This window comes from Mycobacterium sp. IDUB_1, assembly GCF_055419625.1.
In genome coordinates, this window is sequence record NZ_JBVAYA010000001.1 from 1,234,186 (window position 1) to 1,349,003 (window position 114,818).

At 68.6% G+C, this 114,818-nt stretch carries 111 protein-coding genes and 1 riboswitch (2 of these 112 only partly in view); of the genes, 51 read left to right on the top strand and 60 right to left on the bottom strand.

Annotation, left to right across the window (positions count from 1 at the left end; genetic code table 11):
* The 3 genes in view from ACZYYX_RS06195 to glnX are tightly spaced (each overlapping or abutting the next) and all read right to left on the bottom strand, a layout consistent with a single transcriptional unit that may run on beyond the window.
* Positions 1–686 carry the 5' portion of a serine/threonine-protein kinase PknG gene (locus ACZYYX_RS06195; RefSeq protein WP_463813554.1) on the bottom strand. Its footprint begins 1,606 nt before the window's first position, so the window shows 686 of its 2,292 coding nt (coding positions 1–686); it begins with the start codon at positions 684–686; the stop codon falls past the left edge of the window.
* Positions 686–1,654 (bottom strand): glutamate ABC transporter substrate-binding protein, encoded by a 969-nt coding sequence (locus ACZYYX_RS06200; protein WP_463813555.1) that lies wholly within the window; start codon positions 1,652–1,654, stop codon positions 686–688. The genes ACZYYX_RS06195 and ACZYYX_RS06200 overlap by 1 nt, the downstream gene beginning before the upstream one ends.
* Positions 1,654–2,973 (bottom strand): protein kinase G-activating protein GlnX, encoded by a 1,320-nt coding sequence (gene glnX, locus ACZYYX_RS06205; RefSeq protein WP_463813556.1) that lies wholly within the window; start codon positions 2,971–2,973, stop codon positions 1,654–1,656. Before glnX ends, ACZYYX_RS06200 begins: the two co-directional genes overlap by 1 nt.
* A gap of 172 nt (positions 2,974–3,145) precedes the next feature.
* Here glnX and ACZYYX_RS06210 point away from each other — a divergent pair, with 172 nt between their 5' ends.
* Positions 3,146–3,637 (top strand): NUDIX hydrolase, encoded by a 492-nt coding sequence (locus ACZYYX_RS06210; RefSeq protein WP_463813557.1) that lies wholly within the window; start codon positions 3,146–3,148, stop codon positions 3,635–3,637.
* Here the strand turns inward: ACZYYX_RS06210 and thiE are convergent.
* Positions 3,621–4,265 (bottom strand): thiamine phosphate synthase, encoded by a 645-nt coding sequence (gene thiE, locus ACZYYX_RS06215; protein ID WP_463813558.1) that lies wholly within the window; start codon positions 4,263–4,265, stop codon positions 3,621–3,623. The two genes, ACZYYX_RS06210 and thiE, sit on opposite strands and share 17 nt — an antisense overlap.
* Positions 4,266–4,310: 45 nt before the next feature.
* Positions 4,311–4,420: riboswitch (TPP riboswitch) on the top strand.
* Between thiE and thiO the strand changes: the two genes are divergently transcribed.
* The 8 genes from thiO (at position 4,413) to ACZYYX_RS06255 (ending at position 12,626) form a co-directional block, all read left to right on the top strand.
* Positions 4,413–5,432, top strand: a complete 1,020-nt coding sequence (thiO, locus tag ACZYYX_RS06220) for a glycine oxidase ThiO (protein ID WP_463813559.1) — start codon at positions 4,413–4,415, stop codon at positions 5,430–5,432. Its footprint overlaps the riboswitch before it by 8 nt.
* On the top strand, positions 5,429–5,626 hold the full coding sequence (gene thiS, locus ACZYYX_RS06225) for a sulfur carrier protein ThiS (protein WP_463813560.1): 198 nt from the start codon (positions 5,429–5,431) through the stop codon (positions 5,624–5,626). Before thiO ends, thiS begins: the two co-directional genes overlap by 4 nt.
* 25 nt (positions 5,627–5,651) lie before the next feature.
* A complete protein-coding gene (thiG, locus tag ACZYYX_RS06230) occupies positions 5,652–6,395 on the top strand; it encodes a thiazole synthase (RefSeq protein ID WP_463814824.1) in 744 nt (247 codons plus the stop codon).
* Positions 6,392–7,150 carry an SGNH/GDSL hydrolase family protein gene (locus ACZYYX_RS06235; RefSeq protein WP_463813561.1) on the top strand — a complete coding sequence of 253 codons (759 nt, stop codon included), beginning with the start codon at positions 6,392–6,394 and terminating at the stop codon, positions 7,148–7,150. Before thiG ends, ACZYYX_RS06235 begins: the two co-directional genes overlap by 4 nt.
* Before the next feature lie 67 nt (positions 7,151–7,217).
* Complete coding sequence (locus ACZYYX_RS06240; RefSeq protein WP_463813562.1) at positions 7,218–8,687, top strand: flavin-containing monooxygenase; 1,470 nt, start codon at positions 7,218–7,220, stop codon at positions 8,685–8,687.
* A gap of 24 nt (positions 8,688–8,711) precedes the next feature.
* Positions 8,712–9,611, top strand: a complete 900-nt coding sequence (locus tag ACZYYX_RS06245) for an alpha/beta fold hydrolase (RefSeq protein WP_463813563.1) — start codon at positions 8,712–8,714, stop codon at positions 9,609–9,611.
* A gap of 10 nt (positions 9,612–9,621) precedes the next feature.
* On the top strand, positions 9,622–11,157 hold the full coding sequence (locus ACZYYX_RS06250) for a M28 family metallopeptidase (protein ID WP_463813564.1): 1,536 nt from the start codon (positions 9,622–9,624) through the stop codon (positions 11,155–11,157).
* Positions 11,154–12,626, top strand: a complete 1,473-nt coding sequence (locus ACZYYX_RS06255) for a M28 family peptidase (protein ID WP_463813565.1) — start codon at positions 11,154–11,156, stop codon at positions 12,624–12,626. Before ACZYYX_RS06250 ends, ACZYYX_RS06255 begins: the two co-directional genes overlap by 4 nt.
* Here ACZYYX_RS06255 and ACZYYX_RS06260 read toward each other — a convergent pair.
* Genes ACZYYX_RS06260 through ACZYYX_RS06270 form a run of 3 tightly spaced genes read right to left on the bottom strand, consistent with a single transcriptional unit; the run spans position 12,580 to position 15,493 of the window.
* Positions 12,580–13,869 (bottom strand): uracil-xanthine permease family protein, encoded by a 1,290-nt coding sequence (locus ACZYYX_RS06260; protein WP_463814825.1) that lies wholly within the window; start codon positions 13,867–13,869, stop codon positions 12,580–12,582. The two genes, ACZYYX_RS06255 and ACZYYX_RS06260, sit on opposite strands and share 47 nt — an antisense overlap.
* A gap of 25 nt (positions 13,870–13,894) precedes the next feature.
* Positions 13,895–14,656 carry an SDR family NAD(P)-dependent oxidoreductase gene (locus ACZYYX_RS06265; RefSeq protein WP_463813566.1) on the bottom strand — a complete coding sequence of 254 codons (762 nt, stop codon included), beginning with the start codon at positions 14,654–14,656 and terminating at the stop codon, positions 13,895–13,897.
* 9 nt (positions 14,657–14,665) lie between these two features.
* Positions 14,666–15,493, bottom strand: coding sequence for a sugar phosphate isomerase/epimerase family protein (locus tag ACZYYX_RS06270; RefSeq protein ID WP_463813567.1), 828 nt, complete (start codon positions 15,491–15,493; stop codon positions 14,666–14,668).
* Positions 15,494–15,662: 169 nt separating this feature from the next.
* On the opposite strand from ACZYYX_RS06270, the gene ACZYYX_RS06275 reads away from it, so the two are divergent.
* The 12 genes from ACZYYX_RS06275 (at position 15,663) to ACZYYX_RS06330 (ending at position 29,037) form a co-directional block, all read left to right on the top strand.
* Positions 15,663–16,997: an MFS transporter gene (locus tag ACZYYX_RS06275; RefSeq protein WP_463813568.1), complete on the top strand. Its 1,335-nt coding sequence runs from the start codon at positions 15,663–15,665 to the stop codon at positions 16,995–16,997.
* Positions 16,997–17,824, top strand: coding sequence for a transketolase (locus ACZYYX_RS06280; RefSeq protein WP_463813569.1), 828 nt, complete (start codon positions 16,997–16,999; stop codon positions 17,822–17,824). The genes ACZYYX_RS06275 and ACZYYX_RS06280 overlap by 1 nt, the downstream gene beginning before the upstream one ends.
* Positions 17,821–18,804 (top strand): transketolase family protein, encoded by a 984-nt coding sequence (locus ACZYYX_RS06285; RefSeq protein WP_463813570.1) that lies wholly within the window; start codon positions 17,821–17,823, stop codon positions 18,802–18,804. The genes ACZYYX_RS06280 and ACZYYX_RS06285 overlap by 4 nt, the downstream gene beginning before the upstream one ends.
* A gap of 44 nt (positions 18,805–18,848) precedes the next feature.
* Positions 18,849–19,517, top strand: a complete 669-nt coding sequence (locus ACZYYX_RS06290) for a GntR family transcriptional regulator (RefSeq protein WP_463813571.1) — start codon at positions 18,849–18,851, stop codon at positions 19,515–19,517.
* Between the two features lie 401 nt (positions 19,518–19,918).
* Positions 19,919–20,014, top strand: a complete 96-nt coding sequence (locus ACZYYX_RS06295; RefSeq protein ID WP_463813572.1) for a potassium-transporting ATPase — start codon at positions 19,919–19,921, stop codon at positions 20,012–20,014.
* Positions 20,011–20,100: a potassium-transporting ATPase subunit F gene (locus ACZYYX_RS06300; RefSeq protein ID WP_463813573.1), complete on the top strand. Its 90-nt coding sequence runs from the start codon at positions 20,011–20,013 to the stop codon at positions 20,098–20,100. Before ACZYYX_RS06295 ends, ACZYYX_RS06300 begins: the two co-directional genes overlap by 4 nt.
* A complete protein-coding gene (gene kdpA, locus ACZYYX_RS06305; RefSeq protein WP_463813574.1) occupies positions 20,100–21,770 on the top strand; it encodes a potassium-transporting ATPase subunit KdpA in 1,671 nt (556 codons plus the stop codon). The genes ACZYYX_RS06300 and kdpA overlap by 1 nt, the downstream gene beginning before the upstream one ends.
* Entirely contained in the window at positions 21,770–23,935 is a 2,166-nt protein-coding gene (gene kdpB / locus ACZYYX_RS06310) for a potassium-transporting ATPase subunit KdpB (RefSeq protein ID WP_463813575.1), read from the top strand. The genes kdpA and kdpB overlap by 1 nt, the downstream gene beginning before the upstream one ends.
* Positions 23,936–23,937: 2 nt before the next feature.
* Positions 23,938–24,813 (top strand): potassium-transporting ATPase subunit C, encoded by an 876-nt coding sequence (locus ACZYYX_RS06315; RefSeq protein ID WP_463813576.1) that lies wholly within the window; start codon positions 23,938–23,940, stop codon positions 24,811–24,813.
* Between the two features lie 7 nt (positions 24,814–24,820).
* The gene (locus ACZYYX_RS06320; RefSeq protein WP_463813577.1) at positions 24,821–27,370 is read left to right on the top strand and encodes an ATP-binding protein; all 2,550 of its coding nucleotides are present in this window, start codon (positions 24,821–24,823) and stop codon (positions 27,368–27,370) included.
* On the top strand, positions 27,367–28,047 hold the full coding sequence (locus ACZYYX_RS06325) for a response regulator (protein WP_463813578.1): 681 nt from the start codon (positions 27,367–27,369) through the stop codon (positions 28,045–28,047). The genes ACZYYX_RS06320 and ACZYYX_RS06325 overlap by 4 nt, the downstream gene beginning before the upstream one ends.
* A 45-nt stretch (positions 28,048–28,092) precedes the next feature.
* Positions 28,093–29,037, top strand: a complete 945-nt coding sequence (locus ACZYYX_RS06330; RefSeq protein WP_463813579.1) for an enoyl-CoA hydratase/isomerase family protein — start codon at positions 28,093–28,095, stop codon at positions 29,035–29,037.
* Here ACZYYX_RS06330 and ACZYYX_RS06335 read toward each other — a convergent pair.
* The 9 genes from ACZYYX_RS06335 to thiD all read right to left on the bottom strand — a co-directional run bounded on the left by ACZYYX_RS06335 (position 28,994) and on the right by thiD (position 37,717).
* Positions 28,994–30,295, bottom strand: a complete 1,302-nt coding sequence (locus tag ACZYYX_RS06335) for an amidohydrolase family protein (protein ID WP_463813580.1) — start codon at positions 30,293–30,295, stop codon at positions 28,994–28,996. The genes ACZYYX_RS06330 and ACZYYX_RS06335 overlap by 44 nt on opposite strands.
* A complete protein-coding gene (locus ACZYYX_RS06340; RefSeq protein ID WP_463813581.1) occupies positions 30,289–31,404 on the bottom strand; it encodes a CoA transferase in 1,116 nt (371 codons plus the stop codon). Before ACZYYX_RS06340 ends, ACZYYX_RS06335 begins: the two co-directional genes overlap by 7 nt.
* Before the next feature lie 15 nt (positions 31,405–31,419).
* A complete protein-coding gene (locus tag ACZYYX_RS06345; RefSeq protein ID WP_463813582.1) occupies positions 31,420–32,490 on the bottom strand; it encodes an NAD-dependent epimerase/dehydratase family protein in 1,071 nt (356 codons plus the stop codon).
* Between the two features lie 115 nt (positions 32,491–32,605).
* Complete coding sequence (locus tag ACZYYX_RS06350; RefSeq protein WP_463814826.1) at positions 32,606–33,760, bottom strand: APC family permease; 1,155 nt, start codon at positions 33,758–33,760, stop codon at positions 32,606–32,608.
* A 75-nt stretch (positions 33,761–33,835) separates the two neighbouring features.
* The gene (locus ACZYYX_RS06355) at positions 33,836–34,102 is read right to left on the bottom strand and encodes a hypothetical protein (protein ID WP_463813583.1); all 267 of its coding nucleotides are present in this window, start codon (positions 34,100–34,102) and stop codon (positions 33,836–33,838) included.
* 7 nt (positions 34,103–34,109) lie between these two features.
* Positions 34,110–35,600 (bottom strand): flavin-containing monooxygenase, encoded by a 1,491-nt coding sequence (locus tag ACZYYX_RS06360; RefSeq protein ID WP_463813584.1) that lies wholly within the window; start codon positions 35,598–35,600, stop codon positions 34,110–34,112.
* Positions 35,601–35,637: 37 nt separating this feature from the next.
* Positions 35,638–36,249 (bottom strand): septum formation family protein, encoded by a 612-nt coding sequence (locus ACZYYX_RS06365; protein ID WP_463813585.1) that lies wholly within the window; start codon positions 36,247–36,249, stop codon positions 35,638–35,640.
* Positions 36,250–36,264: 15 nt separating this feature from the next.
* The gene (locus ACZYYX_RS06370; RefSeq protein ID WP_463813586.1) at positions 36,265–36,873 is read right to left on the bottom strand and encodes an alpha/beta hydrolase family protein; all 609 of its coding nucleotides are present in this window, start codon (positions 36,871–36,873) and stop codon (positions 36,265–36,267) included.
* Between the two features lie 4 nt (positions 36,874–36,877).
* Entirely contained in the window at positions 36,878–37,717 is an 840-nt protein-coding gene (gene thiD, locus ACZYYX_RS06375; protein WP_463813587.1) for a bifunctional hydroxymethylpyrimidine kinase/phosphomethylpyrimidine kinase, read from the bottom strand.
* A gap of 242 nt (positions 37,718–37,959) precedes the next feature.
* Between thiD and ACZYYX_RS06380 the strand changes: the two genes are divergently transcribed.
* Both ACZYYX_RS06380 and ACZYYX_RS06385 read left to right on the top strand, forming a co-directional pair.
* The gene (locus ACZYYX_RS06380; protein ID WP_463813588.1) at positions 37,960–39,702 is read left to right on the top strand and encodes an MFS transporter; all 1,743 of its coding nucleotides are present in this window, start codon (positions 37,960–37,962) and stop codon (positions 39,700–39,702) included.
* A 69-nt stretch (positions 39,703–39,771) separates the two neighbouring features.
* Positions 39,772–40,710: a lysophospholipid acyltransferase family protein gene (locus ACZYYX_RS06385; protein ID WP_463813589.1), complete on the top strand. Its 939-nt coding sequence runs from the start codon at positions 39,772–39,774 to the stop codon at positions 40,708–40,710.
* 18 nt (positions 40,711–40,728) lie between these two features.
* Here ACZYYX_RS06385 and ACZYYX_RS06390 read toward each other — a convergent pair whose 3' ends face one another.
* Entirely contained in the window at positions 40,729–42,285 is a 1,557-nt protein-coding gene (locus tag ACZYYX_RS06390; protein WP_463813590.1) for an HNH endonuclease signature motif containing protein, read from the bottom strand.
* A gap of 71 nt (positions 42,286–42,356) precedes the next feature.
* Between ACZYYX_RS06390 and ACZYYX_RS06395 the strand changes: the two genes are divergently transcribed.
* On the top strand, positions 42,357–43,655 hold the full coding sequence (locus ACZYYX_RS06395) for a hypothetical protein (RefSeq protein WP_463813591.1): 1,299 nt from the start codon (positions 42,357–42,359) through the stop codon (positions 43,653–43,655).
* On the opposite strand, the gene ACZYYX_RS06400 is transcribed toward ACZYYX_RS06395, so the two are convergent.
* The 6 genes from ACZYYX_RS06400 to ACZYYX_RS06425 are packed head-to-tail and all read right to left on the bottom strand — an operon-like array spanning position 43,626 to position 47,713.
* Positions 43,626–44,219, bottom strand: a complete 594-nt coding sequence (locus ACZYYX_RS06400) for a hypothetical protein (protein ID WP_463813592.1) — start codon at positions 44,217–44,219, stop codon at positions 43,626–43,628. The genes ACZYYX_RS06395 and ACZYYX_RS06400 overlap by 30 nt on opposite strands.
* Positions 44,216–44,782: a DUF4352 domain-containing protein gene (locus tag ACZYYX_RS06405; RefSeq protein WP_463813593.1), complete on the bottom strand. Its 567-nt coding sequence runs from the start codon at positions 44,780–44,782 to the stop codon at positions 44,216–44,218. Before ACZYYX_RS06405 ends, ACZYYX_RS06400 begins: the two co-directional genes overlap by 4 nt.
* Entirely contained in the window at positions 44,779–45,405 is a 627-nt protein-coding gene (locus ACZYYX_RS06410) for a hypothetical protein (RefSeq protein ID WP_463813594.1), read from the bottom strand. Before ACZYYX_RS06410 ends, ACZYYX_RS06405 begins: the two co-directional genes overlap by 4 nt.
* Positions 45,402–46,217, bottom strand: a complete 816-nt coding sequence (locus tag ACZYYX_RS06415; protein WP_463813595.1) for an exodeoxyribonuclease III — start codon at positions 46,215–46,217, stop codon at positions 45,402–45,404. Before ACZYYX_RS06415 ends, ACZYYX_RS06410 begins: the two co-directional genes overlap by 4 nt.
* 5 nt (positions 46,218–46,222) lie before the next feature.
* Positions 46,223–47,116, bottom strand: a complete 894-nt coding sequence (locus tag ACZYYX_RS06420; protein ID WP_463813596.1) for an N-acetylglutamate synthase, CG3035 family — start codon at positions 47,114–47,116, stop codon at positions 46,223–46,225.
* Positions 47,117–47,119: 3 nt separating this feature from the next.
* Positions 47,120–47,713, bottom strand: a complete 594-nt coding sequence (locus tag ACZYYX_RS06425; RefSeq protein ID WP_335329509.1) for a peptide deformylase — start codon at positions 47,711–47,713, stop codon at positions 47,120–47,122.
* A 137-nt stretch (positions 47,714–47,850) separates the two neighbouring features.
* Between ACZYYX_RS06425 and ACZYYX_RS06430 the strand changes: the two genes are divergently transcribed.
* From ACZYYX_RS06430 to ACZYYX_RS06450, 5 genes are read left to right on the top strand one after another with little or no spacing between them, the layout of a single operon-like run.
* Complete coding sequence (locus tag ACZYYX_RS06430; protein ID WP_463813597.1) at positions 47,851–48,168, top strand: DUF3263 domain-containing protein; 318 nt, start codon at positions 47,851–47,853, stop codon at positions 48,166–48,168.
* 31 nt (positions 48,169–48,199) lie between these two features.
* A complete protein-coding gene (locus tag ACZYYX_RS06435; RefSeq protein ID WP_463813598.1) occupies positions 48,200–48,658 on the top strand; it encodes a LytR C-terminal domain-containing protein in 459 nt (152 codons plus the stop codon).
* Between the two features lie 10 nt (positions 48,659–48,668).
* Positions 48,669–49,382, top strand: a complete 714-nt coding sequence (gene sodC, locus ACZYYX_RS06440; protein WP_463813599.1) for a superoxide dismutase[Cu-Zn] — start codon at positions 48,669–48,671, stop codon at positions 49,380–49,382.
* The gene (locus ACZYYX_RS06445; RefSeq protein ID WP_463813600.1) at positions 49,339–50,502 is read left to right on the top strand and encodes a glutamate--cysteine ligase; all 1,164 of its coding nucleotides are present in this window, start codon (positions 49,339–49,341) and stop codon (positions 50,500–50,502) included. The genes sodC and ACZYYX_RS06445 overlap by 44 nt, the downstream gene beginning before the upstream one ends.
* A 1-nt stretch (position 50,503) precedes the next feature.
* Positions 50,504–51,136, top strand: coding sequence for an LON peptidase substrate-binding domain-containing protein (locus ACZYYX_RS06450; RefSeq protein ID WP_463813601.1), 633 nt, complete (start codon positions 50,504–50,506; stop codon positions 51,134–51,136).
* On the opposite strand, the gene ACZYYX_RS06455 is transcribed toward ACZYYX_RS06450, so the two are convergent.
* The 11 genes from ACZYYX_RS06455 to ACZYYX_RS06505 form a co-directional block, all read right to left on the bottom strand.
* Positions 51,137–51,739, bottom strand: coding sequence for a hypothetical protein (locus ACZYYX_RS06455; protein ID WP_463813602.1), 603 nt, complete (start codon positions 51,737–51,739; stop codon positions 51,137–51,139).
* A gap of 128 nt (positions 51,740–51,867) precedes the next feature.
* Positions 51,868–53,130 (bottom strand): hypothetical protein, encoded by a 1,263-nt coding sequence (locus ACZYYX_RS06460; protein WP_463813603.1) that lies wholly within the window; start codon positions 53,128–53,130, stop codon positions 51,868–51,870.
* A gap of 102 nt (positions 53,131–53,232) precedes the next feature.
* Positions 53,233–53,517 carry a type VII secretion target gene (locus ACZYYX_RS06465; RefSeq protein ID WP_463814827.1) on the bottom strand — a complete coding sequence of 95 codons (285 nt, stop codon included), beginning with the start codon at positions 53,515–53,517 and terminating at the stop codon, positions 53,233–53,235.
* A gap of 59 nt (positions 53,518–53,576) precedes the next feature.
* Positions 53,577–54,287 carry an SAM-dependent methyltransferase gene (locus ACZYYX_RS06470; RefSeq protein WP_463813604.1) on the bottom strand — a complete coding sequence of 237 codons (711 nt, stop codon included), beginning with the start codon at positions 54,285–54,287 and terminating at the stop codon, positions 53,577–53,579.
* Positions 54,268–54,636, bottom strand: coding sequence for a monovalent cation/H(+) antiporter subunit G (gene mnhG / locus ACZYYX_RS06475; protein ID WP_463813605.1), 369 nt, complete (start codon positions 54,634–54,636; stop codon positions 54,268–54,270). Before mnhG ends, ACZYYX_RS06470 begins: the two co-directional genes overlap by 20 nt.
* Positions 54,633–54,920, bottom strand: coding sequence for a monovalent cation/H+ antiporter complex subunit F (locus tag ACZYYX_RS06480; RefSeq protein ID WP_463813606.1), 288 nt, complete (start codon positions 54,918–54,920; stop codon positions 54,633–54,635). The genes mnhG and ACZYYX_RS06480 overlap by 4 nt, the downstream gene beginning before the upstream one ends.
* Positions 54,917–55,453, bottom strand: a complete 537-nt coding sequence (locus tag ACZYYX_RS06485; RefSeq protein WP_463813607.1) for a Na+/H+ antiporter subunit E — start codon at positions 55,451–55,453, stop codon at positions 54,917–54,919. The genes ACZYYX_RS06480 and ACZYYX_RS06485 overlap by 4 nt, the downstream gene beginning before the upstream one ends.
* A gap of 26 nt (positions 55,454–55,479) precedes the next feature.
* A complete protein-coding gene (locus ACZYYX_RS06490; RefSeq protein ID WP_463813608.1) occupies positions 55,480–57,096 on the bottom strand; it encodes a Na+/H+ antiporter subunit D in 1,617 nt (538 codons plus the stop codon).
* Positions 57,093–57,563, bottom strand: a complete 471-nt coding sequence (locus ACZYYX_RS06495) for a Na(+)/H(+) antiporter subunit C (protein ID WP_463813609.1) — start codon at positions 57,561–57,563, stop codon at positions 57,093–57,095. The genes ACZYYX_RS06490 and ACZYYX_RS06495 overlap by 4 nt, the downstream gene beginning before the upstream one ends.
* Positions 57,560–60,451 (bottom strand): Na+/H+ antiporter subunit A, encoded by a 2,892-nt coding sequence (locus ACZYYX_RS06500; protein WP_463813610.1) that lies wholly within the window; start codon positions 60,449–60,451, stop codon positions 57,560–57,562. Before ACZYYX_RS06500 ends, ACZYYX_RS06495 begins: the two co-directional genes overlap by 4 nt.
* 66 nt (positions 60,452–60,517) lie before the next feature.
* Positions 60,518–61,201, bottom strand: coding sequence for a potassium channel family protein (locus tag ACZYYX_RS06505; RefSeq protein ID WP_463813611.1), 684 nt, complete (start codon positions 61,199–61,201; stop codon positions 60,518–60,520).
* Positions 61,202–61,257: 56 nt separating this feature from the next.
* Here ACZYYX_RS06505 and ACZYYX_RS06510 point away from each other — a divergent pair, with 56 nt between their 5' ends.
* A complete protein-coding gene (locus ACZYYX_RS06510) occupies positions 61,258–62,754 on the top strand; it encodes a potassium/proton antiporter (RefSeq protein ID WP_463813612.1) in 1,497 nt (498 codons plus the stop codon).
* Here ACZYYX_RS06510 and ACZYYX_RS06515 read toward each other — a convergent pair whose 3' ends face one another.
* From ACZYYX_RS06515 to ACZYYX_RS06550, 8 genes are all read right to left on the bottom strand, one after another.
* On the bottom strand, positions 62,755–63,501 hold the full coding sequence (locus ACZYYX_RS06515) for a hypothetical protein (protein WP_463813613.1): 747 nt from the start codon (positions 63,499–63,501) through the stop codon (positions 62,755–62,757).
* An 88-nt stretch (positions 63,502–63,589) separates the two neighbouring features.
* Complete coding sequence (locus tag ACZYYX_RS06520; RefSeq protein WP_463813614.1) at positions 63,590–65,779, bottom strand: AAA family ATPase; 2,190 nt, start codon at positions 65,777–65,779, stop codon at positions 63,590–63,592.
* Between the two features lies 1 nt (position 65,780).
* On the bottom strand, positions 65,781–66,641 hold the full coding sequence (locus tag ACZYYX_RS06525) for a CDP-alcohol phosphatidyltransferase family protein (protein WP_463813615.1): 861 nt from the start codon (positions 66,639–66,641) through the stop codon (positions 65,781–65,783).
* Positions 66,638–67,336, bottom strand: coding sequence for a phosphatidylserine decarboxylase (locus ACZYYX_RS06530; protein WP_463813616.1), 699 nt, complete (start codon positions 67,334–67,336; stop codon positions 66,638–66,640). The genes ACZYYX_RS06525 and ACZYYX_RS06530 overlap by 4 nt, the downstream gene beginning before the upstream one ends.
* A 28-nt stretch (positions 67,337–67,364) precedes the next feature.
* A complete protein-coding gene (gene moeA / locus ACZYYX_RS06535) occupies positions 67,365–68,567 on the bottom strand; it encodes a molybdopterin molybdotransferase MoeA (RefSeq protein ID WP_463813617.1) in 1,203 nt (400 codons plus the stop codon).
* Positions 68,568–68,581: 14 nt separating this feature from the next.
* Positions 68,582–69,499: an SDR family NAD(P)-dependent oxidoreductase gene (locus tag ACZYYX_RS06540; protein ID WP_463813618.1), complete on the bottom strand. Its 918-nt coding sequence runs from the start codon at positions 69,497–69,499 to the stop codon at positions 68,582–68,584.
* A 4-nt stretch (positions 69,500–69,503) separates the two neighbouring features.
* Positions 69,504–71,174, bottom strand: a complete 1,671-nt coding sequence (locus ACZYYX_RS06545; RefSeq protein ID WP_463813619.1) for an alpha-keto acid decarboxylase family protein — start codon at positions 71,172–71,174, stop codon at positions 69,504–69,506.
* A 13-nt stretch (positions 71,175–71,187) separates the two neighbouring features.
* The gene (locus ACZYYX_RS06550) at positions 71,188–72,843 is read right to left on the bottom strand and encodes an FAD-binding dehydrogenase (protein ID WP_463813620.1); all 1,656 of its coding nucleotides are present in this window, start codon (positions 72,841–72,843) and stop codon (positions 71,188–71,190) included.
* A 76-nt stretch (positions 72,844–72,919) separates the two neighbouring features.
* Between ACZYYX_RS06550 and ACZYYX_RS06555 the strand changes: the two genes are divergently transcribed.
* Together ACZYYX_RS06555 and ACZYYX_RS06560 are read left to right on the top strand one after the other, a co-directional pair.
* Complete coding sequence (locus ACZYYX_RS06555) at positions 72,920–73,735, top strand: HAD-IIA family hydrolase (RefSeq protein WP_463813621.1); 816 nt, start codon at positions 72,920–72,922, stop codon at positions 73,733–73,735.
* 93 nt (positions 73,736–73,828) lie between these two features.
* Positions 73,829–75,139, top strand: a complete 1,311-nt coding sequence (locus ACZYYX_RS06560) for an FAD-dependent oxidoreductase (protein ID WP_463813622.1) — start codon at positions 73,829–73,831, stop codon at positions 75,137–75,139.
* Here the strand turns inward: ACZYYX_RS06560 and ACZYYX_RS06565 are convergent.
* The gene (locus ACZYYX_RS06565) at positions 75,136–76,218 is read right to left on the bottom strand and encodes a helix-turn-helix transcriptional regulator (protein WP_463813623.1); all 1,083 of its coding nucleotides are present in this window, start codon (positions 76,216–76,218) and stop codon (positions 75,136–75,138) included. The genes ACZYYX_RS06560 and ACZYYX_RS06565 overlap by 4 nt on opposite strands.
* Before the next feature lie 264 nt (positions 76,219–76,482).
* On the opposite strand from ACZYYX_RS06565, the gene ACZYYX_RS06570 reads away from it, so the two are divergent.
* Positions 76,483–76,956, top strand: a complete 474-nt coding sequence (locus ACZYYX_RS06570) for an SRPBCC family protein (RefSeq protein ID WP_463813624.1) — start codon at positions 76,483–76,485, stop codon at positions 76,954–76,956.
* Here the strand turns inward: ACZYYX_RS06570 and ACZYYX_RS06575 are convergent.
* The 4 genes from ACZYYX_RS06575 to ACZYYX_RS06590 form a co-directional block, all read right to left on the bottom strand.
* Positions 76,945–78,645, bottom strand: a complete 1,701-nt coding sequence (locus ACZYYX_RS06575; RefSeq protein WP_463813625.1) for a DEAD/DEAH box helicase — start codon at positions 78,643–78,645, stop codon at positions 76,945–76,947. The genes ACZYYX_RS06570 and ACZYYX_RS06575 overlap by 12 nt on opposite strands.
* 103 nt (positions 78,646–78,748) lie before the next feature.
* Positions 78,749–79,246 carry a cupin domain-containing protein gene (locus ACZYYX_RS06580; protein WP_463813626.1) on the bottom strand — a complete coding sequence of 166 codons (498 nt, stop codon included), beginning with the start codon at positions 79,244–79,246 and terminating at the stop codon, positions 78,749–78,751.
* Positions 79,247–79,257: 11 nt separating this feature from the next.
* A complete protein-coding gene (locus ACZYYX_RS06585; protein WP_463813627.1) occupies positions 79,258–80,157 on the bottom strand; it encodes an SDR family NAD(P)-dependent oxidoreductase in 900 nt (299 codons plus the stop codon).
* A gap of 79 nt (positions 80,158–80,236) precedes the next feature.
* On the bottom strand, positions 80,237–81,136 hold the full coding sequence (locus tag ACZYYX_RS06590) for an SDR family NAD(P)-dependent oxidoreductase (RefSeq protein WP_463813628.1): 900 nt from the start codon (positions 81,134–81,136) through the stop codon (positions 80,237–80,239).
* 97 nt (positions 81,137–81,233) lie between these two features.
* Here ACZYYX_RS06590 and ACZYYX_RS06595 point away from each other — a divergent pair, with 97 nt between their 5' ends.
* From ACZYYX_RS06595 to ACZYYX_RS06605, 3 genes are read left to right on the top strand one after another with little or no spacing between them, the layout of a single operon-like run.
* Positions 81,234–81,788, top strand: coding sequence for a TetR/AcrR family transcriptional regulator (locus tag ACZYYX_RS06595; RefSeq protein ID WP_463813629.1), 555 nt, complete (start codon positions 81,234–81,236; stop codon positions 81,786–81,788).
* Positions 81,789–81,830: 42 nt separating this feature from the next.
* Positions 81,831–82,700: a cytochrome c oxidase assembly protein gene (locus ACZYYX_RS06600; protein WP_463813630.1), complete on the top strand. Its 870-nt coding sequence runs from the start codon at positions 81,831–81,833 to the stop codon at positions 82,698–82,700.
* The gene (locus ACZYYX_RS06605; protein WP_463813631.1) at positions 82,697–83,704 is read left to right on the top strand and encodes a VWA domain-containing protein; all 1,008 of its coding nucleotides are present in this window, start codon (positions 82,697–82,699) and stop codon (positions 83,702–83,704) included. The genes ACZYYX_RS06600 and ACZYYX_RS06605 overlap by 4 nt, the downstream gene beginning before the upstream one ends.
* Here ACZYYX_RS06605 and ACZYYX_RS06610 read toward each other — a convergent pair whose 3' ends face one another.
* Positions 83,705–84,697, bottom strand: coding sequence for a VWA domain-containing protein (locus tag ACZYYX_RS06610; protein ID WP_463813632.1), 993 nt, complete (start codon positions 84,695–84,697; stop codon positions 83,705–83,707).
* 240 nt (positions 84,698–84,937) lie between these two features.
* Here ACZYYX_RS06610 and groL point away from each other — a divergent pair, with 240 nt between their 5' ends.
* Both groL and ACZYYX_RS06620 read left to right on the top strand, forming a co-directional pair.
* On the top strand, positions 84,938–86,563 hold the full coding sequence (gene groL / locus ACZYYX_RS06615) for a chaperonin GroEL (RefSeq protein ID WP_463813633.1): 1,626 nt from the start codon (positions 84,938–84,940) through the stop codon (positions 86,561–86,563).
* A 144-nt stretch (positions 86,564–86,707) separates the two neighbouring features.
* Positions 86,708–87,565 (top strand): endonuclease domain-containing protein, encoded by an 858-nt coding sequence (locus ACZYYX_RS06620; protein ID WP_463813634.1) that lies wholly within the window; start codon positions 86,708–86,710, stop codon positions 87,563–87,565.
* A gap of 16 nt (positions 87,566–87,581) precedes the next feature.
* Here the strand turns inward: ACZYYX_RS06620 and ACZYYX_RS06625 are convergent, their stop codons facing one another.
* Positions 87,582–88,895: an MFS transporter gene (locus ACZYYX_RS06625; protein WP_463813635.1), complete on the bottom strand. Its 1,314-nt coding sequence runs from the start codon at positions 88,893–88,895 to the stop codon at positions 87,582–87,584.
* Between the two features lie 101 nt (positions 88,896–88,996).
* Here ACZYYX_RS06625 and ACZYYX_RS06630 point away from each other — a divergent pair, with 101 nt between their 5' ends.
* Together ACZYYX_RS06630 and ACZYYX_RS06635 are read left to right on the top strand one after the other, a co-directional pair.
* The gene (locus ACZYYX_RS06630) at positions 88,997–90,004 is read left to right on the top strand and encodes a zinc-binding alcohol dehydrogenase family protein (RefSeq protein ID WP_463813636.1); all 1,008 of its coding nucleotides are present in this window, start codon (positions 88,997–88,999) and stop codon (positions 90,002–90,004) included.
* Positions 90,005–90,015: 11 nt separating this feature from the next.
* Positions 90,016–90,828, top strand: a complete 813-nt coding sequence (locus ACZYYX_RS06635) for an SDR family NAD(P)-dependent oxidoreductase (RefSeq protein WP_463813637.1) — start codon at positions 90,016–90,018, stop codon at positions 90,826–90,828.
* A 19-nt stretch (positions 90,829–90,847) separates the two neighbouring features.
* On the opposite strand, the gene ACZYYX_RS06640 is transcribed toward ACZYYX_RS06635, so the two are convergent.
* The 3 genes from ACZYYX_RS06640 to ACZYYX_RS06650 are packed head-to-tail and all read right to left on the bottom strand — an operon-like array spanning position 90,848 to position 94,100.
* On the bottom strand, positions 90,848–91,447 hold the full coding sequence (locus ACZYYX_RS06640) for a TetR/AcrR family transcriptional regulator (RefSeq protein ID WP_463813638.1): 600 nt from the start codon (positions 91,445–91,447) through the stop codon (positions 90,848–90,850).
* Complete coding sequence (locus tag ACZYYX_RS06645; RefSeq protein ID WP_463813639.1) at positions 91,444–92,298, bottom strand: oxidoreductase; 855 nt, start codon at positions 92,296–92,298, stop codon at positions 91,444–91,446. Before ACZYYX_RS06645 ends, ACZYYX_RS06640 begins: the two co-directional genes overlap by 4 nt.
* Positions 92,299–92,354: 56 nt before the next feature.
* Positions 92,355–94,100, bottom strand: a complete 1,746-nt coding sequence (locus ACZYYX_RS06650) for an N-acyl-D-amino-acid deacylase family protein (protein WP_463813640.1) — start codon at positions 94,098–94,100, stop codon at positions 92,355–92,357.
* 22 nt (positions 94,101–94,122) lie between these two features.
* On the opposite strand from ACZYYX_RS06650, the gene ACZYYX_RS06655 reads away from it, so the two are divergent.
* Positions 94,123–94,527 (top strand): VOC family protein, encoded by a 405-nt coding sequence (locus tag ACZYYX_RS06655; protein ID WP_463813641.1) that lies wholly within the window; start codon positions 94,123–94,125, stop codon positions 94,525–94,527.
* Here the strand turns inward: ACZYYX_RS06655 and ACZYYX_RS06660 are convergent.
* Genes ACZYYX_RS06660 through ACZYYX_RS06680 form a run of 5 tightly spaced genes read right to left on the bottom strand, consistent with a single transcriptional unit; the run spans position 94,508 to position 99,080 of the window.
* Complete coding sequence (locus tag ACZYYX_RS06660; RefSeq protein WP_463813642.1) at positions 94,508–95,122, bottom strand: class I SAM-dependent methyltransferase; 615 nt, start codon at positions 95,120–95,122, stop codon at positions 94,508–94,510. The genes ACZYYX_RS06655 and ACZYYX_RS06660 overlap by 20 nt on opposite strands.
* Complete coding sequence (locus ACZYYX_RS06665; RefSeq protein ID WP_463814828.1) at positions 95,115–95,939, bottom strand: glycosyltransferase family 2 protein; 825 nt, start codon at positions 95,937–95,939, stop codon at positions 95,115–95,117. Before ACZYYX_RS06665 ends, ACZYYX_RS06660 begins: the two co-directional genes overlap by 8 nt.
* 2 nt (positions 95,940–95,941) lie before the next feature.
* A complete protein-coding gene (locus tag ACZYYX_RS06670; RefSeq protein ID WP_463813643.1) occupies positions 95,942–96,916 on the bottom strand; it encodes a glycosyltransferase in 975 nt (324 codons plus the stop codon).
* On the bottom strand, positions 96,913–98,031 hold the full coding sequence (locus ACZYYX_RS06675) for a glycosyltransferase (RefSeq protein WP_463813644.1): 1,119 nt from the start codon (positions 98,029–98,031) through the stop codon (positions 96,913–96,915). Before ACZYYX_RS06675 ends, ACZYYX_RS06670 begins: the two co-directional genes overlap by 4 nt.
* A complete protein-coding gene (locus ACZYYX_RS06680; protein ID WP_463813645.1) occupies positions 98,028–99,080 on the bottom strand; it encodes a glycosyltransferase in 1,053 nt (350 codons plus the stop codon). The genes ACZYYX_RS06675 and ACZYYX_RS06680 overlap by 4 nt, the downstream gene beginning before the upstream one ends.
* A gap of 93 nt (positions 99,081–99,173) precedes the next feature.
* Here ACZYYX_RS06680 and ACZYYX_RS06685 point away from each other — a divergent pair, with 93 nt between their 5' ends.
* The 8 genes from ACZYYX_RS06685 to ACZYYX_RS06720 all read left to right on the top strand — a co-directional run bounded on the left by ACZYYX_RS06685 (position 99,174) and on the right by ACZYYX_RS06720 (position 109,039).
* Complete coding sequence (locus tag ACZYYX_RS06685; protein WP_463813646.1) at positions 99,174–100,088, top strand: WcbI family polysaccharide biosynthesis putative acetyltransferase; 915 nt, start codon at positions 99,174–99,176, stop codon at positions 100,086–100,088.
* A complete protein-coding gene (locus ACZYYX_RS06690; RefSeq protein ID WP_463813647.1) occupies positions 100,085–101,044 on the top strand; it encodes a glycosyltransferase in 960 nt (319 codons plus the stop codon). The genes ACZYYX_RS06685 and ACZYYX_RS06690 overlap by 4 nt, the downstream gene beginning before the upstream one ends.
* Complete coding sequence (locus tag ACZYYX_RS06695; RefSeq protein ID WP_463813648.1) at positions 101,041–102,297, top strand: glycosyltransferase family 2 protein; 1,257 nt, start codon at positions 101,041–101,043, stop codon at positions 102,295–102,297. The genes ACZYYX_RS06690 and ACZYYX_RS06695 overlap by 4 nt, the downstream gene beginning before the upstream one ends.
* Positions 102,298–102,330: 33 nt before the next feature.
* Positions 102,331–102,843 carry a mycothiol transferase gene (locus tag ACZYYX_RS06700; protein WP_463813649.1) on the top strand — a complete coding sequence of 171 codons (513 nt, stop codon included), beginning with the start codon at positions 102,331–102,333 and terminating at the stop codon, positions 102,841–102,843.
* A 60-nt stretch (positions 102,844–102,903) separates the two neighbouring features.
* Complete coding sequence (locus ACZYYX_RS06705; protein ID WP_463813650.1) at positions 102,904–104,424, top strand: aldehyde dehydrogenase family protein; 1,521 nt, start codon at positions 102,904–102,906, stop codon at positions 104,422–104,424.
* A 66-nt stretch (positions 104,425–104,490) separates the two neighbouring features.
* Positions 104,491–105,369 carry a polyphosphate kinase 2 gene (ppk2, locus tag ACZYYX_RS06710; RefSeq protein WP_463814829.1) on the top strand — a complete coding sequence of 293 codons (879 nt, stop codon included), beginning with the start codon at positions 104,491–104,493 and terminating at the stop codon, positions 105,367–105,369.
* A gap of 37 nt (positions 105,370–105,406) precedes the next feature.
* Positions 105,407–106,291, top strand: a complete 885-nt coding sequence (locus ACZYYX_RS06715) for a hypothetical protein (RefSeq protein WP_463813651.1) — start codon at positions 105,407–105,409, stop codon at positions 106,289–106,291.
* 231 nt (positions 106,292–106,522) lie between these two features.
* The gene (locus ACZYYX_RS06720) at positions 106,523–109,039 is read left to right on the top strand and encodes a DEAD/DEAH box helicase (protein WP_463813652.1); all 2,517 of its coding nucleotides are present in this window, start codon (positions 106,523–106,525) and stop codon (positions 109,037–109,039) included.
* Here ACZYYX_RS06720 and ACZYYX_RS06725 read toward each other — a convergent pair.
* Positions 109,036–109,602, bottom strand: a complete 567-nt coding sequence (locus tag ACZYYX_RS06725; protein ID WP_463813653.1) for a TetR/AcrR family transcriptional regulator — start codon at positions 109,600–109,602, stop codon at positions 109,036–109,038. The two genes, ACZYYX_RS06720 and ACZYYX_RS06725, sit on opposite strands and share 4 nt — an antisense overlap.
* 126 nt (positions 109,603–109,728) lie before the next feature.
* On the opposite strand from ACZYYX_RS06725, the gene ACZYYX_RS06730 reads away from it, so the two are divergent.
* Complete coding sequence (locus ACZYYX_RS06730; protein WP_463813654.1) at positions 109,729–110,271, top strand: cupin domain-containing protein; 543 nt, start codon at positions 109,729–109,731, stop codon at positions 110,269–110,271.
* 48 nt (positions 110,272–110,319) lie between these two features.
* On the opposite strand, the gene ACZYYX_RS06735 is transcribed toward ACZYYX_RS06730, so the two are convergent.
* Positions 110,320–112,296 (bottom strand): MFS transporter, encoded by a 1,977-nt coding sequence (locus ACZYYX_RS06735; RefSeq protein ID WP_463813655.1) that lies wholly within the window; start codon positions 112,294–112,296, stop codon positions 110,320–110,322.
* A gap of 11 nt (positions 112,297–112,307) precedes the next feature.
* On the bottom strand, positions 112,308–114,206 hold the full coding sequence (locus tag ACZYYX_RS06740; RefSeq protein ID WP_463813656.1) for an aminotransferase class V-fold PLP-dependent enzyme: 1,899 nt from the start codon (positions 114,204–114,206) through the stop codon (positions 112,308–112,310).
* 79 nt (positions 114,207–114,285) lie between these two features.
* On the opposite strand from ACZYYX_RS06740, the gene ACZYYX_RS06745 reads away from it, so the two are divergent.
* Positions 114,286–114,818 carry the 5' portion of an adenylate/guanylate cyclase domain-containing protein gene (locus ACZYYX_RS06745; protein ID WP_463813657.1) on the top strand. The gene runs 976 nt beyond the window's last position, so only the first 533 of its 1,509 coding nucleotides appear in the window; it begins with the start codon at positions 114,286–114,288; its stop codon lies off the right edge, out of view.

A 114,818-nucleotide genomic window follows, 5' to 3' on the forward strand; every position in this document is an offset into this window, starting at 1 on the left:
TTGTCCTCGTGCTCGACGAAGTTGTAGATCTTCACGATGCCGGGATGGGTGACCTGGGCCAGGAATTGGCGTTCGGCCATCGCGATGGCCTGGGCCTCGGCATCGCCGGAATGCACGAGGCCCTTGAGCACCACCGGCCGGTCGTTGACGTTCTTGTCGAACGCCAGGTACACCCAGCCCAGACCGCCGTGGGCGATGCACCCCTTGATCTCGTACTGGTCGGCGACGATGTCACCGGCCGCCAACTGCGGCAGGAACGAGTACGCGCTGCCGCAGTGCGGGCACCACCCCTCCGACAGCGCCTTGCCGTCATTCGAGGAGCGGCCCACCGGGCGGCCGCAGTTCCAGCAGAACCGCTTCGACTCGGCGACCACCGGGTCGGTCATCAACGCGGTCAACGGATCTCGCGCCGGCACCCGAGGAATCTCGACCAAACCGCCGCCGAGCCGCCGCGTGGGCGAGAGGGCGCGTGTCATCGTCGTCGCCTGGTCCTGCGGCTCGGTGTCACCGGTGTGGAACCCCGAACGGAACGACGAGTCGTCATCGTCGTCGTCGAAGTTGGGCCGGAACACCGCCTGGGTGGCCATCGGCCGCACCGTGGAGATGGAGTCCTCGCTCAGCTCGGCCAGATCGGCGAACGAGGCGGGTTGGGTGCCGGGATCGTCCCCGGTGTCGGTCTCGGTCATCAGTCCGAATACCTCGCCACCGGCGGTGAGGGCGCGGGACCCAGCACCGTCAACCACTTGCGGTACAACGTGTTCCACGTGCCGTCGCGGCGGATGCGCTCCAGTGTCCCGTTGACGAACCGGACCAGGCCGGGGTTGTCGAGATTGACCCCGATCCCGTAGGGCTCCTCGTTCATCGACGGCCCGACGATGTGTAGATACGGATCCTGGGACACCAGTCCGGCCAGGATCGAGTTGTCGGTGCTCACCGCGTCGACCTGACGTTGCTGCAGCGCCACCAGGCAGTCCGCCCACGTCACCACGCCGACGATGATCGGCGGCGGCGCGATCTCCTGGATGCGCTGCAGCGATGTCGTGCCCTTGGCCACGCACACCCGCTTGCCCGACAGATCGGCCGCCCGGCGGATCGTCGAGTCGCGGGGAGCAAGGATTCGCTGATCGGCGGTCAGGTACGCGGTCGAGAAGTTGACCAGCTTTTTGCGCTCGCACGTGATCGTCATGGTCTTGACCACCACGTCGACCTCGTTGTTGCGCAGCGCCGCGATGCGGTCGGCCGAGGACAGGATGCGGTACTCCACCTGTGAGGGGGTGCCGAAGATGTCGCGGGCGATCTCCCCGGCGATGTCGACGTCGAAACCGGTGATCTCCCCGGTGATCGGATCGCGGAAGCTGAACAGGTTGCTGCCGATGTCCAGTCCGACGATCAGCCGGCCGCGCGCCTTGATGTTGGCCACCGCGGCGTCGGCCTCGGCCTTGGTGTCGAAGGGGCGCAGGCTCGCCGTGCGATCGCACTGGTCGTCCGGCAGTGACGGCGGCTGGGCCGGTCCGGGCGGCAGCTCGGCCATCCCCGACGGGGACGGCGGCGCGAGCGTCACCGTCGGCGTCGGCACCACCGGCGCGCTCTGGCCACACCCGGCCAGGAGCCCCGCCATCAGCAGGGCGGCCGGGATCTTCGCGCAAGCGCTCATCACCTGTACTCGCTCAGTCGCGGCCAGATGCCCAGCGCCACCGCGATCGCGGCCATCACCGACAGCACGGCGGCACCGACCGTGGCGCCGGAGAGCACCCGGCGCGCATTGACGATCTCGTTGCGCAGCTGGGCCCGGCTCTGCTCGATGCCGTTGGTCAGGGCCTCGTCGAGTTTGTCGAACGCCGGCGTCGCATCGTCCTCGCCGACACCGAGGGCGACCTGCGTGGCGGCCTGGTAGTTGCCGACCGCGATGTAGGCGGTGATCCGGTCGTCGGCGGCACGCCACCGATTGAGCAGCGCGTCGGCGTCGGCCAGGTTGGTCTTGTCGATGGAGTTGTCGGTGCCCAGATAGCGGGCCAGCTGCTCCTGCATCTGATCGATGCGTTGGTAGTAGGACTGCTTGCGCACGTTCTCGTCGCCGCGGCGGATCAGCGACAGGGTTTCGTCGGCGCGGGCCTGCTGGGCGGTGATCGCGAGGGTGGTGACGGTCTTGAGGGACTCGGCCGCGGTCTCCTTGGCGCTGCGGCTGTCCGAGGTCGAGATGATCAGCGCAGTCCCCACCCAGATCAGCATGATCAGAACAGCCATCCCGCCGGCCACGAAGCCGATGTTCACGCGGCGGCGCGTCCGCTTGGCCAGCCACCGGTTGGCGAACGCGCCGAACAACAGCGTGCCGACGACGATCAGGATGACCGGGCCGGGGATGCGGGTCGACGCGGTGGTCTCGGCGTCGACGCGCGCCGAGGTCTGTTCGTAGAGCCGCTGGGCATCGGGCAGGATCTGCTGCTGCATCAGCGATGACGCTTCGGACAGGTATGACGAGCCGACCGGGTTGCCGGCCCGGTTGTTGGTGCGGGCGGTCTCGACGAGCCCGGTGTAGACGGCGAGCCGGGCGTTGATCCGGCCGAGCAGCTGCACCAACGGTTCGTCGGTGAGCCCGCTGGAGGCCCGGGCGACGGCGACCGCGGCGTCGGTGATGGCCTGCTCGTAGCGCTGTCGCACGGCGCGCGGTTCAGCCCCGGCGATGAAGGCGGTGGCAGCGGCGGCGTCGGCGACCGAGAGCGTGGTGTAGAGCTGGCCGGCGGCGAAGGACAGAGGTTCGGTGCGGTTCAGCACTGTGGTGAGCGCTTGCTGGCGGTCGTTGATCGTGGTCGACGTGGCGAAGGCACTGGCGATGACGAGCGTGGCCAGGATCAGCCCGATGGTGAGGATGCGACCCGGCGTCGTCCACAGGAACCACCACCGCGGGTGGGCAGTGACCGTCGGTGACCGCGACGCAAGAGGCTCGGTCGACGGGTGCGCCAACTCGACAGTCACGTGTGCGCGGACCTCATCCCGGTCTCGATCTCAACGACGGTGGAAATTCTATCGGTGCAAAATCTCTGAGGGAATTCTAAGAGATTCACCGCCGACGCGTGCGGATTCGAGGTCACGACTCGCCAGTGGCTGATCGTGATGGGGCCTGGAACCGGTTCCTTAAGCTGGACGGGTGCGTGGTGACGGTGACGGGTGGGTGGTATCAGCCGGCGGGACCGCCTACTGGGGCAGGCACGGTGCCGCCGGTCTTCTCCTGCGGGCCCCGCTCTCGGACGGATCGCTGGCGGTGCTGCTGCAGCACCGGGCGCCGTGGAGCCACCAGGGTGGGACGTGGGGACTGCCGGGAGGCGCCCGCGACAGCCACGAGACGGCCGAGCAGGCCGCGATGCGCGAGGCCCACGAAGAGGCCGGTCTGCCCGCCGAGCAGGTGGTGGTCCGCACGACTGTGGTCACGTCGGAGGTGTCCGGCTGGTCCTACACCACTGTGATCGCCGACGCCGAGGCGCTGCTCGAGACCGTGCCGAACCGGGAGAGCGCCGAACTGCGCTGGGTGGCCGAGGACGAGGTGGCCGACCTGCCGCTGCACCCGGGATTCGCGGCCAGCTGGAACCGCCTGCGTGAGGTCGCCGCGGGGTTCCCGCCCCTGGCTAACCCGCCGCGGTGAGTGCCGCCTTCAGCTCTGCCGCCGCGGCCCTCGGATCGTCGGCGGCGGTGATCGCGCGGACGACGACGATGCGGCGCGCCCCGGCCTCGAGGACCTCGGGCAGCCGGTCGGCGTCGATGCCGCCGATCGCGAACCACGGCTTGGCGGGATTGCGCGCCGCGGTGGCGCGCACCAGGTCCAGGCCGGGCGCGGGCCGACCGGGTTTGGTCGGCGTCGGCCAGCACGGGCCCACACAGAAGTAGTCGACGGGCTCGTCGAGGGCTGCCGTCACCTGGTCGATGTCGTGTGTCGAGCGCCCGACCGTGCCGGTGAAGATGTGCCGGGCCACCGGCAGCGGCAGGTCGTCCTGCCCGAGGTGCAGCACGTCGGCATGCGCCGCGTACGCGACGTCGGCGCGGTCGTTGACCGCGATCAGTGCGTCATGGCGGCGCGCGGCGTCGGCGAGCACCTCCAGCGCGGCCAGCTCGTCGCGGGCCTCCAGTGGACCGAACTGCCGTTCTCCCGGCGACCCCTTGTCGCGCAGCTGGATGATGTCGACCCCGCCGGCCAGGGCGGCGTCGGCGAACTCCGCGAGATCGCCGCGCTCCCGGCGGGCGTCGGTGCACAGGTACAGGTGGGCGTCACGCACACTGCGAACCGTAGCGTCCCCGCGACGTAGGCTGGACGGCGACAACACCGTCCACACGGGAGTCCCGGGTTCGGGGACTGAGAGTGAGCCAGCCGGCTCTGACCGTCGCACCTGATCCGGGTCATGCCGGCGAAGGGAGTAGCAGTCGTGAACCCCCATCCCCAACGGCTCGCCGTCATCGGCGGCGGCGTCATCGGCCTGGCGATCGCCCGCCGGGCCGCTCAGGACGGCTGGCTGGTGCGAGTGCACAGGACCGGCACCCCCGGCGCCTCCTGGGTGGCCGGCGGCATGCTCGCCCCGCACAGCGAGGGATGGCCCGGCGAGGAACGTCTGCTCCAGATCGGCCTGGCCTCGCTCGCGCTCTGGCACGACGGCTTCCTCGACGGTCTGCCGCCCGAGGTGGTCACCGCCCGGGAGTCGCTCGTCGTCGCGGTGGACCGCGGCGACGCCGCCGACCTGCGAACCGTGGGGGACTGGCTGTCGGCCCAGGGACACCCCGTCACGCCGACCATCGCCGCCCGCGACATCGAACCCCTTCTCGCGCAGACGATTCGGCACGGCTTCATCGCCGAGACCGAGCTCGCGGTGGACAACCGGGCCGTCGTCGACGGGCTGGCTGCGCATTGCGAGCGTCTGGGTGTCGAGTGGGCGCCGCCGGTCACCGCGCTGGCCGAGGTGAGCGACGCCGACTCGGTCGTGATCGCCAATGGCATCGACGCGCCTGCGCTGTGGCCGGGCCTGCCGATCCGGCCGGTGAAGGGCGAGGTGCTGCGGCTGCGCTGGCGTCGCGGCTGCCTGCCGATCCCGTCGCGGGTGGTGCGGGCCCGGGTGCACGGCCGACAGGTCTACCTGGTGCCGCGTGCCGACGGAGTGGTGGTGGGCGCCACGCAGTACGAGCACGGCCGCGACACCGCGCCGACGGTGACGGGCGTGCGGGAACTGCTCGACGACGCCTGCGAGGTGATGCCGGCGCTGGGGGAGTACGAGCTGGCCGAATGCGCGGCGGGCCTGCGCCCGATGACAGAGGACAACGTGCCGCTGGTCGGCAGGCTCGACGAGCGGACCCTGGTGGCCGCCGGTCACGGCCGGTCGGGTTTCCTGCTCGCGCCGTGGACGGCCGAGACCATCGCCGCCGAACTGCGCGTACTGGAAGGAGTGACGCCGTGAAGCTGACGGTCAACGACAAGGCCGTGGAGGTCGACGGTGAGGTCACGGTCGCCGCGCTGCTGGACCGGCTCGGCTACCCGGAGAAGGGCATCGCCGTGGCGGTCGACTGGTCGGTGATCCCCCGCTCGCAGTGGGACGTCGAGCTGACCGACGGAGCGAAGGTCGACGTGGTGACGGCGGTGCAAGGTGGCTGAGGTGGTCGAGCGCACGACGGGCACGCTGAACATCGCCGGCCGAGAGTTCGGGTCGCGGTTGATCCTGGGCACTGGCGGAGCGGCCAATCTCGCGGTGCTCGAGGAGGCGCTGGTGGCGTCGGAGACCGAACTGACCACCGTGGCGATGCGGCGGGTGGACGCCGACGGCGGCACGGGGGTGCTCGACCTGCTCACCCGGTTGGGCATCACCCCGCTGCCGAACACCGCGGGCTGCCGCGGCGCCGCCGAAGCGGTGATGACCGCACAGCTGGCCCGCGAGGCGCTGCAGACCGACTGGGTCAAGCTCGAGGTCATCGCCGACGAGCGGACGCTGCTGCCGGATGCGATCGAATTGGTCAGGGCCGCCGAGCAATTGGTGGACGACGGCTTCGTCGTGCTGCCCTACACCAACGACGATCCGGTGCTGGCCCGCCGGCTCGAGGACACCGGCTGCGCGGCGGTCATGCCGCTCGGGTCGCCGATCGGGACGGGGCTCGGCATCGCCAACCCGCACCACATCGAGATGATCGTCGACCGCGCCTCGGTGCCCGTCATCCTCGACGCCGGCATCGGGACGGCCAGCGATGCAACGCTGGCGATGGAATTGGGCTGCGACGCCGTGCTCTTGGCCACCGCGGTCACCCGGGCAGCCGACCCGGCGGCGATGGCCGCGGCGATGTCGGCGGCGGTGCGGGCCGGCTACCTGGCGCGCCGCGCCGGTCGCATCCCGAAGCGCTTCTGGGCCCAGGCCTCCAGCCCGGCGTTATGAGCAGGTATGTGGCGCTGGGCAGTTCGATGGCTGCCGGCCCCGGAATCCAGCCGCGGGTGCCGGGAACGCCGCGTGCCGCCGGACGATCGGCCCGCAACTACGCACACGTGGTCGCCGAAGCCCGCGGGTTCGACCTCGTCGACGTCACCTATTCGGGGGCGACGACAGCGCACATCCTGACCGATCCCCAGCGTGGGGCTCCTCCCCAGATCGAGGCGCTCGACGGAACCGAAGCGCTCGTCACGATCACGATCGGCGGCAACGACGTCGGCTACGTGCCGATGCTGTTCGCCGCCGGCCTGCCCCGGGCGAGCCGTGCGATCCCGCTGCTGGGCAGCCGGCTCCGGGGTCTGCTGAACCCGGCAGAGCGGTACCTGGCGCTCGACGCGGTCAGCGCCGCGCTCGTGGAGGTGGGGGAGATGGTCCGACAGCGCGCACCCCGCGCGACGGTGCTGTTCGTCGACTACCTGACGCTGCTGCCGCCTGCCGGCGAGGCCGCTCCACCACTGAGCGATCGCGATGTGGCGCTGGGCCGCCACCTCGCCGGTGAGCTCGAGCGGTTGACCGCCGAGGCGGCCGCAGCCACCGGGTGTGGCCTGGTGAGGGCTGGTGAGGCCAGCCGCGAGCACCACGCGTGGTCGTCCGATCCGTGGACCACCCGGTTCGGCTGGCCGGTTCCGCGCAGGCCCGCACCGCTGCACCCGAACGCTGCGGGCATGCGCGCTGTGGCGGACCTGGTGCTCGCCGCGGCCTGATCGACAGGTTGTCGAATCTCTCGACACACTGTTGACCAGATCGACATGATGTTGATAGCTTTACATCATGACCGAATTTGTCGACGTCGTCATCGTCGGAGCCGGGATCTCCGGCATCAGCGCCGCATGGCACCTGCAGGAACACTGCCCGGGCAAGAACTACGTGATCCTCGAGCGGCGTGAGCAGCTCGGCGGCACCTGGGACCTGTTCAAGTACCCCGGTATCCGGTCGGATTCCGACATGTACACCCTCGGCTTCCACTTCAAGCCGTGGGCGACCGACCAGATGATCGCCGACGGCCCCTCGATCTGGAACTACCTCAACGAGGCGGCCACCGAGAACGGCATCGCCCAGCACATCCGCTACGGCCAGCGCGTCACCTCGGCCAACTGGTCCGACGAGCACAGCCGGTGGGAGCTGACCGTCGAGCGCAACGGCGAGACGGTCGAACTGCACACCGGGTTCCTGTGGGCGTGCAGCGGCTACTACAACTACGACAAGGGGTTCTCTCCGGAGTTCGCCGGCGCCGAGGACTTCGGCGGCACCGTCGTCCACCCGCAGCACTGGCCTCAGGACCTGGATTACCAGGGCAAGAACATCGTCGTGATCGGCAGCGGGGCCACGGCGATCACGCTGATCCCCGCTCTCGTCGACAGCGGCGCGGGCCACGTGACGATGCTGCAGCGCACCCCTACCTACATCGGGTCCCTGCCCGACAAGGACCCGTTCGCGGCGCGCGCTTACAAGATGATGCCGGAGAAGGCCGCCTACACCGCGGTGCGCTGGAAGGCGATCCTGCAGGCCACCGCGCAGTACCAGCTCGCGCGCACCCTGCCCAACGTCTTCCGGAAAGCGTTGCGCACCATGGCCGAACGTCGCCTGCCCGACGGCTTCGACTACGACAAGCACTTCGCCCCCGACTACAAGCCGTGGGACCAGCGCGTGTGCCTGGCCCCCAACGGTGATCTGTTCAAGACGATCCGCAAGGGCAAGGCCGACGTCGTCACCGACGTGATCGACCACTTCACCGAAGACGGCATCGCGCTGGCGTCGGGTCAGCAGCTCAAGGCCGACATCATCATCACCGCAACGGGATTGAACGTGCAGTTCTTCGGCGGCGCCGAGGTGCTGCGCAACGGCGAACCGCAGGACCTGTCGAAGTCGGTGGCCTACAAGGGTCTGATGCTCTCGGGTCTGCCGAACGTGGCGTTCACCTTCGGCTACACCAACGCGTCGTGGACTCTCAAGGCCGACCTCACCTCCGAGTACGTCAGCCGGCTGCTGCACTACATGGACACCCGCGGGTACGACACCGTGGTGCCGCGCGATCCCGCCCCCGATGTCGAGGAACTGCCGTTCGTCGACCTGACGTCGGGCTACATCAAGCGTGCGCTCGACCGCCTGCCGAAGTCGGGATCGAAGGCGCCGTGGCGGCTCAAGCAGAACTACCTCGTGGATCTGCGTGTCATCCGCACCAGCAAGATCGACGACGGCACGCTGGAATTCAGCAAGCAGCGGGCGTTGGCCAGCGCCTGAGGTCTTCCGCGTAAGTTTCCAGATGTGACCGACGCGCAGCGGCTGACCTTCGAGTTCGATCATCTGGAGGTCAGTGCGCTGGCGTGGGGGCCTGACGACGGCCGGCTGGTGCTGTGTCTGCACGGCTTTCCCGACAGTGCGTGGGGCTGGCAGAAATTCGCGCGGCTTCTCGCCGCGCGGGGCATGCGGGTGGTCGCGCCGTTCTCGCGGGGGTACGCGCCCACCGGCCCGGCTCCCGACGGGGACTACCACATCGGGGCGCTGATGCACGACGCACTGGCGGTCCATCGCGCACTCGGGGCACCCGACGACGCGGTGGTGATCGGCCACGACTGGGGTGCATTCACTGCGGCGGCGTTCGCGGCGTACCCCGAGTCGCCGTTCGCCGAGCACATCACGATGGCGGTCGCGCCGATCGGAGCCGTGAACCGGGCCCGCGGGGATGCCGCCCGGCAGCTCCGGCAACTGCCCCGTCAGCTGCGCAATAGCTGGTACATCCTTTTCTTCCAACTGCCCCGCGTGCCAGAGCGCGTGCTGCCGCGCGTCATCCGCAGGCTCTGGCAGGACTGGGGCCCGGCTGGTTTCGACACCAGCGCCGAGCTCGACGCGGCGCTCGCCGCGCTGCCGAGTGCGCCGCACCGGCGCGCGGCGCTCGGGTACTACCGAGCCCTCGTCCGCCCGGGTGCCCTGCAGGAGCGCTACGCAGACCTGCACCGCTGGCGCTTCGAGCTGCCACGCGTGCCGATCCTGCATCTGCAAGGCGTGCAGGACGGCGCGATGCTGGTCGACTACGCCGAGGCTGTCCGCGACGTACTGCCCGCCGGCAGCACGGTCACCACGCTCCCGTCGGCAGGGCACTTCCTCCAGATCGAGGAGCCGCAGCTGGCCGCTGACGCGGTACTGGAGTATCTGGGCGCGCGCTAACGTGGTGCGGGTGACCCACACCCGACTGCGGCTGGCGATCCTGCTCGCCGTCGCACTCCTTGTCGGCGGCGGATGCAGCCGCGACAGCCAACCTGCCCCCGCTGAGTCCCCTTCCAGCTCCGCATCGCCGTCGGTCGACGCCGGCGCGGCTGCGCAGTTCGCCGATGCCCTCGCCAAGAAGGTCACCGTCGACGCGACGATGGCGCATCTCACGGCGCTGCAGGACATCGCCAACGCCAACGGCGGGAACCGGGCGCTGGGCACCGGCGGTTACTCCGCAAGCGTCGACTATGTGGCAAAGGCACTGCGCGACAAGGGCTTCGATGTGGAGACTCCGGAATTCGAGGTCCGGCTGCCATGGGCGGACGCGCCGAAGCTAACGGTCACGGGCGGTTCCGGCGAAGACCAGGTCACCGCGCGGCCTCTCGAGTACACCGTCGGCGCGCCTGGCGCAGGGGTGACCGGACCGATCGTCGCGGCCCGCGTCGAGGACACCCCGGGCTGCACCGCCGAGGACTACGACGGGCTGCCCACCCGGGGCGCCGTCGTCGTCGTCGACCGCGGCTCCTGTCCGTTCGGCGAGAAGCAGACCGCCGCCGCGTCACGCGGTGCCGTCGCGCTCATCGTCGTCAACAACGCCGACGGCGAGATGACCGGTGGCACACTCGGCGAGAGCACCGACGTGAAGATCCCGGTCATCAGCGTCGCCAAGGCCGAGGGGCCGCGGCTGCGCGAGGCAGCCGGCGACGCGGCCACCATCAGGATGAACGCCGGGGTGCGGACCGAGAAGACCCGCAACGTGATCGCGCAGACCAAGACCGGCAACACCGCCAACGTCGTCATGGTCGGCGCGCACCTGGACAGCGTGCCCGAGGGTCCGGGGATCAACGACAACGGTTCGGGAACCGCCGCGGTCCTGGAAACTGCTCTGCAACTGGGAAGTTCACCGCAGGTCGCCAACGCGGTGCGGTTCGCGTTCTGGGGTGCCGAAGAACTCGGACTGCTGGGCTCCTACAACTACGTCAACTCGCTGAATGTGGAACAGCTCAAAGACATCTCGCTCTACCTCAACTTCGACATGCTGGGCTCGCCCAATCCGGGCTACTTCACCTACGACGGCAACCAGTCCACCGCGCCGGGCAACGGGCCGGTCCCGCGGGTACCCGAAGGGTCGGCGGGGATCGAGCGCGCCCTCATGGGTTACCTGGACCGCGCCGGAAAGCAGGCGCAGGACACGTCTTTCGACGGCCGGTCCGACTACGATGCGTTCACCCGCGCCGGAGTGCCTTCCGGCGGGCTGTTCTCCGGTGCGGAAGAGAAGATGACCGCCGACCAGGCGAAGCTCTGGGGTGGGCAGGCCGATCAGCCGTTCGACCCGAACTACCACAAGGCGTCCGACACCCTCGATCACATCGACCGCACCGCGATGGGAATCAACGGCAGCGGAGTCGGCTGGGCCGTCGGGTTCTACGCACAGGATCAGAGCGGCCGCAATGGAATTCCGGTTCGCGACGACCGCACCCGCCACGTCCTGCGCGAATCATGACGGGCTCGGCCAAGGCGGCCATGGCGGCGCTGGCCGCACTGGCCGTCGTCGTGGCGGCGTGCTCGTCGCAGAGTGCGGCGCCGCCTCCCGATCTGGCCTCCGAGTTGGCCCAGCAGGTCACCGCTGACGGGGTGTATCGCCATCTGGTCGAGTTGCAGAAGGTCGCCGACGGACACGACGGCAACCGTGCCGACGGCACGCCGGGCTACCAGGCGAGCGTCGACTATGTCGCGAAGGCGTTACGCGACAAGGGTTTCGACGTGCAGACACCGGAGTTCCAACGGTTATCGGGCTCCAGTGGCGGGCGACCGGCGCTGACCGTCGGCCGTCGCACGTTCCGCGTCGACCAGGCGTCGCTGCTGCTCACCACCGCGCCCGGCGGGCTCAAGGCGGTGACCCTGCGGCCCCGCGCGGCCGCCGGCTGTGCCGCCACCGACTACACCGGCGTCGCCATCAAGGGTGCCATCGCGGTGGTCGACGACAGCGGATGCTCGGTCGTCGCCAAACACGACGCGGCCGCAGCCGCCGGTGCAGTGGGCGTCCTCGTCGTCAGTCAGGCCACCCCGAGCCGACCGGTCGGAGCACCTGCCGGCCTGTTCACTCCCGGCTACTACCAACGCATGTCGATTCCCGTCGGCGTCATCGATCCGACCGCGGATGCGGCGCTGAGGCGCACCGGCGCCCCCGTCACGCTGGTGCTCGACAACAAGCCGGTGATGACGACGTCGCGCAACGTCATCGCCCAGACCTCGGCGGGCAGTACCGACAACGTCGTGGTGGTCGGTGCGCACCTCGACGGTGCGGCCGGCGGTCCCGGCATCGACGACAACGGCTCCGGCGTCGGGGCGGTCTTGGAGACCGCTCTGCAGATGGGTCCGAAACCGAACGCCGGCAACGCAGTTCGCTTCGCCTTCTGGGGTGGCGGCGAGCTGTCGGCTGACGGTTCGGCCGCCTTTTTGCGCGCGCTGAACCCCGACGAACTGGCCGACATCGCGCTCTACGTCGACCTCGACGTGATCGGCTCACCGAACGCGGGGTACTTCACGCTCGACGGTGATCAGTCCGCGCAGACCGGGGCCGGCGTTCGGCGCCTGCCGGACGGATCGGCGGGCATCGAGCGCACGCTGGCTGCACGGCTCTACGACCAGGGCGTGCGGCCGGCCGACATGCCGCTGACGAGCGGTACCGACTACGCGCCGTTCGTCGCCGCCGGGGTGCCGGTCGGGGGGTTGACCACCGGGACGTCGCAGGCCAAATCCGAGGTGCAGGCGCGCATCTGGGGCGGTCGCGCCGGCGCCGCGTTCGACCCCAACTATCACCGCCGCGGCGACACCATCGACAACGTCGACCGACGAGCATTGGGCGTCATGGCGTCATCCGCTGCGGCAGCAGTCGGCAGCTACGCGCAGTCGATCGAGGGCGTCAACGGGGTTCCGGCGCGGGATCAGCGGAATCGGCAGAAGCCTTAGTCGCCGTCCTGAGACCCAGCAGTCGCATGCCGTGGTAGACGATCAGCGCGGCGATCGAGCCCAGCGCGATCCCGGTGAACTGCAGACCGCCCACGGTCCAGGTGAAGTCGGCGATACCGATGATCAGCGGGATGGCCGCGGTCATCTGGTTCACCGGTAGCGAGAAGTCCACGTGATTGGTCAGCCAGATCCGCACGCCGAGAATGCCGACCAGGCCGTAGAGCACCACCGTCGCGCCGCCGAGCACCCCTGCCGGCACGGCGGAGATCGCGGCACCGACCTTGGGGCACAACGAGAGCAGGATCGCGACCCCGGCGGCGACCCAGTACGGCGCGGTCGAGTAGACGCGGGTCGCGGCCATCACCCCGATGTTCTCGGCGTAGGTCGTTGTGGCCGAGCCGCCCCCGAACCCGGCGAGCGTGGTGGCCACGCCGTCGGCGGCCAGTGCCCGGCCCATCAGCGGATCCATGTCGCGCTGCGTCATCTGTCCCACCGACTTGACGTGGCCGATGTTCTCGGCGATCAACGCGACCACGGCGGGCAGGAACAGCGGCAGCACCGACAGCGAGAACGTCGGAGTCTGGAACTGCGGCAGCCCGATCCAGGGCGCGGCCGCGATGCCCGACGTGTCGATCTGGCCGAGGATCAGCGCGAGCACATATCCCGCTGCGACCGCGAGGAAGATCGCGAGCCGGCCGATCATGCCGCGGAAGAACGCGAGCACCGCGACCAGCAGCACCAGCGTCACGACCCCGAGCACCGGGCCCTTCTCGAAGTTCTGCTTGGCCACCGGCGCCAGGTTCAGCCCGATCAACGCGACGATCGCCCCCGTGACGACGGGCGGCAGCGTCAGGTCGATCCAGCGGGTGCCCGCGACGTGCACGACGGCGCCGACGATCATCAGCAGCACGCCGACGGCGATGATGCCACCGAGTGCACTCCCTGCGCCGTCGGAGGCCACCGCCGCGGTGATCGGTGCGATCACCGAGAAACTCGACCCCAGGTAGCTGGGCAGTCGATTGCCGGTGATCAGCAGGAACAGCACCGTGCCGACACCCGAGAACAGCAGCGTGGTGGCCGGCGGGAAGCCGGTCAGGACCGGGACCAGGAACGTCGCGCCGAACATCGCGACGACGTGCTGGGCGCCCAGTCCGATGGTGCGGGGCCAGCTCAGCCGCTCGTCGGGCGCGACGACGAAGGACGGGTCAGCTCGGGAATCGACACGCTTCCAGGCGAGGAACATCCAAGCGGCGGGCATTCCCGAGACTCTAGTGAATGTGGCTGCCTCCGTTGATGTCAACGGTGGTGCCAGTGAGGTAGCTCGCATCGTCGCCGGACAGGAACGTGATCACCGCGGCGATCTCTTCGGTGGTGGCGGTCCGGCCGACGGGGATGTCGGCGGCCAGCTTGGCCTCCTGCTCATCGGTAGAGCCGACCCGGATGTTGGTGTCGACCGCGCCGGGGGTGACCGCGTTGACGGTGACACCCGTGGCGGCGACCTCGCGGGCGAGTGCCTTCGTGAAGCCGAGGATCGCAGCCTTGGCCGACGAGTAGGGCACCTTGCCGAACACGCCGCCACCGCGCTGCGCCGACACCGAGGACATGTTCACGATGCGGCCCCACCCCTGTTCGATCATGCCGGGGAGGAAGGCCTTGGTGACCAGGTAGGTGCCGGTCGCGTTGACAGCCATCACCGTGTTCCACAGCTCGAGGGTGGTCTCGAGGAACGGGACGGGTGAGGTGATGCCCGCGATGTTGGCCAGCGCGCCGACCGGCGGGAGGTTGCCCGAGGCCACCTCTGCGGCGACGGCCTGCTGGGCGGCGTCCACCGATTCCTCCGAGGTGACGTCGATCGCGCAGCCGAACGCGGGTACCGCGTACTGGTTGCCGATCTCCGCGGCCACCTTGGCCGACTTCTCGCCGTCGAGATCGAGGATGACGACGGCCCAGCCTTCCCGGGCGTAGCGCTGGGCGACGGTCATGCCGATGCCACGGTCGGAGGTGGCGCCGGTGATCACTGCGGTTCTCATGGGTGTCTCCTAGATCAGTTCGGAAATCAGATGCGCGGCAGCGGCCGTCGCCTCGGGTCGGTCGTCATGGGTGATGTCGCGGGTTTCCAGCTCCAGCGAGAAGTGGCCGTGATAGCCCGCGTCTGCCAGGGCTTTGAGGCCGCCGGCGAAATCGACGGCGCCGTTGCCGACGGAGAGATTGATGTTGCCGGGCACGGCGTCGCGGATGTGGACGTGCGCGATGCGGGGACCGAAGCGGGCGACGAAGTCCAGCGGGTCCCCACCGGAGGCGACGATGTGGCTGAAGTCCATGACGATGCCGACTTCGGCGCCGAAGCGGCTGGTCAGCGCCTGGGCGCGGGCGATGTCGCAGCAGAGTCGGTGGAAGTGCAGCGACTCGGTCCACAGCTCGACCCGGGCGGCGGCGGCGACGTGCGCGGCGGCGATGAGTTCATCTGCCACCCGGTCGAGGTCGTCGTCGAGGGACACCAGCGGTGAGTGGGAGAGCGCGCCGCACGGCAGAACCAATGCGCGCGCCCCGGTGGCGGCGGCGAGCGCCACGAGCATGTCCAGATGCCGGCGCCGCGCGGCGGCCTGGTCGGGGGACAGCTCCGCGTTCAGGTCACCGATGTCGCCGTTGATCGAGCGGACGCGCAGGCCCGAGGCGGCGACGGTCGCGGCCACCTGCCGTACCGCCGCCTCGTCGAGGACGTAGGGCACGTGGTCGCAGACGCCGGGCAGGGCGCCGAGGTCGATCTCGGAAAAGCCCAGGTCGGCGATCGTCGCGACGGCTTCGTCGAGTGGTTGGTGGCGAAAGCTGATCGTCGAGCAGCCGAGCCGGGAGTGCACTTCGGTCATGTCACCTCCTGTGATAGCGGCCACAATAACCGAGTTGACTGTCAACAGTCAACTATCGACAGGCCGTTTATGTTGACTGTTGACAATGGCTGTGCGCGGGCTCACACTCAGTGACGCAGCGCACTGTTGACCGTCGACAGTGACGCGGATCTTTGAAAGGATGGCCATCATGAGCGATGACGCTCTGACGATGCGGGGTCCGGTGCACGGCACGAAGGACGCCAAACGAGTCGCGATCGGTTCCGGGGTCGGTGCCGTGATCGAGACCTACGACTTCATCGGGTTCGGGACCGCCGCGGCGCTCTACTTCGGCACCGCGTTCTTCCCGAACTCCAGCCCGGTCGCCGGCACGCTGGCCGCATTCGCGACGCTCGGCGTCGGCTTCGCGGCGCGCCCTCTCGGCGGCATCATCGGCGGCCACCTCGGCGACAAGGTCGGCCGCAAGCCGGTGCTCGTCGCCTCGCTGATCGTCATGGGACTGGCCACGTTCGCGATCGGTCTGCTGCCCACCTACGCCATGGCCGGTGTGGCGGCGCCGATCCTGCTGGTGACCGTCCGCATCATCCAGGGTCTGGCCTTCGGTGCCGAATGGGGCGGCGCCATCCTGATGAGCTACGAGCACGCCCCGTGGAAGCAGAAGGGCCGTTACACCGGCATCGTGCAGGCCGGCTTTCCGGTCGGGCTGCTGCTCGCCAACCTCGTCTTCCTGGTCAGCGTCCACCTCGGTGGCGACTGGGCCTGGCGGGTGCCGTTCCTGGCGAGCATCGTGCTCGTGATCGTCGGTCTGATCATCCGCGCCAAGGTGCCCGAGTCGCCGGTGTTCGAGAACGTGAAGGACAAGGGCGACATCGTCAGGGCGCCGATCGTCGAGGTGGTCAAGCGTGACTGGCGAAACATCCTGCGCGGCATCGGTCTTCGGATCGCCGAGACGGCCGGCTACGCCGTCTCGATCACCTACATGATCAGCTACCTCAAGAGCGCCGAGCTGGCCACCAAGACCGAGACCCTCGTCGCGCTGTGCGTCGCGTCGTTCCTCGGCATCTTCGCCACGATGGCGTGGGCGCGGTTGACCGACAAAATCGGCAGGCGGCCGGTCTACATCGGCGTGTGCGCTTTCGCGATCCCCTTCGGCGTGCTGATGTTCCTACTGGTCAACACCGGGTTGCTGGTGCTGATCGTCGCGACCTTCGTCATCGCATACAGCGTGTGTCAGAACGCCCTCGCCGGCGCGCAGGGTGCCTGGTTCCCCGAACTCTTCACCGCGAACACCCGCGCCTCCGGCGCCTCACTGGCCTACCAGATCTCGGCGATGGTCTCCGGATTCACCCCGTTCATCACGACGCTGCTCTACGAGGGCTTCGGCTGGGTCGGGCCGGCGGTGCTGTTCTCGGTCTACGCCGCGATCGGACTCTGGGCCGCGCTGATCACCCGGGAGACGTGGGGCCCGGCCGAGCGCAAGGCCGCCGACGTCGCCGCCGGCCAGCAGCCCGCGATGGCCGCCTGATGCGCGCGCAACGGGTGCGTGACGCTGCCTACCGGATGCGTCACCACGTCCTGAACATGGGTGAAGCGCAGGGGCAGGGCTACGTCGGCCAGGCCCTCGGGGCCGCCGACATGCTCGCCGCGGTCTACGCCGATCAGCTCACCTACCGCGCCGACGATTCGCACTGGGAGGGCCGCGACCGGTTCCTGCTCTCGACCGGTCACTACGCGATCGGCCTGTACGCCGCACTCGCGGAGGCCGGCATCATCGGAGTCGACGAACTCGAGACGTACGGATCCGACGACTCTCGACTGCCGATGTCCGGAATGGCAAGTTACACACCGGGTATGGAGATCTCCGGCGGATCACTGGGTCACGGCCTCACCGTGGCGGTGGGGATGGCATTGGGGCTGCGTCACCAGGGGTCGACGGCCAGGGTGATCAACTTCCTGTCCGACGGTGAGCTCGACGAGGGGTCGACCTGGGAGGCCGCGATGGGCGCCTCACATCACGCGCTCGGAAACCTGATCGCGATGGTCGACATCAACGCGTTGCAGGCCGACGGCCCCACCATCGGGGTCCTGCGCACCGAACCCGTCGTCGACAAATGGGCGGCATGCGGTTGGCATGTGCAGCGCGTCGACGGCAACGACGTCGACGCACTCCTGGGCGCCTTCGACCGCATTGATCACGGACGGCCGTCAGTGATCCTGTGCGACACCAGGATCGGCCGAGGGGTGCCGATGCTGGAGCAGCGGGAGAAGGCGCACTTCATGCGCATCGACGCCGATGAGTGGCAGATCTGCCGCGATCAACTGACCGAAGGCTACCGAGGAGTGCCGGCATGACCTCTGCAACCAAACTCAAGACCTCGGCGATGATCGCATCGTTCGCCGACCCCGGGCAGAAGACCACGCCCGCGCCGTTCGGGCACGCCCTGGTCGAGGCCGCCCAGCGCGACGAGCGCATCGTCGGGCTGACGGCCGATCTGGGCAAGTACACCGACATGCACATCTTCGCCCAGGCCTTCCCCGAGCGGTTCTTCCAGATGGGCATGGCCGAGCAGCTGCTGTTCGGCGCCGCGGCGGGCATGGCCGAGACCGGGCTGGTGCCGTTCGCCTCGACCTACGCGGTGTTCGCCGCGCGACGCGCCTACGACTTCATCTGCCTCGACATCGCCGAGCCCAACCTCAATGTCAACGTGGTCGGCGGATTACCCGGTCTGACAACAGGTTACGGTCCGTCGCACCAGGCGACCGAGGACATCGCGATCTTTCGGGGCATGCCGAATCTGACGATCGTCGATCCGTGCGACTCGGTCGACATCGCCCAGGCCGTGCCGCAGCTCGCCGAACACCCGGGCCCCACGTACCTGCGGCTGCTTCGCGGGAATGTGCCCACCGTGCTGGACGAGTACGACTACCGCTTCGAGCTCGGGAAGGCGAAGGTGCTGCGCGACGGAGCCGACGTCGTGCTGATCTCGTCGGGGTTGATGACCATGCGCGCGCTCCAGGCGGCCGAGCAGCTGGCCGGCCACAACGTGGACGTCGCCGTGGTGCACAGCCCGACCATCAAACCGTTCGACGCGGATACCGTTGCAGCGCAGATTGATTCGGACCGGTTGGTGCTGACGTGTGAGAACCACACCGTGGTCGGGGGTCTCTTCGAGACCGTCGCCGCGATGGCGGCACGGCGCGGCCTGGGCGCCCGGATCACGCCGATCGGTCTGCCCGACGAGTTCCTCGACGCGGGCGCGCTGCCCACGCTGCACGACCGCTACGGCCTGTCGACCGCGCGGATCGTCGCGACGGTGCTCGAGCGACTGTAGGATTCAATGTCGACAGCCAAATGTTGACAATCAGGGAGTCCGTCATGTCGGTCGACGCCACGTCGCTGCTGAGGTTGGAGAAAACCTCCCTGCGGCAGCAGGCGCTCACCGCGCTGCGGCGCGCCATCACCACGGGGCAGCTCACTCCCGGCACCCACCTGGTGGAGACCGAGCTGTCCGAGGCGCTGCAGATCAGCCGCGGCACGCTGCGCGAGGCGATGCGTCAACTCCAACAGGAGGGTCTCATCTCGGCGGGCGCGCGGGGCCGGCTGTCGGTGCGCCACCTCGACGCCAAGGAGATCGCCGACATCTTCGCCGTCCGCGCCGCTCTCGAGTCGCTGGCCGCCACGCTGCTGGCCGGCCGGGACGACCGCGCCGACGCCGGGGCGGCGCTGCGCAAGGCCGTCGACGACATGGACCGGTGGTCGGCGTCGAACCTGGAGGACCGCATCGAGGCCGATCTGCGCTTCCACCGGACGATGTGCCAGCTCACCGGCAACGAGACGCTGGTGCATTCCTGGTCGTCGCTGGAGGGCAGCATCCGGATGTCGATCATGTTCGCCGGGGTGGACCGTGCTCTGAAGAACATGGACGTCCATCGCCACCTGACGATCGTCGAGGCCATCGAGGCAGGCGATGCCGATTCCGCCGCGGCCACCGTGCGCGAGCACATGGCCGGCGCGGCGGCTACGTTGGTGGGTTCGCAGGGCTGACCGCCCGAATCTCCGACATCCCGGTGTCAACCGTCCACCACAACATCTCGACTGCGCCGGAGGTGCCGGTCACGGTCCGTCGGCACCCGTAAAGGCCGCGATGCCGGTCTCCGACTGTGTCCCGGAGCTCCTCGACGACGGTCATCAGCGAACTCGGGTCCGACTTTCGGTAGGCCAAGGACCTGGTTGTGTCCTGGATCACTCTCGTGTGAGCAACCTCGGTCCTTCGGTGGTTGCGACCCTGTCGGGAGGACAGAAACGGGCGTAACGGAAGGAAGCCGTAAAGGAGCGCATGGGCGGCGTCAAAAAGTCGTAAAGACACTGGCCCTTGCGACCGGCTAGGCAGAAAGTGTGGAAGGCCTGTGAAATCCGCGGGCCTGCACTCGTGTGGGAGTAACCCCGTGTCTGACCCCTTGTCACTGGTCATCTTCGTCGCGCTGACGGTGGCGGTCTTCGCCGTCCTCGGCCTGGTGCAGAAGTTGGTCGAGAAGTTATGAGCTTCGAGAACATCGTCGGCCTGGTGCTGTCGATCCTGGTCGCGCTCTTCTTGTTCGCCGCCCTACTGTTTCCCGAGAGGTTCTAGTGAGCAGTACCACCGCGGGGATCCTCTTCCTCGCATCGCTCGTCGTCGCGCTGGCGGCCGTCCACGTGCCGCTGGGTGATTACATGTACCGCGTCTATTCCTCCGAGAAGCACCTCGGCGGGGAGCGCGTGATCTACCGGTTGATCGGTGCCGATCCGAAGGCTGAGCAGACCTGGGGCGCATACGCCCGCAGCGTGCTCGCTTTCTCGGCGGTCAGCATCCTGTTCCTGTTCGCTCTGCAACTGGTGCAAGGCAGACTGCCGCTGCATCTGAACGACCCGGCCACCCCGATGACGCCGGCGCTGGCGTGGAACACCGCGGTCAGCTTCGTCACCAACACGAACTGGCAGGCCTACTCCGGAGAGTCCACGCAGGGCCATCTGGTGCAGATGGCGGGACTGGCGGTGCAGAACTTCGTCTCGGCCGCCGTCGGCATGGCCGTGGCGATGGCATTCGTGCGCGGCCTGGCTCGACGCAACACCGGCGAACTCGGCAACTTCTGGGTCGACCTGGTGCGCGGCAGCATTCGCATCCTGCTGCCGCTCTCCATCGTCGCCGCGATCGTCCTGGTCGCGGGTGGCGCGATCCAGAATTTCGCACTCCACGATCAGGTCGTGAACACCCTCGCGGGCGCCCAGCAGACGATCCCCGGCGGACCGGTCGCCAGCCAGGAAGCCATCAAGGAGCTCGGCACCAACGGCGGTGGCTTCTACAACGCGAACTCCTCGCATCCGTTCGAGAATCCGACGACGTGGACCAACTGGATAGAGATCTTCCTGCTGCTCGTGATCGCCTTCTCGCTTCCCCGCACGTTCGGCCGCATGGTCGACAGCCGCAAGCAGGGGTACGCGATCGTCGCCGTGATGGGCGTCATCGCCACGATCAGCGTCAGTCTGACGATGCTGTTCCAGCTACAGGCCCATGGCACCGTGCCGACAGCAGTAGGCTCAGCGATGGAAGGCGTGGAACAGCGCTTCGGAGTAGCTGATTCGGCGGTGTTCGCCGCATCGACCACACTCACGTCGACGGGCGCGGTGAACTCGTTCCACGATTCCTACACCAGCCTCGGCGGCATGATGACGATGTTCAACATGCAGCTGGGCGAGGTCGCCCCCGGCGGTGTCGGATCCGGCCTGTACGGCATGTTGATCCTCGCTGTCATCACGGTGTTCGTCGCGGGGCTGATGGTCGGCCGCACCCCCGAATACCTCGGGAAGAAGATCACCCCCCGCGAGATCAAGCTGGCCGCAACCTATTTCCTGATCACGCCGTTGATCGTGCTGACCGGTACCGCCGTTGCCATGGCGCTGCCCGGGCAGCGCCATGGGATGTTGAACACGGGCCCCCACGGACTCTCGGAGGTCCTGTACGCCTTCACCTCTGCGGGCAACAACAACGGTTCGGCCTTCGCGGGCATCAGCGTCAACACCGAGTGGTACAACACCGCGCTCGGCCTGGCAATGGCCTTCGGCCGCTTCCTGCCGATCATCTTCGCCCTCGCACTCGCCGGTTCGCTTGCCCGGCAGGGCAAGACGCCAGAGTCGATCGGCACGCTGCCCACCCACCGGCCACAGTTCGTCGGCATGGTCGCCGGCGTGACCCTGATCCTGGTCGCTCTGACCTTCCTGCCCATGCTCGCGCTCGGGCCCCTCGCTGAAGGAATCCACTGATGTCTGTCACCACCATCGAGGCCGCGCACCAGAAGCAGTCCTCGTCGTCAACGCAGGGAAAGATCCAGGGCGGTCTGCTGGATCCGGCGATGATCCGTAAATCCCTGCCCAGTGCACTGGCCAAACTCGACCCGCGCACGCTGTGGCGTAACCCGGTCATGTTCATCGTCGAACTGGGCGCAGTCTGGAGCACGATTCTCGTCATCGTGGATCCGACGTGGTTCGGCGTGCTGATCGTCATCTGGCTCTGGCTCACAGTCGTTTTCGCGAACCTGGCCGAAGCTGTCGCGGAGGGCCGCGGAAAAGCGCAGGCGGAATCGCTGCGCAAGACCAAGACCTCGACGATGGCCCGCCGGTTGGTGGACTGGCAGCCGGGCGGGCCCATCCGCGAGGACGTGGAAGAGTCGGTGGCCGCTCCGCTGCTGCAGCAGGGCGACGCAGTGGTCGTCGAGGCCGGCGAGGTGATCCCCGGCGACGGCGATGTCGTCGAAGGCATTGCCTCGGTGGACGAATCGGCCATCACCGGAGAATCGGCGCCGGTGATCCGGGAATCCGGTGGCGACCGGTCGGCCGTCACCGGCGGCACCACGGTGCTGTCGGACCGGATCGTCGTGCGCATCACGCAGAAGCCGGGCGAGAGCTTCATCGACCGGATGATCGCGCTCGTCGAGGGCGCCAACCGGCAGAAGACTCCCAACGAGATCGCGCTGAACATCCTGCTGTCATCCCTGACGATCATCTTCGTGTTCGCCGTCGCGACCCTCCAACCGCTGGCGATCTATTCGAAGGCGAACAACCCGGGCGTTCCGGACAGCCTGGCGCTGGGCGGAAACGGCGTCACCGGCATCGTGATGGTCTCGCTTCTCGTGTGCCTCATCCCGACGACGATCGGCGCGCTGCTGTCCGCCATCGGTATCGCCGGGATGGACCGCCTCGTGCAGCGCAACGTGCTGGCCATGTCGGGACGCGCCGTGGAGGCCGCCGGCGACGTCAACACCCTGCTGTTGGACAAGACCGGAACGATCACGTTGGGCAACCGGCAGGCAGCCGCCTTCGTGCCGGTCGACGGTGTCACCGACGATCAGCTCGCCGACGCGGCGCAACTGTCCAGCTTGGCCGACGAGACCCCCGAGGGTCGCTCGATCGTCGTGTTCGCCAAACAGCAGTACGGACTGCGCGCGCGCACCCCGGGAGAACTGGCCCACGCCACCTGGATCGAATTCTCCGCCACCACAAGGATGTCGGGCGTCGACCTGACAGACGGGACCGACGACCACCAGCTCCGCAAGGGCGCTGCCAGTTCGGTCGCCGACTGGGTGCGCACCCAGGGCGGCGAGGTACCGGCCCAGCTCGGTGACATCGTCGACGGCATCTCCGCCGCAGGCGGCACACCGCTGGTCGTCGGTGAGGTGCGCGGCGGTGCCGCACGGGTTCTCGGCGTCATCCATCTCAAGGACGTCGTCAAGGAGGGCATGCGGGAACGCTTCGACGAGATGCGCCGCATGGGTATCCGCACCGTGATGATCACGGGCGACAACCCCTTGACTGCCAAGGCGATTGCCGATGAAGCCGGTGTCGATGACTTCCTGGCCGAAGCGACGCCGGAAGACAAGATGGCGTTGATCAAGAAGGAGCAGGCCGGCGGCAAGCTGGTCGCGATGACGGGCGACGGCACCAACGACGCACCCGCCCTGGCGCAGGCCGACGTCGGCGTCGCGATGAACAGCGGCACGTCGGCGGCCAAAGAGGCCGGCAACATGGTCGATCTCGACTCCGATCCGACCAAGCTGATCGAGATCGTCGAGATCGGCAAGCAGCTGCTCATCACGCGCGGCGCGTTGACGACGTTCAGCATCGCCAACGACATCGCCAAGTACTTCGCGATCATCCCCGCGCTGTTCGTGGGCCTGTTCCCGGGCCTCGATCTGCTCAACATCATGCGGTTGCACAACCCGCAGTCGGCGATCCTCTCGGCGGTCATCTTCAACGCCCTGGTGATCGTGGCGCTCATCCCGCTCGCGCTGCGCGGTGTCCGCTACACGCCGAGCAGCGCGTCGAAGCTGTTGAGCCGCAACCTCTCCCTCTACGGAATCGGGGGGATCGTCGCGCCGTTCATCGGCATCAAGCTGATCGATCTCGTCGTCCAACTCTTCCCAGGAATGTGACCATGAACATCTCGAATCTCGTTCGGCAGCACTGGGCTGCGCTGCGCGCGCTGCTCGTTTTCACGGTGATCCTCGGGATCGCCTACCCGTTGGTGATCTGGCTGCTGGCGCAGATCCCCGGACTCTCGGACAAGGCGAACGGCTCGATCATCGAGGCCAACGGAAAGCCCGTCGGCAGCAACCTCATCGGGCAATCGTTCACCGACTCCGACGGAAACGCTCTGCCGCAGTACTTCCAGAGCCGACCGTCAGCCGCCGGGGACGGCTATGACCCGCTGGCCACCAGCGCCAGCAACCTGGGCCCGGAGAGCATCGTGGACACCCCCGACAAACCCAGCCTCCTCACGACGGTGTGCTCGCGCAGCACGGCGATCGGAGACGTCGACGGAGTGGACGGATCGCGTCCGTTCTGCACCAGCGGTGGAGTGGGCGCGGTGCTGTCGGTGTTCGGCCCGCGCGATCTGAGCGGCGATGTCGTCGACCCGACCCGGGTGGTCAGCGTCAACGAATCGTGCGACACCACGTCGGCGCCGTTCCTGACCACCTACGAGGGCGTCCGTGTGGAGTGCGCGAAAACGGGCGAGGACTACAGCTCGGGCCGGATCGTCCCGATCCGCGGCAGTGCGCCTGCCGATCCGGCGGTGCCCGCCGACGCCGTCACCGCCAGCGGCAGCGGGCTCGATCCGCATATCTCACCGGCCTACGCCGAGCTGCAGGTCGCGCGGGTCGCCAGGGCGCGCGGGGCATCCCCGGAGCAGATCGAGGCCGTCGTCGCCGACCACACGTCCTCGCGGACGCTCGGGTTTTTCGGTGAGCCCCGGGTCAACGTGCTGGAATTGAACCTCGCCCTCGACCAGCAGTACCCCGCCAGGAGCTGATGCCAGCGTGCCGGACACGTCCACCCCAGCCGGCCACAAGCCGAAACGCGGGGAGCTGCGTATCTACCTGGGCGCAGCCCCCGGCGTCGGCAAGACCTACGCGATGCTCGGGGAGGCCCACCGGCGCATCGAGCGGGGCACCGATCTGGTCGCCGGTGTGGTCGAGACGCACGGCCGCAAGAAGACCGCCGAACTGTTCGAGGGCATCGAGGTCATCCCGCCGCGCTACATCTCCTACCGCGGTAGCGAATTCCCCGAACTCGACGTGCCCGCGATACTCGAGCGCAAGCCGCAGGTGGTCCTCGTCGACGAGTTGGCGCACACCAACACGCCGGGAAGCAAGAACACCAAACGCTGGCAGGACGTCGAGGAGCTCCTCGACGCCGGCATCACCGTGGTCACCACGGTGAACGTCCAGCACCTGGAGAGCCTCAACGATGTGGTCACCCAGATCACCGGTATCGAGCAGCAGGAGAAGGTGCCCGACGAAGTGGTCCGGGCGGCCGATCAGATCGAGTTGGTCGACATCACGCCGGAGGCGTTGCGCCGCAGGCTTTCCCACGGAAATGTCTACGCGCCGGAACGCATCGACGCTGCATTGAGCAACTACTTCCGGCGCGGCAACCTCACCGCGTTGCGGGAGTTGGCGCTGCTGTGGCTGGCCGATCAGGTCGACGCGGCGCTCGCCAAGTACCGCGAGGAAAACGACATCACCGCGACCTGGGAGGCGCGCGAGCGCGTCGTCGTCGCGGTCACCGGTGGCCCCGAATCGGAGACCCTCGTCCGCCGCGCCTCCCGCATCGCGTCGAAGTCCAGCGCGGAGCTCATGGTCGTGCACGTGGTGCGCGGCGACGGACTCTCCGGGGTGTCCGCGTCGCACATGGGGAAGGTCCGTGAACTGGTGGCCAGCCTCGGCGCGACGCTGCACACCGTGGTCGGCGACGACGTCCCCGCCGCCCTTCTCGACTTCGCCCGCGAGATGAACGCCACCCAGTTGGTGCTCGGCACCTCCCGGCGCTCGCGCTGGGCACGCATCTTCGACGAGGGCATCGGCGCGGTCGTGGTCCAGGACTCGGAGAAGATCGACGTCCACATGGTCACCCACCCGGAGGCCGCGCAGGGATTCCGGTGGCCATCGCTGGCGCCGCGCAGCCGCCACGTCGCGTCGTGGCTGGCCGCAGTGATCGTCCCGTCGGCGATCTGCGCCCTGATCGTCGGCGTCCTGGACACCTTCTTGGACGTCAACGGCGAAAGCGCACTGTTCTTCATCGGAGTGCTCGTCGTCGCACTGCTCGGCGGTGTCGCACCCGCCGCGTTGTCGGCGGCGCTGTCCGGACTCCTGCTGAACTACTTCCTCGTCGAACCCCGGTACACCTTCACGATCGCCCAGCCCGACAGCGCCGTCACCGTCGTCGTTCTCCTCATGGTCGCCGTCGCCGTCGCGGCTCTGGTGGACAGTTCGGTCAACCGCAGCCGCGAGGCTCGGCGCGCCTCCCAGGAAGCAGAACTGCTGGCCCTGTTCGCCGGGTCGGTGCTGCGGGGCGCCGACCTGGACACCCTGTTGGAGAAGGTGCGGGAAACCTATTCGCAGCGTGCCGTCAGCCTGCTGCGACGCGGCGACGACGACGTCGAGGCGATCGTCGGCTGCGTGGGCGCCGATCCGTGCGTCGACGTCGACACGGCCGACACCGCGATCGAAGTGGGCGACGACGAGTTCTGGCTGCTGCTCGCGGGCAAGAAACTGCAAGCCCGCGACCGCAGGGTGCTGACCGCGGTCGCGAAGCAGGCCGCCGGCCTGGTGCGTCAACGAGAACTCACCGAAGAGGCCGGCGAAGCCGAGAGCATCGCGCGCGCGGACGAGCTGCGACGCTCTCTGCTGTCAGCAGTGAGCCACGATCTGCGCACCCCGCTCGCCGGCGCCAAGGCAGCCGTGTCGAGCCTGCGCAGCACCGACATCGCCTTCTCTCCCGACGACACCGCCGAATTGCTGGCCACGATCGAGGAATCGATCGATCAGCTGACAGCGCTCGTCGGGAACCTGCTCGACTCGTCGAGGCTGGCAGCAGGTGTGGTCCGGCCCCAGCTGAACCGCGTGTATCTGGAGGAGACAGTGCAGCGCGCGTTGGTCGGCATCAGCCGCGGAGTCACCGGCTACGGCCGCGCCGAACAGGTCGATCGCGTGAAAGTCGATGTGGGACACCAGGTGGTGATGGCCGACGGAGGTCTGCTCGAACGCGTGCTGGCCAACCTGATCGACAACGCCCTGCGCTACGCGCCCGACGGTCCCGTCCGCGTCACCGCGGGCCGGGTGGGCGACCGCGTGCTGATCGCCGTCGCCGACGAGGGGCCGGGAATCGCCCGCGGCAGCGAAGAGCAGATCTTCGAGGCTTTCCAGCGGTTGGGCGATCAGGACAACAGCAGCGGTGTCGGTCTCGGACTCTCCGTCGCCCGCGGCTTCGTCGAGGCCATGGGCGGTTCGATCTCCGTCGGTGACACCCCCGGCGGAGGTCTCACCGTCGAGATCGACCTCGCGGCTCCGAAGGAGGGGCAGCGATGACGCGGGTTCTCGTCATCGACGACGAACCCCAGATCCTGCGCGCGTTGCGGATCAACCTGTCGGTCCGCGGTTATGACGTGAAGGTCGCGGCGACCGGTTCCGAAGCCCTGCGCCTGGCAGCGGATTTCCGTCCGGACGTCGTGGTGCTCGATCTCGGGCTTCCGGACATGAGCGGGATCGACGTGCTGGCCGGTCTGCGTGGCTGGTTGACCGCACCCGTGCTGGTCCTCTCGGCTCGCACCGACGCCACGGACAAGGTGGCCGCCCTCGATGCCGGGGCCGATGACTACGTCACCAAACCGTTCGGCATGGACGAATTCCTGGCCCGGCTGCGGGCCGCTGTGCGCCGGTCCTCGGCGGCGGGCCCCAGCAGTGAGCCTGTCATCGAAACAGCCTCGTTCACAGTCGATCTGGCGAAAAAAGAAGTCACCAAGAACGGTGCACTGGTCCACCTCACACCGACCGAGTGGGGAATCCTGGAGATCCTGGTCCGCAACAGCGGGAAGCTGGTCACCCGTGAGCAATTGCTGACCGAGGTGTGGGGTCCGACGTACGCGAAGTCGTCGCACTACCTCCGGGTGTATCTCGCCCAGCTGCGCCGCAAACTCGAAGACGATCCGTCCAATCCGACGCACCTGCTCACCGAAGCCGGGATGGGACACCGCTTCCGGCCCTGAGGTGTCGAGCATCGCCTACCCTGGCGGTGTGTTGGGCGAATGCGGATGAGGCATGTCCGGATCGTCGACGGCGCGCTTGTCGACGCCGAAACTGCTCAAGATGCGACATTCTCGCTGACCGAGCGGCCCACCGAGGACCGCCGGGTGGTGACGGTGGCAGATGTCGACGCGACTGTGGCCGACCTCGCTGCCCGGGTCGCCCGCTGGCCGCAGGCCGCCGCACTGTGCGACGACGTCGTTCGGGCTCTCGATCCGGCGGGATCCGTGTTCAGCGGCCTGATCACCGAGTCCCTGGCGTACTCCACTCTGCAGGCGGGCCAGGAGTTCAGCCGGTGGCTGGCTGAGCGCGGCCCGGCCACGGCGCTCGACACCGCTCAACCAGTCATCTCGTACCGGGAGGACGATCGGATCACGATCACGTTCAACCGCCCTACGCGGCACAACGCGTTCTCGAACGGAGCCAGGGCCGGCCTCCTCGAAGCTCTCGATGTAGCCGTGCTCGATACCTCTGTCCGTGAGGTGGTGCTGGCAGGGAACGGCCCGTCCTTCTGCAGTGGCGGTGATCTGGCCGAGTTCGGTCAGTTCTCCGATCCGGTGACCGCGCATTTCGCCCGAACCCGTTACAGCCCAGCCCTGGCACTGGCAGAGCTCACCGCCAGACTGGGTACGGGCTGCCGTGCTGAGGTGCACGGACATGTCATGGGCAGTGGCTTGGAGATGGCGGCGTTCTGCGGACGTCTCGTGTGTCATCCTGACGCGGTACTCGGCCTTCCAGAACTGGAACTGGGTTTGCTCCCGGGCGCCGGCGGTACCGTGAGCGTCACCCGGCGCATCGGCCGTTGGCGCACCGCGTATCTCGTGCTGTCCGGGTGCACTCTCGACGCCGGAACCGCGCTGCAGTGGGGCTTGGTCGATGACATCGACCACAACACGCGGGCACGCGACGCTATCGGTGGAACACGAGACGACCCGAGACGACCGTCGCGGTGACCATCTGAGCATCCAGCTCGCAGATGACCTGCCGCGGTGGGGCCGACAGCACACACAGGTCCCCAGGGGATCCCCGCTCGACTCGACGTTGCACCGCCGGCCGGGTCGGTTCGCCCAGGAACATCGTCAAAGCCGTTGTCGGATCGACCCTTTCATCGGCTGCCAGGACGGCACCGGAGGGCGTCTTCCTATCGACCGCGGCCCGCATCGTGGCCCAGGGATCGGAGTGACCGAACGGGGCATCGGTCGACAGGGCGACCGGAACACCCGCGCTGCGCAGGGAGGCCACTCGCCAGAGCTCGTGGTGCTCAGCCGCTGGGATGTCGCGAAGGTAGTGATCTCCGCGCTCGGCGACGAAGTTGGGCTGTGTCACGACGGTGGCCCCGGCAGCGACGAGATCGGGGATGGTGGCATCCGGGACGACGGCCGCGTGCTCGATGCGATCGTGCGGGTGAGGGCCCGCAGATGCGAGTGCGGCGAGCGCGACAACCAGTTGGGCCGCGGTGACGCAGTGCAGCGCGACGGGATGATCAGCGTTGTGGCGCTTGATGATCCATTGTGTGAGGGCCTCGAGGTCGAGGTCGTCGTCGTGCAGAATGCGCTTGCCCGGGGCAAGGCAGTGCACCCTCTGCGCGAGCTCACCACGTCGGTGGGCCTCGTGAAGCTCTGCCACCTCGGCAGGTTCGAGCCCCGGGGTTGCATCGGTGACCCCCGTGACGCCATACGAGCTGAGTGTGGCGCTGAGGTCTCCCAATCCGACGTCGAGGCGTGGCAGTTCTCGCGACCACTGGATGTCGGCGCTGCGGAGTCTGCCGTCGGGGTGATCGTGAGCCCCGATGCGTGCGAGGCCGGCCGAGTTGAGCGTCCACAGGACCCCGCTCCGATCCTGAATCCTCAGGGGGACCGCCGGGCACATTCGGTCGAGCAGGTCGCGGTCCAGGGGGCCGGCGACGGATTCGTGGTAGTCGACCGCGCGAATCCATCCATCTGTGCCGGCCGCCGACGTTCGCAACACGCGTGCCAGCTGTGGAAGACCCTGCACCACATCAGGACTCAACCGCACTGATACCAATGCTGCCGCTGCTGACCGCAGGTGAAGGTGATGATCATGCAGACCTGGAAGCACCATGGCGCCGTCGGCATCGACGACCACTTCGCCCCGCAGGGAGTGCAATGAGGGTGACACCTCGTCTATCAGGGTCCCCAGACGGATGTCGACGATGGTGCCGTCGAGCAGTGCGGCCCGGCGAATCAGCACGTCGCCGCCAAGCGCTCGGTCACGATGCGGTCGACGAGCGCATTGTCCGCGCCCGCCAGGGGAGCCGCCTCGGTCACCGAAAGCATTGCTGTGCAGGCGATTGCGCGTTCTCCCGCCACCTGTGCGTACTGTGCGGCCACGGCACTCATCGCCATGGTGATCACCTCGCCGCCCCCGCGCTTCAGCGCCTCGAGGACCGCGCGTAGGGCTTCCAAACCTGTCAACGGATCGGCAATGGCGTCGCCGCAGAACGTGGGCGCTTGTGCGGTGCCGCCGACCAGGCCACCCGAAACTGCTGCGTCGTCGCCGAACGCCACCCAGTCGGCCTGCTCACCTGTGCCCCCGTGGCCCGTGATCTGCAGCCACACCCGACCGTCGCGCGAGGGTACGTCGTCCGGACCCAGACCCCGTCGGGACAGTGCCGCCGGACGGGATGATTCCAGGACGACATCGGCCGCACTGAGCAGATCGACGAGGCGCTCGTGATGATCGAAATCGGCGAGATACGAGAGTTTGCCGCAGTTCACCCAATCGAAGAACTGCGCAGATCCGGCTCGCGTGCCGTCCGGTCGACGCCGGCTCTCCACCTTCACCACTGTGGCTCCCGCGCGTGCGAGTAGTCGGCCGCACAGCGGTCCTGCCCACATCGAGGACAAGTCAGCGACCAGCAGGTCGGACAGCGGGCGCGGCGACGCACGTCGTCCGGCGCGACGAACGTTCGGCGGGGCCGGCGCGGTCTCCCCCAACATGCCCACCGGCAGGCCCAGCAGGCGTGCGCGTTCGGCGAAAGCCCGTGTACCGATGACTCGCAATCGATCTCGTACTGCGCCCCATGGGTCCGCGCCCACGGCGTCCTCTTCGACCAACGCGGGCACCGCTTCGACATCCTCGGCGCGCGCCAACGACAGCGCACACCATTCGTCGGCAGAACTCATCAGATGCGTCGCACGCCCCGCCGACACAGTGTTCGAAGGGGCCACGCCGAGGAGCGTCGCGCGACCAGCGAGGAGTTCCTCGACGTCGACATCGATACCGGCCAGGCCGGTCACCATCTGAGCAGTCTGCTGTGCAGCCGAGATGACCCCTGCAGGGATCGTCAGCGTCGCCATCGAAGTATCCAGGGGCTAGGTGCTGGGGGTGTCGGGGGACGGATCTCCGATTCTACGGCCGATGGCGCCCCAGGGATCAGCGTAGGTGCCCGGCTGTCCGCGGTAGGCAGATCGGCGAGCCAGCAGCGCGCGAACGATCGGGACTGCGGGGCGCAGGAGGTGACGACTGAGGCCCGCGTTTCGACGCGCGTCGGTGAGCATGTCCGACCACGTGTGGTGTTGAAAGCCCAAAGCCTGTTGCGCGCGAGCGGTGTCCATCCAGTCGGTGACAAACCAATCGTCGTCGCTGTCCGGATTTCCCGGGCGCCCCGTCGGCAATCCTCCGACGAGCCCGCGAGTCGCGGCGAGCTCGGCCCCGACCTCCGCCTGCACTCGGCGGTGGGAATCGTCACCCGCGATCAGAAGTGTTTCACCGACGACGTCAGCGGTGGCGGCCGCCGCGAACGCGAACGCCACGTCGCGGACATCGACGGTGTGGATCCGGCCATCCGCGGGCAGGCAGCTTTCGAAGTACAGGGCATCGGTGCTGAAAGGAATGGCCTTCGGGTCCGCACTCAGGACGCCGCCGAGGCGCAACACCACCCACTCCAGGTCTGAGCTGCGCACGATCGATTCCGCTTCGGCCTTGTGGGCGCTGTAGAGATCCGACGGGCGCATCGGCATATCGGCGGTGACTGGTCCGGTCGCACGATGGGGATTGCGCGAACCGTAGACGGCGTTGCTCGACGCTTGAACGAATCTCGGTGGCTTCGGCTGGGATTGCGCGATATCGACCACGGTGCGCGTCGCCTCGACGTTGACTCGGCGTGCCAGCGTCCGGTTGCGATAGATGCCCGGGGGGATGACGGCTGCGAGGTGAATGATGACTGCCGGTGCGGCGTCGGTGATCGCTCGAGTCGTCTGTTCTCGATCGGTGAGATCGACCCATGCCACTCGAACAGTGCTGGGTAACGTGGCCGCGAGTGCTCTATTGGCTGGGGTGTCGAGGTCCGCGACGATCACGGGATGCCCGATCGCGGTGAGCCGCGCGACGGTCACACGACCGACCAGGCCGAACCCGCCGGTCACTAGAACGGTTCCTGGCACGTGATCTCCTCGACGTCATCCGACACTCGGTTGTCGTCATCCTCACACAGAGGCGCGATCGCTCCCTGCCGGGCTCGCGGGCCGGGTGTTCACATAACGGCGGGCGATCAGCTTCCTAGCGCGCAGACCGCGACTGCACCGCGTAGGTCGCCATCCCCACGGCCACCACCACTGCGCCGGCGACCACCGAACTCAGCGGCAACGTGAAAGCCAGCGTGAGACAGCCGATCAGGCCGACTGCGGGCACCATGCGGCGGCCCAGCGTGAACGCCGAAGCGTTCGCGATCGCGTAGTACAGCAGCACGCCGAACGACGAGAAGCCGATCGCCCCGCGCACGTCGACCAGCGCGGTGACCACCGCGACGACTGCGCCGACCGCCAGTTCGGCGCGGTGCGGCGTGCGGTGGCGCGGATGCACCGCGGCCAACGCGTGCGGAAGGTAGTGGTCGCGGGCCATCGCCAGCGAGGTTCGTGACACGCCGAGCAGCAGCGCCAGCAGCGCACCCAGCGCACCGATCGCCGCGGCGACGCTGACAATCGGGGTCAGGCTGCTGAAACCGGCGGACCTGACCGCCTCGGACAGCGGCGCATCGGCGGCGGCCAGTCGCGCGCTGCCGAGTTCGGCGAGCACCGCGACGGCCACGACCGCGTAGACGACCAGCGTGATGCCGAGCGCGATCGTCACCGCCCGCGGAATGGTGCGGGCCGGGTCACGGACCTCCTCGCCCAGCGTCGCGATCCGTGCGTATCCGGCGAATGCGAAGAACAGCAGCCCGGCGGCCTGCAGGACGCCGTACGGCGACGGGTCGTCACCGGCCAGGCGGCCGGCCTGGGGATCGCCGCCGCTGACGATCAGTGCCACCACGAGCACCAGCACGGCGAGCACCACGCCGACGATGATGCGGGTCAGCAGCGCCGACTTCTGCACGCCCGCATAGCCGATCGCCGTCAGCGCCACCACCGACGCCACGGCGACTGCCGTCGCGTGCGCCGGCCAGGCGTAGTGCCCGACCGTCAGCGCCATCGCCGCACACGACGCCGTCTTGCCGACGACGAAACTCCAGCCGGCCGTGTGTCCCCAGAACGGGCCGAGGCGTTCGCGGCCGTACACATAGGTGCCGCCGGATTGCGGGTACCGTGCGGCCAGCCACGCCGACGACAGCGCGTTGCAGCAGGCGACCACCGCCGCGATCGCCAGGCCGATCAGTAGCCCGGTGCCTGCCACGGCCGCGGCGGGCGCGAGCGCGACGAAGATACCGGCGCCGATCATGGCGCCGAGACCGAGTACGACGGTGTCGACCGTGCCGAGACGGCGCTGCAACCCCGGCGTGCTCACACTCCGACGTTACTTCTGGCGGATGACATTCCCGCCGAGGTACAGCAGGTAGGCCAGCACCCCGACCAGGGCGAGCTTGCGTGTCTTGGGCGCGGCGATGCCCAGCCCGAGCGCAGTCTCGACACCGCCGTCGACATACACGTGGCTGCGGGTGTTGGTCGGGAACGCGGCCTTGGTCATGCCCTCGTAGATCTGCGGGGCGACGAAGTGCGACAGGCCGGTCGCGGCCAACGCGAGGCCTGCGGTCTTGGCGGCCCGTGAATTCTGTTGCGGCACAGTAGTCCTAACTGATCTGGTAGTCGCTCAAGGGGAATTCCGACGCTTCCCGGATCGCGGTGCTCGTCGACATCGGCCGCAGCAGGCTCGGTTCGCCGTGCGGGTTGAAGTAGTAGGAGCGCGAGCTCGCGCAGTTGCCCAGCTTCCACAGGGAGTCGCCGAGCAGCTCGGTCATCCGGTCCAGATACTCGGCGTTGGCGGCCTCGGTCACCTCGAACGTCGTGGCGCGGCGGCGCTTGACCTCACCGAACAGCCGGTCCATCAGCCGCATCTGGTATTCCATCGTGTTGAAGAAGTTCAATCCGAGGAACGCATATGGGCTCGCCAGCGACAGGTAGTTCGGGAAGTAGGGCATCGACACACCCTGGTAGGCCTGGAACCTGTTCTCCCGCCACCACTTTCCGAGGTTGCGGCCGTCGCGGCCGATCACCTCGATGGCGGGGAAGTTGGCTTCCCACAGGTCGAACCCGGTGGCCAGCACGAGAGTGTCGATGTCGGTCTTCGTGCCGTCGGCGTTGACGATCCCGTCGGCTGTGACGTGGTCGATGCCGTCGCTCTGCAGGTGCACGTGTGGCTTGGTGAACGTCCGGAAGTAGCTGTTGGAGAACGTGGGCCGCTTGCAGCCGATGTCGTAGTCGGGAGTGAGCCGGCGACGCAGTTCCTTGTCGCGGACCTGGATGAACTGGTTGATCTTGCACAGGTCCATCGCGGAGATGTTCAGCCGGCGGTTGAGCGGCACCCGGTAGTGGACCACGCCGACGTTGATCATCATCTCGTAGATCGTGTCGGTGATCACGCGGACGATGCGCTGCGCCAACGGGATTCGAGCGAAGATCCGCTTGGTGCGCTCGGAGATCCGGAAGTCGAGCTTCGGGGCGACCCAGATCGGCGTGCGCTGGTAGACGGTCAGGTCGGCGGCGGTCTTGGCCAGCTCGGGGATCAGCTGCACCGCGGTCGCACCGGTGCCGATGACGGCGATGCGCTGGCCGGCCGGATCGAACGAGTCGTCCCAGTCGGTGGTGTGCAACACCCGGCCCTCGAACGTCTCGATGCCGGGGATCTCGGGCAGGCGGGGCTGGGACAGGAAGCCCGTCGCAGTGAACAGGTAGCGCGCCGACAGCGTCTCGCCGTCGCCCAGTGACACCTGCCAGCAGGCGGCCTCCTCGTCCCACCGGGCTCCCGAGACCACGACGTTGAACCGCATGTGGCGGCGGACGTCGTACTTGTCGGCGACGTCGTCGGCGTACTGCTTGATCTCGGAGCCGGTGGAAAACAGCCGCGACCAGTTCGGGTTCGGCTCGAAGAAGTACGAGTAGGTGGTGGTCGGCACGTCGACCGCCAGCCCGGGGTAGTGGTTGACGTACCAGGTGCCGCCCAGGTCGTCTTCCCTGTCGAGGATCACGAAGTTCTCGTAGCCCATCCGCTTGAGCTGGATGGCGGCCCCGATCCCGGCGAATCCGGCCCCTACGATGACCGCGTCGTACTGCACCGAAGTCATGCGCTAGACGGTACTAGAGGTCCCGCCAATCGCCCGATCAGCCCTTGATGGAACCGGCGCGCGGCGGGTTCAGCGTCGCCACACAGGTCACCGCGCGATCGCCGCTGGCCCACGTCTCGGCGGTGGGGTACAGCACGTACAGCTGCACGGTGTTGTCGGTCATCGAGGCGGGGGAGTAGCTAGCCAGTTCGGGGCCGCACTTCTCGCTGTAGGCCTCCACGGCGGGCTGGCCGGGGAAGTCACCGTCGGGCATGTTCAGGACGGCGAACACCTCGCCGGCGTGCGTCTGAGCGCAGTCCGTGGTCTGTACCCGCATCACCTTGTCGCCGGTGGGGATCTCCGACAGGCAATCCCCGACCTTGACGTCGGTGGCGGTGACGTTGCCGGAATTGACCACACCCCACACGACCACACCGCCGACGATGACGAGCAGCAGTACCGCGGCGAGGCCGCCCAGAAGCCACCACTTCGTCCGGCTCTTCTTCGGCGGCGGCGGGTACGGGCTCGGATATCCCTGGTAGGGCATCGGAGGGGGCGGTGGCGGCCCGGGGTACTGGGAGTACTGGGGGTACTGCCCGTATCCGTCCGGGCCCTGCGGCGGCGGTCCGTAGGGGGGCGGCGGCGGTGGCGGCCCGGGCGGAGTGCTCACCGGAGTGACGATAGCTCAGCCGAGCAGTCCGAGTGCTGCTTCAACAGCGAGAACGGGCACGTCCAGCGTCTTCGATTTCAGGTCGTGGCGGCCGCCGGTGACCTCCACGATCCGAGTCGGGGCGGAGATCAGCGCCGCCGCTGGACGCAGCTCGTCGAGCGTGCCGAAGGGATCGGCGCTGCCGTGGGTGAACACCGTCGGCGCGGTGATGCGGGGCAGGTGTTCGATGCGGGCCTTCTCCGGCTTGCCCGGCGGGTGCAGCGGATACGAGAACAGGGTCAGCACGTCCAGCGCCAGCCCGTGGTCGGCGACGGCCATCGAGGTGAGCCGGCCGCCGTAGGAGTGCCCGCCGGCGAGTACCGGGCCGTCGGCCAGCGCCCGCACCGCGGCGACGGCCTCGACGATCCCGGCCAGATCGGCGGCCGCTCCAGACGGCGGGCCTTTCGGACGGCGCCGCCGATACGGCAGGTTGTAGCGGACCGCGAGCCAACCGCGGCGGGCCCACTCCTCGCAGACGGCGACGAGCATCGGGGAGTCCCGGTTGCCGCCCGCGCCGTGTGTGAGCGCGACGGTCCCGACGGGAGTCCCGTGCGGCCGGTGGACTATGCCCGCTATCTCATCCATGCCGTCACTTCTCGGTGAGCCGGAACAGGGGCGAGACCGGACCGTGGCCGTGGCCGAGCGGATAGGCGGCGCGCAGACATTCGGTGATCCACGTCTTCGCGAACGCCACCGCCTCGGGCATCGGATAACCGTGTGCGAGCGCGGCGGCCGTCGCTGCGGCCAAGGTGTCACCTGCGCCGTGGTCGTGGGGGGTGTCGATGCGGGTGGTGTCGTAGGAGTGGAAGTCGGTGCCGTCGAAGAGCAGGTCGGGGCTGTGTGACGACGCGCGCATGTGGCCGCCTTTGACCAGCGCCCACCGCGGGCCGAGCTCGTGCAGCGCCCGAGCCGCTGCCCGCTGGCTGTCGGGGTCGACGACGTCGATGCCGGTGATCAGGCGGACCTCGTCGAGGTTCGGTGTCACGAGGCTGGCCAGCGGGAACAGCCGCTCCTTCATGGAGCCGAGCGCGCTGGGGTGCAGCAGCGGATCTCCGTGCATCGATGCGCACACCGGGTCGACGACCAGCGGCACCGTGCCGTCGAGCCCGAGCCGGACCCAGGTGTCGGCGACGGTGTCGATGATCTCCGAGGACGCGAGCATGCCGGTCTTGGCGGCCTGGACGCCGATGTCGGTGACCACCGCGTCGATCTGCCCGGCGATGATGTCGAGCGGGATCTCGTGAAAACCCTGGACCCCGACGGAGTTCTGCACCGTCACCGCCGTCATCGCGACCAGGCTGTGCAGGCCGAGCAGCGCCAGCGTGCGCATGTCGGCCTGGATTCCGGCGCCGCCGCCGGAATCGGAACCGGCGATCGTCAGCACCCGCAGCGGGGTCTGGCCCGGTGGTATCAGTGGCAACACGTCCATGAGCATCTCCCTCGCCGGCATTACCCGGTCAGGTTCGTACGGTCGACGGCGCATCAGCCGTCCTCTCAGCGCGCTCGGCGCGCGCTCCCGCGTGGGCGATCCCAACGTAGCCGAATCCCAGGAGTCCAGTGCCTGGGGAATACGGTTTGGCCCTGATGATTTATATAGCTAACATATGTGTTTTCCGGCGCAGGGTCGCGCCGGCCCCCGATACGAAACGTGACAGCGAAAAGACGGCAACCATGGCGACGACTGAGACGACGGGCCCGACGATCCCCACCGGTGGCATGAGCGAGACCACCATCCGGCGCACCCGGATGGACCACGAGCACCCGTTCTACAAGTGGATCGTGCTGTCCAACACCACGCTGGGTGTGCTGCTGGCGACGATCAACGCCTCGATCGTGCTGATCTCGCTGCCGGCGATCTTCCGCGGCATCGGGTTGAACCCGCTGGCCCCCGGCAACGTCAGCTACCTGCTGTGGATGCTGATGGGCTACCTCGTCGTCACCGCCGTTCTGGTGGTGCCGTTCGGGCGGCTCGGCGACATGTTCGGCCGCGTGCGGATGTACAACATGGGCTTCGCGGTGTTCACCGTCGCGGCCATCGCGCTCTCGTTCGACCCGTTCCAGCTCGACGGCGGGGCGATCTGGCTCATCGCGTGGCGGGTGGTGCAGGGCGTCGGCGGCGCGATGCTGATGTCGTCGTCCTCGGCGATCCTGACCGACGCATTCCCGGCCAACCAGCGCGGCATGGCGCTGGGCGTGAACATGGTCGCGGCCGTCGCCGGCTCCTTCCTCGGCCTGCTGATCGGTGGCTTCCTGTCCGAGTGGCACTGGAAGGCGATCTTCTGGGTGGGCGTACCGATCGGCATCCTGGGCACGATCTGGAGCGTGCGCTCGCTCAAGGAGCTCGGCGTCCGCAGCCCGGGCAAGCTCGACTGGGCCGGCACGTTCACGTTCGGCGTCGGCCTGACCGTGCTGCTGATCGGCATCACCTACGGCATCCAGCCCTACGGCGATTCCACGACCGGCTGGACCAACCCCGCAGTGCTCGGCGCCATCGCGTTCGGGCTCGCGCTGCTCGTCGTGTTCTGCATCGTGGAGCTGCGCGTGAAGCAGCCGATGGTCAACATCCGGCTGTTCCGCTCTGCGTCGTTCGGCATGGGCAACCTCGCGGGGCTGATGTCCTCGGTCGGCCGGGGCGGGCTGCAGTTCATGCTGATCATCTGGCTGCAGGGCATCTGGCTGCCGCTGCACGGCTACAGCTTCGAATCCACGCCGCTGTGGGCAGGCATCTACATGCTGCCGATGACGGCCGGGTTCCTGATCGCGGGTCCGCTCGCCGGATCGCTGTCGGACCGCTTCGGTGCGCGGCCGTTCACGGTCGGCGGCATGCTGCTGATGGCCGCGACGTTCGTGGCGCTGGTGATGATCCCGGTGAACTTCGACTACTGGCTGTTCGCGGTGCTGGTGTTCCTCAACGGTCTGGGCGGTGGCATCTTCACCGCACCCAACACCGCGGCGATCATGTCGAGCGTGCCGTCGGCCGAGCGCGGTGCCGCATCCGGCGTGCGCGCGACGTTCTTCAACGCCGGCTCGTCGCTGTCGATCGGCGTGTTCTTCTCGCTGATGATCGTCGGGCTGGCCAACACCCTCCCGTCGGCGCTCAGCAACGGCCTTCAGGCGCAGGGCGTTTCGGCGTCGGTGGCCCACGACGTGGCCAACCTGCCGCCGGTGGGCAGCTTGTTCGCCGCGTTCCTCGGCTACAACCCGATCGCGGAGCTCCTCGAGCCGTCGCACGCGCTGCAGCAGCCGGGTGTCAACGCCGACGTGCTGACGGGCAAGACGTTCTTCCCCGAACTCATCACCGAGCCGTTCCACTCCGGCCTGACGGTGGTGTTCCTCGCCGCCGCCGCGATGATGCTGATCGGTGCCGTCGCCTCGATGTTCAACCCCGGCCGCTACGCCGAGGACCTCGCCTAGAACGACGGCGGTTCGCACACAGCCAACTCCAAGGTGTGATGCGGCGCACTCCGCGGGTATGCGCGCGAGATGACCGCTACTCCAGATACTCGTCCTGGCGAAGTCCGTCGACAGGCACACGAGAATGCCGATGGCGCTCGTGAGGCAATGGCGGCCAAACGGGCCGAACAAGGTGGCGGATTGTCCGGCTGGGTGGCCCAGCGCGCTGGTGACTGGGATCTGAGCGGCCAAGACGAGACCACGATGCAGCGCCAGAAGTACGTCTGGAACACGCTGGTGGACCATTGGTTCCGGATGGAATTCGACGGGTGGGAGAACCTGCCCGAGGCGCCGGTGCTCCTCGTCGGCATCCACTCCGGTGCGCCGTTCGTCTGGGACGCCTGGACCGTCGGGGTGCAGTGGTGGCGGCGCTTCGGCCAGGCTCGCCCCCTGCACGGCACCGCACACGACGCTCTCATGGCGATTCCGTTGATCGGCAGGTACTTCCGGGCGATGGGCGTGCTTCCGGCCGCCCCGGACTCCATCGCGACAGCATTGGCAGAAGGACGTGATGTCGCGCTATGGCCCGGCGGTGAGGTCGATTCGCTGCGGCCGTGGAGTGAACGTGATGAAGCGAATCTGGCCGGACGCACCGGTTTCGTGAAGATGGCCATCAAGGCCGGTGTCCCGATCGTGCCGATTGCGACGGTCGGTGGTGCCGACGCGATGCCGGTGCTGATCCGCGGGGACGGGCTGGCTCGCACCCTGCGGTTGGATAAATTGCTGCGGCTCAAGGTGTTCCCGCTGGCGGTGTCCCTGCCCTGGGGCATCGCGCCCGCGGCGCTTCCGCAGTTGCCGCTCCCGGCGAAGATCCGGACCCGGCTGATGCCCGCGATCGAAGTCGACCACGATCCGGCGCGAGCCGACGACCAGGCCTACATCGAGCAGAAGTACCGCGAGGTGCAGGACAGCATCCAGCAGGGAATGGACGCGTTGGCGCGGAAGCGTGCCTTCCCGCTGTTCGGCTGACGGCACCGAGGACCGCGCCTAGAAGGGCGGCGGCTCCTGCGGGTCGCTCATCTGTAGCGGAGGCGGCTGCCAATTCGGTGCCAGCTCTTCGGGTTCGATGGGATCGTTGACGAAGCGGGCGAACGGGCTGGTGCTCGGCTTGGTGATGGTGGACTCGCCGTGGAAGAACTCGCGAAAGCGGCGGAACTCATTGCGCCAGCACCGGACCCGGATCTCCTCCCGTGCCGCCCGATTGCGGTGGCGGGTGATCCTGCCGGCGTGACGGGTGGCGCACATCTGGTTCCGGCGCGCGGCGACCACGTCCGGGTCGGGTATGCGGTGGCGACCAGTGAGGTCGGGGAACAGCGTGGCCCCACCGGGTGTGGTGGTGTAGGTACGGCCGGTCGGTGAGGTCCACACGATGGTCCCATCGGCCAGTTGCCGATCGCGCCAGCCCTCGTCGAAGGTTTTGCGGCGGTGATGCTCTCGGCAGTAACAGCCGAGATTCTCGGCCACTGTCAACCCGCCGGACGCGGGGTCTGCGTGGTTGAAGGGCTCGGTGTGGTCGATGTCGCATCGCGCGGCGGGCACGGTGCAACCCGGGAAGCGGCAGGTCAGGTCGCGTGTGCGGATGTAGTGGGCGAGCGCGGCGGTGGGCCGGTATCGATGGGCTTGCTCGAGACTGACCTGCGGCAGGGCGATGAGGCGGCGCGTGGCATCGCGAGCGAGTTCACGCACCAGTTCGGCGTCGATCACCCCGTGCCCGGCGAGATAGCCGGGCTGGTCACTGCGCCCGGTGACGGTGTCGGCGGCTGCGACGATATTCAGAACGACCGGCGCGACCGGGGCCGGTGGTTGGTCACGCACCGGGCAGTCCGGTGTGCCGCAGGCGCAGGCCAACTCAAGGCGGCCGTGCCCCAGGGCGTTCAGTGAGTCAGCGCGACGCTGCGTCAATGAGCGCGGATCGCGCGGGCACACCCCGGCGGCCATCGTCGACAGACGCCGATCCAGCACCGCGCCGTCGGCACGACTCAGACTCGCCCGCACGCGAGCCATCCCGTCGAGATCGGGCCGGACGTCGACACGCCGTTGGTCATAGGCCGCGGTGCGGCGTGCCTTGGCCGCCGCGACGTCCATCGAGGTGACCACGGCGTCGATCGTGGTGATCAGTTTCTCCCGTGACCAGCACCGCCAGCTGCCGATCTGCTCGGCCAATGCGGCGTCGACCGCGTTGATCACGTCGTCACGTACCAGCTCGGTGCGCGTGCAGATCAGCTCGGTGGCCCGCCAGTCGATGTGCCCGGCGGCCAGCGCGGCAGCGACCGCTGGCAGCCGCACGGCCAGGGTCTCGGCGTGCCCGACCAGCACCCGGGCGCCGGCGGCGGTCATGTTCAGGGCCGCCGACACCTCGGCCGCGGTGCGGTTGAACCCGCTCATCACCGCTGCCACGTCTTCTTCGGCGGCTAGCTCCTGCTCGGTCCGCCGGCCCAGCAGCTCGGCGATCGCCGCCAACTTGCGCGCCATCAGCATCGACTCCTGCCGATGGGCGTCGTCGACAGCCGCGACCAGATCACCGTCAGACCATTCTTCGAACACATGTTCGATTATAGATGCTCCCACCGACACGTCCCCGCGCCAGTTAAAGTGCTCAGCCGAGGGGGTCGCCCATGCTCACCATCGCGCGGCGGACCGCCGGACTGTGGTGGCGCACCTGGCCTCGGCTGGTCGCGCTGTACCTGGCCGGCTGGTTCGTCCGATACTGGGTGTTGCAGTTCGCGATCTCGATCGGCCTCGATCACGGCGAACTGTGGGGCAGCATCATCATGGCCGTCGTCCCGATCGTCCGTCTGTTGACCTACCTCGGGATGTTCCTCGTCATCCGGTCCGAGACACCCGGTCTCCAACACGTCGACGACGGCGGCGCCGGAGTGCCGCGCGGGGTCATCGACGTGACCCTGACGGCGGTCCTGCCCTTCCTCGTCATCTACACACTGTGGAAACTCGTCGTCGAGGACTTCTACGTCTACTTCACGACCGTCAACATCACGACCGTCTACGAGGGCACGCAGGACCGCGTGGCCCAGGTGGTCAACCACACCGCCGGAGCGCCGCTGATCACCGTCATCGTCGTCGCGTTCCTGCTGCGCCAGCTGATCACCCGCTTCCGCGACCGGCTACCGGCGGCGATGATGCTGCTCGCCGTCTACTTCCAGGTGCTGTGGCTGTTCCTGACCATCCAGGCTTCGTTCGCCGCACTCTTCGGCACCGCCGATTGGATCGCTCAGCGACGAGTCGTCGTGTGGTATAGCGGTATTCGCGAAGAGGTGCTGTCACACCTGGGCGTGATCGGCAGGTTCTACGAATCCCTGACCGCCGCGCTGGGCCCGCTGGCCCAGGTAGTGGCGCTCTCGCTGGCGTGGCTGGCGATCGCGGGTGCCGTGTACGGCACCCCGCTGACCCCGACATGGCAGGGCGGCCGGCGCGCGTTCCTGGGCCACCGCGGCGACGTCGCGGCGGCCCGCGCGATCGACAGGGGCAAGAAGACCCTGCAGCCGCGCTGGCAGCGGATGCCCGCGACGGTCCAGGAGCGGGTCGTCGAGTTCGTGCGCGGACAGCTCGGCATGTTCGGCCCCATCGTCGACGCCGGCCGGTTGATCCTGCACGGCGGCGTGCTACCCATCGCGTTCTTCGTGCTGGTCTACACGGGTCTGGTCGTGCTGGCTCCGGGCAACGCCTACTTCGATCCCACGGTCACCGACGGCTACCTGTTCCGGGCCGTCGCCGTCGCGCTCGGCCCGCACCAGTGGGCCTGGTGGCAGGCCTTCGACGACACGATCCGGCTGGTCATCGACGCCGCCATCGATCCGATCCGGATCTGCCTGGTGGCCGCGACGTACTGGTTCTGTGTCGATCAGGTCCGCGCTCAGCACGCGACGTCAGGTCTGGAACCGGATCACCAGCGGTGACTCGTCATAGCTGGTGAATGCCGGCGCATCGGCGTTCTCGGAGTCGGAGTCAGAGCCGGAGTCAGAGCCGGGTTCGGGTGTCTCGCCCGGCTGCAGCAGCACCTCCACGGCGCTGATCGTGGCACCGTCAGGCACGTACATCGCCACCAGCAGCGGGCCGTCCTGACTGCAGACCGTGGTGAGGTGCTGCCGGTAGGCGAACTGGAACACCGACATGTCGGTCGCCGTCGTCGTCCAGCGCCGTGGTCCCTCGACCATCGACGCCGTGCAGAACTGAAAACCGTTGGGAAGTCCCGCCTGCCGGCCGTCTCTTTCGCGATCGAGCACGTAGCTCGCGAGGCGGCCGCCGTCCGGAGGCTCGCCGGTGGAGGGGAGTGTCACCGGCGTCAGCCGCCACCGCATCCCGAACACGTCAGCCCACTGCCCGGCGGCCACCGACTGCACCGGCCGGGTGTACCCGAGTTGGCGTACCCACTGCTTGTAGGTCACCGTGCCCGCGATCGCCGCGACCATCACCGCGATCACCGCGAACGCCCACCAGTTCGACCTCAGCCAGCGCCTCACGACGCCGCCGCCTTGTCGAGATCCAGCTGCGGCAGCGCATCACCGGGCACCGGCAGCGGCACCGCGATCGCCGAATCCAGCGGCGCGGGCATCGGATTGCCATAACGATCGGCGGTCTTGTTGTACACCAACAACTCTGCCGACGTCGGAACGGAGGGCACCTCGAACGCGACGACGTTGCGCTGCGTCAAACCCGGGGGTGCGTTGCGGGAGAACCCGCTCAGCGGCGATGTGAACCGCCTGCCGTCGGCGGTCAGCTCGAACACCGGCGATTCGGCAGACAGCAGCGGTTCGTAACTGAGCGTCACGACGAGCCATACCCCGTTGGTCGACATCCGCACCGGCACACCGTCGTTGGTGAAGGCCACCACGCGGGCCAGGTGCACGTCGTGCACTGTCACCGCCAGGTTGCGGCCTTCGACGTGCTCGCCGACCGCGCCGGTCACCTCGATCGGTGCCCACGACTGCATCTTGGTGGGCAGCTGCAGCCACAGCCACGTCGCCGCCGCGAGCATCGCTGCCGCGGCCACTACCCGAGCGATGGGGATGAGCCGGCGGGTCACCGGTACGCCTGCGGGGTGAGCGTGAGGTCGCCGTACTCCGAGGCGTCACCGCCGAAATCCTCGGCGATCCGGAACGTCGAGATGAACGACGACATCGCCGGCATGCGGACGCCGATCTGCGGCTCGTCGGCCAACGCGGCGGCGGGCACCGCCCACACGAAGCGGTAATCGGTGGTGAACCCGGGTTCCACGGTCGGCATCGGCTGCCCGTCGCGCAGCCGCACCGCGGTCTTGAAATAGGCTGGAACGCCGGTGATTCCGATGACTCCGGTGATGGCAGATGGTCGGGGACCCGCGCAGTCGCCGTCGGTGCCGATGACGGGGAGCGAGTTCGGCAGGGAGACCGAACGATCCGCGACGCTCTCGATCGTCGCGTCCACCGTGAGGAACCGGCACTGCGCGGTGAGTGTGCGCAGTCCGGCGACACTGGCGGGCAGGGCGGCCGCTCGCACGGTGATGCGCAAGGGGCCGTCGTCATAGGCCTGCCCCATCGCCACGGTCGTCACCCGGTCCGCGGTGTCCAGACCGCCGAACACCGCCGTCGCACCGATCACGATCAGCGCTGCCACCCATTTGAGCCGGCCCAGTGACAGTCGGCGCCAGGGTGACTCGGTGGGCGTCATGACGACGCCAGCGTCACCACAACGGGGGCGTGATCGCTCGGCGATCCGACCCGGTCCTTACCGGTCTTGCGTTCGTCGCGGGCGATCTCGGCATGCTCGACGCGGGCCGCCAGAGCCGGCGAGCCGAGGATGAAGTCGATCCGCATGCCGCGGTTCTTCGGGAAGCGCAGCTGCGTGTAATCCCAGTAGGTGAAGACGCCCGGCCCGGGCGTGAACGACCGCACCACATCGGCGAATCCGGCGTCGACGACGGCGTCGAACGCGGCGCGTTCCGGCCCGGTCACGTGCGTGCTGCCCTCATAGGCCTCGACACTCCACACGTCGTCATCGGTCGGTGCGATGTTCCAGTCACCGACCAGCGCGATCTGCGCAGACGGATCGGCCGTCAACCACGACGACGCCGAATTTCGGAGCGCTGCAAGCCATTCCAACTTGTAGTGATAGTGCGGGTCATCGACGGTGCGGCCGTTGGGCACGTAGAGGCTCCACACCCGCACCCCGCCGCACGTCGCGCCCAACGCCCGCGCCTCGGCGGCTGCGCCGGGATCGTCGCCCCACACAGGCTGACCGTCGAAGCCCACCGTGACGTCGTCGACGCCGACGCGCGACGCGATGGCCACCCCGTTCCACTGGCTGAACCCGCAGTGCACCACCTCGTACCCGAGCGCCGCGAACGGCATTGTCGGGAACTGCTCGTCGGAGCACTTGGTCTCCTGCATCGCAAGCACGTCGACGTCCGCGCGCTCCAGCCAATCGGTGACCCGATCGACCCGGGCGCGAATCGAATTGACGTTCCACGTCGCCAACCGCATGCCGTTCACAGTAGATCCTCGGCACGCACATAGCGGGAGCGATGGTGCAGCGTGAAGCCCATCTGTTCGTACAGCCGCCGAGCGCCGTCGTTGTCCGCGACCACCTGCACGTAGGCCCGCGTCGCGCCGCGCGCGCCGGCCCACCCGAGCAGCCCTTCACACAACCGGCGGGCCAGGCCCTGGCGGCGGGCCGAGGTGACGACGTGCACCGCCGACACGCCTGCCCAGCGGGTGCCGTCCGGCGCCTCGGTGACCGCGACCCGGCCCACCGCGGCACCGGCCAGTGCACCGAACCCGACCTCGCCGTCCACCACCGCGGTCAGTACCGCCGCTGGCACGTCGCGCTGGTACAGCGTCAACCAGGCGTCGTCGGGCACGGCGGACACACTGACCTGACCGGGATCGCCCGGCTCGACATCCGCTGTCATGACCAGGTTCTCGGCGTCGGTGGGCACCCCATCGGGAATGCGGAACAGCCGATCCGGTGCGGAGATCAGCGCGGGCAGCCCACGTGCGGCATACCAATCGGCCACGGCGGCGATCTCGGCGTGGGACGTGAACTGCAGTGGCACAGCCGAATTGGCCCGCCGCGTGACACCGGCGCCGAATCGTAGGAACCAGCCGTCCAGCCACTCCTGCTCGGTGCCGGGCCAGGCGAGCGCTGCCGCGTGCTCGAGATTGCGGATCGCCCCGGCGCGCACCGGCTGCTCGGGAACCACCCGGAACGCGACGACGTCGTCACGGGAGATCGTCACCAGCTCACCGTGGCGGGTGCGCACCGAGACCGCGGGCTCGACCCCCTCGACGTGACCGATCACATCGGTGAACGGGCGCGCCTCGTCCGCCGGGAGGCGGTAGCGCAGGCTCACCCGGGCGCCGAGCGGTGGCAGCTGCGGCACGGCTCAGTGACCGAACGGATCAGGATCCTTGCCCGGCAGCCACGTCAGACCGGGGACGCCCCAGCCGTGCGACTTGACTGCCCGCTTCGCGCTGCGGGCGTTGCGGCCGACCAGCCGGTCCAGATAAAGGAAGCCGTCCAGATGCCCCGTCTCGTGCTGGAGCATGCGGGCGAACAGGTCCTCGCCCTCCAACGTGATCGGTGTGCCGTCGGCGTCGAGGCCCGTCACGCGCGCCCAGGACGCACGCCCGGTCGGGAAGGACTCGCCGGGCACCGACAGGCAGCCCTCGTCGTCGTCCTCGGGGTCGGGCATCGTCTCGGGGACCTCGGAGGTCTCCAGCACCGGGTTGACGACGACGCCGCGGCGCCGCAGTGTCTTGCCGCGGGCGTCGGCGCAGTCATAGACGAAGACCCGTTTGGCGACGCCGATCTGGTTGGCGGCCAACCCCACTCCGTTCGCGGCGTCCATGGTGTCGTAGAGATCGGTGATGAGATCGGCGAGATCGGCGGGCAGAGACCCGTCGTCACCGACGGGGATCGGCTCGGTGGCGTTGTGGAGAACCGGGTCTCCCACGATGCAGATCGGTCGAACGGCCATGCCGGAAATCTTAGGGTGGCCCGCGTGGGCGCCGACTCGCGGTCATTGATGCCGATGTCCGTGACCGAGCCGTGATTGAATACCACCCGAAACCACACTGGTGTCATTTCGATCGTTGGAAAGGTCCAAGAGGCGATATGGACGGCGCGATCGCGCGGAGTGAGAAGTCAGGGGACTCCGCACACGGCGCTGAACCCGCCGACGGTCTGACCCGTCGGGAACACGACATCCTGGCGTTCGAGCGGCAGTGGTGGAAGTACGCCGGATCCAAAGAAGACGCCATCAAGGAGCTCTTCTCGATGTCCGCGACCCGCTACTACCAGGTGCTCAACGCGCTGGTGGATCGGCCAGAGGCACTGGCGGCAGATCCGATGCTGGTCAAGCGGCTGCGCAGGCTGCGTGCGAGCCGGCAGAAGGCGCGCGCGGCGCGGCGCCTCGGCTTCGACGTGACCTGACGCCATCGGCGAGCCGATACAGTAGGCGCCGATGAACCAGCGAGAATCCTCGGGACTGCCGATCCGGGCCATGGTGATGGTCCTTCTCTTCCTCGGCGTGGTGTTCCTGCTCGTCGGCTTCCAGTCGATGGGCGGCAGCGACGACGACTCCGGCAGCAACTCGATCGCGACGTCGATCACCAGCACCCCCACCACACCGTCGAGCACTGCCGCGCCGGCGAAAGCCGAGGTGCGGGTGTTCAACATCTCGTCCACCGAAGGCGCCGCGCAGAGCACCGCCGACCGGCTGCGCGAGGCGGGCTGGAACGTGACCGAGACGGGCAACCTGACGCTGCCGGACACGACGGTCACCACGGTGTTCTTCAGCGATGCCCCCGGTGAACAGCAGGCCGCCGAGGAGGTGGGCCGGTTACTGGAAGCGCCGGTGGCGCCACGGCTGCCCGAGCTGACAGAGCAGCCACCGGGCGTGATCGTCGCGGTCACCGGTTAGGCTCGTGCACATGCGCAGGACCGTCGCCGCCGCCACCTTGTTCGCAGCGCCCGCACTCGCGTTGGCCGCCTGTTCGCCTCCGGGCGACGTGCCCACCGATGCGCCGGGCACCACGCCCCCTGTCTGGACCGGTGCGCCGTCGCCGTCGTCGTCGGCCGGCGAGGAAGGCTCGGGTGAGGCTCAGGGTCAGGCCCCGGCCGCCGGCGGGGAGACGTTGAAGGCCGATCTCAAGACCGCCGACGGCACCACGGTCGCGACCGCCGACATCGCGTTCTCCGGTGGGTACGCCACCGTGACCGTGCAGACCTCGGCGACCAGCCAGCTCACTCCCGGCTTCCACGGCCTGCACATTCACTCGGTGGGCAAGTGCGAGGCCAACTCGGTCGCCCCGACCGGCGGCGCCCCGGCGAACTTCAACTCCGCGGGCGGCCATCTGCAGGTGCCCGGCCACAGCGGTCATCCCGCCAGCGGCGACCTCGCGTCGCTGCAGGTGCGCGAAGACGGCTCGGCCAAGCTCATCACCACCACCGATGCCTTCACCGCCGACCAACTTCTCGGCGGCGCCGGAACGGCCATCATCATCCACGAGAAGGCCGACAACTTCGCCAACATCCCGCCGGAGCGCTACCAGCAGGTCAACGGCGCGCCGCCGCCGGATCAGACCACCCTGGCGACCGGCGATGCCGGAGCTCGGGTGGCGTGCGGTGTCATCACTCGGGGCTGACCGTCGGGCCGACCGCATCGACTTCGCCGGGTCCGCCCGGCCGACACTCGGTGTCGAGTGGGAGTTCGCGCTCGTCGACGCGCAGACACGCGACCTGAGCAACGAGGCCGCCTCGGTGATCGCCGAAGTCGGCGAGAACCCGCGCGTGCACAAGGAATTGCTGCGCAACACCATCGAGGTCGTCACCGGGGTGTGCGACAGCACCCCCGAGGCGATGGACGATCTGCGTGCCACCTTGCGACCCGTGCGCGACATCGTGCGCGGCCGCGGCATGGAGCTGTTCTGCGCGGGCACCCACCCGTTCGCGAAATGGTCGGCGCAGCAGCTGACCGACGGACGCCGCTACGCCGAGCTGATCAAGCGCACCCAGTGGTGGGGTCGGCAGATGCTGATCTGGGGCGTGCACGTGCACGTCGGAATCTCCTCGGCGCACAAGGTGATGCCGATCATCACCTCGCTGCTCGACTACTACCCGCACCTGCTCGCGCTGTCGTCGTCGTCGCCGTTCTGGGACGGTGAGGACACCGGCTATGCCAGCAACCGCGCGATGATGTTCCAGCAGCTGCCGACCGCGGGCCTGCCGTTCCACTTCCAGGAGTGGCGCGAGTTCGAAGGCTTCGTCGCCGATCAGAAGAAGACCGGCATCATCGACCACATGAACGAGATCCGTTGGGACATCCGGCCTTCCCCGCATCTCGGGACGGTGGAGGTGCGGATCTTCGACGGGGTGTCGAACCTGAAGGAACTCGCGGCGCTGGTCGCTCTGACGCACTGCCTCATCGTCGACCTCGACCGCCGACTTGACGCGGGGGAAACGCTTCCGGTGATGCCGCCGTGGCATGTGCAGGAGAACAAGTGGCGCGCAGCGCGTTACGGGCTGGACGCCATCATCATCCTCGACTCCGACAGCAACGAGCGGCTGGTCACCGAGGATCTCGATGAGCAGCTCGAGCGGCTGACGCCCGTGGCCCGATCGCTGGGTTGTGTCGACGAACTCGCCTCCGTCGCCGACATCTACCGCGACGGCGCCTCCTACCAACGTCAGCGGCGGATCGCCGAAGAGACCGACGGGGATCTGCGCGCCGTCGTCGACGGGTTGATCGCCGAGCTGGTGATCTGACGTGCCGACGATCCCGATGTTCCCGCTCGAGGTGGCCATGCTGCCGGGAGAGACGTTGCCGCTGAAGATCTTCGAACCGCGCTACTCGGCGCTGGTGCAGGCGTGCCTGGCCGTGCAGGACCCCGCGTTCGGCGTGGTGCTGATCGCTGCGGGCCGGGAGGTCGGCGGTGGTGACAGCCGCAGCGACGTCGGCACCGTCGCGCACATCACCGAGTACCAGGACCTCGGCGCCGGTCAGTACGTGATGAAATGCGCCATGAGAGAACGGTTTCGGGTTCTCGAATGGTTACCAGACGCACCGTATCCACGGGCGGTGATCGAGCTGTGGCCCGACGAGCCGGGCGCGACGGTGACCGCCGATTCGATCCGAGAGATCGAGGACCGGATGGTGTCGCTCTTCGAGAGGATCGCCGCGGCGCGGGGCGCCGAGGTGAACGCGCGCGACATCGTGGTCGGTGCAGACGAATCCGGCGACGCGGCACTGTGGTTGTACGCGTTGACCGCTCGGCTGCCGATGGGCCAGGCTGACCGCTACTCGATACTCGCCGCGCCGACGGTGGCCGACCGGGTGGCCGCGCTGTCCGAAGCCGTCGACACCGTCACCGCGATGGTGGAGTTCCAACTCTCGGAGTGATCACTCGCTACTAAAGTCGTGGCCTCGCAGACGCTGCAGTGCCCGGCCGTCGGTGAGTTCGTCGCGCGACTCGGGATGCAGCCAGTAGTGGCGCACCATCCAGTAGAGGGCGGGACCACTCGAGGCGAACCGATCGGCGTTGGCAACGACGAGCGGCTTGCCGTCGCCCAGACTGAAGACGATCGGATTCCGCGCTTTGGTGTCCGCGTGATCGGTGATGGCTTGTATCTCGTTCCATCGCGCGACACGCGTGCGGAGAGTGTCGCCAAAAGCAATGCCTTCCAGGCCGATCCGCAAGTATCCAGTTTCTCGGCTCCGCGCGAAAGCCAACAGTCCAAGTACCGAGAGAACCAGTAGAGAAACGAGAAGATAGCGGCTGACTGCCGATACGGATCCGAACCACACGGTGAACGACGAGCCGACGACGCCGCCGACGAGGGCACCGCCCCACGTCCGTGCGATGGCTGGGTGAAGGCGTACCGTGGTACCCGAATCACTCCACCCGGCATACGTCTTCGCCGACGCCTTGAAGGTCAGCACGAGGGCAACCACGCCGCCAGTGCAGAACACCGCAAGTCCTGCCGAACCGAGCGTGCCGGTCAAGGACGCGCGCTGCGCAGCTAGGAGTGTCTGGACCCAGAATTGGATGGACCCTCCTATGAGCACGGCGACGCCTAACCAAGCAAGGGGCGACAGGCCAGGAGACCAGTTCGGCGGCGGCGTCACTCGATTCATGAGCCACAAAGCACTTCGCCGACCCTCTTGCCCACAGACGTCATCCACGAGCCTGCAGCCACCGACGACACGACAGCAAGGCCCACTGTGCTGCCCGGGATCGGAATGGGCGCGCCCACGGCTGCGCCGCCCGCGGCTCCGGCTGCATTGCCTGCGAGGCCGAACGTGCTGGCGAAGACCGACACGCACTTGTCAGCGGGGGTCGGGGCCCGCAAGAAGTCATACATCGCAGTCATTGTGCCCAGCGCCATACCACCGTATTTCGCTCCGGCCCCGACCTTCTCGACCGCATCCATCGACAGCATGGGAACCTTGCCGCCGTCATCAACGTGGGCTTCCACTCCAGTCAGCACTTGGCCGATGCTTTCCGGTACGGACGTGAGCAGCGGGCTGTCCGGTGGAATCACGGCGCTCCTGCCGTCGGGAAGGTTGATCGACGCTGACACAACACCTTCCGGTGTCTCGCTCACAACATACTGGGTGCCGTCAGCCCAGTTCATGATCGTTCTCTTGTATCCACCCGACGTTCGAGTTGAGCTGCTCCGCGAAATGATGTTTCCGTTCGCGTCTATGTGCTCCTCCTCGACCATGTCCGGAACGCCGCGGTCGTAGTCCTCTTCGTACTCTGTGATGACATGCCGGCTGCCATCCTGCATGATCAGTGTCTCTTCGAAGTGGCCCTGCTCGTTGTAACGGGATCGCGTTTCCCGAACCGTCGTACCCATCTCCTCGCCACGCACCGTCGCCTGCTGCAGGAAGCCCAACGCGTTGTTCGGATTCGGAACATCGTCGGCGGGACGTTGAGCAGCGGGCACCATCAGTCCTGGTAGTCCGCCGCCAGGCGGGGTGAGGCCGAACGGCTTCGCGGCTGCCATCACAGAGTCGGCCGTCGCGGTGTCGGCATCGCCGACGGCGAGCAGCAGATGGTTGACTTCGGCCTGTTCGGTGGCGACGAGCTTCATCAATTGGGAAATCTCGTCGGCGGATTGCGAGCCCGGATCGATGAGTACGACCCAGCCCTCCGTGACGTTCAGTGGTCCTCTATCGATATCGTCAGCCTTGTCCAGCAGTGCTTTCCGCGCAGCACCGATCATTTCGGCGCCTGCCCCGAGAGCTTCGGCGATCGCAGCGGTGTACTCGCTGAATTCGACAGAGCTGTGATGTGCGCGGTCGAACATCTCGGACGCGGCGTCATGGGCTGGCCCCTCCCATGCCCTCGTTTCCGGCATGATCGCCAATTGAACCTTCACGCGGTCCACCGCACCCTCCACGGATTCTCCGGAGGAGCGAACGTCCGAACCGGTAAATCTCAGCGCGTCGGGGTTCCAGCTCTCGAGGCGCGAGCGTGACGGGAGCACGAGTCAGAAGACTCCCGTGAAGCTTCCGGCCAGATCGGCATCCGTGACCTCATAGGCCTTCCCCGCGCCTCGCACCGCCTGTCCCATCTTGTCGACGTTCGCGGCGATGGCGTCGGCTTGTGTGGCGACATGTCCGCCGACGAGCCGCGCGGCCCACTCGGTCGTAGAACCTGCCAGCCCCGCGGCCGCCTCTGTTACCTTCCCACCCACGTCCGCGCCGCGGATTGACGTTGAAGCTGTCTCCACCTGGCTCGCAAACGCGCGCAGGATGTCGGGATCCACCATCAAGGTCACATTTTCAGAGATTACTGCAGACCCGGCACGGGTCCCGACGCCAATTACCTGACTTATAGCAGAACGGCGTGTAGGAACGTGTACGCGGGCGCGTCCTCGTGCGCCCGGTGATAGCGCCGCATGGCATCGCGGGCGTCGGTCGAGCGCACGTCCCATCGGTGACAGCACAACGCCTGTGCCACTTCGGCATTCGCGACCTCCACGCCGAGGTGGCTTCCCCGGGCGCTGTAAAGCGTGATCTGCTCGATCAGCGTTTCTACTGCATCGTCGGCCAGGTTCGGCACCACGCTCTCCGCCAGCCACGCCGTCGGCTCGTTGTGGTCGAAACCGGCCTCCCGCAATGCTTTCGGCCAGTCATCGGTCCCATTGGCAGGCACCGGTACGTACTTGGCACCTAACTGCGCGTCGGAGGCGTCCATGATCCGTGTCTTGTGTGCCAGCACCACAGGCTCGTCGACGTCGAAGACCACCGCGTCGCTCAGCCACGGCAGTCGCCATGCCCGCGTGTCCAGGCCTGCGTCCAGCACCACCACCTGCGACACCCCCGCCGCCCCGGCGGCCAGGATGTAGTCGTCGAACCATTTGGTGCGCGCCGCCGAATATCCCGGCCCCGATGCAGGCAGCTCGACCTGCCCCGCGCCGACCAGCAGCAGATGTGCGTACGGATCGGTGAACAGCGGATGGTCGGCCTCGGTCTCCGCGGCGCGGACCGCAGCGGCACTCAGGGCAGTGCGACCCTGCTGGTCACCGCTGGGGCGCATCATGGCCGCCGGGTTCCCTGTCCTCGGCGAAATCATGCATCTCGTCGGTGGTCATCAGATCGTCGCGGACGTTCTGCTCGCGGTAGGCGAGCTGGCCCACCCGGTTCGCGATCACCGGTGCGGTGATCGCGGTGAACAGCCCGGTCAGGATCAGCATGCCCACGTCGACGTGACCACGCAGCCGCAGCGCCGCGCCGAGCAGCACGAGCAGGAGTCCGAGCACCTGGGGCTTGGTGGCAGCGTGCATGCGCGACAGCGTGTCGGGGAAGCGGACCACACCGATCGCCGCCGTCAGAGCGAGCGCTGATCCGCTGAGAATCAGGATCGCGGCGACGATATCGAAGGCGTTCATCGCGCCGGCCCCTTCTCCGCCGGGTCGGCGACGTCGGGGACGCGGAACCGGGCGACACTGACCGAGCCGACGAACGTGATCAACGCCAGCGCGGTCAGGCTGTAGGTGACCGTGGTGTCCAGACTGAATGCCGCCCACGTACCGATCGCGCACATCGCAACGGCGACGAGGGTGTCCAACGCGACCAGTCGGTCAAGGGTGGTCGGACCCAACAGCATCCGGAACATGGTGGCCAACGCTGCAGCCGACAGCATGGCGCCCGCGATGATCCACACGACGGTCACAGCGCGTCCTCCTTCTGCGCGGAAGGTCGCCAGTCGCTGTCCCGCTCGAACGAGGCGACCAACAGCTTCTGCAGGTTCGCCACCTGCCGGTAGAACCGCGCCACAGTGCGGTCGGAGCCGACGTCGAGCACGTGCACATAGATCATCCGACGCGGTTGGTCGATCTCGAGCACGATGGTGCCCGGCGTCAGGTTGATGATGTTGACCGCCAGCACCAACACCAGATCGGATTTGATCGCCAGGTGCACCCGCAGCACCGCGGTCAGCGGCGGGGGCCCCGGCTTCAGCGCGAGCGCGGCGACCTGCACCGACGAGCTGAGCAGGTAGTAGACGACCGTCACCATCAGACGCAGCAGCGGGATCGGGTGCAGCCTGCCCTCGACGGGAACCGGCGGCAACGGCAACAGCAGCGTGATCACCAACGCGACCAGCAGGCCGGACAGGATGTTGGCCGCAGACACGGTGCCCCACAGCAGAACCCACACCAGGATCAGCCAGCACACCATCCAGACCCGCAGCGCGATGGTCCTCACTGATTCTCTACTCTTCGCCCGAGCGCTCATCGCGGCACCTCCCCAAGCACCGCGGTGATGTACTGCCCGCGGTCGAGGACCTCGGCGGCCGCCCTGTCGCTGTAGGCGAAGATCGGCCCGGCTGCGACGGTCAGGGCGAGCCCGACGGCGATCAACGCCCCCGTCGGCACCAGCATGCCGATCGGCATCCTGCCGACGTCGTCGCGGTCGACGAACTCGATGTCGGCGTCCTCGGGGCTGTCGAGCAGCGCCGTCGGCGCCCCGCCCGACAGGTGGCCCTCCGGGGCGTCCTCGCGGGACCGCCAGAACGCCTTGGTCCACACCCGGGCGACGACGTAGAGGGTGAGCAGGCTGGTGATCACGCTGCCCGCCACCAACATCCACGCCAGCACCGAACCCGACTCCGAGCCGGCCTCCAGGAGTGCCACCTTGCCGATGAACCCCGAGAACGGCGGAATGCCGCCGAGATTGAGCGCCGGCACCACGAACACGAACGCCAGCACAGGGCTCGCGGCGGCCAATCCCCCGAGACGCTCCAGCGTCGAGGCCCCCGCCTGACGTTCGATCAGGCCGACGACGAGGAACAGCGTCGTCTGCACCAGGATGTGGTGGGCGACGTAGTAGATCGCGCCCGACATGCCGAGCTGGTTGGACAGCGCAATACCGAAGACCATGTAGCCGATGTGGCTGACCAGCGTGAAGGACAGCAGGCGCTTGATGTCGCTCTGGGCGATCGCACCGAGGATGCCCATCACCATCGTGGCCAGGCCCGCGACCAACAGCACGTTGTCCAAGGCGCCGCCCGGGAACAGCAGCGAGTGGGCCCGGATGATCGCGTACACACCCACTTTGGTGAGCAGGCCGGCGAACACGGCGGTGACCGGAGCAGGCGCCGTGGGGTAGGAGTCGGGTAGCCACGTCGACAGCGGGAAGACGGCTGCCTTGATGCCGAACGCCACGAGCAGCACCGCGAACAGCGCGGTGCGGGTGCCCTCGGACACCCCGGTGAGCCGCACCGAGAGCTCGGCCATGTTCAACGTTCCGGTGGTCGCGTAGACCAGCGCGATACCGAACAGGAACACCAGCGACGACACCATCGACACCATCACGTAGGAGATCCCTGCGCGGACGCGCTCCCGGCTGGCACCGATCGTCAACAGCACGAAGCTGGCGTTGAGGAGCACCTCGAAACCGACGAAGAGGTTGAACAGGTCGCCGGCCAGGAACGCCATGAACACGCCCGCCGACAGCACCAGATAGGTGGGCAGGAAGATCGACACCGGCTGACGGCCGTCACCGTCCCGGATGCCCTGCCCGATCGCGTAGAACACGACGGCGAGCAGCACGATCGACGAGACGACGAGCATCAGCGCCGAGAGCCGGTCGACGACGAGCGTGATGCCCAGCGGACCCATGCCGGGTTCGGTGGCACCCCAGCCGCCGACCTGCAGCGCGATCGTGCCGTCGCGGTCGGCCAGATGGACCAGCACCGCCGAGACCACGAGCACAGCGCTCAGCGCGATGACAGCGATCATGCGCTGCAGCCGCGGTTTGCGACCCGCGAGCAGCGTGACAGCCGCGGCCAGCATCGGGATCAGCACGGGAAGCGGCGTGAACACCGCGGCCAGGTGGGCTCCTATCATCGGGAGCCCTCGTAACCAGGTATCGCGTCCAGCTCGTCGGGCAGATCGGTGTCACGGGTGCGGTCCGGTTCGAGCCGGCCCTCGAGTTCCTCGCCGACCTCGGTGCCGGACTGCTGCGACACGCGAATGTCCTCGGGGTCGTTGCTGACCTCTTCTCGCGTGTTCAGCCGGTAGGAGCGGTACGTCAACGCCAGCACGAACGCCGCCACACCCATCGTGATCACGATCGCGGTCAGGATCAGGCCCTGCGCCAACGGATCCGCGGTCGCGGTGTTGTCCGCACTGGTGCGGCCCCGCACCGGCGGATTGCCCGCCGGGCCACCCACCGACAGGATCAACAGGTTGATCGCATTACCGATCAGCAGCAGCCCCAACAACATTCGGGTCAGATGCCGTTCCAGCAGCAGGTACACCCCGGCGGTGGTCAGCCCACCGATCATCACCAGCGAGATCACATATGTCGTCACGACTGCCTCGCCCTGCCCATCGCACCGATCTCGTCGTCGATCTGTGCGCCCAGGCTGCGCAGCACGTCGAGCACCAGGCCGACCACGATCAGGTACACCCCCATGTCGAAGAACAGTGCGGTGACGAACTTGACCGTGCCGAGCACCGGGACGTCGATCTGGATCAGCGCCGACGACAACACCGGAGCGCCGAGGAGCAGCGACGCGGCCGCGGTGCCCGCCGACAGCGCCAGACCCGCGCCGAGGATCTTCCCGGCGTCCAGCGGCAGGGCTTCGCCGAGTTCGTAACGACCACCGGCCAGATACCGCAGCACCAGCGCGAGGCCGGCCATCAGGCCGCCCGCGAACCCGCCGCCGGGAGTGTTGTGGCCGGCGAAGAAGAAGTACGCCGACAGCACCATCATCACCGGGAAGATCAGCCGGGTCGCGACCTCGAGGACCAGCGACCGGTTGCGCGGATCGCGCAGTCCGCTGCCCCGGAGCCAGGTCACCTCCCCGGCGGCCGGGCTGTTCTGCGAGTACACCGCGAGCTTCCCGATGTCGGGCTGGCCGGCGTCGGCCACCCGGGGTGCGGCCCCGAAGCGACGGTTGCGGAACACCATCGACGCCACCCCGGTGGCCGCCACCAGCAGCACCGAGATCTCCCCGAGGGTGTCCCAGGCGCGGATGTCTACGAGGAGGACGTTCACCGTATTGGCGCCGTGGCCGCGCAGGTACGCCGCCTCCGGCAGCAGCTCGGCGATCGGGCGCCCGGACCGCGCCGCCATCGCGAACGCGGCCAGCACCGTCACCGTCACACCGACCGCGACGGCCAGCGCCGCCCGGGGCACGCGGAAGCGACGCATGTCGGCGCCGCCGGTCTCGGCGGGCAACACTCGCAGCACCAGCACGAACACCACCAGCGTCAGGGTCTCGACCAGGAACTGCGTCAACGCCAGATCGGGCGCACCGTGGAACGCGAAGATGACACCGCAGCCGTAGCCCGTCACGCCGACCAGCAGGACGGCAGCCAGCCGGTTGCGCATCACGCAGGCGGCGAACGCGGCTGCGAGCATCACCAGGCCGACGACCGCCTGCGGCGCCGACTCCCAGAGCTCGAAGTCAGGTCGGTCCCGCGCGCCGAGGGCCAGCACCGCGAGCGGCAGGAGCACCAGGGTGGTCAGGATGACCGACTGCGTGGCAGGGATGGAGCCGCGCTGCGTCACCGCCGTCAGTCGCACCGACATCACGTCTGCGCCGCGCAGCACCGCGTCGTAGATGCGGTCGGCGTTGGCCAGCGGCAGGAAAGCCAGCCGGGCACGCCTCAGCCGGCCGCGACCCGCATACAGGGCAAGGCCCGTCACCAGGACCAGCACCGACAGCAGCAGCGGAAGGTTCACCCCGTGCCAGAGGGCGAGGTAATAGTCGGCGCCGTACCCGGCGGGGTCGGGCACCTGATCGGCGTAGTCGCTCAGTACGTGGTCGAGCCCCGTCGGCCACACCCCGAACACCAATCCGGCCGTGGCCAGGATCGCCGGCGGGATCAGGAACGACACTTCCGGGCGGTGCATCTCCTGCACACGGGTGCTCGGCTGCGGCAGGCCTTTACGCCCGAACGCGCCGAACACGAAACGCGCGCTGTAGGCGGTCGTCAGCACGGAACCGCACACCACCCCGGCGAGCACGAACGGCGCGGCGGCACCCAGATTCGGGCTGTGCAGCACGGTCTCGAAGTCGGCCTCCTTGGCGACGAAACCGAGGAACGGCGGCAGCGCCGCCATGCTCGCCGCCGCGGCGCACCCGATGACGAGCAGCGGCTTGCTGCGGTCGCCGAGCCAGGCCAGCCTGCGGATGTCGCGGGTGCCGGTCGCATGGTCGATGATGCCCACCACCATGAACAGCGTCGCCTTGAACAGTGCGTGGGCGCACAGCATCGCCAGCCCGGCGAGCATCATCTCGCTGCCGCCGGCGCCGACCATCAACATGATGAAGCCGAGCTGGCTCACCGTTCCGAACGCCAGGATCAACTTCAGGTCGTACTCCCGCAGCGCCCGCCAGCCGGCCAGCAGCATCGTCAGCAGCCCCAGCCCCACCACCGTCGGCCGCCACTCCGGCGCGTCGGAAAAGCCTGGCGTCAGCCGCGCGATCAGGTAGACACCGGCCTTCACCATCGCCGCGGCATGCAGATACGCGCTCACCGGGGTGGGTGCTGCCATCGCGCCGGGCAGCCAGAAGTGCAGCGGCACGATCGCCGACTTCGACAGGGCGCCGATGAGGATCAGCACGATCGCCACCGAGGCGGCCACCCCGGTCGGGGGGTCGGCCACGAGCTCGGAGATCAGGAACGTGCCGGCGCGGTTGCCGATGATCACGATCCCGACCAGCATCGCCAGCCCGCCCAGCGTCGTCACCAACAGCGCCTGCGTGGCCGCGCGTCGGCTCATGGCGCGTTCGGCGTAGTGACCGACCAGCAGGAACGACAGGACGGTCGTGATCTCCCAGAACACGTAGAGGAGGAGCATGTTGTCGCTGGTCACCAGGCCGAACATGGCACCGGAGAACGCGACGAGCTCCGCGGCGAAGCTGGGCAGCCGTTTCTCGGTGTGCCCGTCGTGGTGGTGGAAGTAGTCGGCGCAGTAGAAGAGCACCAGCGCGCCGATGCCCAGCACCAGCACGCTCATGATCGCCGCGAGCGCGTCGAAGCGCAGCTCGATGTCCATCGAGAGATCCGGCACCCACGGCACGGTGAGCCGCTGTCCCGGACCGCTGCCGGGCCAGTTCCCGGCGACCCAGATCAGCGAGCCGAGCGGGACCAGCGCAAGCGGATAGAACGCGCGGCGGCCCCACCGGTGAACGAGCACGGGCGCCAACAGGGTGGCCACTGCATGCGCAGTGATGATGGCGAGCATGGCTCCGTTTCGTCGTGATCGGCGGGGCCTCAGTCTACGGGGCGCGCGTCACAGGCTCGTGTCCGCTCAATGTCCCGTGACCATCACCTCGATCCGGTCTTCACCGTCGGGGCCGCACACGAACAGGATCTCGTCGCCGTCGCGCAGCACGTCCCCGGCCTCCGGGACGATCAGCCGGTTCCCGCGCAGCACCGTCACCAGCGCGCTGTCCCGCGGCATCGTCAGGTCGCCGACACGCCGCCCGACCAGCGGGCTGCCTTCCGGGAGGGTGAACGAGGCCACGTTCGCGCTGCCCTCGCCGCGCAACTCGCGCGGGCCGCGACCCAGCGCCATCAACCGCACGATGTGCCCGACGTCGATGGCGCCCTCGACGGCCGCGACCATCGCCACGGGAGTCGAGACCGCCACGTCGATGCCCCAGCCCTCGGTGAACAACCACTCGTTGCGGGCGTCGTTGATGCGGGCCACCACCCGGGGAATGCCGAACTCGCTCTTGGCGAGCAGGGCCATCGCGAGGTTGGCCTTGTCGTCACCGGTTGCGGCGATGGCGACGTCGCAGATGTGCATCTCGGCCTCCTCGAGCGAGGACACCTCGCAGGCGTCGGCGAGGAACCACTCGGCACGCGGCACCGTCGCCGGCTCGTAGCGGTGGAACTCCTTCTCGATCAACAGCACCTTGTGGCCGTAGTCCACCAGTTCCTGGGCCACCGACCGGCCCACGGCACCCGCTCCGGCGATCGCGATCCGCATGGACACGACTGTGCTGATTTACTGATCGCGACACAAGTGCCTGCAGCGAGGAAACAGTGACACTGCACGAGCTGTACGTGGCGCTGTTCATCGGGGGCCTGGTGCTGCTGGCGAGCATCGCCGCCACCAGGCTGGCCACCGGAGCCGGTCTGCCGAGCCTTCTGCTGTTCCTCGGCGTGGGTGTGCTGGTCGGCGAGGACGGCCTCGGTCTGGCTTTCGACAACGCGCAGCTGGCCCAGGATCTCGGCACCGCGGCGCTGGGCGTGATCCTGGTCGAAGGCGGTCTGACGACGCGGTTCTCCGACATCCGCAAGGTCCTGGCGCCGGCCAGCGTGCTCGCCACCGTCGGCGTGCTCGTCAGCACCTTGATCACAGCGGTCGCCGCGCATGTGCTGCTCGGGATGTCGTGGCAGTTGGCGTTGCTGCTGGGGGCGATCGTGTCGAGCACCGACGCCGCGGCCGTGTTCTCGGTGCTGCGGGTGGTGCCGCTGCCGCGCCGCCTGGGCGGCCTGCTGGAAGCCGAATCCGGGTTCAACGACGCGCCCGCGGTGATCTTGGTGCTGCTGTTCAGCGTGACACCGCTGGTGCTCGAGCCGGTGACGGTGGCCGGAACTCTGGTCTACGAGCTGGCCGTCGGCGCGCTGATCGGGCTGGGGTGTGGGTTCTTCGGCGCAATGGCACTGCGCCGCACCGCGCTGCCCGCCGCCGGCCTGTACCCGCTGGCGACGTTCGGGCTGGGCATGCTCGCGTTCGCCGCCGCCGGCTCAGCGCACGCCAGTGGCTTCCTGGCGGCCTACCTGGCCAGCGTGGTGCTCGCCAACTCCGGTCTGCCGCACCGCTCGGCCACCCGCTCCTTCGCCGAAGGATTCGGGTGGCTGGCCCAGATCGGGCTGTTCGTGATCCTCGGTCTGCTCGTGTCGCCGGACGAATTGCTCGACGAGCTGGTCCCCGCGATCGTCATCGGCCTGGTGCTGCTGGTGCTCGCGCGACCGGCGTCGGTTGTCCTGTCGCTGATCGGTTTTCGCGTGGCGTGGCGGGAGCAGGCGTTCCTGTCCTATGCGGGGCTGCGCGGCGCCGTGCCCATCGTGCTGGCGACCTATCCGATCGTGGCGGGCGTGCCCGGCAGCGGCCGGCTGCTCAACATCGTGTTCATCCTGGTGGTGGTGTTCACGCTGGTTCAGGGGCCGAGCCTGCGCCGGGTCGCCGAATGGCTCGACCTGATCCCGCGCGACACCACGCGGGAGATCCAGGTCGACGCGGCGCCGCTCGACGTACTCGGGGCCGAGCTGATGACGATGACCGTCGTGCCCGGATCGCGATTGCACAACGTCACGGTTCTCGAGTTGCGGCTGCCCGATCCGAGCGTCATCACGTTGATCATCCGCGACAGCCGCGCCTTCGTGCCCGAACCGTTGACCCGGCTCCAGATCGGCGACGAGGTGATGATCGTGACGACGACGGCGACGCGGGACGAGGCCGAGCGGCGGCTGCGCGCGGTCAGCCGCCGCGGGAAGCTGGCCTACTGGTTCGACGAGTACGGCGAACCGGGGTAGCTAGTCACTCGCTGTCGTGCTGCTCGCCGTCTCCGAGTTGGTGGCCTTCTCGGCCCTCTCTGCCTTGCGGGCCTCGCGTGCTTCCCGGCGTTGCTCGCGCTTCTCAGCTCTCTCGTCCTTCTTCTCGGCGCTCTTCGCTTTCCACTGCGCGGCGACGAAGTCCCGGTCCCGCACCGACGTCTTTTTCTCGGTCGGCTCCGTGGGGGGTTCGATGACCTCGTCTGAGGTGACCATCTCGATCGGGTCGCGGTCGGGCACGGTCAACGGGAAGCCCTGCCGGGGTGAATCGGCGTCCTCCCAGCGGGCGGGCCTGTCCAACGGCGGTCGATTGATGGCGATTGCCTCGGTGTTTCCGCTCAGCGAGAGCTCGTCGATGACGACGAACAAGCCTGACAGGGCGACGTCGAAGGCGAAGTCGCCGACATTGCGCAGCACGCCCTCGCCGCGCAGCACGTCAGTCCCGTTGAACACCGCACTGGCAGAGATACTTTCGATCAGGTTCAACCCGATGTAGAGCTGCTTGCCGACGTAGCCGAGGCTGTTCAGGGCGGGCGTGACGCCTGTCCGGATCAAGACGGTGAGATCGATGAAGGCGTCGTCGATCTGGTCGGTGACGGCGGCGAGCTGGATGGCGTGGGCCGGATACACCGGTACGGCCCGCTCCACCGGTGCGATCGGGGTGGCCAGGACGGTGGCTCCCGCGACGGCCGCCGCCGAGGCAAGGCTGATTTTCTGGACGACGCTCATGGCGAGACCCCCTCAAGTCTGTGAGCTATGTCACAGCTCACGGTAGGCTCGAGAATGGGCAAAGGCAAGCGATGCCTATCAGTGCAGCTCAGCGAGCATCGGCGAAGGCGCGCAGCGACGCCACCTGCGCAGGGTCGAGCGACGGGCGCACCGCCTCGCGAGCCGCGGCGACATCCGCGGCGGTGACATCGGCGGCGTCGATGGAACGGCGCATCGCCGTGAGTGCGGCCTCGCGCAGCAATGCCACGCAGTCGGCGGCGCTGTAGCCGTCGAGGTCGGCGGCCAACGCGTCCAGGTCGACCGCGTCCGCGCCGTCGCGGGCCAGCGGCACCGACTTACCCGCCGTACGCAGGATCTGCGCGCGCGCCTCGGCGTCGGGCGGCTCGACGAACACCAGCTTCTCCAGCCGACCGGGCCGCAGCAGTGCCGGGTCGATCAGGTCCGGGCGGTTGGTCGCACCCAGCACCACGACGTCGCGCAGCGGCTCGATCCCGTCGAGTTCGGTGAGCAGTGCGGCCACCACGCGATCGGTGACCCCGGAGTCGAAACTCTGACCGCGCCGTGGTGCCATCGCGTCGATCTCGTCGAGGAAGACCAGCGACGGCGCGGAATCCCTTGCCCGGCGGAATAATTCGCGGACCGCCTTCTCCGACGAGCCTACCCACTTGTCCATCAGCTCAGCGCCTTTGACAGCGTGCACGCTCAGCCGTCCCGAACTGGCGAGCGCTCGCACGACGTAGGTCTTGCCGCAGCCGGGTGGTCCGTACAGCAGCACGCCGCGTGGCGGCTCGACTCCGAGACGGGCGAACGTGTCGGGATGCTGCAGCGGCCACAGCACCGCCTCGGTGAGTGCCTGCTTGGTGGCCACCATGTCGCCGACGTCGTCGAGCGTGACCGAGCCGACCGAGATCTCCTCGGTGGCAGAGCGGGACAGCGGCCGGATGACGCTCAGCGCCCCCGTGAGATCCTCCTGCCGGAGCGCGGGCGCGGCGTCCGTCCCGCTCGCCCTCGCCGCGGCGCGCAACGCAGCTTCGCGGACCAGCGCGGCCAGGTCGGCGACCACGAAACCCGGTGTGCGTTCGGCGATCTCCTTCAGATCGAGGTCGGCTCCTGGAACGCCGCGCAACAGCACCTCGAGCAGCTGCTCGCGTACGCCCGCATCGGGCAGGCTCAGCCCCAGCTCGCGGTCACACAGATCCGGTGCGCGCAGCCGCGGATCGACCGCGTCGGGTGTCGCGGTGGTCGCGACGAATGCGACCCCGGAAGTTGCCACCGCCGAACGCAATTCGGCGAGAACAAGCGTCGCCACCGGATCGGCGGGAACCGGCAGCAGTGTGTCGATGTCGGTGATGAGCAGCACCCCGCCGCCGTCGCGCACCGAGCGAACCGCCGATGCGACATTGGCCAGGCGATCCTCTGCGCGCAACGACCCCACCTCGGGGCCGTCGAGCTCGACGAGCCGCCGGCCGCTGCACACGGTCCGGACCAAACGGGCCTTGCCGACCCCCGCAGGCCCTGAGACCAGGACACCGAGATTGGCGGTGGCGCCGAGCGTGTGGAGCAGCTCCGGTTGATCGAGCGCGAGCTTGAGCCACTCGGCAAGCCGGCCGGCTTGGGCGTGCGCGCCTTTCAGGTCGTCGACGCTCAATGCAGGTGCCGACTCCTCGGTGACGACGTGCGCCCCCGTGCCCGGCTCCGTCGCCGGCGCGGTCGCCGACCCGCGCTGTGGCGAGCCCCAGCAGATGAGCGAATTCGGTTGCACGCTCACCGGTCCTGCGGGATCGACCTCGGTGACCGTCAACAATTCCGATGTCCACACGATGCCGACGGACGCCGCCAGCGCGGCCGTCGCCGCCGACGTCGACGTGCCCGGCCCGAGGTCGCGCGGCAGCAGTGACACCGTATCGCCGACCGTCATCACCTTGCCCAGCAGCGCCTGTCGCAACGTGGCCGGAGTGATCGACCTGCTCGCCAGGTTGGACCCCGTCAGCGTCACCGAGCGCGCGCCGTACACGGTGGCCGCGGCGACGAGCACCGGTGTGTCCTCGCGCAACCCCGCGTTGCTCAGCGTGACGTCGTCGAGCAGCGCGGTACCGGCGGGCACGCCGTCGGGCGCCTTCCCGACCACCGCGGCGGTGGTGCGCGACCCCGTCAGCGAGACCGCGTCCCATTCGCGGATGCCGAGGGCGGCAATCGCTTCCGGATGCAGACGGACCACGCCACGGCGGGAGTCCAGCGCCGAGGTGTTCAACCGCGCGGTCAGCGTCAGCTGGGCCATGTCAGCTCCGGGGCGGTCGGCGCAGACCCAGGCGCATCATCGACCGGCGGTGCGGCTGCGCCCGCCGGATCGCCCGTCGCGCGGCTCGCTGTTGCCGCGGCTTGTCCTCCCACACTTCGGGGTGGGCGGCCAGGAAGCGGCGGGTCCGGATCGCGAACGGGATGTGCACGATGTAGCCGAAGATGATCAGCAGGATCACCAGGTAGCCGTACAGGATCGACGCGGCGACACCGATGGCGAGCAGGGCCAGCAGCGGCGCCACCATGTTCGGCGGCACCGAGAACGTGTGGACCTTGCGCATCGGCAGCGTGCTGACCACCAGTAGCGAGACCCCGATCATCCAGATCACCACGGCCGGTTCGGATGTCCACCACCCGTCGCCGAACTGCATCTTGGCCGCCAGCGGGCCGATTGCGCCGATCGCACCCGCCGGGGCGGGCATGCCGACAAAGTACTTCTTCTCGTAGTCGGGCTGGTCTAGGTCCAGCATCGCGTTGTAGCGGGCCAGGCGCAGCACGATGCACACCGCATAGAGCAGCACGACGATCCACCCCACCCGCGAGTGCGACAGCAGCGTGCCGTAGACGATGAATGCCGGTGCCACACCGAAGTTCACCGCATCGGCGAGCGAGTCGATCTCCTCGCCCATCCGCGACGTGGCGTTCAGCGCCCGCGCGGTGCGGCCGTCGAGGGCGTCGAGGATCGCGGCGATGGCGAGGAACGCCATCGCTTCGGTGGGGCGGTCGTCGAGCGCGAACTTGACCGCGCTCAAGCCCAGGCAGATCGCCGCGACCGTCATCGCGCTGGGCAGGATGCGGGCGCTGACCACCGGGCCCTTCAACCGCGGCTTGCGAGGCCTCATCGCAGTTCGGCCAGCACGGTCTCGCCGGCCAGAGTGCGCTGACCCACCGAGACCAGCATCCGGGAACCGGCGGGCAGGTAGGTGTCCAAGCGCGAGCCGTAGCGGATCAATCCGTAGGTGTCGCCGATGCCGACCGGCTCACCCGGGGAGAGGTTGCACACGATGCGGCGGGCCAGCAGACCGGCGATCTGCACAGCGATCACCTGCTGGCCCTCCGGGGTGCGGATCACCACGCTGTTGCGCTCGTTGTCGGCGCTCGCGGCGGCCAGCTCGGCCGACACGAACAGACCCGGACGGTGCGCAACGGTCACCACCTCACCGCCGACGGGAGCCCGCTGCACATGGGCGTCCAGCAGCGACAAGAAGATGCTGACCCGCGGCAGCGGTTCGGCCGGTAGCCCGAGCTCGCTCGGTGGCACCTCCTCGTCGACCAGGCAGATCAGCCCGTCGGCCGGAGCGACGACGACGCCGGGACGTGTCGGTGGGGTTCGCGGCGGGTGCCGGAAGAAGGCGGCGTTGGCGGCGGCGGAGGCGAGGCCGGCGCGGCGGACGAAGCGGTTCCGGCGTCCTGCGAGCGCCACGGCCAGGCTGGCGCCGACGAACGGCATGCCTGCTGGGTGCATCGGGGGAACGGACGTGCGGATCAGCGCCACCAGCCGCGCGGGGCCTGTCTTGAGGTCGGGGCGTCTGGCCATCGTGGGGCCAATAGTACGGTGACCCCCGCTAGCGGAGGTCCCACACCTGCACGCGGCTGCCCGAGGCCACTTCGGAGGTGTCCTCGTCGATCTCCAGCAGGCAGTTCGCCGAGGCAAGCCAGCGCAGGTGATGCGACGCGGGCGGTCCGTAGCTGGTGACTGTGTCGGTGGCGGGGTCCAGTACCCCGCGCCGGAACTGCCGCTTGCCCAGCGGGGAGGTCAGGTCCTCGGTGAGCATCGCGGTGCGCCGCGGCCGCTCGGACTGCGGCAGCCCCATCGCCTCCCGCAGCGCGGGCCGGACGAACACCTCGAACGACACCAGCGCGCTGACCGGATTGCCCGGCAGTGTGACGGCCGGGGTGCCGTCGATCGCGCCGGCGCCCTGCGGCATTCCGGGCTGCATCGCGACCTTGACGAACTCGACCCCGCCGGAGGGGCCGCTCAGCGCGTCCTTGACCACCTCGTACGCGCCGGCGCTGACCCCGCCGGTGGTGAGGATCAGGTCCGCCGCCCCGGCGTGTGCGCCCAGCGTCGCCCGAAACGCGTCGACGTCGTCGCCGGTGGTGGGGGAGGCGACGACCTCGGCCCCGGCGTCGCGGACCGCGGCGGCCAGCATCACGCCGTTGGATTCGTAGATCTGCCCGGGGGCCAGTTCGGCGCCCCCAGCCACCAGCTCGGTGCCCGTCGAGACGACCAGCACCCGCTGACGCGGCGTCACGGTCAGCGTCTGCAGGCCCAGCGCCGCGGCCAGGCCGAGCGCGGCCGGCGTCAGCACCTGACCGGCCTGCAGCACCGTCGTCCCCGCGGTCACGTCCTCACCCGCACGCCGGACGTGCTGACCTTCGCGCGCGGACGCCCGGATCGTCACCGTGTCCACGGCACCGTCGGTGGCCTCGACCGGCACCACCGCCGTGGCCCCGTGGGGCAACGGCGCGCCGGTCATGATGCGATGCACGGTGCCGGGCTGCAGCGTCGGGATGTCCGTGCGGCCGGCCGGGATGTCCTCGGCGACGGGCAGGCGCACCGGAGAGGAGTCCGAGGCCGTCGCGACGTCGGCGGCCAGCACCGCGTATCCGTCCATCGCCGAGTTGTCGAAGCCGGGCAGCGACAGCGGGGCGACCACCTCTTCGGCGAGCACCAGCCCCAGGGCGTCGGCCAGCGGGAGCGCCACGGGCGGCCGCGCGGTGATCAGCGAGCCGACCAACGTGCGGTGCTCGTCGACACTGCGCATGGAGACACTGCGCATCAGACCGGGTAGCTCACGCCGGTGAGCTCCTCTGACACTGCCCATAGCCGCTGCTGGATCGCGACGTCATGGGACTTGCGGGTGGACTGCACGAGCACCGGGTGCCCGACGAGCTCACGGAAACCGGAGGGGCCGTAGTACTGGCCGCCGCGTACGTCCGGATCGGTGGCTGCCCGCAGTGTGGCCAGCGCGCCGATCTCCGGGCTGTTGGTGACCAGGCCGGCCAGCGCCGAGAAGCCGGGCAGACCGGAGCCGGGGATGTGGCGCATCAGCTCGGTGTTGGAGATGCCCGGGTGGGCGGCCACGGCGATCGTCTTCGCGTTGGCGGCGGCCAGCCTGCGCTGCAGCTCGTAGGTGAACATCAGGTTCGCCAGCTTGGACTGACCGTAGGCGGCCACGCGGTTGTAACCGCGCTCCCACTGCAGGTCGTCGAAATGGATGTCGGCCTGGATGTTGTGGGCGATGCTCGCGACCACCACGACCCGGGACCCCTCCACGGAGAGCAGGTGGTCGAGGAGCAGCCCCGTGAGTGCGAAGTGCCCCAAGTGGTTCGTGCCGAACTGGAGCTCGAAGCCGTCGGCGGTGACCTGCTTGGGCGGGTACATCACGCCGGCGTTGTCGATGAGCAGATCGATCGTCGGAAACGCCGCGCGCAGCGCCTCGGCGGCCGCCCGCACGCTGGCCAGTGACGTCAGGTCCAGCTCCTGGACCTCGACCTGCGCGTCCGAATGCGCCCGCCGGATCGTGTCTGCAGCCTGCTTGCCCTTGGCCGGGTCGCGCACCGCGAGCACCACCCGGGCGCCGCGGCCGGCCAGCACGAGGGCAGCCTCGTAGCCGATGCCGGAATTCGCGCCGGTGACGACGGCAACGCGGCCGGACTGGTCAGGAACGTCGGATGCGGTCCATTTCGCACTCATGGCATCACCCTAGGGGGTTGGCGGGTGCCCTCACGCCGTAGTCGAACACCCGCGTCATCTCGCCCACACCGGAGGTCGCCGGTGTCATGTCCAGTGGTTCGAGGTGGACCTGGATGAGCGTGAACCGCCGGGCTGATGCCGCCTCGTCGAACGCGGCCGACAGCTCGGCCCCGGTCCGGCAGGAGCGCAGCAGCAGCGCATTCTCGTCGGCGCCGAAGGCGCGCGGCAGATCCGTGTAGCGCCATGTGGCGACGTCGTTGTACGGGCTCTGTGCTCCCATGATCGCGCGCTCGATGGTGTAGCCGCGGTTGTCGAGCAGCAAGATCACCGGAGTCAGTCCCAGGCGCAGGATCGTCGAGAGTTCCTGGGCGGTCACCTGGAACGAGCCGTCGCCGACACACAGCACATGACGTCGCTGAGGCTCGGCCAGAGCCGCCCCGAGCAGAGCAGGCAGCGCGAAGCCGATGGATCCCCAGCTGGTCTGGTTCACGTACCGCAGCCCGTGCGGCAATCGCAGCCCCGAGGTGTTCTGACCGGCGGTGCCGGTCTCGGCGACCAGGACGTCGTCGGGCCCGAGGAACCCTGCGAGGGCGTCGAAGAAGGCGCGCTGGGTCAAGGGCGCATCGGGAGCAGGCGCCTGGGGCGGCGCGGGGGCAGGTGGGGGCTCGGGTTCATCGGCCGCGGCTGAGTCTGTCGCGGCCAGGACATCGGCCGTGTCGGTGCCGTAGAACACGTCCGTACCGCTCTGGATGGCGTCGGCACGCAGCCGGATATGTGGCCGGCCTTCGTAGGCCAGGGTGAAACCCGCTGTCGTGACGTCGGTTTCGGTCAGATCGCAGCTGATCAGCAGATCGGCCGCACCGAACGCCTGTTGTGCCCGTTCGGAGCCGGGCAGCAGGCCGAGATACCGCGGCGCGTCCGGGTCGGCGGTGTGCGCCGCGGGGACGGTACAGGCGTAGGGCACTCCGTGCGCGGCGCAGAACGCCTCGATCGCGGGCAGCAGCCCCCGGCGGATCGCGGGTAGGTCGACCACCATCAGCGGCCGGCGCGCCCCGGCGAGTGCCCCACCCAGGACGGCCGCAGCCTCCCGGCAGGACGACGCGTCACCTGACACGGCCCCGAGGTTCAGAGTCGTTGTCGGAACGCCGATCTCGACGTGGCTGAGATCCGAGGGCAGCTCCAGACGCACGGGGCGGTCGGTGCGGTGCGCGGTCAGCAACGCATGGTCGATGACCTCGACCGCGGTCTGCGGCGTGATCGTCTCGGTGTAGGAGGTGAACTCGGCGAAGGCTCGGTGCACGTTGCGGTACCCGCCGTCGAGCAGACTGTGGTGCAGTCGTAGGCCGTCCCGCGTCGCGTGAAGCGGCGGTGAACCCGACAGGTGGATCAGCGGGATGTGCTCGCAGTAGGCACCCGCGACACCGTTGAGGGCGCTCAGGCAGCCGACCCCATAGGTGGTGAGAAGAACGCCGGGCCGACCGCCGCGCGCGTGCCCGTCGGCGGCGTAGGCGGCATTGAGTTCGTTGCAGGTGCCGATCCAGGTGAGGTCGGGATCGGCCTCGATCAGTTCGAGAAATGCCATGTTGTAGTCCCCGGGCACGCCGAAGATGTGCGATGTGCCGATCTCGCGCAGTCGTCGCAGCAGGAACTCGCCGATCGGTTGATGTGTGGTCATTCTTTCCCCTCTGTCATCCGCGCCCGATACTGCGGCCCGCGACCCGCCCGGTGAACAGGCAGCCGCCGACGAAAGTGCCCTCCAGCGAACGTTGTCCGTGCACGCCCCCGCCACCGAACCCTGCCGCCTCACCCGCGGCGAACAGACCGGCGATCGGCGTGCCCTCCGCGCGCAGCACGCGGGCGTCGGTGTCGGTGAGCAACCCGCCCAACGTCTTTCGCGTGGTGATGCGCAACCGGACCGCGATCAGCGGCCGGTGCCGAGGATCGTCGATGGGTGCCGGCGCAGCGATGCGGAACCGGTCGGGCAGGTAGCGGCGCGCGTTGCGGATCGCGGCGAACTGCGGATCCTTGCTGTAGGCGTTGACGGCCTGCGCGTCGCGGGCCCCGATCTCGCGGGCCACCATGCTCGGGTCCAGCGGCGCCGCGCCACGCACGGCGTTCATCCCGTCGACCAGTTCGGCGATCGAGGATGCCGTGACGAAATCCTCACCCTCGTCGAGGAATCGCTGCCACAGCGGGGAAATTCGCGGGCGTACAGTCCCTTTGGCGGCCAGCCACGGGTGCTTGCCGGTGACCGCAGGGTTGAGCTCCTGGCCCGACATCCCGAACTCCTTGCGGAAGATCTCATGGTTCATGATCAGCCAGGAGTAGCTGAAGCCCGAGGCCACGACGTGACGGACGGCGCCCACCGTGTCGAAATTCGGATAGAGCGGCGGCGGGAAGCGCACCCCGGCGCCGTCGAGCCACAGCGCGGACGGGCCTGCGGTCACGTGGATTCCGTGATTCGCCCACACGGGATCGATGTTGCGTACCCCGTCGGGGTAGAACCACAGCCTGTCCTCGTTGGCGACCACCGCGCCCACTCGTCGGGCGGTGTCGAGCATGCGGCCGTCGACGTAGGCGGGATTGCCGCAGAGCATGTCTGTCGGCTCCGAACCGAAACTGCGCGTGAACAATTCGCGGGCGCGCTGCGGATTGCCGCCGACGCCACCGGTGGCCAGCAGCACCGCCGGCGCGTGCAGGACGAAGTCGCCGATCGCCTCGGATGCAGACGCGGCCCCGCGCGGGCCCGCCGAGGCGGTCAGCCGCGTCCCCCGGACGCCGGACACCGCGCCGCCCTCGAGCACGATCTCCTCGACGCGACGCCCGTACAGCCGCCGGATGTGACCGGCGGCGACCGCCGACCGCACGCGCGCCGCGAAGATCTCCACCAACCCGGGGCCTGTGCCCCAGGTGATGTGGAAGCGCGGCACGCTGTTGCCGGAGCCGAGTGCTCCGTGCCCGCCACGCTCCGGCCACACAGGCAGGGGATAGGCGCGCCAGCCCAACCCGCGTAGCCAGCGGCGCTTCTCGCCGGCGGCGAACTCGACATAGCGGGTCGCCCAGCGGCGGGCCCACACATCGGCCGAGTCGTCGGTGAACTCCGCCGAACTCCACCAATCACGCAACGCCAGATCGTAGGAGTCCCTGATTCTCAGGCGTCGCTGTTCGGGGGTGTCGACCATGAACAGCCCGCCGTAGGACCAGAAGGCCTGACCGCCGTCGTCGGCCGGCCCCTGCTGGTCGCACAGGATGACAGAGCGCCCGGCCTCGGCGATCTCGGCTGCGGCTACCAGCCCGGCCAGACCGTGACCGACGACGATCGCGTCTGCCGACTGGGGTGTCATTGCGTCGAACCCTAGTTGGGAGCGGCCCGCAGGGCCTACGGGTTGCGCGCATCCGGCGGCCGTTTACTGTCGCACCATGGCGATCGGTGGAGTGCTGTTCGACATCGACGGCGTGCTGGTCACCTCGTGGCAGCCGATCCCCGGTGCTGCCGAGACGCTGCGAACGCTGAACGAACACCAGGTGGCGTGCGCCTATCTGACCAACACCACCACGAGGACGCGGGCTCAGATCGCCGCGCTGCTCACCGACGCCGGGATGGCCGTACGCGCCGACGAGGTGATCACCGCGGCCGCGCTGACCGCCGACTACGTCCGCGACCGCTATCCCGATGCCCGCTGCTTCCTGGTCAACAGCGGGCAGATCGGCGAAGACATGCCGGGCATCGACCTGGTCTACTCGGCCGACTTCACAGGTCCGCAGGCCCCGGAGGCGCCGGACGTGGTGCTGCTCGGCGGCGCCGGACCCGAGTACACCCACGAGACGCTGTCGTGGGTGTACGACTGGATGGCCCAGGGCGTTCCGGTGGTGGCGATGCACCGCAGCACCGCGTGGACCACCACCGACGGATTACGCGTCGATACCGGCATGTACCTGATCGGCATGGAGGAGACCTCGGGGCGCAAGGCGACCGCGGTGGGCAAGCCCGCGCCCGAGGGGTTCCTGTCCGCGGCGGGCCGCCTCGGCGTCGACGCCGACGAGATGTACATGATCGGTGACGACCTGAACAACGACGTGCTCGCCGCCCAGGTGGTGGGCATGACGGGGGTGCTGGTGCGCACCGGAAAGTTCCGTCAGGACACGCTGGACCGTTGGGCCGCAGACGAATTCGCGATGCAGCCCAACCACGTGATCGATTCGGTGGCTGATCTGCCAACGCTGCTCGGGCTGTAGCGGCCGGCGTAGAAATCAACCGTTCGGCTGAGGCTTTCAGCCATCTCCCAGGTGCTTGATGGGTGGGTGACCCGACGTGGCGAGCATGCGGTCGTGCTCGGTGCGAGTATGGCCGGCCTGCTGGCGGCGCGCGTGTTGGCGGATTTCTACGACCGTGTGACGCTCGTGGAGCGCGACGTCCTGGATGACACCAGCTCCCCACGTGGCGGTGTGCCGCAGGGTAGGCAGCCGCATGTGGTGCTGGCCCGATGCAGCCAGATCATCGACGAGCTCCTCCCCGGATCGCATGCCCAACTCGTCGCCGACGGGGCCCACGAGTGGAGCGACGGGGACCTGTCGCGCGCCTACACCCGATTCGGCGGTCATCTGGTGCTCCGGTCGGGCCACGTGCCGGACCCGTCCCTGCGCAAGACTCTGTACGCGAGCCGGCCGTTCATCGAGCAGCACGCGCGCCGGCGGGTACGTGCTCTGCCGGGGGTGACCGTTGCTGACGGACACACCTTCGACGGGCCGGTCCTCGATGGCGGTGTGCTGTCTGGGGTCCGGGTGCGCAACCGCACCGACTCCGAGTCCCGCGACCTCACCGCCGATCTGATCGTGGACGCGACCGGCCGAGGCTCCAGGACGCCGGCGTTTCTGGAGTCCATGGGTTATCAGCGTCCCCGCGAGGACCGGCTCACAGTGAATGTCAGCTATGTGAGTATGTCGGTGCGCATGCCGGCTGGAGCGCTGCACGAGTACCTGTTCATCGATCTGTTCGCACCTGGCCGAACTCGTGGGTTCGCCATGTCCCGGTGCGAAGGCGACGTGTGGAATGTTCTCGTTGGCACCCTGGGTCGGGACACGAAGCCGCCGGCCAGCTCCGCGGAGTTCATCGCGCACGCTCGAGCGCTCATGCCTGCGCACGCATTCGATGCGTTGTGCAACGCTGAGCCGGTGACTGACATTGCGCTGCACAGGTTTCCGGCCAGTAGGTGGCGCCGTTACGACACGATGCATCGATTACCCGACGGACTGGTGGTGACGGGCGACGCGGTGTGCAGTCTCAACCCGATCTACGGGCAGGGGATGACGATCGCTGCCATCGACGCAATCGTTCTGCGCGACTGTCTGCGACGTGGCACCGTCGATCTTCCGCGCCGCTTCCAGCGTTCGGCCGCCCGCGGCATCAAGGTCGCGTGGCGGACCGCGATCAGCTCGGATCTCGCGCTTCCTGAAGTCGACGGAAAGCGCTCAGTGAGCACCAGAGTCAGCAATGCCTACGTCGACCGTATGCTGCGTGCCGCTGAGACCGACCCCTGGGTGGCGCAGGAACTATTGCTGGTCAACGGGATGCTCGTGCCGCCGAACCGTCTGCTGCGACCGCAGATGTGGTGGCGGATGCTCAAAGCGTCGAAGCGCTAAGGCATGAGTGAGAGCATCAGGCGCACCAATTCGGCCTGCCGATGGGTGTCGGTCTTGTCGTAGACATGTTGCAGATGGGTTTTGACGGTGGCCAGTGTCAGTGACAAGCCGTCGGCGATGGTGGACAGACTCTGACCGCGGCTGATGCGCACCGCCACCTCGGACTCGGCATTGGTGAGCGAGAACACCCGGCGCAGAAGGCTTGTGGACGGCTCGCGCTGGGTGTCAGGATCGACGACCACCACCAGAGCACTCGACTGTCCGTTGGCGCCCAGCGTCAACACATGCACGATCAGCGGCCGCGCCGATCCGCTGCGCGGAACCGGCACTGCGTCGCCGGCGCGCGTGGCGGTGTCGCGAGCCGCGCGGGCGACGGCGCGGCGCAGCTCGACCTCCACGGTGGGGGAGGCTGCGCGCAGCCGACCGCCTGAGGCCACAAAATGTGTGCTGCAACGCAACATCGCTTCAGCCGCCGGGTTGGCGTATGTCACTTTCATGTCCGCGGTGACAATCGCGGCAGGCGCGGTGAACGAGTCCGCCGGGCGCTTGACGTGGTCAGACTGACGCCGCAGCGCTGACAGTGTGCGGTGGGTCCGCAGAGAGTGCTGCAGGTGCGGAACGAGCGCATTGACTGTCCTGACCCTGTCTTCGGTCGCGAACGGCGTGCTGCGCCGGGGCGCGGCCACGAGGAACGAACACGGACGGGGGCCTTCGCCGACGCGCACGAACAATCCGTCGTCCATCTCGTAGGGACGCATCCAGTCGGCGTTGAATTCCGACCGCGGATTGAGGGCCACCAGGGATTCGCCGCTGTGCACGAGTCCCAGCGGGCTCGCGTCGACGGCGTCGAGGACGTAGTCGAGCGGTCGGTAGTACGCCTCGTAGGCCTGCATCGCTGGGGCGTCCGGGACACTGCAGTGCCGCACGTCCCTGTAACCTTCACCCCCGCTGATCAGTCCGCTGGCAGTTGCGCCCAGTGCGGTACGCACCAACTCCAGCGCATCGACCCATCGCTGCGGCGTCAGCGTCGCGTCGTGGACGCCAGTGATTATGTGCGAAAACTGCTCGATCGTGACCATTCCAACCCCCACGCACAGCGTGCCCCAGGGGAATATAACCCCGCTGAGCACCGGAAACGAGGGATCGATTGGTTCGTTTCCGGCTGTTAACTCGCGCCGCAGCACTCGGACGCCTCGATGCGCTCCTCGAGCTGAGCGCGGATGGCCGCCGCAACGGGCGGCCCGCTGCACCGACCGCCAGGCGGGGCACGTCGACAGCGGATCTGCCGAAGGCTGCCCGGGCTCTAAGCGATGACTTCCGCGACGTCGCGGAGTCTCACTGTCATGACCGACACACTGATCCTCACCACCGATGTCCACGCCGAGCCGACCGCGGTGTTCGCGGTACTCGCCGACCCCGCCAACCATCCCGCGATCGACGGGACCGGCTGGCTGAGGGAATCGCTGGATCCGGGTCCGGTGACGGAGGAGGGGCAGATCTTCCGCATCCGGATGTATCACGACAACCATCCCGACGGGTACTACGACATGGCCAACAAGGTCATCGCGATCCATCCCGACCGGACGATCGCCTGGGAGCCCGGGCAGGCCGGCGAGGACGGCACGATCGAATTCGGCGGCTGGACATGGCGTTACGATCTCGAGCCGACCGAACCGGGACAGACCCGGGTGCGCTTGACCTACGACTGGTCGGCCGTTCCTGCGCAGCTGCGCGAGCACATCACGTTCCCGCCGTTCCCGACGAGCTATCTGGAGGGCTCGATGGAGAACCTGGCGGCGCTCGCCTCAGGCCGTTAGCTCCCGCTGCAGCACTCGGATCGCCTCGATGCGCTCCTTGAGCTGATCGCGGGTGGCCGCCGCGACGGGCGGGCCGCCGCATCGGCGGCGCAGCTCGTTGTGGATCCAGCCGTGCGGCCGGCCCGTGCGGTGGTGGGCCAGCGAGACCAGCGTGTTGAGTTCGCGTCGCAACTCGCGCAGCTGCCCGTGCGTCGTCGGCGGCACCACGGCGCCTGACTCGGTGCGCTTCTGCATCTGTTCGTCCTGCCGTCGGCGCAGCAGGTCGCGCATCGCATTCGCGTCGAGCAGGCCGGGGATGCCGAGGTAATCGGCTTCCTCGTCGCTGCCGGCGGGGGTGGCGGTCCCGAACGACGCACCGTCGAAGATCACTTGGTCCAGTTCGGCGTCGGCGCCGAGGTATTCGATCTTGCCTTCGTTGTCGTCGGGCTCGTCGCGCTTCTGCTCGGCGAGCTCGGCGTCCAGCGGATCGTCTTCCGTCTCGCGGTGCGGCTTGCCCAGCACGTGGTTGCGCTGGGCTTCCATCTCGCTGGCGAGCATCAGCAGGTTCGGCACCGACGGCAAGAAGATGCTCGCCGTCTCGCCGGGCCGGCGCGAGCGCACGAAGCGCCCGATCGCCTGGGCGAAGAACAGCGGCGTCGACGCGCTGGTCGCGTACACACCGACCGCCAGCCGCGGCACGTCGACACCTTCGGACACCATGCGCACCGCGACCAGCCACCGCGACGTGTCCGCGGCGAACTGCGAGATGCGATCCGAGGCGCCCTTGTCATCGGAGAGCACCACGGTCGGCGCCTCACCGGTGATCTTCATCAGCAGGTCGGCGTACGCGCGCGCGGCGGTCTGATCGGAGGCGATGATCATGCCGCCGGCGTCGGGCACGTGCTGACGCAGGCCCCGCAGCCGGGTGTCGGCGGCGGCGATCACCGCGGGCATCCACTGGCCGGCCGGGTTCAGTGCGGTCTTCCACGCCCGCGCGGTCTGCTCGGCGGTCAGCGGCTCGCCGAGCCGGGCCGCGTGCTCCTCGCCGGCGCTGTCGCGCCACCGGGCCTCGCCGGAGTACGCCATGAACATCACTGGCCGGACCACGCCGTCGGCCAGCGCGTCGGAGTAGCCGTAGGTGTGGTCGGCCTTGGAGCGGGCGAAGCCGTCCGGCCCGGTCTCGTAGGTGACGAACGGGATCGCGCTGTCGTCACTGCGGAACGGTGTCCCGGTCAGCGAGAGGCGCCGGGTGGCGTCGTCGAAGGCCTCCCGGATCGCGTCGCCCCAGCTCTTGGCGTCACCACCGTGGTGGATCTCGTCGAACACGACGAGCGTCTTGCGGTTTTCGGTGCGCACCCGGTGCCGCGACGGGTGGCTGGCCACCTGGGCGTAGGTGACGACGACGCCGTGGTACTCCGACGACGTCTGGGAGTTCGAGTTGGAGAACTTCGGGTCGAGTGCGATGCCCTGACGCGCCGCGGCCTGCGCCCACTGGATCTTCAGGTGCTCGGTGGGCACCACGATCGTCACCGCTTCGACGGTGCCCTGGGCGAGCAGTTCGGCGACGATGCGCAGCGCGAACGTCGTCTTTCCCGAACCCGGGGTGGCGACGGCGAGGAAATCGCGAGGTTGCGCCGACAAGTACTTGACCAGCGCCCGTCGCTGCCAACCGCGAAGCGTCGGGGTGCTGGGCGCTGCATCAGCCCGCACCCACGACTCCTTTCGACCGAATCGCAGTCTAGGGCAGGCGCTTCCGCGACCGCATCCGACGCGGCGTGTTCACCTCCGGCGTGTCTGTCGACTGACCCGACCCCTACTCGACGAAGTGGTTGTCGTTCTTGACGAACCACTCGCGCCGCTCGTCGTCGGTCAGCTCCCCGAGCTGGGCCAACCCCTCGAAGTAGTGCTCCCGCGGCGCGCCAGGGGCGAACAGCATCAGCATCGTCGCGGGTTCGTCGGCCCGGTTGCCGAACCCGTGGATGCCGCCCGGAGGGACGTAGAGGAAGTCACCCGGCCCGCCGTCGGTCCACTCGCTGCCGTTGTACAGCGCCACGGTGCCGGACAGGACGTAGAACGCCTCGCTCATGCCGCGGTGGAAGTGGGGCCCCGGCCCACCGCCGCGCGGCGCGATCTGCACCCGGTACAACCCGTAGTCGCCGCCGGTGTCGCCCTGGCTGGCCAGGTAGTGGTACTGGACCAGCCCGAACGAGTCGTAGTCCGGCGGCGCGTCACCCCGCTTGAGCCACGCGCTGACCTCGGGCTGGTCGGCGGTGTAGCGAGGCGGGGGATACGGGGGGACCACCAGCGACATGGAGTCTGAGGCTAAACGGGAAAGACCACCTTCGTGAGCTCTTCGGAGACGGTCCACAGTCGGCGTTGCTGATCCAGGTCGTAGGACGGGTCACTGGAGGCGACGACGACGGGGTTGCCGCGCTGCTGGCCGATGCCGTCGGGGCCGTAGTATTGCCCGCCGAGCACGCCCGGATCGGTCGCGGCGCGCAGCGTCGGCAGGGCTCCGCGGTCGGCGGTCTGGGCGAACAGCACGGGGGCGGCGGCGAGGAACGCCCGCTCGACGGGCCGGGGCAGGTTGCGCGCGAGGTCGGTGGTCGACGTGCCCGGGTGCGCGGCGACCGCGACTGTCTTCCCGCGCGGGGCCAGCCGCCGCTGCAATTCGTAGGTGAACAGCAGGTTGGCCAGCTTGGACTGGGTGTAGGCGCCCATGCGGCTGTAGCTGCGCTCCCACTGCAGGTCGTCCCAGTGGATCGCGCCGCCCATCTTGTGGCCGTTGCTGCTGACGGTCACGATCCGGGAGCCCGGGACATCGAGGATTCTGTCGAGCAGCAGCCCGGTGAGCGCGAAGTGGCCGAGGTGGTTGGTCCCGAACTGCAGCTCGAAGCCGTCTTTCGTGGTGCCCTTGGGTGTGGTCATGACGCCTGCGTTGTTGATCAGCAGGTCGATGCGGTCGAAGCGGCTCTTCAGTGCCTCGGAGGCGGCACGGATGGAGGCCAGCGACGTGAGGTCCAGCTCCTGGACCTCGACGGTGCCGTCGATGCGGGCTGCGGCCTGGTTGCCCTTGTCGGTGTTGCGGACTGCGACGACGACCGTGGCGCCCTTGGCGGCGAGGGCCTTGGCGGTCTCGAAGCCGAGGCCGGTGTTGGCGCCGGTGATGACGGCGACGCGGCCGGTCTGATCGGGGATGTCGGCAGTGGTCCAGTTGGTCATGGGGTGAGCTCCTAGAAAGAGGGGACGGGTTCGATTGTGCTGGTTGGTCGAGTCGGTAGGGGTGGACGGGCGGGCCGCCTCAGGCGCTGAACACCACCTTTGTCAGCTCCTCGGACACCGCCCACAGCCGCCGCTGCAGCGCGGCATCGCGGGACCGCTTGCTCGACGACACGATCTCGGGGTACCCGCGGAGTTCGAAGGGTCCTGACGGGCCGTAGTACTGGCCGCCTCGCGCGGCCGGATCGGTCGCGGCGCGCAAGGTCGGAAGGGCTCCCATCGACGCGCTCTGGGACACCGCGCGGAACACCGGATCGAGCAGCGGCAAGTGCCGGCCGAGATCGGTGTTCGATCCGCCCGGGTGTGCCGCCAGCGCGGCGGTCGACGAGCCGGCGGCAGACAACCGCCGCTGCAGCTCGTAGGTGAACAGCAGGTTGGCGAGTTTGGACTGGCCGTAGGCCACGACGCGGTTGTAGCCGCGCTCGAGCTGCAGATCGTCGAAGTGAATGTCGGCGCGGATGCGGTGACCGATGCTGCTGACGGTGACGATGCGCCCGGCCGGGGCTGCCTCGATGTGATCGAGAAGCAGCCCGGTGAGAGCGAAGTGCCCCAGGTGGTTGGTGCCGAACTGGAGCTCGAAGCCGTCCGCGGTCTCCTGCCGCGGCGTGTACATCACACCCGCGTTGTTGATGAGCAGGTCGATGGTGGCGTGCTCGCTCGTGAGCTGGTCGGCGGCGGCACGCACCGAGTCCAGCGAGCTGAGGTCGAGTTGCTGCAGTGCGACATCCGCCTGGGGCGCCTCCAGTCGGATGCGGCGGACCGCGTCCTGTCCCTTGTCGATGTTGCGCGCCGCGAGGACCACAGTGGCGCCCGCGGCGGCCAGGGCCTTGGCGGTCTCGAAGCCGAGGCCGGTGTTGGCGCCGGTGACGACGGCGACGCGGCCGGTCTGATCGGGGATGTCGGAAATGGTCCAGTTCGTCATGACGTCTCCTAGAGTAGATTGAAACGGGGCGTTCGCTCCGTTTGTCGATCACTATACGGAACGCACGCCCCGTTTATCTATTCCCGAGGAGATCGTCGTGAACCGGCCCCTGCGCGCAGACGCGGCACGCAACCGTGCGCGCGTACTGGAGGTCGCCTACGAGACCTTCGCCGAGGAGGGCCTGGCGGTGCCGATCGACGAGATCGCCCGGCGGGCCGGGGTCGGCGCCGGCACGGTCTACCGGCACTTCCCGACGAAGGAAGACCTGTTCCGCGCCGTCATCGAGAGCCGCATTCGCAGCATCGTGGCCGAGGGCAGGGCGATGCTTGACGACGTCGAACCAGGTGAGGCCCTGTTCGCCTTCCTGCGATCCCTGGTTCTGCAGTGGGGGGCGACCGACCGCGGGCTCGGCGAGGCGCTGGCCGGCGTCGGCATCGACGTCAACGCCGCGATCCCCGAGGTGGAGAGCGACTTCCTGGCGATGCTCGGGGAATTGCTACGCGCCGGGCAGGACGCGGGGACGGTGCGCGGGGGGATCGGCGTCGCCGAGGTCAAGGCGCTGCTGGTGGGGCTGCAAGCCATGCAGGGCTACAACGGCGACGCCGCGACGCGCGTCATCGACGTCGTGCTGGACGGCCTGCGCGCCAGCTGACCCACAGGTCGCCTCCAGGTCTGCGGCGCATAGTGGCCGACTATGAGTGCGGCGACCGTCCCTCTGACCTGGTCGACGGCGCTGACCAGTTGGCGGTGGAGCGCCAGCGCGGCGGTGGTCGCGTTGGTCGCCGCCGTTGGCTACGCCCGCTGCTACCGGACGGCCCGCCCGTCGCTCACACGCGTGAACGCGGCCTGCTGCGCCATCGGCATCGGCCTGTTCGCCGTCGCGACCATGAGCATGGTCAGCGTCTATGCGCCCGTGTTGTTCTGGGTGCGGGCGCTACAGGTGCTGCTCCTGCTGATGGTCATCCCGTTCTTCATCGCGATGAGCCGCCCGTTGACGGCGCTGCGGGTGTCTCCTGCGGGGCCCGCCGCCCGGACGCTGCTCCACCCGGCGACGACGTCGGTGGCGATGCTCGCGCTGCCCTGGCTGTTCTATCTGACGCCCTGGTACCGCGCCGCGCTGACCTACCCGTGGGTGATGGCGCTGACCGGCGCGCTCATGCTGACCGTCGGCTTCGGCTACTTCTGCGCGCGGCTGCAGACCGATCCGGTGCCGCGCCGGTACACGCAGTTGATCTCGCTGGTCATCAGCATCGTCGAGTCGCTCGGCGACGGTGTCCTGGGCATCGTGCTGTGGCTCGGCCCGCTGATCGCGGCCGACTACTACCGCGGCCTCGACAGGCAGTGGGGTCCGACGATGCGCGTCGACCAATCCATCGGCGCCGGTGTGCTCTGGCTAGTCGGCGACGTGCTCGGGGTGTTCTTCGTCCTCGTGCTGATGAGGTTCTTCTCCGCCGACGAGACACGGCACGCGACGGTCGTCGACGCGGAACTGGACCACGCGCCGGCGACAGGCCTGTGGTGGGAGAACGACCCGCAACTGCGATCTCGGATGGGCCGGCGATGACGATCCCGCTGCTCGGCACCTTCTCGGTGCGCGGCTTCACCCACGCCTGGTTCTTCCTGGTGCTGGCCGTGGTGATCGCCCTGCTGGCGGCGTATGTCGTCGCGCAGCGCCGCAAGCGTCGCCGGGCGTTGAGGTTCGCCAACTTCGAGCTGCTGTCCTCGCTCAGCGTCCCGCCGCGCCGACGATGGCGGCACGTGCCCGCCGCGCTGCTGCTCGCCTCGCTGGCGTTACTCACCACCGCGATGGCCGGACCCACCGACAACGTCCGCGTCCCGCGCAACCGCGCCGTGGTGATGCTGGTCATCGACGTCTCGGAGTCGATGTCGGCGACGGACGTGGCACCTGACCGGCTGGCCGCGGCCAAAGCGGCGGGCAAGCGTTTCGCCGACGAGCTGACTCCCGGCATCAACCTGGGCCTGGTCGAATTCGCGGGGTCGGCGACGCTGCTGATGGCGCCCACACCTGACCATGACGCGGTCAAGGCGTCCATCGACACCCTGCAGGTCGCCGAGCGCACAGCGACAGGGGAGGGGCTGTTCACCGCACTGCAGGCGGTCGCCGCGACCGCCGACGTGCTCGGCGGCGGCGACAGTCCGCCTCCGGCGCGCATCGTGCTCGAGTCCGACGGCAAGGAGACCGTGCCCGCCGATCCCGACGAACTACGCGGCGCATTCACCGCGGCGCGCGCTGCCAAGGAACAGCACGTCGCGATCTCGACGATCTCGTTCGGCACGCCCGACGGCGCGGTCACGCTGGGCGACACGCAGGTCCCGGTGCCGGTGGATGACTCGACCCTGCAGACGATCAGCCAGATCTCCGGGGGCGAGACGTTCCACGCCAGCACCCTCGACCAGCTCAACAGCGTCTACGACACGCTGCAGAGCATCATCGGCTACGACACCGTGCCCGGGGACGCCAGCGCGCCGTGGGCCCGGCTGGCCCTGCTGATCCTCGTGGTCGCGCTGGCGGCCGCCGTCGTCGTCGACCGGCGGCTGCCGCGGTAGCTACACCGGGAGCCGGCGGCCGATCGCCAGCGCGAGCAGCGCGCCGGCCACGGCCAGCAGGCCGCCGAGGCGCAGCCAGCCGGTGCTCGCCGGCCCGCGTTCGGTCTGATAGCCGAGTTGATCGTCGATCCCGTCGAACGCCTGGTTGAGCTGGTCGACGTTGGCCGCCGAGGACGTCTGCCCGCCCGAGAGCTGGGCGACGGTCTTCATCGTCTGGTCACCGACCGGGACGGGAACCGTTTGGTTGCCCATCGCCACGTGGCCCTGCGAGGTGCCGAACGCGATGGTCGTGACGGGGACGCCGGCTGCGTGGGCGGCGCGTGCAGCGGTGTAGGCGCCCTGCGGGGCATCAGGATTGGCGGGGTGGTTCTCCTCGCCGTCGGAGAGCAGCACGATGCGCGCGGGCGGGGTCTGATCGCGCGGGCCCTGCAGGACGGCGTTGACGGTCTGGATGGACTGTAGGGCGGCGAAGATCGCCTGGCCGGTCGCGGTGCTGTCGGCAAGCTGCAGCTTGTCCAGCGCCGCGACGGTCAGGTCGTGGTCCGGGTTGGGTGCGACGAGGACTTCGGCGCTGCCGGCGAACGAGATCAGGCCCAGATTGATGCCCGGGGTCACGTGGCGTGCGTAGTCGCCGGCGGCCTGTTCGGCGGCCTGCAGGCGCGTCGGCGAGACATCGGTGGCGCCCATCGACCGCGACACGTCGATGACGAGCATCACCACGGCGCGGTTGCGCGGCACGCGGACGGCCTGGCTGGGCTGGGCAACCGCGAGGGTGAGCGGCACCAGAGCGAGGAGGAGAAGAGCGGCAGGGAGGTGCCGGAGCCGGGGCGCACCCGGCGGTGGCACCGGGGTGAACCGGACCAGCCGTCGCCGCCGTCGCCGCGCGGCGACCACGTAGACGACCAGCAGCACCGCGGGAGCGACGAGCAGCACCAGCCACCCCGGGCTCGCGAAGCCGGACAGCGACAGCGGTCCGAGGCCGGGGACAGTCACCGATCCAGGGTGGCCCGCGCGGCTGGCAGGCAGCTGTGGCCATTTCGCTGCGCGCTGAGAGCCTTGCACTCACCCAGGTCGAGTGCTAAGAATGCAGTTGGCACTCGCGACCGGCGAGTGCTAGGTCGGGACGGTGAGGCCGGGGCCGCACATTCGCGAGCACATCCCCAGCCGTCCGTCGCGGGCACTGCGCCCGACCAGCAAGACGTGCATCCCCAATCCCGGAGGAAACACTTCGCAATGGCCAAGACAATTGCGTACGACGAAGAGGCCCGTCGCGGCCTCGAGCGGGGCCTCAACAGCCTCGCCGACGCGGTAAAGGTGACGCTGGGCCCCAAGGGCCGCAACGTCGTCCTCGAGAAGAAGTGGGGCGCCCCCACGATCACCAACGATGGCGTGTCCATCGCCAAGGAGATCGAGCTCGAGGATCCGTACGAGAAGATCGGCGCTGAGCTGGTCAAGGAAGTCGCCAAGAAGACCGACGACGTCGCGGGTGACGGCACCACCACCGCCACCGTGCTCGCCCAGGCGCTGGTCCGCGAGGGCCTGCGCAACGTGGCTGCCGGCGCCAACCCGCTCGGCCTCAAGCGCGGCATCGAGAAGGCCGTCGAGGCCGTCACCGAGGGTCTGCTGAAGTCGGCCAAGGAGGTCGAGACCAAGGAGCAGATCGCTGCCACCGCCGCGATCTCCGCCGGTGACGTCCAGATCGGCGAGCTCATCGCCGAGGCCATGGACAAGGTCGGCAACGAAGGCGTCATCACGGTCGAGGAGAGCAACACCTTCGGCCTGCAGCTCGAGCTCACCGAGGGTATGCGCTTCGACAAGGGCTACATCTCGGGTTACTTCGTGACCGACGCCGAGCGCCAGGAAGCCGTCCTCGAGGATCCCTACATCCTCCTGGTCAGCTCCAAGGTGTCGACCGTCAAGGACCTGCTCCCGCTGCTGGAGAAGGTCATCCAGTCCGGCAAGCCGCTGCTGATCATCGCCGAGGACGTCGAGGGCGAAGCCCTGTCGACCCTGGTCGTCAACAAGATCCGCGGCACCTTCAAGTCCGTCGCCGTCAAGGCCCCGGGCTTCGGTGACCGTCGCAAGGCGATGCTGCAGGACATGGCGATCCTCACCGGTGGCCAGGTCATCAGCGAAGAGGTCGGCCTGTCGCTCGAGACCGCCGACGTCTCGCTGCTCGGCAAGGCCCGCAAGATCGTCGTCACCAAGGACGAGACCACGATCGTCGAGGGTGCAGGCGATGCCGACGCGATCCAGGGCCGTGTCGCCCAGATCCGCGCCGAGATCGAGAACAGCGACTCCGACTACGACCGCGAGAAGCTGCAGGAGCGCCTGGCCAAGCTGGCCGGCGGCGTTGCAGTCATCAAGGCCGGAGCTGCCACCGAGGTGGAGCTCAAGGAGCGCAAGCACCGCATCGAGGACGCCGTCCGCAACGCCAAGGCTGCTGTCGAAGAGGGCATCGTCGCCGGTGGCGGCGTGGCTCTGCTGCAGTCGGCCCCGACGCTGGACGGCCTCGGCCTCACCGGCGACGAGGCGACCGGTGCCAACATCGTGCGTGTCGCGCTGTCGGCTCCGCTCAAGCAGATCGCCTTCAACGGTGGACTCGAGCCCGGTGTCGTCGCCGAGAAGGTGTCCAATCTGCCCGCGGGTCACGGCCTCAACGCCGCGACCGGTGAGTACGAGGACCTGCTCAAGGCCGGCGTCGCCGACCCGGTGAAGGTGACCCGCTCGGCGCTGCAGAACGCAGCCTCGATCGCGGCGCTCTTCCTCACCACCGAGGCCGTCGTCGCCGACAAGCCGGAGAAGGCCGCCGCACCTGCGGGCGACCCGACCGGTGGCATGGGCGGTATGGACTTCTAAGTCCTGCTACTACGAGAAGGCCCCGGTGCGCTCCGCGCACCGGGGCTTTTTCGTGTGTCCCCAACGTGGGCTCCATGCACAGGTTTGACCCGAAAAGCGTGCGGGAGGCCCACTCTCGTCGGGGGTGGCCACGACGGTCGGCGGATGGAACCATTCATCGGCAGCGTCGCGGTCCGCGACGGCCGCCTCACCCGTCGCGCACTGGCCCGTCATCACCGCCCCGTCTTTCGCGACGTCTACGTTCCCAAGGACGTCGAGCTCACCGCGCAGAGCAAGGCGCATGCCGCCTGGCTGGCCACCGGCGCTGTCCTCGCCGGAACTTCGGCGGCCGCCGTCCCCGGAGCCAAGTGGTTCGATCCGAGCGCGCCCGCGGAGATCGTGCGAGCCGACCGCCATGCGGCGCCCGGCATGATCGCGCACTCGTGGGCCCTCGCGCCCGGCGAGACGTGTCTCATTGCAGGAGCCGATACGACGACGCCGGCACGTACCGCTTTCGACATCGGCCGCACCCGTCCGCCTGACGAAGCCATTCCGCTCGTCGACTCGCTGATGAGAGCCACTCGCGTCTCCACGGCGGAGATCGCGGCCGAGGCTGCGGCGCATCCCGGCGTTCGCGGCGTGGCGGGCATACCGGGGATGCTCGAGCTTGTGGATGGCGGTGCGGAGTCGCCGCAGGAGACCCGGGTGCGGCTCATCCTGGTGCGCGGTGGACTGCCGTGTCCGAAGACCCAGATCGTGTTCAGGGAGCTTCGTATCCGGGTCGACATGGGGTGGCCGCAGTGGAAGGTCGCGGTCGAATACGACGGTGTTCAGCACTGGAGCGACCGGCGCCAGCGCTCGTGGGACATCGACCGGCTGGTGTTACTCGAGAGGGAAGGCTGGGTGGTGGTGCGGGTCAGCAGCGACATGCTGAGGCGGCCCGAGGTGATCATCGAGCGCGTGCGCGCCAAGCTGCTCCAGCGTGGGGCCTGTGTACAGATTTCACGCGGATCCCGTGCATAGGGCCCACGGTCGAGTATCAGAGCTGCTGCAGCGGCGTCGGTTTCAGCGCCAGCGTCGCCGCCACGCTGATCACCGCGGTCAGCACCAGATAGCCGCACGCCAGCCACGGCGAGCCGCCCGCCGCGCCGATGAGCGCGGTCAGGATCAGCGGCGTCAGACCCGAGGCGAACACCCCGGACAGTTGATAGACCGTCGAGAGCCCCGTGTAGCGGATGTGGGCCGGGAACAGCGACGCATACAGCGAGCCCTGCGCGCCGTAGAACAGCGCGTGCACGACGCCGAACACCACGAGCATCCCGAGCGCGTACAGCGCGATGTCGCGCGTGCCGAACAAGGCGAACACCGGGAACACCGCGATCCCGTAGGCGGCGATGCCGATCGTGTAGATCCGCTTCGGGCCGTAGCGGTCGGCGAGCAGACCCGACACGGGCAGCAGCACCGCCATCAGCAGAGCGGCAGCGGTGACGGCGATCAACACCGGCACCTTCTCCAGCTTCAGCGTGCCGGTCGCGTACGCGATCGCGAAGACACCCCAGGTGTTGAACGCCGCGCCTTCACCCCACCGCGACAGCATGCCCAGCACGGTCGAGCGCAGCACCGGCGGGCGGAACACCTCGCGCACCGGTACCGCGGCGCGATCGTCGCTGTCGCGGACCTTCTCGAAGGCGGGCGTCTCGCTGGCCTTCAGCCGCACCGCGACGCCGAAGATCACCAGCACGATGCTCAACAGGAACGCGATGCGCCAGCCGTACGCCAAGAACGCGTCGTCGGGCAGCGCGATCTGCAGGAGAGCGAAAACGCCTGTGCCCAGCGCCAATCCGAGTGCGAGACCGACCTGGGGGATGCTTCCGAACAGTCCGCGCCTGCGTGCCGGGCCGTGCTCGACGGCCAGTAGCACCGCGCCCGCCCACTCGCCGCCCAGTGCGAAGCCCTGCACGATGCGCAGCAGGAGCAGCAGGATCGGGGCGAGCACGCCGATCTGCGCCGCGGTCGGCAGCACACCCATCAGCGCGGTCGCCGCACCCATCAGCAGCATGGTCAGCGCCAGCGTCTTCTTGCGGCCGATGCGGTCACCGATGTGACCGAACACGAATCCGCCGATCGGCCGTACGACGAACCCGACCGCGAACGTCGCGAAGGACAGCAGGGTCCCGACGAACGTGCTCTGGTCGGGGAAGAACGCCCGGTTGAAGACCAGACTGGCAGCCGTGGCATAGAGGAAGAAGTCGTACCACTCGATGGTCGTCCCGACCAGGGACGCCCACAGCGCCGTGCGCGCCGCGGGCGTCACGGGCTCGGTCGCCGAGTCGGTCGGGTCGATGACAGTCATGAGGATCCATCAGCGCACGTCGCGGCCGCGCCGGCGAGGGTTACGCGCGCGCTGATCCCAACCTCGGATGAAAACGGGCCGCTTCTGGGTTCTTGACGGGCATGGACACGATGACTGCGATCGGCGCCTTTGCCGCGGATTCGATCGAGGACAGCCTGCGTGACGTCACCGTCGCGGTGCCCGAGCTGAAGCCCCGAGATGTGCTGGTTCGGGTGCTCGCCGTGTCGGTGAATCCGGTCGACGTGAAACAGCGGGCGGCTCTGACATCGTCGGCGGAGCCGAAGATCCTGGGTTACGACGCGGCCGGTGTCGTCGAGGCGGTAGGCCCAGAGGTGACGACGCTGTCGGTGGGCGACGAGGTCTGGTACGCCGGTGACATCACCCGCGCTGGGAGCAACGCCGAACTGCAGGCCGTGGACGAGCGCATCGTGGCCCGGAAGCCGTCGTCGCTGTCGTTCGCGGACGCCGCCGCGCTGCCGCTGACGACGGTCACCGCGTGGGAGTCGCTGTTCGACCGGTTCGGGCTCACCGCTGACTCGACCGGCGATCTGCTGGTGCTCGGCGCCGCCGGAGGCGTGGGCTCGATCATGATCCAGCTCGCGAAGGCTCTGACGCAGGTTCGGGTGGTCGCGACGGCCAGCCGCGACGAGTCCCGTGCGTGGGCGCAGCGGATGGGCGCCGACGTGATCGTCAATCACCACCGCCTGCGTGACGAGACGCTCGCGGCGGTGCCGGAGGGCGTCGACTACCTGTTCTCGCCGCATTCGGCGGGCAACATCGAGGTCTACGAGGCGATAGTGAAGCCGTTCGGTCACATCACCGCGATCGACGAGCCGCCGGGCCTTGACCTGGTGGGCTTGAAGGCGAAAAGCATTGCGTGGCACTGGGAGCTGATGTTCACCCGGGCCATGTTCGAGACCCCCGACATGATCGAGCAGCAGCGGCTGCTGGCCCGCGCGGCGGATCTGGTGGATCAGGGCGTTGTGAGGACGACGGTCACCAAGACCATCAGCGATTTCTCGGCGGCCGGGCTGGCCGAGGCGCACCGCGACGTGGAGTCGGGCCGGATGACGGGCAAGGTCGTGCTCGCCCGGGTTCGCACACCGTAGGTTCTCAAGACATGGCCCTCCCCCGCCCGTCCGAGACCACTACCGCCGTCGTCACCGGAGCCTCCTCGGGCATCGGCGCCGACCTGGCCCGCGAACTGGCCGCCCGCGGGTACGGCCTGACCCTGGTCGCGCGCCGCGAGGACCGGTTGCGCGAACTCGCCGACGAACTGTCCGGCCCGGTTCGGGTCGAGGTCATCGGCTGCGATGTCGCCGACCCGGCCGCGCGCGCCGACCTGATGGACGAGGTCGCCCGTCGCGGCCTCACGATGGACATCCTGGTCAACAACGCCGGGATCGGCACCATCGGCCCGGTGGTCGAATCCACGCCGGATGCCGAGATCCGTCAGGTGCGGGTCAACGTGGAGGCGGTGATCGATCTGACCACCCGTGCGGTGCAGCAGATGGTGCCGCGGGGCCGCGGGGCGATCCTCAATGTCGGCTCCACGGCCGGCTTCCAGCCGTTCCCCGGACAGTCGGGATACGCCGCGACGAAGGCGTTCGTGCGGTCCTACACCGACGGCGTGCGCGGTGAGCTGGCCGGCACCGGCGTCACCATCGGCGCCCTTCACCCGGGGCCGGTGCGCACCGAGTTCCTCGAGACCGCCGGCATGGACGAGCGGACGTTTGCTGCGGCGTTCCCCAAGTTCCTGTGGATCCCGTCGCGCACCGTCGCCAAGAAGGGGATCGAGGCACTCGAGAGCGGGCGCAGCGTGATCCCCGGCTGGCAGAACGAGATCCCCGCGCGGGTCTTCGAGGTCATGCCGCGCCGCCTGCTGCTACCCCTGCTGCGCAACCAGCATCCGGCGCTGAAGCGGTCGACCTAGCCGGGCCAGAGCCGCGGGATCAATCGCGTTGCGCTGTGCGCCACCAGATCTCGGTGCACGACAGCCGTGCGCGTTTCAGTTCGGCGGTGGAGACCCGGGAGGCCTGATAGAAGTTGCGCTCGATCATCCAGCACAGCGCCCGCGCCAGGGCCGACGCCTGGTCGGGCCGGCTGCCGGGCGGCACGCCGAGGTGTTCGAGGATCGCGGCGATCGCCTGGATGAACAGGTCCGCGGTGGAGTTCCACAGCGCATCGATCTCCGGGATGGTGGCGGCCAGATCGATCGCGGTGCGCATGACCACGCCGTGGTCGCACCACAGTTGTTCAGTACGTCGCATGGCGGCCTCGATGGCCGGCCTACCGCCGGCGGCGTCTTCGGCTGCCGCACGGGACTTCTCGTGCAGGATCGCCACGGTGCGGGCGAACAGCGCGGTGATCACCTCGGGTTTGGAGCCGAAGTAGAAGTACAGCGCGCCACGAGTGATCCCGGCGCCTTCGGCGATCTCGGCGATGGTCATCGCGTCGTAGCCGGTTGTCTCCAGCAGGCGTTCGGCCGCGTCGAGGATCGCGGTCTCCCGGAGATCGCCTTTGCGCGGTGCGTCGGATCGTCGTCGGGTCAATTGGCGGCGATCTGATGTCCGTCGGCGAAATCAGTGCTGCGCGAGAGGGTTTCCCACGTCTCGATATCGGCGTCGACCGCGCGTCGTCCCGCGGTCACCAGGCGCAGCGCGTCCGAGCCGAGCACCAGGTGTTTGGGCGGGGTGGCGGCGTCGACAATCGCCAGCACCGCGGCGGCCGCCTTCGCCGGGTTGCCGAGCTGGTTGCCGCTGGCCGCCAGCCGCGCCGTGCGGATCGGTTCGAACACTGCGTCGTAGTCGTCGATGGTGTGCTCGGCGCGCACCATCGAGCGGCCGGCCCAGTCGGTCCGGAAGGAGCCGGGTTCGATGGCGGTGACGTGGATGCCGAACGTCTCGACCTCCTTGCCGATGCTTTCCAGCAGACCTTCGAGGGCGTACTTGCTGGCGCAGTAGGCGGACAGCCCCGGCACCGTCATCAATCCGCCCATTGATGTCACCGCCATGATGTGCCCGCTGCGGCGCCGGCGCATCGACGGCAGGAGGGCCTGGACGGTGGCCGCGGCTCCGAAGACGTTGGTCTCGAACTGGTCGCGTAGCTGCGCCAACGGGGTCTCCTCGAAGACGCCCTCGAGGCCGTATCCCGCATTGGCGATCGCCACGTCGATCGGGCCGACAGAAGCTTCGACCTCGGCGACGGTGGCGAACACCGCGGGCTCGTCGGTGACGTCGAGGACGCGTCCGTGCGCTCGGCCCGGGGCCAGTTGCTCGAAGGGCGCCACATCGGCCGGCTGACGGACGGTTCCTACGACGGTGTGCCCGGCGTCCAGCGCGCCCACCGCGAACGCACGACCGAGGCCGCTGCTGACACCGGTGATGAAGAAGATCTTGGTCATGCCACCACCGTACGCACGAATCGACACGACGTCGATTTTTCTACACGCAACGTCGACTAGCGCGGTGCCTGCCGCCGGCCCCGGATCAGCGTGCCCGGGCGGGCGTCGGTCGGCACGCCGTTCTCGGCGATCACCTCACCGGAGACGACGGTGGCGACGTAACCGTCGGCGCTCTGGTCGAGTCGGCGGCCGCCGGCCGGGAGGTCGGCGACGACGACGGGCCGATGCAGCCGCAGCCCGGCAGCGTCGATCACGTTCAGGTCGGCCTTGTAGCCGACGGCGATGCGGCCGCGATCGGCCAGGCCCGCCACCTCCGCCGGCGCCGAGGTGAGTTCGCGGACCGCGTCGGCCAGGGTCAATCGGCCCGTCGGTCGGTCCCGCACCCAGTGCGTCAGCATGTAGGTGGGAAAACTTGCGTCGCAGATCATTCCGTAGTGAGCGCCGCCGTCGCCGAGGCCGAGGACGACGTCGTCGCGGCGGATCAGCTCGGCGACGGTGTCGAGTGAGCCGTCGCGGAAGTTGGCCAGGGTCACCAGCAGCATGGCACGGCCGTCGTCGTCGAGCAGGCGGTCATAGGCTTCCTCGGCGGGGCTGACGCCGCGGACCTGCGCCCGGGCGCCGATCGAATCCGACTGTGAAGGTTCGTAATTGGGCGGATCACCCAGCGGGAACATGTAGTTCCACGCCTGTGCGGCGAACATCAGCGGATGCCCGTCGGCGGCCGGTCGATCATTCAAAATACGTTCGCGCACGTCGGGTTTCCGCATCTCGGCGACCCGTTCTGCGAGCGGCAGGTCCGCGATGGCCTGATACGACGGGTACATCACGAAGGGGTTGCCCGAGAGTTCCAGGCCGAGTACCAACCCGATCGGGCGCGGGAAGATCTGTGCGCTGATCCGGCCGCCGTCCCCGTTGGCCTTCTCCACCATGCGCAGCGCGTCGAGGTAGAACGGGTCACCGGCGTTGCCGATGGCGAGCGTGAACGTGACGGGCAGCCCGACGTCGGTGGCCACGTCGAACACGGTGCGCAGTGCCGGCTCGTAGTCACCGGCCATCAGGTCGGGGACGAACTGGATCAGACCGCCGCCCGCGTCGTCGACGCCGCGCGCGATCGCCTCGATCTCGGCATAGCCGGCGTCGTAACTCGGGATGGGGTGCCCGCTCTCGGATTTGTGCAGCGTCAGCCGCGACGACGCGAATCCGATCGCCCCGGCCTGCACGGCCTCGGCCGCCAGCTTGCGCATCATCGCCAGATCTTCGGGTGTGGCCGGTTCGCGGTCGACGCCGCGGCGGCCCATGACGTACACGCGCAGCGGAGAGTGCGGCAGGAATGCGGCCACGTCGATGTCGTGTGGCCGGGCCTCGACCGCGTCGAGGAACTCGGGGAAGGTCTCCCAGTGCCAGGGCAGCCCGTCGACCATGACGACGCCGGGGATGTCCTCGACGCCGGCCATCACGTCGACGAGGACATCGTGATCGGCCGGCCGGCACGGTGCGAAGCCCACGCCGCAGTTGCCCATCACCGCGGTGGTGACACCGTGCGCCGATGACGGGGTCAACCGATCCGACCAGATCGCCTGACCGTCGTAGTGGGTGTGCAGGTCGACGAACCCGGGCGTGACGAGCAGGCCGGTCGCGTCGATCTCCCGCGCCGCGGGTCCCTCGACGGTGCCCGCCTCTGTGCCGACCTCTGTGTTGATTTCGACGATGACGCCGTCCCTGACCGCCACGTCGGCGACGAACGGTTCGCCGCCCAGACCGTCGACCACGGTGCCGCCACGAACGATCAGGTCATATGTCATAGCTCGAATGTACGGTGATGGCGTGATCGACCACTTCGGAATCAACTGCGTGCACTGGGAAGAGTCGAAGTCGTTCTACGACAAGGTCCTCGGGGTACTCGGGTACACCAGGCAGATGGACATGGAGGTCGCCATCGGTTACGGCGCCGACGGTCATCCCTCGTTCTGGATCGGTGATGCGTCTGTCGGCGATGTGTCGGGCCCGAACCGCGAGATGCATCTCGCGTTCGTGGCGAAGGACGCCGAGGCGGTGCAGGCGTTCTACCGGACCGCGCTCTCGCTCGGGGCCGAGCCGCTGCACGAGCCGCGGATGTGGCCGGAGTACCACGACAACTACTACGGGGCGTTCGTGCGTGACCCCGAAGGCAACAACGTCGAGGCCGTGTTCCACGGCAACGGTCCGGCGGTCATCGGTCCGCCGGCTTGAGCCAGCGCCACTGGCCCTTGGACCACGGGTGTGCACCGTCGAGGGTGTCGGCGACGGCCTGCACCACCCCGGGCCACTGCCACTCGTCGTAGTCGTCGCCCGAGAGCCAGCCGCCGGGGCGGACCTTCGGCAGCCATGCGGTGATGTCGGCGCGCACGCTGTCGTAGTCGTGCCGGGCGTCGAGGTGGACCCAGGCCAGTGACTCGTCGGCGAACAGCTGGGCCGCTGCCACCGAATCGCTGATGAGGAGTTGCACCTGATCGGCGGCGCCGCAGGCGATGAGATTGCGGTGCAACAACCCGGCCAGCGTGCCGCCCCCGTGGCTGACCGCGGGCCCGTGGGCGTTGGTGCCGCCCCGGCCCTCGGGTCCGCTGCCGCGGGCGGTGTCGACGCCGACGATCACCAGGTCATGGTCGCGGGCGAGTTCGGCGAGTGAGCAGAGGCTGCGGCCCAGGTAGCAGCCGACCTCGACGATGCGGTCGCCGGGACCGAAGGTCGCGACGGCTTCCTCCTGCCCCGAGCGCCACTGGAACCACCCGGGGATGTCCTCCCAGGACCGCACCGGCGCGTCGAATCCGGCCATCGGATCAGGCATGTGTCGTCCTCTCGGTCATCTCGATCTGATCGCCCCGTCGCGTGATCAGGCCGTCGCGTTCGAACGCGTCCAGCCAGCCCGCCATCGGCCACCGCCCCCACCGCCTGCGGAAGACCCGCGCGTTCGCGATGATCTCCGCGACGTGTTCGACGGGCGGATCGGAGACCGGGTGGTGCTGGTGGTACGCGTGCGCGCCGCCCACCCAGATCAACGGAATACCCAGTGCCGCAGCAGAAGACGCAACATCGGTGTCCTCCCCGCCGTAGCCCACGTAGTCCTCGCAGAAGCCGCCGAGGCGAGCCCAGGTGCCCGAGGAGCAGGCGAACGACAGTGACCAGAAGAGGTCGTGGTTCGGTTCGGGCTGCAGCACGCCCGGGGGCGGCGCCGGCCGTGCGGGATGCGGATCGGTGAGCTCGTCGAGCCGGTCGAGCGAATAGCCGCCGGGGGAGGGCGGCAGGTACGTGACGGGCCCGCAGAGCAGTGCCGGCCGGTCGACGCGCGGGTGCGCCGCGAGGTACCGGCCGATCAGGTCGCGGCCGGGGATGCAGTCGACATCGAGGAAGATCAGCAGCTCGGCGCCGCGGTCGAGCGCTGCCCGGGCGCCGATGTTGCGGGCCCTCGCGAGCGGGAGCGCCGCAGGATCAGCGGCGCATTCGACGACGTGGGCGTGGGGGCCGGCCAGCGTGGCGACTACCGGGTCGGCCATCGCGACCACGATGCGGTCGTGCGGCGCGGGAAGGCATTGCGCCAACCCCGCCTCCTGGGCCTCGACGTGTGCGTGACGGCCGTGGACGATCGTGATCACCGCTGCCCGCAGGCTCACGCGGCGATCACCTGCGCGGCGCGCGCGGCTGCACCGCGCACCTGAAGTCGCGACCACGCCGACCGGTCCAGCGCGAACGTGGCAGTGAGAAGGGCCGGCCAGCGGTCGGATGTGGGCCACTCGGTCGCGTCCACGGTCAGCCCGGCGCGCACCAACGCTTCTGCGGTGGCGTGCTGTTCGGCGAAGGGACGGTGCTGGGGGATCACGATCACCGCGGCGTCGGTGAGCGCGACGTCGGCGACCGCGTTCTGCCCCGCGTGGGTGATCACGACGTCGGCCGCGTCCAGAACCGGCCACGGGTCGTCGACCCACCCGGAGGCGCCCAGCGCGATCCACCGGTACTGCGGGAGTGCTGCGCGGAGCTGGTCGACGGCATCTGCGGGGCGATCGTCGCCACCGGCGCCACCGAGCAGGACTCCTGTCCCGGCGCCCGACCCGGCGCTGTGTCCTCGATGCTCGAACTGGCTGATGGATCCGACGAAGTGGGTGCGGTCGGCGTGCTCACGAAGCCACGGCGGCCGGTAGACGTCGGAGGACCACGGCGCGACGATCTGGTCGGCGATGTCGTAGGCGAGCCGGTGTGCGGGATCGGTGCGTTCGCCGGGCATCGCCATCACGGTGACGGGAATACCGGCGAGCCGACCGAGCATCGCGATCTCCACAGACACGTCGACGACGAGGCGCCGCAGGCCGGCATCTGCGGCGACCTGGAGCAGATCGGCGGAGCGCCGTGCGAGACCTGGCACATGTGTTGGCGCCCAATGCAATCGGCCGTGGCTCTCGGGGTCGACGGGAATCTCGCCGTCTGCGGGGACGTCGAGGGGGAGCTGCACCCAGTGGTCCTGGGCGCGCATCTGCGCGGGGCGGGGCAACGAGGAGAAGAACGTCACGGGTTCGTCCAGATGGGCGCAGATCGACCGTGCCCGGGCCGCGTGGCCGCGGCCGTGGTGGTGCACGTAATAGCCGATCACGCCGAAACACCTTCCATCGCCGAGATTCCCGGTGTGTACAACAGTTGCCGGTACTGGTCGAGGTAGTGCGACACCATCACTTCGTGCGAGCAGAATCGCTCGGCGCGGGCGCGCGCGTCACTCCTTCGCAGCGTCATCGCCTCCAGCAGTGCCCGGCTCAACCCGTCGATGTCGCCCGCTGCGGCGAGTCGCCCGCACGATCCGTCGAGGATCTCGGGGATGCCGCCGCGCGCGAACGCCGCGACGGGCGTTCCGGCCGCCAGAGCCTCGGCGACGACACGGCCGTACGGCTCGTCCCAGTGCGGGGTCACCAGCGCCACCGCCGCGCCGCCGACGAGCGCGTTCAGGTCGTCACGGCGCAGGTGGCCGTCGTAGACGGCGCCGCTGGAGTCGCCGCCCAGGAGGGGACGTACCGCGGCGTCGAAGTAGGCGGTGTCCCCTATCGGCCCGGCGATGCGTAGCGGGATGCCCGCTGCGCGCGCCGCGGCGATGGCCGAGGTGACGCCTTTTTCGGGCACCAGCCGACCCGTCCACACGGCGTAGCCACCGCCAGGCCCCACCGGGCGGTGCGTCATGTCCACGCCGTTGAGGATGACCGGGATCGGACCGCTGATCGGATTCCATTGCCGCGCAGTGAATTCACTGACTGCCACGAAGCTGCTGGCCACCCCTCCCGGGAGCGCGACCGCTTGCTCCTGCCATTTGAGTGGAGGGGTGTGCAGCGTCGTCAGCATCGGCGCGTCGACGGTGTGTGCCATGGCCAGCGGAAGGTAGTGCGGGCTGTGGTTGTGGATCACGTCGAACGAGCCGAGTTCTGCCCGGCCGAGGCTCACCATGACCGACAGGTAGGCGTGGGTCTCTGCCACCACCCATTCCGGTGTCGTGGGATCGAGGCGCCGGGTGTGCTCACTCATGTGCAGGGTGCGCAGCGGTACGACATTCCACGGCAGACCCATGTCGGAGCCCGGCGCGGCGAACACCGTGACGGAGTGGCCCGCATCGGTGAGGCCGTGCGCGAGTTCGAACACGAACGCTTCGAGTCCGCCGGCGAACGGTTGCCGTACCGGGTAGCGCGTCGAGGCAAGCAGGGCGATACGGAGTGGGCGGGCGTTCATGCGGTTCTCGCGGTCTCGCCAAGGCGCCGGTACAGCTGTGTGGTGTCCCGTCGCACCCGGTCGCGTTCGGAGGCCCGCACGCGCCGGCGGGCCAGATCGTCAGCGCGCCCGCGGGCGTGCGCTACCGCGTCGTCGACGGCTGTGAGCAGGCTGGCCTCGTCGAAACGGCCGGTGCCGAATCCGAAGGTGGCACAGGGCTGTTGCTCGTGAAAGTGCCCGCAGTCGGGGACCACGGGGATGACGCCGGTGTCGTGGCACGCCTCGACCCAGCCGGAGTGTGTGCCGAACCGATAGGGCAACACCAGTATGTCGATGTCGTGCAGGTAGTCGACGAGTTCGTCGTCGGTGAACGGCGGATGTATCCGGACATCGACACCGCGTTCTCGGTAGGCGGAGAGCCGCGCGGCCAGCTGCGCGTCGGCCCGCGAGGAGGTCAAAGCGTTCTCGTCGAGATCCAGGCGCAACGAAAAACGCTGTGTTGCAACGAGTGTGTTCATCACAGGCCACGGATCGATGTTGGCGCGCAGGAATTTGGCGTGCACGGCGACGACGGGCCGGGTGCGCTGCGCGCGTGGTGACCCGACCTGCTCGATCGGCACCACGTGCGGGTGCGGCAGCACCGCCGCCGTGACGCCCCAGCTGTCGCGGATGTGGCGCGCAGCACCGTCGGTGAGCGTGATGACCGCATCAGCTCGGTGCACCAGGGCGGCGAGTTTGGCGAGGTGGCCGGTCTGGTCGTCCAGGTGCGGATTGGCCAGGTCGTGCACGGTGACCACGAGCGGCACGGCATGCGCCGCGAGCACGTCGGCGACGGCAACCAGGTCGTCGCGCGCGATGCTCTCGAAGCCGAAATGCACATGCAGAACATCGATCTCGGTGATCCGGGCGAGGACGTACCGATGATCGAGCCATTGCGGCGGCCACCACTGTCCAGGTTGGCTCGCGCCCGGTGGAACCGGATCGGGCAGCAACGTCACAACCGTGGCGTCGACGACGGCAGAGATGTACGGGTGTGCAGCCGGTACGGAGGCAACACGAATGGGAGTCACACAATCCTTTCGACAGGGCGTTTTGTCTCGCCGCTGTCTCGACGAATTGCTGTGACAGGTATACCACGCAAAAGCGACACGTAACCTCTCGGAGTGAACTTCTTCAACCCGCCCGAAAAGCGGTCACCGCGAGACGAGCCGCTGTGGTTGGTTGTCGGAAACTGCCAGGCAGAAGCGCTGCGCCGGGTGCTCGCCAATGTGCCCGAACAGCCCTGTCGAACGGTCCGCATTCCTCCGGTTCACGAACTGACACAACGGGATCTGCCGCACCTCGACGACCTCCTCGGACAGGCTGCCGTGCTGCTCAGCCAGCCGATCCGGCCCGACTACCGGGACCTGCCGGTGGGAACGCGCCAACTCGTCGAGCGACTGAATCCGGCTGCCCGGGTCGTGCGCTGGCCGGTGATCCGCTACGCCGGGTTGTACCCCTTCCAGGTCATCGTGCGCCGTCCCGCCGACCGGTCGCTGACGCCGCCGGTGGTGCCGTATCACGACCTGCGGACCATCGCGGCGGCGCGCGCGGGGCACCGCCCCGACGATCCGTGGGACGTCGACGTCAGCGCCGATCAGATCCGGGCGGTGGCCGCCATCAGCCGAGACGAGCTGGCGATGCGCGAAGCCAGGGACTGTGACGTCGGTATCTCAGATCTGTTGGCGGGCTTCGGTGTCGACGCAGCGCACACGATCAACCACCCCGGCAATGCAGTGCTGACAGCGCTGGCCCAACGCATCTTCGACCACCTGGACGTGGCCGCGACCGCGACGCCCGTCGACACCGTCCTGCTGAGCTCGGTGACCGCGCCGCTCGAGGCACGGGTCCTCGACGCGCTGGGAGTCCCCGGGACGCCGCGGCCCGCCTGGTGTCAGCACGGCACCACCATCGCTGCCCACGACGTTCACACCGCACAGCTGCGGTGGTACGAGGACAACCGCGACTTCTGTGATCTGGCGGTCCAGCGTCACGGAAACGTCATGGAATCACTTGGCTTTCTCCCGAGGCCCGCGTGACGGTGACGCAGCTTCTCGTCGGTCCACGTCATCACGGCGTGGTCCGGTTCGGGCTCGCGCTACCCCTGCGGCAGGTGTGGTCGCCGGATGTCGCGGGCACGCCGCGCACTCTCCCCGACAGTGGTGTGCATCTGCAGTTCACCGACCGACTCTTCGGGGACAGCCCCGATGCTGCGGCGCGCGCCGTCGCGTCGATCGCTCACCGCACCCGCCTCACCGTCACCCTGCACGACCTGCCCCAACCCTCCGACGGTCGTAGCGCCGAGAGGCGCGCGGCGTGCTACGCCGACGTCTGCGCACGGTCGGCCGGTGTGGCGGTGTGCAGTGAGCACGAGCGAGACCTGTTGCGGGACATCGGTGTCGATGTGTCGGGCGTGGCCGTGATTCCGCTGCCGATCGCGCAGCCCGCGCCCGTTTACTGCCGCCCCGCGGGGGTACGCGCCGTGGGTGTGTTCGGTTTCCTGTATCCCGGCAAGGGGCACGAGGAGGTGATGGCGGCCTGTGCTGATCTGCCGTCCGACATCGAGATCCATGCGATCGGGGAACCCTCGACAGGACACGACGATCTGGTGCACGACCTCGCGGCCCGGGCCGACGAGCAGGGCCGGCGGTTTCACATCACCGGACACGTGGACGACCAGCAACTGACCGAGACGTTGCAGCGGGTCACGGTGCCCGTCGTCGCACACACCCATGTCTCGGCCTCCGGTTCACTCGGCTCGTGGCTGTCGGCGGCGCGCCGCCCGGTGGTCGCTACGAACCGCTACACCCGCGAGGTCGCCGACCGCAATCCCGGCATGCTCACGCTGTATCCACCGCACGGACTGCGCCGAGCCATCAGGTGTGCTCTCGACGACCCCCAATCCACCTGGCTGGCACAGGGATCGGTACCACGTCCGACACCGGAGGACACCGCCGGCGCCTACCAGGCCTTCCTCGACAGGTGGCACCGGTGACGACCATCGCTGTGGTCGTGCCGTTCTACGACCAGCAGGACGATCTCGACCGGCTGCTCGCGGCCCTCGAGCTGCAGGACTATCCCTCACATCTGATCGAGGTCGTCGTCGCCGACGACGGCTCCCCGGTGCCGCCCGATGTCTCGTCGACGTCGTTGCGCTGCGGCGTGGTCCGGCAGCCCGACCTGGGTTTCCGGGCCGCCGCGGCGCGCAACCTGGGTGCGGCCGCCACCGACGGCGAGATCCTGTGCTTCCTCGACGCGGACACCGTGCCGGAACCCGGCTACCTGCAGAATGTTTCGCGGCTGCCGTCGGAGCTTCCGCACGCTTTGGTCGTCGGTCGGCGCCGCCATGCCGACTTCGACGGGTGGGCGGCGGCGGACGTGGCGCGGTGGTGGGCGGGGGAGCGTAGCCCGCTGGTGCTCGACGAGCCGCGCTGGCTCACCGACGCCTACGAACGCACCCGGGATCTCGCGACCGCTGACCACACCGCCTACCGGTACGTCATCAGCTCCGTGATGTGTTGCAGCAGAGAGCTGTTCGACTACTGCGGAGGGTTCGACGAGTCGTTCGACTCCTACGGTGGCGAGGACTGGGAGTTCGCCCACCGGGCCGTGGTCTGTGGTGCGGTGCTCCACCACGCGCGCGACGCGGTGGCCTGGCACAACGGCCCGGACTGGGCGGGTCGTGAGGTGCCTGACCGGGCGGCCGCCAAGAACGCCGAGGCGCTCGCGCTGGCCAGGTTGATCACCGATCCGGCGGCCCGCACGCACGGCCTTCGCTACGAGATCCCCTTCATTGCAGTAGAACTCGATGGCGATGGCCACGGTTTGGGTTCGCTGGTGACCACACTCGGCGGCTTCCTCACCCACGACGTGGGCATCTGGGTCACCGGCGCGGGCGCGGAGTCGCTCTGCGGCCGGGCCCATCTGGAGGACGCCCGCATCCGCATCGGTCCGGTGCCTGAGGACATCCGCCGCCGGACCCGATTCGTGGTCACCGTGACGGGCCGGCCCGTGCTGTCCGCGCACGGCGTCGCCGACCTCGTCGACGCCTGCGACCAGCCGGATGTCGGCGAGGTACACGTGAGCGAAGGCGCCGCGACCGTGGTGTGCCGGGCGTCGTGGGCGCTGCATCGGAAGGCGCGGTGGGCGCGAGGCGGGCACCACGCGACTCTCGGAGCAACGCACCACTTCTCCGGCGAGGCATTCGGGATGACCGACGGTGACGCCGAACCCGACCTGTCCTGGTGACCACCTGTCCGGGGGCGGGCGTAGTTTGGCGACATGGCTGACATCGACGCTGCCCGCGAGCTGCTGCGTGACTCGTTCACCCGTCTGATCGAGCACGCCGACGATCTGACCGACGGTCTGACCGACGAGGTGGCCTACTACCGGCCGACGCCGGAGGCGAACACCATCACGTGGCTGCTGTGGCACAGCGCGCGGATCCAGGACGCCCAGCTGTGTGACATCGCGGGCATCGACCAGGTGTGGTTCCGCGAGGGCTGGGTGGACCGGTTCGCGCTCGACCTCCCGCGCGACGCCCACGGCTACGGCCACACCCCCGACGACGTAGCCAAGGTGCGCGCGTCGGCGGGCCTGCTCTCCGGCTATTACCACGCGGTCCACCGCGAGAGCCTGGCCTATGTCGCGTCGGTGTCGAGCGAGGACTTGGCCCGGGTGATCGACAAGCGCTGGACGCCGCCGGTGACGGCGAGCGCGCGCCTGGTCAGCATCATCGACGACGCCGCCCAGCACCTCGGGCAGGCTGCGTACATCCGGGGCATCGCCGCCTGAACTTGACACCTGTCAACCCCGCGTGCGACGTGCGTCACACCGCTCGTTAGAGTGGGGGACATGACCGCGACTTCCGACGTCACGCCCTTCACCGGGACCGGCACGATCACCAACCCCGCCACCGGCGCACTGGCTGGTCAGGTCCGCTGGACCGAGGCCACCGACGTGCCCCGCATCGCTGCCGCCCTGCGTGAGGCGCAGCGCGAATGGGAGGCCCGCGGCGCTGCCGGCCGGGCCAAGGTCCTGGCCCGCTACGGCGTGTGGCTGGGCCGCCACCGCGCCGAGATCGAAGAGCTGCTGATCGCCGAGACCGGAAAATCAGCGACGGACGCCGCGCAAGAAGTGCCGCTGATCCTGATGATCCTGTCGTACTACGTGCGCACCATGGAGAAGGCGCTCGCGCCGGACCCCCGGCCGGCGGCGCTGCCGTTCCTGTCCATCAAGAAGATCGAGGTGCACTACCGGCCCCGCCCGGTCGTCGGGATCATCGCGCCGTGGAACTACCCCGTCGCCAACGCGCTGATGGACGCCATCGGTGCGCTCGCCGCAGGCTGCGCCGTGCTGCTCAAGCCCTCCGAGCGCACTCCGCTGACCGCCGAACTGCTGTTGCGCGGGTGGCTCGACTCCGGCGCGCCGGACGTGCTGGCCCTGGCGCAGGGGGCTCGTGAGGTGTCCGAGGCCGTCGTCGACGTCAGCGATTACATCCAGTTCACCGGCTCCAGCGCCACCGGTGCCAAGGTGGCCGAGCGGGCCGCCCGCCGGCTGGTCCCCGTGAGCCTGGAACTCGGCGGCAAGGACCCGATGATCGTGCTCGAGGATGCCGACATCGAGTTGGCCGCCCACGCCGCGGTGTGGGGGGCGATGTTCAACGCAGGACAGACCTGCGTGTCCGTCGAGCGGGTGTACGTGCTCGAGCCCGTCTACGACCAATTCGTCGACGCGGTGGTCCGCGACGTGAAGAACCTGCAGATGGGGGCCGGTGAAGGGCACCACTTCGGCGCGATGATCGACGACAGCCAGGTCGCCGTCACCGAACGTCACGTCGCCGACGCGCTGGCCAAGGGTGCGCGGGCGCTGACCGGCGGCAAGCGCCGGCCCGGTCCCGGCAGCTTCTACGAGCCCACCGTGCTGGTCGACGTCGACCACTCGATGGCGGCCATGACGGAGGAGACCTTCGGTCCGACCCTGCCGATCATGAAGGTCTCGTCGGTGGCCGAAGCGGTCCGACTGGCCAACGACAGCCCCTACGGACTGTCCGCCGCAGTGTTCTCCCGCGACGTCGAACGCGCCAAAGAGGTTGCCCTGCAACTGGACTGCGGCGGCGTCAACATCAACGACGTGATCTCCAACCTGATGTGCACCACCGCCCCGATGGGTGGCTGGAAGACCTCGGGGATCGGCGCCCGGTTCGGTGGCCCAGAGGGGCTGCGCAAGTACTGCCGCATCGAGACCGTGGTCAGCCCGCGCACCGCCCTCGGCGCCGGAGGCAACTACTACAACAACTCCCAGCGCGCGCTCAAGCGGATGAACACGATGATGACCAAGCTGGCGCTGATCCGGCCCAAGCGCATGGCCAAATAGTCCACCGGCTGTTCACCTCGTCGTCACCGGCTCGACTGTGGCGCTGGTTAGCGTCGGCCGGTGACTCTGGACAGCTCCCGCCATTCGGTCGTCTCCGACGACGCCGGCTACGACGTGATCGACGACGACGATGACGATCCTGTGTTGATACTGCGCCCCAGCGGGCAAGTCGTCGACACCTGGCGCGAGAACTACCCCTACGACGAGCGCATGTCGCGTGCGCAGTACGAGGAGCAGAAGCGGCTGCTGCAAATCGAACTGCTGAAGCTGCAGAAGTGGAGTCAGGCCCACGGTCACCGGCACGTGATCGTCTTCGAGGGCCGCGACGCCGCGGGCAAGGGCGGCACGATCAAGCGCTTCATGGAGCATCTCAACCCGCGCGGCGCCCGCGTCGTCGCGTTGGAGAAGCCCACGGAGAAGGAACAGACGCAGTGGTACTTCCAGCGCTACGTCACCCACCTGCCCGCGGCCGGGGAGATCGTGCTGTTCGACCGCTCCTGGTACAACCGCGCCGGCGTCGAACGCGTGATGGGCTATTGCTCGCCCAAGCAGCACGCCGAGTTCATCCGGCAGGCCCCGCTGTTCGAGCAGATGCTGGTCAACGACGGCATCAGCCTGACCAAGCTGTGGTTCTCGGTCACCCAGTCCGAGCAGCGCACCCGCTTCACGATCCGGCAGGTCGATCCGGTGCGGCAGTGGAAGCTCTCGCCCACCGATCTGGCGTCACTGGACAAGTGGGACGACTACACCTCAGCCAAAGAGGACATGTTCGCTTGGACCGACACCGAGATCGCCCCGTGGGCGGTCGTCAAGAGCAACGACAAGAAGCGCGCCCGCATCAACGCCATGCGCTACGTGCTGAGTAAATTCGACTACGACAACAAGGACCACGAGGTGGTCGGCCGGCCCGACCCGCTGATCGTGGGACGCGCGCTGGGCGACTGAAACATTCCACGAGGCGTCCCGACAGGAAGGACGCCCGGTGCGTTTTATCGCCACGCTGCTGCTGTGGCTCCTGACCACGCTCGCGCTGGCGGTCGCTGTCCCGGCCGGATGGGCGCAGCGCGACATCGTCGACGAGGACGGGTACGCCGCGCTGGCGGCCCGCGCGGCCGGCGACTCCCGGCTGCAGGACGCGATGGCTGGCGAGCTCACCACCCAGATCATCGCGCTGGGCAGCGAGAACGGTTATCAGCTCAACCCGCAGCTGGTCCGCGCGGTCGCCGACACCTACACCCGCAACTCCGGCTTCCCCGGCCAGTTCGCCCAGGCCAATCGGATCGCACACCGGTGGATGTTCACGGGCGCGGTGCCCGAGGGCAATTCGACCGACCGGTGGCTGATCGACATCGCGCCGATGCTGTCGGATCCCTCGTTCCATGCGACGCTGGGCAGCCTCGACCTCGCGGTGCCCCCGACGCTGACGGTGCCCATCACCGTCGAATCGCCGGATCTGCGCCCGGGCAAGCTGCGGCCGCTGGCCACCTGGGGTCCGTGGGCGAGTATCGGCGCCGCGGTCCTGACAGGCCTGCTGGCGCTGCTGACCTTGGCGGCTGCCCGGTCGCGCGGGCGGGCGCTGTGTGCACTCGGTGTCTCGGCACTGCTGGTCGGCGCCGCCGGCTGGGCGGGCATCGAGATGGGTCGGCGCTTCGTCGCCGCGGCGGTCAACCGCACCACCGGCGACATCCGCACAGTGGCCGAGGTGATGGTGCGCACCGCCGAGGGCAGCGCGCACCACTGGCTCAACATCACCCTGCTCGCCGGCATCGGGCTCGTCGTCGTCGGCGTTCTGGGCGCGACCGCGGGTGCCGCGCTGCGCCGGCCTAGAGGTGGTCCATCATCCTCGACATCGCAGCCTTCTCGATGAAGTCCTGATGGTGCGGACGATGGTGCACGTCCCAGTCTGACCTGACGTGTTTCGGGTGCTTGGCTCGCCAGGTCGTCAGTGCCGTTGTCGGGTGCGGCATGTGGATCGTCATCGGAGTCCCCCTTCGTTCGACAATCTGTAGAGAATCGTCGCCCGCGTCAACGACGCCGTTGTCAGTGGTGCGGTACTGCATTCCGGGTCAATTCACCGATCGGGCACTCTGGTGTCACGATGACAACTGCCCGACCGCTGCTGGTGCCCACCGCGGGCGCCGATCCCGACGACCTCTTCGCCTCGTTCGCTGCCTGGGCTGAGGCCGCAGGCACCCCGCTGTATCCCGCGCAGGAGGAGGCGCTGATCGAGTTCGTCAGCGGCGCGAATGTCGTGCTGGCCACCCCCACCGGGTCGGGCAAGTCCCTCGTCGCGACCGGGGCGCAATACGCCGCCCTGGCGGCCGGGCGGCGCAGCTACTACACCGCTCCGATCAAAGCTCTGGTGAGCGAGAAGTTCTTCACTCTGTGCGGTGTCTTCGGGGCGGAGAACGTCGGGATGCTCACCGGTGACGCCGCGGTCAACGCGCAGGCACCGATCATCGTGTGCACGGCAGAGGTGTTGGCGAACACGGCGCTGCGGGAAGGCGCCGGCTCTGACATCGGCGTGGTCGTGATGGACGAGTTCCATTTCTACGGCGACCCCGACCGCGGCTGGGCCTGGCAGGTGCCGCTACTGGAACTGCCTGCCGCACAGTTCCTTCTGATGTCGGCGACGCTGGGTGACGTGACGTTCCTGCGGGAGGATCTGACGCGGCGCACCGGCCGGCCGACGGCTCTGGTCGCTCACGCCGAACGTCCTGTGCCGCTGTTCTATTCGTATGCGACGACGCCGATGCACGAGACCGTCGGTGACCTGCTCGACACCCGCCAGGCGCCGATCTACATCGTGCACTTCACCCAGGCGTCGGCGCTGGAGCGCGCGCAGGCGCTGATGAGCGTCAACGTCAGCACCAAGGCCGAAAAGGCCGCGATCGCCGAAATGATCGGTTCCTTCCGCTTTTCGACGGCGTTCGGTACCACGCTGTCGCGACTTGTGCGCCACGGCATCGGCGTGCACCATGCCGGCATGCTGCCCAAGTACCGGCGGCTGGTCGAACAGCTCGCTCAGGCCGGCCTGCTGAAGATCATCTGCGGCACCGACACCCTGGGCGTCGGCATCAACGTGCCGATCCGCACGGTGGTGTTCACCGCGCTGTCGAAGTACGACGGCACCCGCACCCGGTTGCTGACCGCGCGTGAGTTCCACCAGATCGCCGGGCGCGCGGGCCGAGCGGGATACGACACCGCGGGCACCGTGGTGGTGCAGGCGCCCGATCACGAGGTGGAGAACCTCAAGCAGTTCGCCAAGGTGGCCGACGATCCTAAGAAGCGACGGAAATTGGTGCGGCGCAAGGTGCCCGAGGGCATGGTGCCGTGGAGCGAGAAGACGATGACCCGTCTCGTCGAGGCTGCCCCCGAGCCGCTCACGAGCAACATGCGGGTGTTCACCGCGATGATCCTCGACGTCGTCGACCGCCCGGGCAACCCGTTCGAGGCGATGCGCCGGCTCCTCACCGACAACCACGAGCCGCGCAAGCGACAGCTACGGCTGATCCGCGAGGCGGTGGGCATCGCACGGTCCCTGCTGCAGGCCGGTGTGATCGAGCGGATGCCGGTGCCCGATGCCGACGGCCGCGGCTACCGGCTGACCGTCGACCTGCCGCGCGACTTCGCGCTGAACCAGCCGTTGTCCACGTTCGCGCTGGCCGCCATCGACGTGCTCGACGCTGACGCGGAAAGCTATGCGCGCGATGTGGTCTCGGTGATCGAAGCGACGCTCGAGGATCCCCGGCAGATCCTGGCCGCGCAGCTGAAGAAGGCCAGGGGCGAGGCGGTCGCGGCGATGAAAGCCGATGGGATCGAATACGAGGAACGTATCGAACTGCTCGACGACGTCACCTACCCCAAACCGCTCGACGAACTGCTGACCGGGGTGTACGAGATCTACTTGCAGACCAACCCGTGGGCGGCCGACGGGGTGCTGTCGCCGAAGTCGGTGGTGCGCGAGATGTGGGAGGGCGCCTTCACATTCCGCGAGTACATCAGCCTCTACGGATTGACGCGCTCGGAGGGGGCCGTGCTGAGGTACCTCTCCGATGCGGTCAAGGCGCTGCGTTCCGGTGTGCCCGCCGCGGCCCGCACCGAGGAACTGACCGACATCACCGAATGGCTCGCCGAGCTTGTGCGACAGGTGGATTCGAGCCTGCTCGACGAGTGGGAGCAGCTCACCAGCCCCGACCAACCGCTGGATGCGCCGGTCTCGGTGCCGGTGCGGCCGCGGCCGGTGACGGGCAATGAGCGGGCGTTCACCGCGATGGTCCGTAACGCGCTGTTCCGTCGCGTCGAACTGTTCGCCCGGGAACGCTGGGATGAGTTGGGCGCGTTGGACAGTGGCTCGGGATGGACGGCGCAGCGGTGGCGAGAGATCGGGGACGACTACTACGACGAGCACGCCGACGTCGGGACCGGCCCGAATGCGCGCGGGCCGGCGCTGCTGCTCATCGAGCGGGGCGCCGACGTGTGGCGGGTGCGGCAGATCCTCGACGACCCGGCCGGTGACCACGACTGGGGCATCGACGGGGAAGTGGATCTCGGCATGAGCGACGAGGAGGGCGTGGCGGTGCTGCGCGTACTCGACGTGGGTCGAATGGACTAGCGGGGCGCCGCCATCGCCTCGAGGCTCGACATCGCGGTGTCGACCGTCGTCGCCAGGTCGGCGTCGTCGTCGGCCGCCAGCCACCGCTGGTAGGCGGTCCGGAACACCTGCAGTCCCACCCGAGCGGCGAGTTGCGCGGTGGTGGAATCGATTCCGCGCTGATGCAATGCCTCACCCACCGCGTCGGCCGTCTCGTCCTGTTTGATCAGCTCTCGTTCGAGAAGCTCGGGGTTCGCCGCGATCATCGCGTCCCGCCGCCGCAGGACCTCGCGCGTGCCCAATGCCAGCCAGTCGAACTCCGCCAGCGCCCGAATCACCGCATGTAGTGGCTGCTCGACGTCAGCCGCGTCGAGGATTCTCTGGACCAGCGCCGCGCTCAACAGTTCCGCATCGGCGAACACCACGTCCTGCTTGTCGGAGAAGTGGCGGAAGAACGTGCGGGTGGTGACGCGGGCCCGCTCCGCGATCTGCACGGCGCTGGTGTGCTGGAAGCCCTGCTCGTCGAACAGCTGCAGCCCGGCCTGCTTCAACCGCTCTTTGCTGCCGTGTTCCCAGCGAGGCACGCGACGATGCTACCGCGGCGATGACCTGGCGTGACAACGCACTGATGTCACGCCGCGACATCAGGTGATACCGTGATGTCATGCCGCGACATCAGCGTCCGCGGCACTACACGATCGGACGATCTGATGACCGAAGAACGCTCCACCACCGTCCTGGGACGGGCAGGCGAATCGCCTGCGTACTGGTATCGCGGAACCCTGTGGAACGTGCTGATGTCCGCCAATGAGACCCTCGGCGAGTTCACTCTGCTGGACCAGACGATTCCCGCCGGGGCCGGGCCGCCCGCACACGTTCACGAACGCCAAGCCGAGGGCTTCTACGTGCTGTCCGGCGAACTCGAGATGACAGTGGGTCCGCAGTCGCGCATCGTCCGCGCCGGACCGGGCGTTGCGGTGTGGGTGCCGAAAGCCACCAGGCACGCCTTCCGGGTGGTGTCCGACGAGGACGCGCGAGTGTTGAACTTCTACACCCCCGGCGGTTTCGACGACCACCTGCCGTTCTACGGTGTGCCCGCTACAGCCCAGACCCTTCCGCCGGATGATCTCGGGGTCTCAGTGCTGGACCGGGAGCGGGTAGGGACTTCAGCACGACAGCGCGAGGCGTACCTGCAACGCCTCGCCGACATCGCCGAAGGCACCTGGGACTTCTCGGACGAGCCAGAGTCATGAAACGCCGGCACCGCGGTGGCAGCTCGTCGTCACCGTGAGGCGATACAGCTAGGACTCGATGATGTTGTCGAGGTTGGGTTCTCGCGGTCTGTCGCGCTGCTCGACCGCGGTGCGTAGTCGGTCGGCCGGGATCTGCAGCAGCACAGTTCCCGGCATGGCCGTCGCAGTCGCCGAACGCACGCTGCCCGGCCGGAGCGCGGTCCGCTCGCCGAACAGCATGCCCGGACCGAGCCTGCGGACGACCGCATCGGCCTGCTGCGCCTCCACCTGCCCGGACACGACGAGGAAGGCATCGCCTGCCTGCTCACCCTCATGGAAGACGACGGAGCGTTGGTCGTAGCGGCGAGTGTGTGCCTCAGAGGCCAGGGTGTCGACTGTGCGGGCGGGGACACCGGCCAGCAGCGGCACATGGGCCAGCGCGGCTTTCGGTGTGTCAGCCGCGTCGGGCAAGAACTCCGCGCGTTCCTCCGAAGCCGCATCGATCACCTGACCCGTCGCGGGGAAGCCCGACAGAATCGTGAGAAATGCGCTGCCCGGCAACGTCCACAATCGGCACGCAGTGGTAGCGCGCACAGTGGCGGTGCGGGGAGTGTCGGCAAGAAGCGCGAGCTCGCCGAAGAAGTCGTCGGGCCCGAGGGTCCGCACGTGTCGGCCGCTGACGAACACGTCGAGGTGGCCCGCTTCCACCATGTAGAAGCTGTCGCCGAATTCGCCCTGATACGTGACCACCTCGTCCTCGGAAACGTCGATGCTGCCGACCTGAGTGGCCAGTCGATCACGCAGCGAGTTCGGCAGCGGCGCGAACAGCGCGATGTCGGCCAGCGCGTCGATGCGTTCCCGCGCGATCGCCACGTCGGCATCGGTTTTCAGCACGGACCATGCGAGCAGTACGGTGCCCGCCGCGATGGCGATCGCGAGCACATACAGACTCGTGCTGAGCGACCAGCGGTCGATCAGGTAGGCCGTCACCCAGACACCCGCGGCGATGGCGAGGCAGACGAGTCCCTCCAGCGTGCCGAGCACTCGGCCGCTCGCCGACAGTGGCACGAGGCACTGGATCTGGATCTGGCTCACAGTGGCGACCAGTGCTCCGCCCGCCCCGATGGCCACACACGAGGCGACGACGACCACCGCCTGCGGCACCGCGGCCAGCACCCCGAGACCGACAGCGGTCATCAGAGTCGCGATCACGAACGCTGGCCCCAGCCGGCGCTTCCCGATGGCGCCGAGGGCCAGACCAGCCAGCAGACCGCCGGCAGCAATGCTCGCGAGGAGCATGCCCGGGCCGGCTTCTCCCCAACCCAGTGTCTCGATGGCGAGCGGCACGACGAAGACATCGCCCGCGCCCATCGCGACCGACCCCATCACGGTGATCAAGGCCACCGCGCGCACTCGGCGTCCCGACACAGACCGAATGCCGCTGACGACGTCGGCGAACGCATGGCGAAGGCCCGAATCGGGAATCGTCGGGGCGAGGTCGGGCGCGTCCACGCGCACTGCCAGCACGGCGATGGTGGCACCACAGGCCAGGACCGCGGCGGCCGACACGGCCACGGGCGGCGACGTGACAGCCAGCAACAGGCCGCCGGCAATCGGACCGACGAGGACACCGACGTTCTCGGCTGTGCTCAGCCACGCATACGCCCGGACGAGTTCTTCAGGGCGCGTGGTGATCGAGGGCAACAACGCCGCACTGGTCGGCCGGACGAAGAGACTCGCGATGCCCTCGATGACGGCCGCCGCCACGAGGACGGCGACCGAGGGAAAGTAAGCGGCCGAGAATATCGTGAAAATGATTGCACACGAGCGTAATCCGAGCATGAGCGCAAGGACGCGCTCACGGCGATATCGGTCGATCACGTAACCGACGGCGGGACCGAGGATCCCGGCCGGCAGGACCGAGGCCACGCCGATGGCCCCGATCGCGGCCACCCCGCCCAGCGAGAACGCGAACACCGTGGCGATCGAGTACCACATCCATTCGGCCGTGGAGCCGAGGAGCCGGCTGACGATCAGCAAGCTCACCGGGCGGGGCATCAGGTGCGCCGGAGGCGCACGTCGATGGCGCTGGTGATGCGGTCGTGGAGGGCCGGCAACCGCGACAGGACTGCGAACGCGTGTTGCGGAACGACGAGAAGCCGTAGCTGTGATGTCGCGATCACGTCGGCCAGGCGCGGATAGCCGAATCCGCCGCCCCAGTCCGATGCGGCGAGTTCGCCGAAGAAGTCGCCGGTGCCCAGCGTGCGGACGACTTCGGCTCCGACCACCACGTCGACTGTGCCGTCGAGGATGACATAGAAGTCGCGATCGCCGTCCCAGCGACGCACGACGTGCTCGCCGGGCGCAGCCGTGCGTTCATGGCAGGTGGCGGCCAGGTAGTCGAGCGTCGACTCGTCCACTTCAGCGAGCAGTGTCAGGGCCGCCAACTCGCCGGTGTCGAACATCGCGGTTTCGCCCCATGAGACCGGCACCGCCGGGTAGCGCTCGACGGCCGGTGGCAGGCTGTCGGCGCTGGTATCAGGGATGTGAACCTCACACTGCTCCAGCCACGACAGGACCCCGTGCACGTCGGCCGGTCCTGAGGTGTGGTTGAGCACGCAGAGGCGGATCGCATAGCGTCCCTGGATTCGCGTCGAGGACACGAGACCGTACCCGGATTCGTCCAGTGCCCGCACCAAGCTCGCGTTCATCGCATCGAGCCGCGCTTCGTCGTCGACCCCGGCGAAGCGGCGCCGGAAGCAGACGATGCCCAGCTGTGCGGGTCGAAGCACTTCGAGTTCGGCGCTGGCCTCGATGTGGTGCTGTGCGGCGATCGCGAGGTCGAGCGCTCTGTCGATCGTGGCGCGAAACGCATCGAGACCGAAGTACCGGATCGACATCCAGATCTTGAACGCGCGCGCCATCCGGCTGAGCTGCAGGCCGAGGTCGGCGAAGTTGACCTCGCCGGCCGACACCTCCGCATCCTTGAGATAGTCCGGTGTCATCTCGAATGCCCGCCGCAGGCGTGCGCCGTCGCGCACGAGGACCGCGCCGCATTCGAAGGGCTGGTAGAGCCACTTGTGCGGGTCGAGCGTGACCGAGTCGGCTCTTTCGATGCCTGCCAAAGCCTTTCGGCCCCGTTCCGTGAGCGCGGCGAATCCGCCGTAGGCAGCGTCGACGTGCATCCACATGCCGTGCCGAGCGCAGATGTCGGCGATGTCGTGCAGTGGGTCGACACTGCCGCTGTTGGTGGCACCGGCAGCGGCGGAGACGAAGATGGGCCGGCGCCCTGCCGCGATGTCGGCAGCGACCGCACCGGCGAGTGCATCCGAGCGCATCGCCTGACCGTCGTCGACGGGAATGACCCGCAGTTGATCCGGACGAAAGCCGAGCGTCCGCCCGGCGCGCGCCAGCGAAGAATGCGCCTGATCCGACACGTACGCGACGAGGTCGTCGGCCATGGCGCCGACGATGTGTTCGCGTGCTGCCGCGAGAGCGGTCATGTTCGCCGCCGAGCCACCACTGACGAGCACACCGGAGGTGGTCTCGGGAAGGCCGAGCCAGTCGGCGAACCACCGCAGCACTGTGAGCTCGACCTGGCTGGGCCCCGCCGATTCCATCCAGGCGCCGCAGTAGGCGTTCACCCCGGCGGCGAGGAAGTCACCCAGCGCCGAGGGCCACGTCCCGTTGGACGGGATGAACGCGAAGTAGCGCGGGTGCTCGCTGCGCGACATGAACGGCAGCACATTCGTGCCGAGATCGCGCAGGATCGTGTCGAAGGTCTCCGGGCCAGCGGGAGCGGCGGTGGGAATCCGGTCGGCCATCTCGGTCGGGGTGGCCCGCCGCAGAGCCGGAACATCCACTGCGGTCAGGTGATCGACCAGGAAATCGACCATGGCATAACCCTGGTTACGCATCGAGTCGGCGTCGACGAACAACGGGTCGTCGGGGCTCATCGGGCCAACCGTACCGACGCGAACGCGCCCTGATGGCTATTTCGCCGATACGGGCACATGGGCTGTTTACGCTCGGCGAATGGGGAGGTTCTGGGAGTGGTTGTGGGACAGGTACGGGCGGCACTACACGTGGGCGATCATCGTGGCGGGAATCCCCTTCATCATTCCCGCCTACTCCCTGTTCGTCGTCCTCATACTCGCGTTCGAGAACTCTCACCGCTATGACCAGGCCGTCGCGGTCGCCGTGGTGGCCGCCGTCGTGGTGCAGGCCTCGACGACCCTGTACGGACGGCGTTGGTTGCGTCCCGTCGAACGATGGGCGGCAGGCGAGACCATCGACCGCGCGGCCGCGCTGGAGGGCACCTACGTCTATGTGCGGAAAATCATGCCTCGCCTCGTCGGCGGTACCGCGCTGTGGAATGCAGCCATGGGCGGGGCGGTGGGCGTCATCGCCGGAGCCCCCACGGGGCGAATCGCGCAATATGCCTTCCTCGGTGCATGTTTCGGAGTGGCCGGACCACTGATCACCGGGCGTGGAACGTTCGAAGCCGCGATGCGACCGCTCCGCACGGCGCTCGCTGGCGAGTCCGACATCGGTGATGCGATGCCGCG

Coding starts and splice junctions, on each gene's coding strand:
- ACZYYX_RS06550 (WP_463813620.1), bottom strand. CDS start 72,843: ATGACACCCCAGTCGGCAGACGCGATCGTCGTCGGTCACGGTCTGGCC.
- ACZYYX_RS06275 (WP_463813568.1), top strand. CDS start 15,663: ATGAGCGATGACGCTCTGACGATGCGGGGTCCGGTGCACGGCACGAAG.
- ACZYYX_RS06705 (WP_463813650.1), top strand. CDS start 102,904: ATGACCGCGACTTCCGACGTCACGCCCTTCACCGGGACCGGCACGATC.
- ACZYYX_RS06360 (WP_463813584.1), bottom strand. CDS start 35,600: ATGACTTCGGTGCAGTACGACGCGGTCATCGTAGGGGCCGGATTCGCC.
- ACZYYX_RS06370 (WP_463813586.1), bottom strand. CDS start 36,873: ATGGATGAGATAGCGGGCATAGTCCACCGGCCGCACGGGACTCCCGTC.
- ACZYYX_RS06270 (WP_463813567.1), bottom strand. CDS start 15,493: ATGACCGAAGTGCACTCCCGGCTCGGCTGCTCGACGATCAGCTTTCGC.
- ACZYYX_RS06240 (WP_463813562.1), top strand. CDS start 7,218: ATGACCGAATTTGTCGACGTCGTCATCGTCGGAGCCGGGATCTCCGGC.
- ACZYYX_RS06630 (WP_463813636.1), top strand. CDS start 88,997: ATGGACACGATGACTGCGATCGGCGCCTTTGCCGCGGATTCGATCGAG.
- ACZYYX_RS06425 (WP_335329509.1), bottom strand. CDS start 47,713: ATGGCCGTTCGACCGATCTGCATCGTGGGAGACCCGGTTCTCCACAAC.
- ACZYYX_RS06580 (WP_463813626.1), bottom strand. CDS start 79,246: ATGTCGCTGGTGGTCCCCCCGTATCCCCCGCCTCGCTACACCGCCGAC.
- ACZYYX_RS06290 (WP_463813571.1), top strand. CDS start 18,849: ATGTCGGTCGACGCCACGTCGCTGCTGAGGTTGGAGAAAACCTCCCTG.
- ACZYYX_RS06330 (WP_463813579.1), top strand. CDS start 28,093: ATGAGGCATGTCCGGATCGTCGACGGCGCGCTTGTCGACGCCGAAACT.
- ACZYYX_RS06260 (WP_463814825.1), bottom strand. CDS start 13,869: ATGTTCCTCGCCTGGAAGCGTGTCGATTCCCGAGCTGACCCGTCCTTC.
- ACZYYX_RS06435 (WP_463813598.1), top strand. CDS start 48,200: ATGAACCAGCGAGAATCCTCGGGACTGCCGATCCGGGCCATGGTGATG.
- ACZYYX_RS06740 (WP_463813656.1), bottom strand. CDS start 114,206: ATGAGCCCCGACGACCCGTTGTTCGTCGACGCCGACTCGATGCGTAAC.
- ACZYYX_RS06620 (WP_463813634.1), top strand. CDS start 86,708: ATGGAACCATTCATCGGCAGCGTCGCGGTCCGCGACGGCCGCCTCACC.
- ACZYYX_RS06585 (WP_463813627.1), bottom strand. CDS start 80,157: ATGACCAACTGGACCACTGCCGACATCCCCGATCAGACCGGCCGCGTC.
- ACZYYX_RS06530 (WP_463813616.1), bottom strand. CDS start 67,336: ATGGCCAGACGCCCCGACCTCAAGACAGGCCCCGCGCGGCTGGTGGCG.
- ACZYYX_RS06200 (WP_463813555.1), bottom strand. CDS start 1,654: ATGAGCGCTTGCGCGAAGATCCCGGCCGCCCTGCTGATGGCGGGGCTC.
- ACZYYX_RS06515 (WP_463813613.1), bottom strand. CDS start 63,501: ATGAGCGTCGTCCAGAAAATCAGCCTTGCCTCGGCGGCGGCCGTCGCG.
- ACZYYX_RS06385 (WP_463813589.1), top strand. CDS start 39,772: ATGACCGCTACTCCAGATACTCGTCCTGGCGAAGTCCGTCGACAGGCA.
- ACZYYX_RS06570 (WP_463813624.1), top strand. CDS start 76,483: ATGACCGACACACTGATCCTCACCACCGATGTCCACGCCGAGCCGACC.
- ACZYYX_RS06565 (WP_463813623.1), bottom strand. CDS start 76,218: ATGGTCACGATCGAGCAGTTTTCGCACATAATCACTGGCGTCCACGAC.
- groL (WP_463813633.1), top strand. CDS start 84,938: ATGGCCAAGACAATTGCGTACGACGAAGAGGCCCGTCGCGGCCTCGAG.
- ACZYYX_RS06235 (WP_463813561.1), top strand. CDS start 6,392: ATGAGCAGGTATGTGGCGCTGGGCAGTTCGATGGCTGCCGGCCCCGGA.
- mnhG (WP_463813605.1), bottom strand. CDS start 54,636: ATGAACGCCTTCGATATCGTCGCCGCGATCCTGATTCTCAGCGGATCA.
- ACZYYX_RS06350 (WP_463814826.1), bottom strand. CDS start 33,760: ATGATCGGCGCCGGTATCTTCGTCGCGCTCGCGCCCGCCGCGGCCGTG.
- kdpB (WP_463813575.1), top strand. CDS start 21,770: ATGTCTGTCACCACCATCGAGGCCGCGCACCAGAAGCAGTCCTCGTCG.
- ACZYYX_RS06340 (WP_463813581.1), bottom strand. CDS start 31,404: ATGGCGACGCTGACGATCCCTGCAGGGGTCATCTCGGCTGCACAGCAG.
- ACZYYX_RS06590 (WP_463813628.1), bottom strand. CDS start 81,136: ATGACGAACTGGACCATTTCCGACATCCCCGATCAGACCGGCCGCGTC.
- thiD (WP_463813587.1), bottom strand. CDS start 37,717: ATGGACGTGTTGCCACTGATACCACCGGGCCAGACCCCGCTGCGGGTG.
- ACZYYX_RS06395 (WP_463813591.1), top strand. CDS start 42,357: ATGCTCACCATCGCGCGGCGGACCGCCGGACTGTGGTGGCGCACCTGG.
- ACZYYX_RS06410 (WP_463813594.1), bottom strand. CDS start 45,405: ATGACGCCCACCGAGTCACCCTGGCGCCGACTGTCACTGGGCCGGCTC.
- ACZYYX_RS06280 (WP_463813569.1), top strand. CDS start 16,997: ATGCGCGCGCAACGGGTGCGTGACGCTGCCTACCGGATGCGTCACCAC.
- ACZYYX_RS06500 (WP_463813610.1), bottom strand. CDS start 60,451: ATGCTCGCCATCATCACTGCGCATGCAGTGGCCACCCTGTTGGCGCCC.
- ACZYYX_RS06490 (WP_463813608.1), bottom strand. CDS start 57,096: ATGATAGGAGCCCACCTGGCCGCGGTGTTCACGCCGCTTCCCGTGCTG.
- ACZYYX_RS06430 (WP_463813597.1), top strand. CDS start 47,851: ATGGACGGCGCGATCGCGCGGAGTGAGAAGTCAGGGGACTCCGCACAC.
- ACZYYX_RS06470 (WP_463813604.1), bottom strand. CDS start 54,287: ATGATGCGCCCCAGCGGTGACCAGCAGGGTCGCACTGCCCTGAGTGCC.
- sodC (WP_463813599.1), top strand. CDS start 48,669: ATGCGCAGGACCGTCGCCGCCGCCACCTTGTTCGCAGCGCCCGCACTC.
- ACZYYX_RS06325 (WP_463813578.1), top strand. CDS start 27,367: ATGACGCGGGTTCTCGTCATCGACGACGAACCCCAGATCCTGCGCGCG.
- ACZYYX_RS06625 (WP_463813635.1), bottom strand. CDS start 88,895: ATGACTGTCATCGACCCGACCGACTCGGCGACCGAGCCCGTGACGCCC.
- ACZYYX_RS06730 (WP_463813654.1), top strand. CDS start 109,729: ATGACCGAAGAACGCTCCACCACCGTCCTGGGACGGGCAGGCGAATCG.
- ACZYYX_RS06265 (WP_463813566.1), bottom strand. CDS start 14,656: ATGAGAACCGCAGTGATCACCGGCGCCACCTCCGACCGTGGCATCGGC.
- moeA (WP_463813617.1), bottom strand. CDS start 68,567: ATGCGCAGTGTCGACGAGCACCGCACGTTGGTCGGCTCGCTGATCACC.
- ACZYYX_RS06380 (WP_463813588.1), top strand. CDS start 37,960: ATGGCGACGACTGAGACGACGGGCCCGACGATCCCCACCGGTGGCATG.
- ACZYYX_RS06445 (WP_463813600.1), top strand. CDS start 49,339: ATGCCGGAGCTCGGGTGGCGTGCGGTGTCATCACTCGGGGCTGACCGT.
- ACZYYX_RS06540 (WP_463813618.1), bottom strand. CDS start 69,499: ATGAGTGCGAAATGGACCGCATCCGACGTTCCTGACCAGTCCGGCCGC.
- ACZYYX_RS06505 (WP_463813611.1), bottom strand. CDS start 61,201: ATGCGGATCGCGATCGCCGGAGCGGGTGCCGTGGGCCGGTCGGTGGCC.
- ACZYYX_RS06285 (WP_463813570.1), top strand. CDS start 17,821: ATGACCTCTGCAACCAAACTCAAGACCTCGGCGATGATCGCATCGTTC.
- ACZYYX_RS06315 (WP_463813576.1), top strand. CDS start 23,938: ATGAACATCTCGAATCTCGTTCGGCAGCACTGGGCTGCGCTGCGCGCG.
- ACZYYX_RS06600 (WP_463813630.1), top strand. CDS start 81,831: ATGAGTGCGGCGACCGTCCCTCTGACCTGGTCGACGGCGCTGACCAGT.
- ACZYYX_RS06675 (WP_463813644.1), bottom strand. CDS start 98,031: ATGAACGCCCGCCCACTCCGTATCGCCCTGCTTGCCTCGACGCGCTAC.
- ACZYYX_RS06415 (WP_463813595.1), bottom strand. CDS start 46,217: ATGCGGTTGGCGACGTGGAACGTCAATTCGATTCGCGCCCGGGTCGAT.
- ACZYYX_RS06555 (WP_463813621.1), top strand. CDS start 72,920: ATGGCGATCGGTGGAGTGCTGTTCGACATCGACGGCGTGCTGGTCACC.
- ACZYYX_RS06255 (WP_463813565.1), top strand. CDS start 11,154: ATGACGGGCTCGGCCAAGGCGGCCATGGCGGCGCTGGCCGCACTGGCC.
- ACZYYX_RS06720 (WP_463813652.1), top strand. CDS start 106,523: ATGACAACTGCCCGACCGCTGCTGGTGCCCACCGCGGGCGCCGATCCC.
- ACZYYX_RS06635 (WP_463813637.1), top strand. CDS start 90,016: ATGGCCCTCCCCCGCCCGTCCGAGACCACTACCGCCGTCGTCACCGGA.
- ACZYYX_RS06605 (WP_463813631.1), top strand. CDS start 82,697: ATGACGATCCCGCTGCTCGGCACCTTCTCGGTGCGCGGCTTCACCCAC.
- ACZYYX_RS06660 (WP_463813642.1), bottom strand. CDS start 95,122: ATGCCTGATCCGATGGCCGGATTCGACGCGCCGGTGCGGTCCTGGGAG.
- ACZYYX_RS06645 (WP_463813639.1), bottom strand. CDS start 92,298: ATGACCAAGATCTTCTTCATCACCGGTGTCAGCAGCGGCCTCGGTCGT.
- ACZYYX_RS06650 (WP_463813640.1), bottom strand. CDS start 94,100: ATGACATATGACCTGATCGTTCGTGGCGGCACCGTGGTCGACGGTCTG.
- ACZYYX_RS06525 (WP_463813615.1), bottom strand. CDS start 66,641: ATGAGGCCTCGCAAGCCGCGGTTGAAGGGCCCGGTGGTCAGCGCCCGC.
- ACZYYX_RS06520 (WP_463813614.1), bottom strand. CDS start 65,779: ATGGCCCAGCTGACGCTGACCGCGCGGTTGAACACCTCGGCGCTGGAC.
- ACZYYX_RS06545 (WP_463813619.1), bottom strand. CDS start 71,174: ATGACCACACATCAACCGATCGGCGAGTTCCTGCTGCGACGACTGCGC.
- ACZYYX_RS06300 (WP_463813573.1), top strand. CDS start 20,011: ATGAGCTTCGAGAACATCGTCGGCCTGGTGCTGTCGATCCTGGTCGCG.
- ACZYYX_RS06700 (WP_463813649.1), top strand. CDS start 102,331: ATGGCTGACATCGACGCTGCCCGCGAGCTGCTGCGTGACTCGTTCACC.